General features: G+C 54.3%; 96 protein-coding genes, 3 tRNA genes, 1 other RNA gene, 1 pseudogene and 1 other annotated feature. Of the genes and pseudogenes, 51 read left to right on the forward strand and 50 right to left on the reverse strand.

Annotated elements, in window-relative coordinates:
- Window positions 1–470 precede the first annotated feature (470 nt).
- The 6 genes from WFO64_RS04570 to spy all read left to right on the forward strand — a co-directional run bounded on the left by WFO64_RS04570 (window position 471) and on the right by spy (window position 7,345).
- Complete coding sequence (locus WFO64_RS04570; protein WP_337009312.1) at window positions 471–1,691, forward strand: aspartate aminotransferase family protein; 1,221 nt, start codon at window positions 471–473, stop codon at window positions 1,689–1,691.
- Window positions 1,688–2,719 carry an arginine N-succinyltransferase gene (astA, locus tag WFO64_RS04575; protein WP_337009314.1) on the forward strand — a complete coding sequence of 344 codons (1,032 nt, stop codon included), beginning with the start codon at window positions 1,688–1,690 and terminating at the stop codon, window positions 2,717–2,719. Before WFO64_RS04570 ends, astA begins: the two co-directional genes overlap by 4 nt.
- Window positions 2,716–4,185, forward strand: a complete 1,470-nt coding sequence (gene astD, locus WFO64_RS04580; RefSeq protein WP_337009316.1) for a succinylglutamate-semialdehyde dehydrogenase — start codon at window positions 2,716–2,718, stop codon at window positions 4,183–4,185. The genes astA and astD overlap by 4 nt, the downstream gene beginning before the upstream one ends.
- On the forward strand, window positions 4,182–5,510 hold the full coding sequence (astB, locus tag WFO64_RS04585) for an N-succinylarginine dihydrolase (protein WP_337009318.1): 1,329 nt from the start codon (window positions 4,182–4,184) through the stop codon (window positions 5,508–5,510). Before astD ends, astB begins: the two co-directional genes overlap by 4 nt.
- A 50-nt stretch (window positions 5,511–5,560) precedes the next feature.
- Window positions 5,561–6,556 carry a succinylglutamate desuccinylase gene (gene astE, locus WFO64_RS04590; protein ID WP_337009320.1) on the forward strand — a complete coding sequence of 332 codons (996 nt, stop codon included), beginning with the start codon at window positions 5,561–5,563 and terminating at the stop codon, window positions 6,554–6,556.
- Between the two features lie 294 nt (window positions 6,557–6,850).
- Complete coding sequence (gene spy / locus WFO64_RS04595) at window positions 6,851–7,345, forward strand: ATP-independent periplasmic protein-refolding chaperone Spy (RefSeq protein WP_337009322.1); 495 nt, start codon at window positions 6,851–6,853, stop codon at window positions 7,343–7,345.
- Between the two features lie 76 nt (window positions 7,346–7,421).
- Here the strand turns inward: spy and cho are convergent, their stop codons facing one another.
- From cho to WFO64_RS04615, 4 genes are all read right to left on the reverse strand, one after another.
- A complete protein-coding gene (gene cho / locus WFO64_RS04600) occupies window positions 7,422–8,282 on the reverse strand; it encodes an excinuclease Cho (protein ID WP_337009324.1) in 861 nt (286 codons plus the stop codon).
- Window positions 8,283–8,349: 67 nt separating this feature from the next.
- On the reverse strand, window positions 8,350–9,240 hold the full coding sequence (gene yddG, locus WFO64_RS04605) for an aromatic amino acid DMT transporter YddG (protein WP_337009325.1): 891 nt from the start codon (window positions 9,238–9,240) through the stop codon (window positions 8,350–8,352).
- A gap of 60 nt (window positions 9,241–9,300) precedes the next feature.
- On the reverse strand, window positions 9,301–10,125 hold the full coding sequence (nadE, locus tag WFO64_RS04610; protein WP_337009327.1) for an ammonia-dependent NAD(+) synthetase: 825 nt from the start codon (window positions 10,123–10,125) through the stop codon (window positions 9,301–9,303).
- Window positions 10,126–10,243: 118 nt separating this feature from the next.
- Entirely contained in the window at window positions 10,244–11,446 is a 1,203-nt protein-coding gene (locus WFO64_RS04615; protein WP_337009329.1) for a multidrug effflux MFS transporter, read from the reverse strand.
- Window positions 11,447–11,748: 302 nt separating this feature from the next.
- Between WFO64_RS04615 and osmE the strand changes: the two genes are divergently transcribed.
- Window positions 11,749–12,084 carry an osmotically-inducible lipoprotein OsmE gene (gene osmE, locus WFO64_RS04620; RefSeq protein WP_010245718.1) on the forward strand — a complete coding sequence of 112 codons (336 nt, stop codon included), beginning with the start codon at window positions 11,749–11,751 and terminating at the stop codon, window positions 12,082–12,084.
- A gap of 61 nt (window positions 12,085–12,145) precedes the next feature.
- On the opposite strand, the gene WFO64_RS04625 is transcribed toward osmE, so the two are convergent.
- The 6 genes from WFO64_RS04625 to hxpB form a co-directional block, all read right to left on the reverse strand.
- A complete protein-coding gene (locus tag WFO64_RS04625; protein ID WP_337009331.1) occupies window positions 12,146–12,538 on the reverse strand; it encodes a DUF6515 family protein in 393 nt (130 codons plus the stop codon).
- 186 nt (window positions 12,539–12,724) lie between these two features.
- Window positions 12,725–14,116, reverse strand: coding sequence for an L-cystine transporter (locus WFO64_RS04630; RefSeq protein ID WP_337009333.1), 1,392 nt, complete (start codon window positions 14,114–14,116; stop codon window positions 12,725–12,727).
- A gap of 151 nt (window positions 14,117–14,267) precedes the next feature.
- Window positions 14,268–14,858: a metal-dependent hydrolase gene (locus tag WFO64_RS04635; RefSeq protein ID WP_337009334.1), complete on the reverse strand. Its 591-nt coding sequence runs from the start codon at window positions 14,856–14,858 to the stop codon at window positions 14,268–14,270.
- Between the two features lie 140 nt (window positions 14,859–14,998).
- Window positions 14,999–15,760, reverse strand: coding sequence for a 2-dehydro-3-deoxy-D-gluconate 5-dehydrogenase KduD (kduD, locus tag WFO64_RS04640; protein ID WP_337009336.1), 762 nt, complete (start codon window positions 15,758–15,760; stop codon window positions 14,999–15,001).
- Between the two features lie 16 nt (window positions 15,761–15,776).
- A complete protein-coding gene (gene kduI / locus WFO64_RS04645; protein WP_337009337.1) occupies window positions 15,777–16,613 on the reverse strand; it encodes a 5-dehydro-4-deoxy-D-glucuronate isomerase in 837 nt (278 codons plus the stop codon).
- Between the two features lie 175 nt (window positions 16,614–16,788).
- Window positions 16,789–17,457 carry a hexitol phosphatase HxpB gene (gene hxpB / locus WFO64_RS04650; RefSeq protein WP_337009338.1) on the reverse strand — a complete coding sequence of 223 codons (669 nt, stop codon included), beginning with the start codon at window positions 17,455–17,457 and terminating at the stop codon, window positions 16,789–16,791.
- A gap of 146 nt (window positions 17,458–17,603) precedes the next feature.
- Here hxpB and WFO64_RS04655 point away from each other — a divergent pair, with 146 nt between their 5' ends.
- Window positions 17,604–18,140 (forward strand): YniB family protein, encoded by a 537-nt coding sequence (locus WFO64_RS04655; RefSeq protein ID WP_337009339.1) that lies wholly within the window; start codon window positions 17,604–17,606, stop codon window positions 18,138–18,140.
- Between the two features lie 12 nt (window positions 18,141–18,152).
- Here WFO64_RS04655 and WFO64_RS04660 read toward each other — a convergent pair whose 3' ends face one another.
- Both WFO64_RS04660 and ghoS read right to left on the reverse strand, forming a co-directional pair.
- On the reverse strand, window positions 18,153–19,046 hold the full coding sequence (locus WFO64_RS04660; RefSeq protein ID WP_337009340.1) for a fructosamine kinase family protein: 894 nt from the start codon (window positions 19,044–19,046) through the stop codon (window positions 18,153–18,155).
- 79 nt (window positions 19,047–19,125) lie between these two features.
- The gene (ghoS, locus tag WFO64_RS04665; protein WP_337009341.1) at window positions 19,126–19,446 is read right to left on the reverse strand and encodes a type V toxin-antitoxin system endoribonuclease antitoxin GhoS; all 321 of its coding nucleotides are present in this window, start codon (window positions 19,444–19,446) and stop codon (window positions 19,126–19,128) included.
- 349 nt (window positions 19,447–19,795) lie between these two features.
- Between ghoS and WFO64_RS04670 the strand changes: the two genes are divergently transcribed.
- The 15 genes from WFO64_RS04670 (at window position 19,796) to WFO64_RS04740 (ending at window position 33,593) form a co-directional block, all read left to right on the forward strand.
- Window positions 19,796–20,557, forward strand: coding sequence for a DUF481 domain-containing protein (locus tag WFO64_RS04670; protein ID WP_337009342.1), 762 nt, complete (start codon window positions 19,796–19,798; stop codon window positions 20,555–20,557).
- A 246-nt stretch (window positions 20,558–20,803) separates the two neighbouring features.
- On the forward strand, window positions 20,804–22,732 hold the full coding sequence (gene thrS / locus WFO64_RS04675; protein ID WP_337009343.1) for a threonine--tRNA ligase: 1,929 nt from the start codon (window positions 20,804–20,806) through the stop codon (window positions 22,730–22,732).
- Window positions 22,733–22,735: 3 nt separating this feature from the next.
- On the forward strand, window positions 22,736–23,287 hold the full coding sequence (gene infC / locus WFO64_RS04680) for a translation initiation factor IF-3 (protein ID WP_033732471.1): 552 nt from the start codon (window positions 22,736–22,738) through the stop codon (window positions 23,285–23,287).
- Between the two features lie 100 nt (window positions 23,288–23,387).
- Window positions 23,388–23,585: a 50S ribosomal protein L35 gene (gene rpmI, locus WFO64_RS04685; protein ID WP_004157374.1), complete on the forward strand. Its 198-nt coding sequence runs from the start codon at window positions 23,388–23,390 to the stop codon at window positions 23,583–23,585.
- Window positions 23,586–23,629: 44 nt separating this feature from the next.
- Entirely contained in the window at window positions 23,630–23,986 is a 357-nt protein-coding gene (gene rplT, locus WFO64_RS04690; RefSeq protein ID WP_003853267.1) for a 50S ribosomal protein L20, read from the forward strand.
- A gap of 117 nt (window positions 23,987–24,103) precedes the next feature.
- Window positions 24,104–24,229 (forward strand) — a sequence feature (Phe leader region).
- A complete protein-coding gene (pheM, locus tag WFO64_RS04695) occupies window positions 24,109–24,153 on the forward strand; it encodes a pheST operon leader peptide PheM (protein ID WP_106120997.1) in 45 nt (14 codons plus the stop codon). Its footprint overlaps the feature before it by 45 nt.
- A gap of 71 nt (window positions 24,230–24,300) precedes the next feature.
- Window positions 24,301–25,284, forward strand: coding sequence for a phenylalanine--tRNA ligase subunit alpha (gene pheS / locus WFO64_RS04700; protein ID WP_337009344.1), 984 nt, complete (start codon window positions 24,301–24,303; stop codon window positions 25,282–25,284).
- A gap of 14 nt (window positions 25,285–25,298) precedes the next feature.
- Window positions 25,299–27,686, forward strand: coding sequence for a phenylalanine--tRNA ligase subunit beta (gene pheT, locus WFO64_RS04705; protein WP_337009345.1), 2,388 nt, complete (start codon window positions 25,299–25,301; stop codon window positions 27,684–27,686).
- 4 nt (window positions 27,687–27,690) lie between these two features.
- Window positions 27,691–27,993 carry an integration host factor subunit alpha gene (gene ihfA / locus WFO64_RS04710; RefSeq protein ID WP_003853259.1) on the forward strand — a complete coding sequence of 101 codons (303 nt, stop codon included), beginning with the start codon at window positions 27,691–27,693 and terminating at the stop codon, window positions 27,991–27,993.
- Window positions 27,994–28,172: 179 nt separating this feature from the next.
- Window positions 28,173–29,156 carry a vitamin B12 ABC transporter permease BtuC gene (btuC, locus tag WFO64_RS04715; protein ID WP_337009346.1) on the forward strand — a complete coding sequence of 328 codons (984 nt, stop codon included), beginning with the start codon at window positions 28,173–28,175 and terminating at the stop codon, window positions 29,154–29,156.
- Between the two features lie 38 nt (window positions 29,157–29,194).
- A complete protein-coding gene (locus WFO64_RS04720; protein ID WP_337009347.1) occupies window positions 29,195–29,740 on the forward strand; it encodes a glutathione peroxidase in 546 nt (181 codons plus the stop codon).
- Window positions 29,741–30,490: a vitamin B12 ABC transporter ATP-binding protein BtuD gene (btuD, locus tag WFO64_RS04725; RefSeq protein ID WP_337009348.1), complete on the forward strand. Its 750-nt coding sequence runs from the start codon at window positions 29,741–29,743 to the stop codon at window positions 30,488–30,490. It abuts the gene before it with no gap.
- Window positions 30,491–30,558: 68 nt separating this feature from the next.
- A complete protein-coding gene (locus tag WFO64_RS04730; RefSeq protein WP_337009349.1) occupies window positions 30,559–31,017 on the forward strand; it encodes an NlpC/P60 family protein in 459 nt (152 codons plus the stop codon).
- Window positions 31,018–31,312: 295 nt separating this feature from the next.
- Window positions 31,313–32,059, forward strand: coding sequence for an EAL domain-containing protein (locus WFO64_RS04735; RefSeq protein ID WP_337009350.1), 747 nt, complete (start codon window positions 31,313–31,315; stop codon window positions 32,057–32,059).
- Between the two features lie 82 nt (window positions 32,060–32,141).
- A complete protein-coding gene (locus WFO64_RS04740) occupies window positions 32,142–33,593 on the forward strand; it encodes a protein adenylyltransferase SelO (RefSeq protein ID WP_337009522.1) in 1,452 nt (483 codons plus the stop codon).
- Between the two features lie 7 nt (window positions 33,594–33,600).
- On the opposite strand, the gene WFO64_RS04745 is transcribed toward WFO64_RS04740, so the two are convergent.
- On the reverse strand, window positions 33,601–34,647 hold the full coding sequence (locus tag WFO64_RS04745; RefSeq protein ID WP_337009351.1) for a 3-deoxy-7-phosphoheptulonate synthase: 1,047 nt from the start codon (window positions 34,645–34,647) through the stop codon (window positions 33,601–33,603).
- A 152-nt stretch (window positions 34,648–34,799) separates the two neighbouring features.
- On the reverse strand, window positions 34,800–35,627 hold the full coding sequence (gene ppsR, locus WFO64_RS04750) for a posphoenolpyruvate synthetase regulatory kinase/phosphorylase PpsR (RefSeq protein ID WP_337009352.1): 828 nt from the start codon (window positions 35,625–35,627) through the stop codon (window positions 34,800–34,802).
- Window positions 35,628–36,058: 431 nt separating this feature from the next.
- On the opposite strand from ppsR, the gene ppsA reads away from it, so the two are divergent.
- Window positions 36,059–38,443: a phosphoenolpyruvate synthase gene (gene ppsA, locus WFO64_RS04755; RefSeq protein WP_337009353.1), complete on the forward strand. Its 2,385-nt coding sequence runs from the start codon at window positions 36,059–36,061 to the stop codon at window positions 38,441–38,443.
- A 73-nt stretch (window positions 38,444–38,516) separates the two neighbouring features.
- On the opposite strand, the gene rprA is transcribed toward ppsA, so the two are convergent.
- Window positions 38,517–38,624, reverse strand: an RNA gene (gene rprA, locus WFO64_RS04760) — antisense sRNA RprA.
- A 295-nt stretch (window positions 38,625–38,919) separates the two neighbouring features.
- Entirely contained in the window at window positions 38,920–40,038 is a 1,119-nt protein-coding gene (gene ydiK / locus WFO64_RS04765) for an AI-2E family transporter YdiK (RefSeq protein WP_442956120.1), read from the reverse strand.
- Window positions 40,039–40,244: 206 nt separating this feature from the next.
- On the opposite strand from ydiK, the gene ydiJ reads away from it, so the two are divergent.
- The gene (gene ydiJ, locus WFO64_RS04770; RefSeq protein ID WP_337009354.1) at window positions 40,245–43,298 is read left to right on the forward strand and encodes a D-2-hydroxyglutarate dehydrogenase YdiJ; all 3,054 of its coding nucleotides are present in this window, start codon (window positions 40,245–40,247) and stop codon (window positions 43,296–43,298) included.
- A 33-nt stretch (window positions 43,299–43,331) separates the two neighbouring features.
- Here ydiJ and WFO64_RS04775 read toward each other — a convergent pair whose 3' ends face one another.
- On the reverse strand, window positions 43,332–43,736 hold the full coding sequence (locus WFO64_RS04775) for a hypothetical protein (protein ID WP_337009527.1): 405 nt from the start codon (window positions 43,734–43,736) through the stop codon (window positions 43,332–43,334).
- Between the two features lie 388 nt (window positions 43,737–44,124).
- Between WFO64_RS04775 and sufA the strand changes: the two genes are divergently transcribed.
- From sufA to WFO64_RS04810, 7 genes are read left to right on the forward strand one after another with little or no spacing between them, the layout of a single operon-like run.
- The gene (gene sufA, locus WFO64_RS04780) at window positions 44,125–44,499 is read left to right on the forward strand and encodes a Fe-S cluster assembly scaffold SufA (protein ID WP_337009355.1); all 375 of its coding nucleotides are present in this window, start codon (window positions 44,125–44,127) and stop codon (window positions 44,497–44,499) included.
- A gap of 7 nt (window positions 44,500–44,506) precedes the next feature.
- The gene (sufB, locus tag WFO64_RS04785) at window positions 44,507–46,000 is read left to right on the forward strand and encodes a Fe-S cluster assembly protein SufB (protein WP_337009357.1); all 1,494 of its coding nucleotides are present in this window, start codon (window positions 44,507–44,509) and stop codon (window positions 45,998–46,000) included.
- A 42-nt stretch (window positions 46,001–46,042) separates the two neighbouring features.
- Window positions 46,043–46,789, forward strand: coding sequence for a Fe-S cluster assembly ATPase SufC (sufC, locus tag WFO64_RS04790; RefSeq protein WP_337009359.1), 747 nt, complete (start codon window positions 46,043–46,045; stop codon window positions 46,787–46,789).
- Entirely contained in the window at window positions 46,764–48,044 is a 1,281-nt protein-coding gene (gene sufD / locus WFO64_RS04795) for a Fe-S cluster assembly protein SufD (protein ID WP_337009361.1), read from the forward strand. The genes sufC and sufD overlap by 26 nt, the downstream gene beginning before the upstream one ends.
- The gene (sufS, locus tag WFO64_RS04800; protein ID WP_337009530.1) at window positions 48,044–49,267 is read left to right on the forward strand and encodes a cysteine desulfurase SufS; all 1,224 of its coding nucleotides are present in this window, start codon (window positions 48,044–48,046) and stop codon (window positions 49,265–49,267) included. The genes sufD and sufS overlap by 1 nt, the downstream gene beginning before the upstream one ends.
- A gap of 20 nt (window positions 49,268–49,287) precedes the next feature.
- Window positions 49,288–49,704, forward strand: a complete 417-nt coding sequence (sufE, locus tag WFO64_RS04805; protein WP_337009363.1) for a cysteine desulfuration protein SufE — start codon at window positions 49,288–49,290, stop codon at window positions 49,702–49,704.
- A 55-nt stretch (window positions 49,705–49,759) separates the two neighbouring features.
- A complete protein-coding gene (locus tag WFO64_RS04810; protein WP_337009365.1) occupies window positions 49,760–50,785 on the forward strand; it encodes a L,D-transpeptidase family protein in 1,026 nt (341 codons plus the stop codon).
- A gap of 79 nt (window positions 50,786–50,864) precedes the next feature.
- Here the strand turns inward: WFO64_RS04810 and WFO64_RS04815 are convergent, their stop codons facing one another.
- From WFO64_RS04815 to WFO64_RS04840, 6 genes are all read right to left on the reverse strand, one after another.
- A complete protein-coding gene (locus WFO64_RS04815; RefSeq protein WP_003853216.1) occupies window positions 50,865–51,101 on the reverse strand; it encodes a major outer membrane lipoprotein in 237 nt (78 codons plus the stop codon).
- A gap of 303 nt (window positions 51,102–51,404) precedes the next feature.
- Window positions 51,405–52,817 carry a pyruvate kinase PykF gene (gene pykF / locus WFO64_RS04820; RefSeq protein ID WP_337009367.1) on the reverse strand — a complete coding sequence of 471 codons (1,413 nt, stop codon included), beginning with the start codon at window positions 52,815–52,817 and terminating at the stop codon, window positions 51,405–51,407.
- Between the two features lie 344 nt (window positions 52,818–53,161).
- A tRNA-Val gene (locus tag WFO64_RS04825) sits at window positions 53,162–53,238 on the reverse strand.
- A gap of 11 nt (window positions 53,239–53,249) precedes the next feature.
- Window positions 53,250–53,326: transfer RNA gene (locus WFO64_RS04830), tRNA-Val, on the reverse strand.
- 3 nt (window positions 53,327–53,329) lie between these two features.
- Window positions 53,330–53,406, reverse strand: a tRNA-Val gene (locus tag WFO64_RS04835).
- 152 nt (window positions 53,407–53,558) lie between these two features.
- Window positions 53,559–54,932, reverse strand: a complete 1,374-nt coding sequence (locus WFO64_RS04840; RefSeq protein ID WP_337009369.1) for an MATE family efflux transporter — start codon at window positions 54,930–54,932, stop codon at window positions 53,559–53,561.
- 202 nt (window positions 54,933–55,134) lie between these two features.
- Between WFO64_RS04840 and WFO64_RS04845 the strand changes: the two genes are divergently transcribed.
- Window positions 55,135–55,794 (forward strand): riboflavin synthase subunit alpha, encoded by a 660-nt coding sequence (locus WFO64_RS04845; protein ID WP_337009371.1) that lies wholly within the window; start codon window positions 55,135–55,137, stop codon window positions 55,792–55,794.
- Between the two features lie 245 nt (window positions 55,795–56,039).
- Here WFO64_RS04845 and cfa read toward each other — a convergent pair whose 3' ends face one another.
- Window positions 56,040–57,188 (reverse strand): cyclopropane fatty acyl phospholipid synthase, encoded by a 1,149-nt coding sequence (gene cfa, locus WFO64_RS04850; protein WP_337009374.1) that lies wholly within the window; start codon window positions 57,186–57,188, stop codon window positions 56,040–56,042.
- 310 nt (window positions 57,189–57,498) lie between these two features.
- On the reverse strand, window positions 57,499–58,701 hold the full coding sequence (punC, locus tag WFO64_RS04855; protein WP_337009376.1) for a purine nucleoside transporter PunC: 1,203 nt from the start codon (window positions 58,699–58,701) through the stop codon (window positions 57,499–57,501).
- A 107-nt stretch (window positions 58,702–58,808) separates the two neighbouring features.
- On the opposite strand from punC, the gene punR reads away from it, so the two are divergent.
- A complete protein-coding gene (punR, locus tag WFO64_RS04860; protein WP_337009378.1) occupies window positions 58,809–59,723 on the forward strand; it encodes a DNA-binding transcriptional activator PunR in 915 nt (304 codons plus the stop codon).
- On the opposite strand, the gene purR is transcribed toward punR, so the two are convergent.
- Entirely contained in the window at window positions 59,711–60,736 is a 1,026-nt protein-coding gene (purR, locus tag WFO64_RS04865) for an HTH-type transcriptional repressor PurR (RefSeq protein WP_337009380.1), read from the reverse strand. The genes punR and purR overlap by 13 nt on opposite strands.
- Before the next feature lie 281 nt (window positions 60,737–61,017).
- Between purR and cydH the strand changes: the two genes are divergently transcribed.
- Entirely contained in the window at window positions 61,018–61,107 is a 90-nt protein-coding gene (gene cydH / locus WFO64_RS04870; RefSeq protein WP_095707274.1) for a cytochrome bd-I oxidase subunit CydH, read from the forward strand.
- Window positions 61,108–61,153: 46 nt separating this feature from the next.
- Here cydH and WFO64_RS04875 read toward each other — a convergent pair whose 3' ends face one another.
- Complete coding sequence (locus WFO64_RS04875; RefSeq protein WP_337009383.1) at window positions 61,154–61,951, reverse strand: C40 family peptidase; 798 nt, start codon at window positions 61,949–61,951, stop codon at window positions 61,154–61,156.
- A 365-nt stretch (window positions 61,952–62,316) separates the two neighbouring features.
- Here WFO64_RS04875 and WFO64_RS04880 point away from each other — a divergent pair, with 365 nt between their 5' ends.
- A complete protein-coding gene (locus WFO64_RS04880) occupies window positions 62,317–62,652 on the forward strand; it encodes a Grx4 family monothiol glutaredoxin (protein ID WP_337009532.1) in 336 nt (111 codons plus the stop codon).
- A 44-nt stretch (window positions 62,653–62,696) separates the two neighbouring features.
- On the opposite strand, the gene rnt is transcribed toward WFO64_RS04880, so the two are convergent.
- From rnt to WFO64_RS04900, 4 genes are all read right to left on the reverse strand, one after another.
- Window positions 62,697–63,365: a ribonuclease T gene (rnt, locus tag WFO64_RS04885; protein WP_337009385.1), complete on the reverse strand. Its 669-nt coding sequence runs from the start codon at window positions 63,363–63,365 to the stop codon at window positions 62,697–62,699.
- A 120-nt stretch (window positions 63,366–63,485) separates the two neighbouring features.
- Complete coding sequence (gloA, locus tag WFO64_RS04890; RefSeq protein WP_337009387.1) at window positions 63,486–63,893, reverse strand: lactoylglutathione lyase; 408 nt, start codon at window positions 63,891–63,893, stop codon at window positions 63,486–63,488.
- A gap of 116 nt (window positions 63,894–64,009) precedes the next feature.
- Window positions 64,010–65,107 (reverse strand): alkene reductase, encoded by a 1,098-nt coding sequence (locus WFO64_RS04895; protein WP_337009389.1) that lies wholly within the window; start codon window positions 65,105–65,107, stop codon window positions 64,010–64,012.
- 50 nt (window positions 65,108–65,157) lie between these two features.
- On the reverse strand, window positions 65,158–65,754 hold the full coding sequence (locus WFO64_RS04900; protein WP_337009391.1) for a TetR/AcrR family transcriptional regulator: 597 nt from the start codon (window positions 65,752–65,754) through the stop codon (window positions 65,158–65,160).
- Window positions 65,755–65,928: 174 nt separating this feature from the next.
- Between WFO64_RS04900 and WFO64_RS04905 the strand changes: the two genes are divergently transcribed.
- The 4 genes from WFO64_RS04905 to WFO64_RS04920 all read left to right on the forward strand — a co-directional run bounded on the left by WFO64_RS04905 (window position 65,929) and on the right by WFO64_RS04920 (window position 68,334).
- Window positions 65,929–66,168: a DUF1289 domain-containing protein gene (locus WFO64_RS04905; protein WP_337009393.1), complete on the forward strand. Its 240-nt coding sequence runs from the start codon at window positions 65,929–65,931 to the stop codon at window positions 66,166–66,168.
- Window positions 66,169–66,236: 68 nt separating this feature from the next.
- A complete protein-coding gene (locus tag WFO64_RS04910; RefSeq protein ID WP_337009395.1) occupies window positions 66,237–67,133 on the forward strand; it encodes an aldo/keto reductase in 897 nt (298 codons plus the stop codon).
- An 84-nt stretch (window positions 67,134–67,217) separates the two neighbouring features.
- A complete protein-coding gene (gene sodC, locus WFO64_RS04915; RefSeq protein WP_337009397.1) occupies window positions 67,218–67,736 on the forward strand; it encodes a superoxide dismutase [Cu-Zn] SodC in 519 nt (172 codons plus the stop codon).
- A 130-nt stretch (window positions 67,737–67,866) separates the two neighbouring features.
- Window positions 67,867–68,334 carry a hypothetical protein gene (locus WFO64_RS04920; protein ID WP_337009399.1) on the forward strand — a complete coding sequence of 156 codons (468 nt, stop codon included), beginning with the start codon at window positions 67,867–67,869 and terminating at the stop codon, window positions 68,332–68,334.
- Here WFO64_RS04920 and WFO64_RS04925 read toward each other — a convergent pair whose 3' ends face one another.
- Genes WFO64_RS04925 through WFO64_RS04935 form a run of 3 tightly spaced genes read right to left on the reverse strand, consistent with a single transcriptional unit; the run spans window position 68,335 to window position 71,431 of the window.
- The gene (locus tag WFO64_RS04925) at window positions 68,335–70,335 is read right to left on the reverse strand and encodes an FUSC family protein (protein WP_337009401.1); all 2,001 of its coding nucleotides are present in this window, start codon (window positions 70,333–70,335) and stop codon (window positions 68,335–68,337) included.
- Window positions 70,332–71,189 carry an HlyD family secretion protein gene (locus tag WFO64_RS04930; protein WP_337009403.1) on the reverse strand — a complete coding sequence of 286 codons (858 nt, stop codon included), beginning with the start codon at window positions 71,187–71,189 and terminating at the stop codon, window positions 70,332–70,334. The genes WFO64_RS04925 and WFO64_RS04930 overlap by 4 nt, the downstream gene beginning before the upstream one ends.
- Before the next feature lie 5 nt (window positions 71,190–71,194).
- Window positions 71,195–71,431, reverse strand: a complete 237-nt coding sequence (locus WFO64_RS04935; RefSeq protein WP_337009405.1) for a DUF1656 domain-containing protein — start codon at window positions 71,429–71,431, stop codon at window positions 71,195–71,197.
- Window positions 71,432–71,581: 150 nt separating this feature from the next.
- Between WFO64_RS04935 and slyA the strand changes: the two genes are divergently transcribed.
- The gene (slyA, locus tag WFO64_RS04940) at window positions 71,582–72,019 is read left to right on the forward strand and encodes a transcriptional regulator SlyA (RefSeq protein ID WP_337009407.1); all 438 of its coding nucleotides are present in this window, start codon (window positions 71,582–71,584) and stop codon (window positions 72,017–72,019) included.
- Window positions 72,020–72,062: 43 nt separating this feature from the next.
- On the opposite strand, the gene slyB is transcribed toward slyA, so the two are convergent.
- Window positions 72,063–72,530 (reverse strand): outer membrane lipoprotein SlyB, encoded by a 468-nt coding sequence (slyB, locus tag WFO64_RS04945; RefSeq protein WP_337009409.1) that lies wholly within the window; start codon window positions 72,528–72,530, stop codon window positions 72,063–72,065.
- Between the two features lie 282 nt (window positions 72,531–72,812).
- Between slyB and anmK the strand changes: the two genes are divergently transcribed.
- Entirely contained in the window at window positions 72,813–73,934 is a 1,122-nt protein-coding gene (gene anmK / locus WFO64_RS04950) for an anhydro-N-acetylmuramic acid kinase (protein WP_337009534.1), read from the forward strand.
- Window positions 73,935–73,979: 45 nt separating this feature from the next.
- Here the strand turns inward: anmK and WFO64_RS04955 are convergent, their stop codons facing one another.
- The 3 genes from WFO64_RS04955 to WFO64_RS04965 all read right to left on the reverse strand — a co-directional run bounded on the left by WFO64_RS04955 (window position 73,980) and on the right by WFO64_RS04965 (window position 76,275).
- Window positions 73,980–74,213 carry a DUF4060 family protein gene (locus WFO64_RS04955; protein ID WP_046288354.1) on the reverse strand — a complete coding sequence of 78 codons (234 nt, stop codon included), beginning with the start codon at window positions 74,211–74,213 and terminating at the stop codon, window positions 73,980–73,982.
- A 227-nt stretch (window positions 74,214–74,440) separates the two neighbouring features.
- Window positions 74,441–75,652 carry a diguanylate phosphodiesterase gene (locus WFO64_RS04960; RefSeq protein WP_337009412.1) on the reverse strand — a complete coding sequence of 404 codons (1,212 nt, stop codon included), beginning with the start codon at window positions 75,650–75,652 and terminating at the stop codon, window positions 74,441–74,443.
- A 98-nt stretch (window positions 75,653–75,750) separates the two neighbouring features.
- Complete coding sequence (locus WFO64_RS04965; RefSeq protein ID WP_337009414.1) at window positions 75,751–76,275, reverse strand: GNAT family N-acetyltransferase; 525 nt, start codon at window positions 76,273–76,275, stop codon at window positions 75,751–75,753.
- A 287-nt stretch (window positions 76,276–76,562) separates the two neighbouring features.
- Between WFO64_RS04965 and WFO64_RS04970 the strand changes: the two genes are divergently transcribed.
- Complete coding sequence (locus WFO64_RS04970; protein WP_337009416.1) at window positions 76,563–76,796, forward strand: hypothetical protein; 234 nt, start codon at window positions 76,563–76,565, stop codon at window positions 76,794–76,796.
- 163 nt (window positions 76,797–76,959) lie between these two features.
- Here WFO64_RS04970 and WFO64_RS04975 read toward each other — a convergent pair whose 3' ends face one another.
- Both WFO64_RS04975 and WFO64_RS04980 read right to left on the reverse strand, forming a co-directional pair.
- Window positions 76,960–78,108: an MFS transporter gene (locus WFO64_RS04975; protein WP_337009418.1), complete on the reverse strand. Its 1,149-nt coding sequence runs from the start codon at window positions 78,106–78,108 to the stop codon at window positions 76,960–76,962.
- Window positions 78,105–78,644: a TetR/AcrR family transcriptional regulator gene (locus tag WFO64_RS04980; protein WP_337009420.1), complete on the reverse strand. Its 540-nt coding sequence runs from the start codon at window positions 78,642–78,644 to the stop codon at window positions 78,105–78,107. Before WFO64_RS04980 ends, WFO64_RS04975 begins: the two co-directional genes overlap by 4 nt.
- A gap of 541 nt (window positions 78,645–79,185) precedes the next feature.
- Between WFO64_RS04980 and WFO64_RS04985 the strand changes: the two genes are divergently transcribed.
- Window positions 79,186–79,458: a hypothetical protein gene (locus tag WFO64_RS04985; protein ID WP_337009422.1), complete on the forward strand. Its 273-nt coding sequence runs from the start codon at window positions 79,186–79,188 to the stop codon at window positions 79,456–79,458.
- A 99-nt stretch (window positions 79,459–79,557) separates the two neighbouring features.
- Here the strand turns inward: WFO64_RS04985 and WFO64_RS04990 are convergent, their stop codons facing one another.
- The 4 genes from WFO64_RS04990 to treZ all read right to left on the reverse strand — a co-directional run bounded on the left by WFO64_RS04990 (window position 79,558) and on the right by treZ (window position 86,893).
- On the reverse strand, window positions 79,558–80,322 hold the full coding sequence (locus WFO64_RS04990) for an SDR family NAD(P)-dependent oxidoreductase (protein WP_337009423.1): 765 nt from the start codon (window positions 80,320–80,322) through the stop codon (window positions 79,558–79,560).
- Between the two features lie 126 nt (window positions 80,323–80,448).
- Window positions 80,449–82,524: a glycogen debranching protein GlgX gene (glgX, locus tag WFO64_RS04995; protein ID WP_337009424.1), complete on the reverse strand. Its 2,076-nt coding sequence runs from the start codon at window positions 82,522–82,524 to the stop codon at window positions 80,449–80,451.
- A 59-nt stretch (window positions 82,525–82,583) separates the two neighbouring features.
- A complete protein-coding gene (gene treY, locus WFO64_RS05000) occupies window positions 82,584–85,112 on the reverse strand; it encodes a malto-oligosyltrehalose synthase (protein ID WP_337009425.1) in 2,529 nt (842 codons plus the stop codon).
- Window positions 85,109–86,893: a malto-oligosyltrehalose trehalohydrolase gene (gene treZ / locus WFO64_RS05005; RefSeq protein ID WP_337009426.1), complete on the reverse strand. Its 1,785-nt coding sequence runs from the start codon at window positions 86,891–86,893 to the stop codon at window positions 85,109–85,111. The genes treY and treZ overlap by 4 nt, the downstream gene beginning before the upstream one ends.
- 450 nt (window positions 86,894–87,343) lie before the next feature.
- Between treZ and WFO64_RS05010 the strand changes: the two genes are divergently transcribed.
- On the forward strand, window positions 87,344–87,616 hold the full coding sequence (locus tag WFO64_RS05010; RefSeq protein WP_442956126.1) for a hypothetical protein: 273 nt from the start codon (window positions 87,344–87,346) through the stop codon (window positions 87,614–87,616).
- A gap of 42 nt (window positions 87,617–87,658) precedes the next feature.
- On the opposite strand, the gene WFO64_RS05015 is transcribed toward WFO64_RS05010, so the two are convergent.
- Window positions 87,659–88,912 carry a mechanosensitive ion channel family protein gene (locus WFO64_RS05015; RefSeq protein WP_337009430.1) on the reverse strand — a complete coding sequence of 418 codons (1,254 nt, stop codon included), beginning with the start codon at window positions 88,910–88,912 and terminating at the stop codon, window positions 87,659–87,661.
- A 224-nt stretch (window positions 88,913–89,136) separates the two neighbouring features.
- On the opposite strand from WFO64_RS05015, the gene WFO64_RS05020 reads away from it, so the two are divergent.
- On the forward strand, window positions 89,137–90,792 hold the full coding sequence (locus WFO64_RS05020) for a methyl-accepting chemotaxis protein (protein WP_337009432.1): 1,656 nt from the start codon (window positions 89,137–89,139) through the stop codon (window positions 90,790–90,792).
- 139 nt (window positions 90,793–90,931) lie between these two features.
- On the opposite strand, the gene katE is transcribed toward WFO64_RS05020, so the two are convergent.
- Window positions 90,932–93,196: a catalase HPII gene (gene katE / locus WFO64_RS05025; protein ID WP_337009434.1), complete on the reverse strand. Its 2,265-nt coding sequence runs from the start codon at window positions 93,194–93,196 to the stop codon at window positions 90,932–90,934.
- 410 nt (window positions 93,197–93,606) lie between these two features.
- Here katE and zinT point away from each other — a divergent pair, with 410 nt between their 5' ends.
- On the forward strand, window positions 93,607–94,233 hold the full coding sequence (gene zinT / locus WFO64_RS05030) for a metal-binding protein ZinT (RefSeq protein WP_337009536.1): 627 nt from the start codon (window positions 93,607–93,609) through the stop codon (window positions 94,231–94,233).
- Window positions 94,234–94,371: 138 nt separating this feature from the next.
- Here the strand turns inward: zinT and WFO64_RS05035 are convergent, their stop codons facing one another.
- Window positions 94,372–94,737, reverse strand: a complete 366-nt coding sequence (locus WFO64_RS05035; protein WP_337009436.1) for an MmcQ/YjbR family DNA-binding protein — start codon at window positions 94,735–94,737, stop codon at window positions 94,372–94,374.
- A gap of 101 nt (window positions 94,738–94,838) precedes the next feature.
- On the opposite strand from WFO64_RS05035, the gene WFO64_RS05040 reads away from it, so the two are divergent.
- A complete protein-coding gene (locus WFO64_RS05040; protein WP_337009438.1) occupies window positions 94,839–95,849 on the forward strand; it encodes a UV damage endonuclease UvsE in 1,011 nt (336 codons plus the stop codon).
- A gap of 156 nt (window positions 95,850–96,005) precedes the next feature.
- Here the strand turns inward: WFO64_RS05040 and WFO64_RS22515 are convergent, their stop codons facing one another.
- Window positions 96,006–96,485, reverse strand: a complete 480-nt coding sequence (locus WFO64_RS22515; RefSeq protein WP_442956121.1) for a manganese catalase family protein — start codon at window positions 96,483–96,485, stop codon at window positions 96,006–96,008.
- A 285-nt stretch (window positions 96,486–96,770) separates the two neighbouring features.
- Window positions 96,771–97,028 carry a biofilm development regulator YmgB/AriR family protein gene (locus tag WFO64_RS05055; protein WP_337009439.1) on the reverse strand — a complete coding sequence of 86 codons (258 nt, stop codon included), beginning with the start codon at window positions 97,026–97,028 and terminating at the stop codon, window positions 96,771–96,773.
- Between the two features lie 540 nt (window positions 97,029–97,568).
- Here WFO64_RS05055 and WFO64_RS05060 point away from each other — a divergent pair.
- Window positions 97,569–97,793, forward strand: a complete 225-nt coding sequence (locus WFO64_RS05060; protein ID WP_337009441.1) for a hypothetical protein — start codon at window positions 97,569–97,571, stop codon at window positions 97,791–97,793.
- Window positions 97,794–97,903: 110 nt separating this feature from the next.
- Here WFO64_RS05060 and WFO64_RS05065 read toward each other — a convergent pair whose 3' ends face one another.
- Window positions 97,904–98,155 (reverse strand): hypothetical protein, encoded by a 252-nt coding sequence (locus WFO64_RS05065; RefSeq protein ID WP_337009444.1) that lies wholly within the window; start codon window positions 98,153–98,155, stop codon window positions 97,904–97,906.
- 335 nt (window positions 98,156–98,490) lie between these two features.
- On the opposite strand from WFO64_RS05065, the gene umuD reads away from it, so the two are divergent.
- Window positions 98,491–98,910, forward strand: coding sequence for a translesion error-prone DNA polymerase V autoproteolytic subunit (gene umuD / locus WFO64_RS05070; RefSeq protein ID WP_337009446.1), 420 nt, complete (start codon window positions 98,491–98,493; stop codon window positions 98,908–98,910).
- 2 nt (window positions 98,911–98,912) lie between these two features.
- Window positions 98,913–99,140: pseudogene (locus WFO64_RS05075) on the forward strand (Y-family DNA polymerase); the annotation flags it as partial.
- Window positions 99,141–99,242: the final 102 nt, after the last annotated feature.

Here is a 99,242-nt window from a genome sequence, read left to right on the forward strand (position 1 = left end):
GTTTACTAATTAACCGAAAAAAGGCGAACGGATAAATTTTCCTGCAGTGATAAATCAAAAAACTGAGTGAAGAGCCGCCAGCCAGCCTTTCGTATTACGGACGACTCTTGTAGCAATCGCCGCACCAGCGCGGTGCAATCTGCGCTAAAACAGGGCGGCAGATGGGCTTTTATGGAGAGATAGTTTATCAGCGATCACAAAAGCGATATTTCATCCCGCGAATGCATAATTCTGCTATTTAAAACCCGGGATTGGCGCTGCAATCAGACAACTATTCACTATATATGCAAATTAAGTGAATATAGTCAGCCTGTAACCTATTGATAATCCGTTGTGAAGACTATTTTATGCATTAATTCTCTGGCTGGCACAGTAACTGCACTCTACAGTAGGGCTGCATTACAACATCATTTAACAATTCTAAAACAAAATATTTACCCGACCGGTAAAATAAAGCAGGAGAGTGGGTTATGGCACTGCACGTTTCACGTCACGATTTTGATCAATGGATGATGCCGGTTTATGCACCTGCGACCTTTGTACCGGTTCGCGCAGAAGGCTCCACTGTCTGGGATCAAAACGGCAAAGATTATATCGACTTCGCCGGTGGCATTGCTGTCAACGCGTTAGGGCATGCGCATCCGGCATTACAGCAGGCGTTGCAGGAACAGGCCGCTCGTTTATGGCACACCGGTAATGGCTACACCAATGAACCGATCTTGCGGCTGGCGAAGCAGTTGATCGACGCCACCTTTGCTGACCGGGTGTTCTTCTGTAACTCAGGGGCGGAAGCGAACGAAGCGGCGCTGAAACTGGCGCGTAAAGTGGCGCATGATCGTGTTGGTCCGCATAAAAGTAGCATTGTGGCGTTTAATAATGCGTTTCATGGCCGCACCCTGTTTACGGTGTCAGCCGGTGGTCAGCCCGCTTACTCCAAAGATTTTGCGCCGCTGCCGCCAGAGATCCAACATGCTCCGTTTAACGATTTGGCTGCGGCGGCTGAACTGATTAATGATCATACCTGTGCAGTGATTGTTGAACCGATTCAGGGTGAGGGTGGGGTCCTGCCTGCCGATCCGGCATTTCTGCGCGGATTGCGTGAACTCTGTGATAAGTATCAGGCCTGCTTAATTTTTGATGAAGTACAGAGCGGCGTTGGTCGCACCGGTTCGCTTTACGCCTATATGCATTATGGCGTCACGCCGGATGTGCTCACCAGCGCCAAGGCGCTGGGCGGCGGCTTCCCGATTGGTGCGATGCTGACGCGCAACGATCTGGCGATGATAATGGGCGTTGGCACACATGGTACCACCTACGGCGGCAATCCACTGGCGGGTGCCGTGGCTGGTAAAGTCATGGAGCTAATCAACCAGCCTGAACTGATGGCGGGTGTTGCACAGCGTCACCAGTGGATTGTTGCGAAACTGGATGAGATCAACCAGCGCCTGCATCTGTTCAAAGAGGTGCGCGGTCTTGGCCTGCTGATTGGTGCGGTGCTGAGCGACGATTTTGCTGGTAAAGCCAAAGCGATCAACCTTGCTGCCGCTGAAATGGGCGTCATGGTGCTGATTGCGGGCGCTAACGTGGTGCGTTTTGCCCCGGCGCTGAATATCAGTGAGCAGGAAGTGAAGCTGGGCATGGCACGCTTCGCCGAGGTGTGCGAAAGCCTGGTGCGAGGGTCGTCATCATGATGGTAATCCGTCCGGTTGAACGCGATGACTTAAACCAGCTGATGGTGCTGGCAGGCAAAACCGGTGGCGGGCTGACCTCGCTGCCCGTCGATAGCGCAACGTTACAGGCGCGTATTGATCGATCTCTGCAGACCTGGGAGGAGTCGCTGCCGCGTGCCGAGCAGGGCTATGTCTTTGTACTCGCCGACAGTGAAGATAACCGCGCCGTCGGTATCTGCGCCATTGAGGTGGCGGTCGGCCTGCAGGATCCCTGGTACAACTTTCGCGTCGGCACTCAGGTTCACGCCTCAAAAGAGCTGAATGTCTATGCTTCGCTGCCCACCCTGTCGCTGAGTAACGATCACACCGGCAGCAGCGAGCTCTGCACACTCTTTCTCGATCCCGATTACCGTGATGGCAAAAACGGCTACCTGCTGTCGAAGTCACGCTTCATGTTTATGGCCAATTTTCGTGAGCGTTTCACCGACCGGGTAGTGGCCGAGATGCGTGGCGTCAGCGATGAGCAGGGTCACTCGCCATTCTGGGAGAGCGTTGGCAGCCGCTTCTTCTCAATGGCGTTCAGCAAAGCGGATTTCCTCAGCGGCACCGGCCAGAAATCGTTTATCGCTGAGCTGATGCCGAAGCATCCGCTCTATATTGATTATCTGACGCCGGAGGCGCAGGCAGTCATCGGACAGGTGCATCCGCAAACCGCACCTGCCCGGGCAGTGCTGGAGGCGGAGGGCTTCCGTTACCTCAATTATGTCGACATCTTTGATGGCGGCCCGACACTGGAATGCGATATCGATTACATCCGCGCCGTGCGTAAAAGCCGTGTGCGCAGCGCAGAAAGGGGCGAAAACCCGGTTGATGCACCACTCTGTCTGGTTGCCAATAACGATTACCACCAGTTCCGTGTGGCGCTGATTGCGGCAAATGCCGACGGCGACAGCGTGCAACTTACGGATGAACAGTTGCGGGCGCTCCACTGCCAGCCTGGCGATAGCCTGCGCGTGGTGACGCTCTGCAAAGAGGAGAAAACAGTATGACGCACCTGATAAACGGACACTGGCTAAGCGGTGACGCTGAGCTCATGACGAAAGCGGATCCGGTCAGTGGCGAGATGCTATGGCAGGGCCATGCGGCATCGGCCGCTCAGGTCTCTGCAGCCTGTGAGGCGGCGCGCGCCGCATTTCCGGCCTGGGCCAGACGTCCGTTGGCGGAACGGCAGGTAATCGTTGAGAAATTTGCGGCCGGACTTGAGGCGCATAAGACGGATCTGGCAGAAACCATCGCCCGTGAAACCGGGAAGCCGCGCTGGGAAGCGCTGACTGAAGTGGGTGCGATGATCAACAAAATCGGCTTTTCGGTGAAGGCGTACCATAGCCGCACCGGTGAACAGCATGAAGGCGAAAGCTCGCTGCGCCATCGTCCACATGGGGTGCTGGCGGTGTTTGGTCCCTATAATTTCCCAGGACATCTGCCAAACGGTCATCTCGTTCCGGCCCTGCTGGCGGGCAACTGTGTGGTTTTTAAACCCAGCGAACTCACGCCGCTGACTGCCGAAAAAACGGTTGCGCTCTGGCTGGCTGCGGGCCTGCCTGCTGGCGTGCTGGCGCTGTTACAGGGTGGACGTGAAACCGGCCAGGCACTCGCATCCTGCAGCCAGATCGATGGCCTGCTGTTTACCGGCAGCGCCCATACCGGCTATCAGCTTCATCGCCAGTTTGCCGGTCAGCCTGAAAAGATGCTGGCACTGGAGATGGGCGGAAATAATGCCCTGATAGTAGAAGATCCGGCGGATCTTGATGCGGCAGTCAACATCACGTTGCAGTCAGCCTTTATTACCGCCGGTCAGCGCTGTACCTGTGCCCGGCGTCTGCTGGTGAAACGCGGCGATACGGAAGATGCGTTTCTGCAGCGGCTGGTGGAGGTGGTGGGACGATTGCAACCGGCAGCCTGGAATGCGGAACCACAACCTTTTATGGGCAGCGTGATTTCCATCGGCGCGGCAGAAAAGATCGTGGGTGAGTGGCAACGGCGGGTTGAGGCGGGCGGCCAGGTGCTGCTGGCGATGCGCTGGCCGGATCGTCACAGCGCCATCCTGACGCCAGGCATTATCGATTTAACCGGCGTACAGGGCATCCCGGATGAAGAGGTCTTTGGCCCGCTGCTCGGCGTAATCCGCTATGACACCTTTGAAGAGGCGATTGCGCTGGCGAACCAGACCCGTTACGGCCTGTCGTGCGGATTGATCTCGCCTTCCCGCCCGCAGTTTGATCAGCTGCTGACTGAGGCACGTGCCGGTATCGTCAACTGGAATAAACCGCTGACCGGTGCAGCCAGCACCGCGCCGTTTGGTGGCATTGGCGCCTCGGGCAACCATCGCGCCAGCGCCTGGTATGCGGCGGATTACTGCGCCTGGCCGATGGCCTCGCTGGAGACGCCGGACCTGACGCTGCCCGCCACGCTGTCGCCGGGACTCGATTTTTCCACACAGGAGGCGACGTCATGAAGGCCACCGAAGCCAACTTTGATGGGCTGGTGGGACTAACGCACCACTATGCCGGGCTGTCGTTTGGTAACGAAGCTTCGACCCGCAATCAGCTGCAGCCGTCGAATCCCCGTCTGGCGGCAAAGCAGGGGTTGCTGAAGATGAAAGCACTGGCTGATATGGGATACGTGCAGGGGGTGATCCCACCGCATGAGCGGCCCAATATCGCGGCGTTGCGGCAGCTCGGATTTGCTGGCCGCGATGAGCAGGTGCTGGCTGCGGCCGGGAAAACCGCGCCGGGGTTACTCTCCGCCGCCAGCTCAGCCTCGGCGATGTGGGTCGCCAATGCCGCCACGGTCTCGCCATCAGCGGACAGCGTTGATGGCCGGGTTCACCTGACGGTGGCGAATCTCAATAACAAATTCCATCGGGCGATGGAAGCGCCGGAAACCGCCTGGCTGCTGCGTTCCATTTTCCGCGACGATCGCCATTTTGCGGTGCATGATGCGTTGCCGCAGGTGGCGATGTTCGGCGATGAAGGAGCGGCTAACCATAACCGGCTCGGTGGCGCCTATGGCGAGCGAGGTGTGCAGCTGTTTGTCTATGGCCGCGACAGCAGCCAGGAGGGCAAGGCACCGCAGCGCTATCCCGCGCGGCAAACCCTGGAGGCCAGCGAGGCGGTCGCCCGTCTGCATCAGCTCTCACCCGAAAGCGTGCTGTTCGCACAGCAGAATCCGGCGGTGATCGATCAGGGCGTATTCCATAATGATGTGATTGCGGTGAGTAACCAGCAGATGCTCTTCTGCCATCAGCAGGCCTTTGTTAATCAGTCTGAACTGCTGGCACAGCTTCGGGCGCGCGTGCCGGGTTTTGTGGCTCTGGAAGTGCCGGAGAATCGCGTCTCGGTAAAAGAGGCGGTAGAGACTTATCTGTTTAACAGCCAGTTGCTGAGTCATTCCGACGGTACCATGATGCTGGTACTGCCAGAAGAGTCACGTCAGCATCCGGGTGTCTGGCGTTACCTGTGCGAACAGGTCGAGGGTGACACGCCACTCAAAGCGCTGAAGGTGTTTGATCTGCGCGAAAGCATGTATAACGGAGGGGGCCCAGCCTGCCTGCGTTTGCGGGTAGTGCTGACACCACAGGAACAGCAGGCAGTCAATCCGGCGGTACTGATGAACGATAGGCTCTTCACTACGCTGAATAACTGGGTTGACCGTTATTACCGCGATCGCCTGACCCAGGCCGATCTGGTCGACCCACAGTTGCTGCGTGAGGGACGCGAGGCGCTGGATGAACTGACGAAGCTGCTAGACTTAGGAAATGTATACGCATTTCAGCAGTGAGGGAGGTGGCAGCACCGCCTGCCGCCTGCTCAGGGCGAAAAGGAGGAACGATGCAGGACTTTTTACAGCAAACGCTCTCCGGCGAGATGCCGCGTAAGCGTAGTGGTGAAACGGCGCATCTTCGCTGGCAGTGGTTATATCACGGCATATTGTTGATGGAGCCGACGGTGCCGGTTAAACAGGCGCTGGTGCTCTCTGCCGGGATTCACGGCAACGAAACTGGGCCAGTAGAAATGGTGAACAAGCTGGTTAATCCGCTGCTGCGGGGCGAACAGCCCTTACAGCAGCGCATGCTGGTGATCCTGGGTAATCCCTCAGCGCTTCGCACCGGTAAGCGCTATGTGCACTATGACATTAACCGGCTGTTTGGCGGACGCTGGCAGCAGATTGATGATGGCGATGAGGCGCGCCGCGTACTGCGGCTGGAGCAGGCGCTGGAGAACTTCTGGCAACTCGGTGAGTGCGATGAGACGCGCTGGCATCTGGATATGCACACGGCTATTCGCGGCTCTTACCATCCTCAGTTCGGTGTGATGCCGCATAATGCACGTCCCTGGCCGCCTGCGTTTCTTGACTGGCTGGCCGCTGCCGGACTGGAGGCGCTGGTGTTTCATCGCTCACCGGGCGGCACCTTTACCCACTTCAGTTGCGAACACTTCGGTGCGGCCAGCTGTACCCTGGAACTGGGCAAAGCGCTGCCGTTTGGCGCGAACGATCTTAGTCAGTTCAGCGCGGCACAGCAGGCGCTGGCTTCTTTACTCTATGGTGAGGCGATGCCTGCGGCGACGGTTAAACCGCGTCATTATCGGGTCGCGCAGCAGATCACCCGAATGAGTGATCACTTTACGTTGCATATGTCGCCGGAAACGCTGAACTTTACCGCGTTTCCGCAGGGGACGTTGCTGGCGGAAGAAGGCGACACGCGCTATTACGTGCAGCAGGCGCGGGAATATGTGCTGTTCCCTAACCCCAATGTGGCCGCCGGACTGCGTGCCGGACTGATGTTGATCGAAGAGGGAGAACAGACTCAGGCGCTGCCGGTCTGATGCCAGAAGATCATTAACGCTAAAAATCGGCAGGAAAGTGGAAGTATGCCTTCCGCTTTCCTGTCTTAACCCTTACACTCCTCCATGATTCCTGCGAAATTCGCTTTAAAGTCATAAACATTTTCAATTCCTCACGCCTTTCTTCTTATTCTCTTCATGATTGCCCGATTTTTATCTTTTATGCTTTCACGGCTTTACTCAGGCTCTGAGTAGTTGACGTTCAGCATCGTATGCTTGTTTCCGAAGACGCGACAGAGTGCTGTCGTCATTATCATGAATTATAAGGACACTATTATGCGCAAACTGACTTCCCTTTTACTGGCTTCTTCGCTGGCGTTTGGTGCAGCCAGCGCCGTCCATGCAGCCGCTGATAACCTGACTCCACCGCCAGCAGGCAGCGAAAAAGCGATGCACAAACCGCCAATGCACCATGGCATGGAGATGATGTTTAAAGGTCTGAACCTGACCGACGCACAGAAAACCCAGATGCGCGGCATCATGAAAGAGAGTCACAAAGATATGAAACGCCCGTCACTGGACGAGCGTCGTGCTGCCCACAGCATCATTGCATCTGACAGTTTCGACCAAAGCAAAGCTGAAGCGCAGGCAGAGAAAATGTCCGCCAATGCCAAAGAGCATGCGCTGAAGATGCTGGAAACCCAGAACAAACTCTATAACGTGCTGACGCCGGAACAGAAAAAACAGTACAACGCTAACTTTGAAAAGCGTCTTACAGAGAAAGGCCCGCACGAGGGCAAAATGGCGCCGCCAGCAGAACCTGCTGAATAACATTAGCTAAGCAGCGAACGGTCTGAGACCGCCGATGCTGTCCACTGAAGGTAAGTGGGCAGCATCGGCGGTTTTTTTATAGTGGCAGAATAGGGTAGTCACCCGATAAAATCGGGCGGCAGAGAATTTTGTAGCCGTCGTGATCAAAACCGCCTTTGGGTCGTTGCAGTTTTCTGGCCTCATCCATGCTGTTCACCGAACCGAGATAGAACCAGTGGTCGATGACATGGATTTGTGTCATCTCTTTGCCTTCTTCTACCAGACCTACGGCACCCTGCCACGGCCAGCAGAAGACCCGCACGTTTTCCAGCGCTTCAAGCAGTCGATCCTGATGATCGCTGACCGGCTCTTTACCACAGCAGGCGCCGGCGCAACGGCGCAGGGCTGAGCGGAAACAGCCCCGACCCGCACTTAGCGCTTCCAGTCCCAGCAGGCCATGACAGAGCTGATACTCATCTGCGAGTTGCTTGAGGCGTTCAAGTGCGGCAAAGCGACTGCGATAAAGTCCAAACAGGTTGGGAGACTGACTGAAATCGAGATCTTTTGCGTAGACTACTTGCGGTTTGCTGTCGGTAATCTGCAACGAACAGAGTTGTCGGTTTTTGCGCAATCGCTTATTAAACAGCGGCTGCTGGGTTTTGATCATCTGCGCTTCCAGCAGAAGTGCGCCGAGATCGCCCGCGGTGGGGATCCAGCTCACACGCCGCGACTGGCGCAGCATTTTCGCCTCGTCAGGCGTGCGGAAATGGGACATCACCCGTGAACGCAGATTCACGCTTTTGCCGATATAGAGCGGCAGCGATTCGCTATCGCCATGGAAGGTATAGACGCCAGGGTGATTCGGCAGGCCTTCCAGCCATTCACGCAGGTGTTCGGGATATTGATAAATTGCATTCGCGTCGGGTTCGGGGCGAAGACTGACAGCACGTCTGACCAAAATGGACTCCATTTACTGGTTGTCCATACAGCATAACAGGCAGGCGAAATGATCGCCAGCCGTCTGATTACAGAGACCTTGTTGCCCGCCAGCAGATTAGCGAGCCCAGGGTGATCATCGCCACGCCCTGCCAAAAGGCCAGCGGCGGCGTCAGGCCGAGCCACAGCGATCCCAGCAGGGCCGACAGCACTGGCGTAAAGTAGGAGGCGGTGGCCAGTAGCGTCAGATTGCCCTGCTGAATCCCGTGATTCCAGGCGGAATAGGCGATGGCGGTGGATAGTCCGACAAACAGCACCTCCAGCAGTGGCACCCGCGCAAAGGTCATCGGCACAGAATTATCGCTGAAGGCATATTTAAGCCATAGCGCCAGCGCGGTCAGGATAAAAAACAGCGTGACGCCGCTGGAACCCCGGGCACAGCGGCGGGTAAGGTTGTTATAGAGCGCCCAGGTCAGGGCGGCAATAAAGGCAAGCGCATAGGCGGTGGGGTTACGCAGTATATTCTGCCCGATCAGCGCAGGTGATCCGTTGCCGCTGCCTTTCATCACCCAGACGATCCCGAGCAGAGATAACAGCAGTCCTGACCACAGCCACACACGGAAACGCTGCTGATTGAGTGGGATCGCCAGCACGATGGTCAGGCAGGGCCAGAGATAGTTGATCATCCCCAGCTCCAGCGACTGGCTGCGATCGCTGGCCAGCCCGATAGCCAGCGCCAGACAGATTTCATAGCCAACAAAGAGTGCGCCGCCCAGCCATAGGTAGATTGTGGGCATCGCGCGGGGGTTGGGCAGGCCGCGGGTCAGGCAGAGCAGACACGCCGTGGTGGTGTAGATCAGCGCCGCGCCGCCGGTAGCGCCAAAGGTTTCACTGACGCTGCGCAGCAGGCCAACGGTGGTGCTCCAGAGAACAATGGCAATAAGCCCGATGAGGGTCGCGCGCGTAACGGTGGCAGACATGCAGTGATCAACAAGGTCAGTGAGAGAAGCCTCCCCTGCCGGGGCAAAGGAGGCGCAGGATTACTTCCAGAAGTCGTCGAATACTGTGATCGGCGGACGACGTTTATGTTCGGTTTTCTGATACCAGCCTTCGATGATTCGGGCGCTGTCAGGATTGATACTTTTGCCTTCCAGGTAGTCATCAATCATCTCGTAGGTGACCCCCAACGCCACTTCATCCTGCAGGCCAGGACGATCATCTTCCAGATCGGCGGTGGGTTTTTTCAGATAGAGGTGTTCCGGGCAGCCAAGCTGTTTCAGCAATTGCTTGCCCTGGCGCTTGTTCAGGCGGAACAGAGGATTAATGTCAGTACCGCCATCACCATATTTAGTGAAGAAACCGGTGACCGCTTCGGCTGCGTGATCGGTGCCGACGACCACACCCTTGGTCATGCCGGCGATACTGTACTGCGCTTTCATTCGCTCACGAGCTTTTTCATTGCCGCGTATAAAATCGGAAAGGGTAATGCCCGCATCTTTCAGCGCGCGCTCACTGGCCAGTACCGATTCTTTGATGTTTACTACCAGCGAACGGTCTGGTCGGATAAAGGCCAGCGCGTCCTGGCAATCCTGCTCATCCGCCTGCACACCATAGGGCAGACGTACGGCAATAAAGGTGTAGTCGTTATCACCGCTCTCCTGGCGCAGTTCCGAGATCGCCCGCTGCGCCAGCGCGCCCGCCAGGGTTGAATCCTGACCGCCGCTGATCCCCAGCACCAGCGTTTTCAGCGCGCTGTGACGTTTCAGATAGGCTTTGAGAAAATCGATGCTGACGCGCACTTCCTGGTCGGCGTCGATAGTGGGCTTCACACCCAGTGCTTCAATAATTTCCTGCTGCAGTGACATGAACTTCTCCTCAGGTCAGTGGCCCGTCGGCTCAATGCGAACGTTTTAGTAAAGCTAACGTGCCTGAGCGAAAACAACAAGCCAAAGCGATAACTGATTACAGCTAAACGTTGCGAAATCAGTGAGTTTTTACCTGTGGCAGTGGTTTTTTCGCCAGTACGCTAAACATCAAAATCGCCGTCATAAAGCAGCCAAAAATGGTGGCACACATGCTCAGCACCGAGGTGCCGCCGATGCCGGTGATCGGCACGGTAATCGCACCCAGCGTGAACATAGTGACGCCAATCACCGCGGAAGCGCTGCCGGCGCGATGGCCCTGACTTTGCATCGCCAGTGACGAGGCGGTAGTGGCGATAACACCATTGCTGGCGATGGTAAAGAAGAGTGCTACCAGCAGCAGAGCTAAAGGTGCCTGAAGCAGCGCGGCCAGTAACAGCAGGCTGGAGGCGACAAAGGCCAGCGTCAGCCCGCCTTTCAGCACGCGATATTCCCCCCATAACGGACAGAGGCGGGCGCTGGTTTGCGAAGCAATGACCAGGCCAAACCCGTTTGCCGCAAAGCAGAAGCTAAAGGCCTGGGGAGAAAGACCATAGAGTTGTTGCAGCACGAACGGTGAGGCACCGATATAGGCGAACATGCCGGACATCATAAAGCCCTGGGTCAGGCAGAAGCCCATAAAGGGGCGGTGGGTTATCACCTGGCCTAATGCAGCGTAGGCGGACAAAATCGATCCTTTACTGCGACGTGCTTCGGGCAGGGTTTCATGCAGCTTCCAGCGCGCCAGCAGGATCAGCAAAATGGCAATACCGCCCAGCACCATAAAGATGCCACGCCAGTTTAAAATCGTCATCAGCATACCGCCCAGTACCGGTGCGCCGATCGGTGCCAGACCATTGACCAGCATTAGCAGCGCGAAGAATCGCGTCAGCTCGTGACCGCTGTACATATCGCGTGCAATCGCCCGTGACAGTACCGCGCCGCCCGCGCCTGCTAATCCTTCGAACAACCGCGCCAGCAGTAGCTGGTTAATATCCTGTGCCAGCGCACAGCCCATTGAAGCGATAAACAGCAAAATCAGTGACAGGGTCAGCGGGGGCAGGCGGCCGAACTTATCGCTCATCGGGCCAAAGAGCAACTGGCCAAAGCCCAGGCCCAACAGGCCAGCCGTCAGACTCAGCTGTGCAGTAGCGGTTTCGGTGTGCAAATCCTGTGCCATTTGTGGCAGTGCAGGCAGATAGAGGTCGATGCAGAGCGGGCCGAGTGCGGCCAGCAGGCCCAGCGTAATGGCGTAAACAAGGCGGTTGGAATGTGCAGGGGTCATTTATCCTCGGATTAGTCAGCGATGGGGTAAACAGAAAGTGAGTAAGGCTGTGAAGCACAGTGTCCGATAATGCGTCAGTCACAGCGATCTGTGCCTGCGACGATGTAAGAGCTATGTCGTAAAACGTGTCGTTATCGGGTTGCTGTTTTGCCGGGAAGTATACGTCTGCGTTGACAGCAAAACAGCCTTCTTTACCAAATTCTGACATTTGTCATCCCACTAATTGTTCCTCATAAACTTGATAAATCAGCATTTATGTTCCAGGCTTGTCTCCACACGGACAATAAATGAGGAACAACAAGATGAATAAAGTGATGGGATGTATCGCTGCGGCACTGACACTGGCTGCACTGTCTGGTTGTACGACTTACGATCGTGCGGAAAGCTACGTGACTAAGCCAGTTGTAAAGGATGTTAAAAAGGGTATGACCCGTGATCAGGTTCGTCAGATCGCCGGCACGCCTTCTACTGAAATCACCATGGTTCACGCGCGTGGCACTTGTCAGACTTACGTGCTGGGTCAGCGCGACGGTAAAGCTCAGACTTACTTCGTGAGCTATAACGACACGGGCCGTGTCATGAACTACGGCTTCCAGAGCTGTGCGGAATATGATACTGATCCGCAGGTTCAGCAGTAACCGTCTCCCTGAATAGCAAACGGCCCGTCATGATGACGGGCCGTTTTTCGTTGGGCGCTGATTACAATCCGGCCGGGCGCGGTACCTCAACATAATCGCCGTCTATCTGCCGCTGGTAGTAGTGTCCAGCCTGCACATAGAAGCGTTTGCCGTTAAAGTCGAGTACCCGCATTTCACTGCTGACCCGAGACTCTAAAGGCGGTTCTGCCACTACATACTCATCGCCATGACGCTGATAATAACTGCCGTTCAGCAGGTAATAGGTCAGTCCGCCTATCAGCACCGCGGTTGCGGCCTCGGGCAAAAAGCGCACCGGGCCGGGGCCGCCCCAGTGTGGCCCGGGTCCGCCATGTCGTCCCGATCCACCCGGTGGCCCCCAGTCGCCGGGGTGGGCGAAAGCCAGAGCTGGCATCAACAGCGCCAGCGTCAGAAGCGAGGCGATAATTTTTTTCATCAGGTGTTCTCCGCATAAGACTGGATGCAGAATTCGCTTTTTACCGGGTAAAGACAAGCACTAAAGCGGCGAATTTTCGCCTGTTTACCATGCTTAACACTTTCTTAACGGCGTCGCCATCATTGAGGGAGATTAGGGAGAAGAAGGGGGATCAACCTGGCGCGGATGCGCCAGGTATAACGGCGATTAGCGGTGTGCCAGTTCGACGTTGTCGTCGCTCTCCAGCACGCGTTTATCGGTCAGACCTAACCAGCGACTGGTTAGCGAACCTGCGGTCATGGAACCGTTAACGTTCAGTGCAGTACGCCCCATATCAATCAGTGGTTCAATCGAAATTAGCAGTGCCACCAGGGTGACTGGCAGCCCCATCGCAGGCAGTACAATCAGCGCGGCAAAGGTCGCACCACCGCCGACACCAGCAACGCCAGCCGAACTCAGCGTCACTATCCCGACTAGCGTCGCAATCCACAGCGGGTCAAACGGGTTGATGCCGACCGTTGGTGCAACCATCACTGCCAGCATGGTCGGATAGAGACCGGCACAGCCATTCTGGCCGATAGTGGCACCAAAGGAGGCTGAGAAGCTGGCAATCGATTCCGGCACGCCAAGACGACGGGTCTGGGTCTCGACGCTCAGCGGAATACTGGCCGCGCTAGAGCGACTGGTGAAGGCGAAGGTGATAACCGGCCACACTTTACGAAAGAAGCGCAACGGGTTGATGCCGTTCACCGATAGCAGCAGGGCATGGGCACCAAACATGATCGCCAGACCGAGGTAAGAAGCGACCACAAAGCTGCCCAGCTTAATGATGTCCTGCAGGTTAGAACCGGCAACGACTTTGGTCATCAGCGCCAGTACACCGTAGGGCGTCAGCTTCATTACTAAACGAACCAGCTTCATTACCCACAACTGCAGCGTATCGATCGCTACCAGCACGCGCTGCCCTTTAACTTCATCATCTTTCAGCAACTGCAGTGCAGCTACACCCAGGAAGGCGGCAAAAATCACCACGCTGATAATTGAGGTTGGATTAGCTCCGGTCAGATCGGCAAACGGGTTTTTCGGGATAAAGGAGAGCACCAGTTGTGGCACGCTCAGGTCAGACACTTTACCGACGTAGTTGCTCTGGATAGCACTGAGCCTCGCGGTCTCCTGCACGCCCTGTACCAGTCCTTCCGCGCTCAGACCAAACAGGCCAGTGACGAAAACACCTACCAGCGCCGAGAGAGCGGTGGTAAATAGCAGTACGCCAATGGTCAGTATGCTAATTTTCCCCAGCGATGAGGCGTTATGCAGACGGGCGACCGCGCTCAGAATGGAAACAAATACCAGCGGCATGACTACCATCTGCAGCAGTTGGACATAGCCATTACCGACGATGTTAAACCAGCTAATCGACTCTTTTACTACTGCGCTGTTTTCACCGTAGATCAACTGCAAAACCAGGCCGAACAGCACGCCAGTCACCAGACCGGTCAGCACTTTTTTCGACAGGCTCCAGTTCTGACGACTGAAGCGGGAGAGCAATACCAGCAGCACCACAAAAGCCACGATATTAAGTGTAAGAGGAAGGTTCATGCTGAAACTCCAGAGTAATGCGGCCTTCCATCTGGGGAAGGCCGCATAATGTTAATCACGAATTAAGACAGCGGGAATGGTAACAGCAGGCGGAGAGGGGGCCTTATATCCAAATGGTATGTTTTATAACTTAATGGCGCCTTACGCTGTTTTATTGCGCATTATGACTGGAAATCAATCTCCCTACGCCATTTTGTAGCGTATCAAACAGTTGAGACGGCCAGCCATTGGCACCAAAAGAGGGCATTCCCACCGGAAACCACAACGCATATCCCACCAATCCCAGACACAGTGCCCGCTCAAGTTGGTTGCCTTTCTGGCTGCGCAGAATCGGCAGGCGGAAGCGCCACCGGCAAGGCCATAGCAGCGGAACTCCGGCTGGCGTCAGCATATCGGCCACAATATGGCTGAGATAGCCCAGCGTCAGACCCTGCAGAACATCAGCAGGTATTGGCGACGATTGGGGCAGGTTTACCTGAAAAAGCCACAAACCGGCGGCGACCGCCAGCAAACTGTGGGTAAAGCCCCGATGGCCGAATGCACGCGCAATAGGATGAGAGATCCAGCGCAATCGCTGTCCCAGCAGAGATTTAGGGTGATCGATGTCGGGCAATAGACATGTCAGTAGGGCTGAGGGAACAAGATGCCACCAGTCGGCCTGCGCCAGCACCGGTGTTAGCTCAGCACGCTTAGCAAAAATAGCGCTGGCAATGGCAAAAATGATGTGGCCTTCGCCCGTCATGATAGGACCTGGTTACAAAGAAAACTGTCGATGCATCCAGTATAGGGATTTATCCAGTAAATGAGAACATGTGACGCTGTAACGAAGCATGAATTTTATTAACAGGGCGGACAGCGATCAACCACTGTCCGCCAGAACGATTAACGCGCCAGCCAGCCACCATCCACGGCCAGGGTGTAACCATTGATATAGTCAGACGCGGAAGAAGCCAGAAAGACCACAGGACCCATCATGTCATCAGGCACGCCCCAGCGTCCGGCTGGAATACGGCCGAGGATCTCTTCACTGCGGGCCTCATCATTGCGAAGCTGTTCAGTATTGTTGGTGGCCATGTAGCCGGGGGCAATGGCATTGACGTTAATGCCATGTTTTGCCCACTCGTTGGCCATCAGACGAGTCAGTCCCATCACGGCACTTTTCGACGCCGTATAAGAGGGCACCCGAATACCACCCTGAAAGGAAAGCATGGAGGCGATATTAATGATCTTGCCGCCGTTACCCTGCGCGATAAACTGTCGGGCAACCTGCTGAGACAGGAAAAACAGGCTCTTGCTATTGAGATTCATCACGTCATCCCAGTCCTGCTCGCTGAAATTCAGTGCGTCCTCACGCCGGATTATTCCGGCATTGTTAACCAGAATGTCTATTTTACCTGCAGCAGCCAGCGCCTGTTCAACCACAGAGGCCACCACACTAGTCTGCATCAGATTGGCCTGCACTGGCCAGAAGCGGCGACCCAGCGCCTCAACTTTGCATTGAGTATCCTCCGGGCCATCACGGTTAACGCCGACGATATCACAGCCCGCCTGAGCCAGACCCAGCGCCATGCCTTGCCCTAAACCGGTGTTACACCCAGTCACCAGCGCCACTTTTCCTTCCAGGTTAAACGTATTGAGTACCATGATATTTCTCCTCTGCTCAGCGCAGTTCACTGATTTTGACGTGGTCCATGTCATCAAAGACCTGATTCTCACCCACCATGCCCCAGATAAAGGTGTAACGCTGTGTGCCGACACCGGCGTGAATTGACCAGCTGGGTGAGATGACCGCCTGCTCGTTGTGTACCAGCAGATGGCGGGTTTGCTGTGGTTTTCCCATCATGTGGAAGACGGTGCTCTCTTCACTCATATCGAAGTAGAAGTAGACTTCCATGCGGCGTTCGTGGGTGTGGCAGGGCATGGTGTTCCACAGGCTACCTTCATCCAGTCGGGTTAAGCCCATGGTGAGCTGGCAGGTGGGCAACACATCCGGCACGATGAATTTGTTAATGGTGCGTCGATTAGAGGTTGCGGCATCTCCCAGCGTCGCGGTGGCCGCCTCCTGCAGTGTGATCTTTTTGTCCGGGAAGGTGCTGTGTGCTGGCGCACTGTTGTAATAAAATTTTGCGGGCTGCGCCGGGTTCAGACTGTGGAACAGCAGGTTGCGCGCACCTTTGCCGATGTAGAGCGCTTCTTCGTGCCCTATTTCCCACGGTTTACTGTCAACCTCTACCAGACCCGGACCACCAATATTGATCATACCCAGCTCACGGCGTTCGAGAAAATAAGTGACGCCCAGCTGTTTTCCCATCTCATCACCGAGAGTGACCGGGTTATTCACCGGCATAACGCCGCCAATGATAATACGGTCGATATGGCTGTAAGTCAGGGTGTAATTATCGGGGGTAAAGATATTTTCAATCAGGAACTCGCGGCGCAATGCGTCAGTATCAAGTCGTTTAGCGTGCTCGCTATGAATGCTTTGGCGAACGTCCATCTCAGGCCTCTCTGCAGAACAGGTTATTCATGCCCCGAATGGGGAACGCTTTGGGCATATTAGGCAGAGCGGGAGGGGAATTCAATAAAAATGAAACGTTGTTTTACTTTTTTGTGGCCAGATCAAGCAACAGGTGCAAGGGGAAGAAAATAGCCCGCTGTGGGCGGGCTGTTTATTATCCCTGTAGATGCTGCAGGCCGAGCTGTGTCAGATTGTCCAGCCGGACATCCGCCAACGCCCAGCGGGGATCGTCACGGTGTTCAGCGGCGGGCACCACAATAGATCGCATACGCGCAGCTTTGGTGGCGATCATGCCGTTAAACGAATCTTCCAGCGTGACACAGTGGAGTGGATCAATCGCCAGGCTGGCGGCAGCGTTGAGATAGACCTGCGGATGGGGCTTGCTGTAGGGCAGGGCTTCTGCTGAAGCCAGTACATCGAAATAGGTGCGCAGATTGAAAATCTCCAGCACCTGTTCCAGCATCATTAGCGGCGATGCTGAAGCAAGGCCGATTTTCACCCCCTGATCCCGGCACAGTTGGAGCGCCGTTTTGACGCCTGGCAGCAGTGGCCGCGTCTGATCGACCAGCGTCATGGCACGCTTAATAATGCGCTCGGTGACCTCTTGCTGAGAGGGGCCCTGCCAGGGCAGCGTTTCGTACCACATCCGCACAGTCTGATCGATACGCAGACCCAGGGTGTCGGGCATTTCACTGCGACGTGAAAGGTCTACATCCAGCGTTGAAAAGATATCCAGCTCAGCCTGATTCCACAGAGGTTCGGAATCGATCAGTAAGCCATCCATATCAAACAGGGCGGCAAGGACAGGACGGTGATAGGGCATCAGGGGGGCTCCTTATAAAGTGGTTTTTACCTTAACATGATTCTCTGCAGGCTTACTCTCTGCCCGACCAGTCACGCTTTATTTGGGAAATTTCACGGTTGGCAGGTAGACTGACGACAAATTGGATTCCGGGTTCAGGAGATATTATGACCTATCAACAGGCTGGCCGTATTGCCATCCTTAAACGCGTGGCGGGCTGGGTGCTCTTTTTAGTGGCGCTGTTGTCGACCATTATTTCGGTATTAAGCTTTATGTTTAAGCACAGCGAGAAGCAGCCAGGCATTGATGCTGTCATGCTCGATTTCGTCCATGTCATCGTCGATATGCTTCGCTTCAACACGCCGTTCCTGAATGTCTTCTGGCATAACTCGCCGGTACCGGAATTTAACGGTCAGATGAACCTGGGTTTCTGGCTGATCTACATTCTGATTTTTGTCGGGCTGGCGCTGGAGTCGTCAGGCGCGCGGATGGGACGTCAGTCGCGTCACGTTAAAGAGGGCATTGAAGATCAGATGATTCTGGAACAGGCAAAGGGCAGTGAAGGGCGCAGCCGTCAGCAACTGGAAGAGAAGGTGCGCGTACCTCGCCACACCATCTTCCTGCAGGTCTTCCCGCTCTATATCCTGCCGGTCGTGATTGCGATAGCCGGTTATTTTGCACTGTCGCTGCTGAGCTTTATCTGACAGCCATCTCGGTCAGGCCGGTCTGGCCTGACTCGTGCCGAGCGCATCCTCATCCAGCAACTGGCCGATGGCGAACTGTGCATCGCCAGGCCAGTGCCCGCCAAATACGTTAGCCCGGTTCAGCAGATAGTAGAGCTGGTAGACCGGAAGGCGCTGCGAAAAACCATCCGGTAGCGGCCACACAGCCTGATAACCGTCGTAAATCTGGCGAGGCAGATTGGGAAACCAACTCAGCATCGCTAAATCGCATTCGCGGTCGCCCCAATAGCAGGCGGGATCGAACAGCCAGGGGCCGCTGTCACTGCTGGCGCAGTTAGCCGGCCAGAGATCACCATGCAGCAGCGACGGTTGCGGATGGTGTGATGCGAGTACCCGCTGCACAGAGGCGACGATCAGTTCAGTATCCCCATATTGAATCCCCTTTTCCGCCGCCAGCTGTAGCTGCCAGCCGATGCGCTGTTCGGCGAAAAAAACTGACCAGCGTCGCAGCCAGCTGTTGGGTTGGGGCGTCGTGGTGATGTTATTGTCAAAATCGAGGCCGAACTGTGTCTGTTCGCTCCACTGGTGCAGCTGCGCCAGCTGCTGACCCAGCTGATACGCACTCTGCTCATCAAGCGGTTGTGGCCTGATATACTCCAGCAGCAGAAAGCTCTCCTCGCGATGATGACCCACACCATACACTTTCGGCACCCGAACCGTGCCGGTGCGTGCCAGCAAGGCAAGTTGATCGGCTTCCCAGGTAAAGAGCGACAGCATCTCGCGGCTGTTACTTTTGACGAAGATGTCGTGGTCGCCGTAGCGGATATGCCAGGTGGGATGAATATCACCACCCGCAAGGGCGTGACGTTGAGTGATTTCGGCGTTGCCTAATTGCTCGCTTAACAGACGACTAATGGCTGACCACATAGGGCTATCCTCGTTATTCGCTGCGGAAGTCCGATTGTAATGGGTAAATATTCACCAAAAACCAGCGTAATTGCACCACTTATTCTGGCGCTGAGGGAGTGGCGCGATGATCGGCGATGTCGCGCAGATACTCTTCGAAGGTTATGACAGTCACATTGGGCTTCTGACCCAGAGCACTTTCACCGGCAACGGTGACCTGTTGTCGTAAGTCCTCAGCCTCCAGCGTGCTAACAATGCCATAACTGTTCGTGCCCAGTTCATGTGGGTGACCGTTGTCGTCAACCAGGGTGGTGGTGAAACCTGCGGCGGTCATCGCGCTGGTCAGTTCCAGGATATCACTTAATCCCGATTCCTGATAATCAAAGGTCACGATATAGCGGGTTAAGGTATTGTTGCTCATGAGGCACCTCCGGGGAAGAGAAACTGAACTGAGCGTAGACCATGGTGAAAAATCATGCGAATTATGAAGGGGATGCTGCATGTCTGACGTGAGATACAGCGTAAATCCGTGTCAGGAGCCAGTGCCGTCGCTAAAAATCTTCTGCCCTTGTATCTGGCTTTTCGGCCGGGCAGCACTATAATGCGCGACGTTAATAAGATGAGTCCCAATTAACATGGGTTGCCAGGTTGATTACAGGCATTTAGTGTAAGTTAATATTTTTTTACAAAACTTACCGTAAATTGCATTGAATGCCCGGCAAAACACTTCAGACTCTCCGTTTTTTAAACAGTCGCACGGATCACATTTAATGAAAGCCTACAACAAGCTGTCTGCTGTTCTTTTGCTCTCCGCCGGAGCTTTTTGTCACCAGGCACTGGCCGATAACGCCGTATTTACTTCAATGGATGACCCTTCCACGGCTAAAAAGCCGTTCGAAGGTTCTGCTGCTGCGGGATATCTGGCGCAAACCGGCAACACCACCAGTTCATCAATGACAGCTCAGACCAATATGACCTGGTATCAGTCATCTATGGCTTACAGCTTGTGGGGTAATGCAGCTAACACCTCGTCAAACGATGAGCGCTCTTCTGAGACTTACAATATCGGTGGTCGTTCACGTTACAATGTCAGCGCGTATGACTACCTCTTTGGACAGGCGAGCTGGTTAAGCGATCGTTTCAACGGTTACGATTCACGGGACGTGCTGACTGCCGGTTACGGTCGTCAGTTTCTGAATGGTCCAGTGCACTCACTGCGTGCGGAATTTGGTCCGGGTGTGCGTTATGACGATTATCACGCTGGCGGTCATCAGACTAAAGCGCTGGGCTATGGTGCAGTCAGCTATCAATGGCAGTTGACCGACACTACAAAATTTATTCAGGGCGTGTCAGTGCTGAGCAGCTTCGGAGAAGACACCACGGTGAACTCCGAGACCGGTCTGCAGGTGGCTATCAACAGCCATTTCGCGCTGAAACTGGCTTACAATGTTACCTGGAATAACAATCCGCCTGAGTCGGCTCCGGATCGTACCGATACCAAAACGTCAATCATGCTCTCTTACGCGATGTAAGCGTTTTTTTGCCTGTGATCTACCCGGCGGCCTGACATTGCGTCAGGCCGTTTTTTTTTATTCTCTCCATGGCTTAGCGAAAAGGGGATGGTTTTTCTCGGCGGGGAAAACTGCTATCATCTGCTCCGCACTGCAATCCTGGCGACATTCCGACAATGTGGGTCTGATATCACGCCAGGTCACTAATTTTACATTACGTTGCACGTAGGCTTTCGTGTGGCTTACCACTGCAAATAAGGATATGAAATGCCTGTAATTACGCTTCCTGATGGCAGCCAGCGCGCGTTTGACCGCCCTGTCAGTGTGATGGATATTGCGCTGGACATCGGTCCTGGTCTGGCGAAAGCCTGTATCGCTGGCCGCGTTAATGGTGAACTGGTTGACGCGGTCGATCCCATCACTGAAGACGCCGCCGTGGCGATCATCACCGCTAAAGATGAAGCGGGTCTGGAAATCATCCGTCACTCCTGTGCGCACCTGTTAGGGCATGCGATTAAACAGCTGTGGCCGGATACTAAAATGGCGATTGGCCCGGTTATTGATAACGGCTTCTATTATGATGTCGACATCGATCATACTCTGACCCAGGAAGATATCGACCTGCTGGAAAAACGCATGCATCAGTTGGCTGAAACCAACTACGATGTGGTGAAGAAGAAAGTCAGCTGGCAGGAAGCACGCGACGTCTTTGCGGCGCGCGGCGAAATTTACAAAACCACCATTCTTGATGAAAATATCAGCCATGACGATAAGCCTGGCCTGTATCATCACCAGGAATATATCGACATGTGCCGCGGTCCGCACGTGCCGAACATGCGGTTCTGCCATCATTTTAAACTGCAGAAGATCTCTGGCGCCTACTGGCGCGGCGACAGCAGCAACAAAATGCTGCAGCGTATTTATGGCACCGCATGGGCAGACAAAAAGCAACTGGCAGCGTATCTGCAGCGTCTGGAAGAGGCGGCGAAGCGTGATCATCGTAAGATCGGTAAGCAGTTGGATCTCTATCATATGCAGGAAGAAGCACCAGGCATGGTCTTCTGGCATAATGACGGATGGACCGTCTTCCGCGAGCTGGAAGTGTTTGTCCGCAGCAAGCTAAAAGAGTACCAGTATCAGGAAGTTAAAGGTCCCTTCATGATGGATCGCGTCCTGTGGGAAAAAACCGGGCACTGGGAAAACTACAAAGAAGCGATGTTCACCACCTCATCTGAGAATCGTGAATATTGCATCAAACCGATGAACTGTCCGGGGCATGTTCAGATCTTTAATCAGGGTCTGAAATCCTACCGTGACCTGCCGCTGCGTATGGCTGAGTTCGGCAGCTGTCACCGTAATGAGCCATCAGGTGCGCTGCATGGTCTGATGCGCGTACGTGGCTTTACGCAGGATGATGCTCACGTCTTCTGTACTGAAGAGCAGGTGCGTGATGAAGTGAACAGCTGTATTCGCATGGTTTATGACATGTACAGCACCTTCGGCTTTGAAAAAATTGTGGTGAAGTTATCCACCCGTCCTGAAAAGCGCATCGGTACAGATGAAATGTGGGATCGCGCCGAGGAAGATCTGGCCGCCGCGCTGAACGAAAACAGTATTGAGTTTGAGTTCCAGCCAGGCGAAGGCGCGTTTTACGGCCCTAAAATTGAGTTCACTTTGTATGATTGTCTTGATCGCGCATGGCAGTGCGGAACCGTTCAGCTAGACTTCTCCCTGCCAAAACGCCTTGAAGCAACCTACGTGGGTGAAAACAATGATCGTCAGACGCCAGTGATGATTCACCGTGCGATTCTGGGATCAATGGAACGTTTCATCGGTATTCTGACCGAAGAATTTGCCGGTTTCTTTCCAACCTGGCTGGCACCGCTGCAAGTCGTGGTAATGAATATTACCGATGGACAAGCAGAATATGTTGAGTCTTTGACGCGTAAGCTGCAGAATGCTGGCATTCGTGTGAAGGCAGACTTGAGAAATGAGAAGATAGGCTTTAAAATCCGCGAGCACACATTACGTCGCGTCCCTTATATGTTGGTCTGCGGTGATAAAGAGGTGGAATCTGGCAAAGTTGCCGTTCGCACCCGCCGTGGTAAAGACCTTGGGTCGATGGATGTCGATGTGTTTGTTGAGAAATTGCAACAAGAGGTTCGCAGCCGAAATCTTCACCAATTGGAGGAATAAAGTATTAAAGGCGGAAAACGAGTATTACCGACGCGTCCGAACAAAATCAACAGTGAAATCCGCGCAACTGAAGTGCGCTTAACAGGCATGGATGGCGAGCCGATTGGCATTGTTACATTACGCGAAGCTTTGGAAAAAGCCGAGGAAGCGGGTGGCGACTTAGTCGAGATCAGCCCGAATGCCGAACCGCCGGTCTGCCGCATCATGGATTACGGCAAGTTCCTCTATGAAAAAAGCAAATCTTCTAAGGAACAGAAGAAAAAGCAAAAAGTTATTCAGGTTAAGGAAATCAAATTCCGTCCTGGAACCGATGATGGCGACTATCAGGTCAAACTACGCAACCTGATTCGCTTTCTGGAAGATGGCGATAAAGCTAAAATCACTCTCCGTTTCCGCGGTCGTGAGATGGCGCACCAGCAGATCGGTATGGAAGTGCTTAACCGCGTCCGTAAAGATCTGTGTGAAGATCTGGATTTGGCCATTGTCGAATCCTTCCCTTCGAAGATCGAAGGCCGCCAGATGATCATGGTGCTCGCTCCTAAGAAGAAACAGTAGGCTTTCAAGTAGCAATTGCCGCGCAGCGTTCGCGCTGTGCGGTTATCTGTTCGCCTGTCTGGGTCATGTTATTAACAATGCGAAGTGGATATTTATTAAAATGCCAAAGATTAAAACTGTACGTGGCGCGGCTAAGCGCTTCAAGAAGACCGCTTCTGGCGGCTTCAAGCGTAAACACGCAAACCTGCGTCATATTCTGACTAAAAAATCTACTAAGCGTAAACGTCACCTGCGCCCTAAAGGCATGGTGTCAAAAGGCGATCTGGGTCTGGTTATTGCCTGCCTGCCGTACGCATAAGTAAAATTTTTTCATTAATTCAGAATATTAAACAGGAGAGCTAAATGGCTCGTGTAAAACGTGGTGTAGTTGCTCGCGCACGTCACAAAAAAATCTTAAAACAAGCTAAAGGCTATTACGGTGCACGTTCACGTGTCTACCGTGTTGCCTTCCAGGCTGTTATCAAAGCTGGTCAGTATGCTTACCGTGACCGTCGTCAACGTAAGCGTCAGTTCCGTCAGCTGTGGATCGCGCGTATTAACGCAGCGGCGCGTCAGAACGGCATGTCTTACAGCCGTTTCATCAATGGTCTGAAAAAAGCAGCCATTGAGATTGACCGTAAGATCCTGGCAGACATCGCGGTATTCGACAAAGTGGCATTCTCTGCACTGGTCGAAAAAGCGAAATCAGCCCTGGCGTAAGTCAGATGGAAAAGGGAGCTTGCTCCCTTTTTTATTGCCCGTAACTTACGCAAAAGATTGACATTTTCTTCGCTGAGCATTTCAATAGTACCCCTGTATAGCATGACAAGGTAACCGCAAGCATGAATGCTGCTATTTTCCGTTTCTTTTTTTACTTTAGCGCCTGACATCCGGGGGCTTTTGCGCATAAGAGAAGAAACGAAAAATCGCGCTGAAAGCCTCCCTCGTGGAGGCTTTTTTGTTTCTGGCGCTAACATATTGGACCGGCAGGTCCCAACGAGAACTGACCAGCCTGACTGGAAAAAGAGGAAACTATGTCCCAACTCGCAGAACTGGTGGCCAGCGCCACGGCGGCCATCGACGGGGCGACGGATATCGCCGCCCTTGACGCGGTGCGCGTCGAATATCTGGGTAAGAAAGGACATCTGACACTGCAGATGACCACATTACGTGAGCTGCCAGCAGAAGATCGCCCTGCAGCGGGGGCGGTAATCAACGAAGCGAAACAGCAGGTCACCGAGCGCCTCAATGCGCGCAAAGAGGCTTTGGAAGCCGCGGCGCTGAATGCCCGTCTGGCTGAAGAGACCATTGATGTCTCTCTGCCAGGCCGTCGCATTGAGAACGGTGGCCTGCATCCGGTTACCCGCACCATGGATCGTATTGAGACGTTCTTTGGTGAGTTAGGCTTTGGTGTAGTGACCGGGCCAGAAATTGAAGATGATTACCATAACTTCGATGCGCTAAATATCCCTGCCCACCATCCGGCGCGTGCCGATCACGACACCTTTTGGTTCGACGCCACGCGTCTGCTGCGTACCCAGACCTCTGGCGTGCAGATCCGGACCATGCAGGCTCAGCAGCCGCCCATTCGCATTATTGCGCCGGGTCGCGTCTACCGTAACGATTACGATCAGACACACACGCCAATGTTTCATCAGATGGAAGGGCTGATTGTTGATAAAAACATCAGCTTTACCAACCTGAAAGGCACGCTGCACGATTTCCTGAACAACTTCTTCGAAGAAGATTTGCAGATTCGTTTCCGTCCCTCCTATTTCCCGTTTACTGAGCCCTCTGCAGAAGTGGACGTCATGGGTAAAAACGGCAAGTGGCTGGAAGTGCTGGGTTGCGGCATGGTTCACCCTAACGTGCTGCGCAACGTCGGCATCGACCCGGAAGTTTACTCCGGTTTCGCCTTTGGTATGGGTATGGAGCGTCTGACCATGTTGCGCTACGGTGTCACCGATCTGCGTGCCTTCTTTGAAAATGATTTACGTTTCCTCAAACAATTTAAGTAAGGGCAGGATATCCAATGAAATTCAGTGAACTCTGGTTACGCGAATGGGTAAATCCAGCCCTGGACAGCGCCGCACTGTCTGAACAAATCACCATGGCTGGTCTGGAAGTGGACGGTATTGACGCCGTTGCTGGTGCATTCCACGGCGTCGTGGTAGGGGAAGTGGTAGAGTGCGGTCAGCACCCTAATGCAGACAAGCTGCGAGTGACTAAAATCAACGTGGGTGGCGATCGCCTGCTGGATATCGTCTGTGGCGCACCCAACTGCCGCCAGGGACTCAAAGTCGCCGTCGCCACCGTAGGCGCAGTGCTGCCCGGTGATTTCAAAATCAAAGCGGCAAAACTGCGTGGTGAGCCGTCTGAAGGGATGCTTTGCTCTTTCTCCGAACTGGGGATTTCAGACGACCATAACGGCATCATCGAACTGCCCGCCGATGCGCCAGTTGGCACCGACATTCGCGCCTGGCTGCAGCTGGATGACAACACCATTGAAATCAGCGTCACGCCCAACCGTGCTGACTGCCTGGGTCTGATCGGTATCGCCCGCGATGTCGCGGTGCTCAACGGTTTGCCATTGAACGTGCCGGATATGCAACCTGTCGCAGCTAAGCTAAATGACACTTTCCCGATTCAGGTTGACGCCACGGATGCCTGTCCGCGCTATCTGGGCCGTGTAGTAAAAGGGGTCAACGTTGTTGCTGCCACACCATTATGGATGAAAGAGAAGCTGCGTCGATGTGGTATTCGCTCAATTGATCCGGTGGTCGATATCACTAACTATGTTCTGCTGGAGCTGGGTCAGCCGATGCACGCCTTCGACCTCGACCGTATTAACGGCGGTATTGTGGTTCGGATGGCGACAGAGGGCGAAAAGCTCAAGCTGCTGGATGGCACGGAAGCGACCCTGCAAAGTGACACGTTAGTAATCGCCGATCATCAGAACGCGCTGGCGATGGCCGGTATATTTGGTGGTGAACATTCGGGCGTGAACAGCGAAACACAGAACATCCTGTTCGAATGCGCTTACTTTGATCCGCTTTCCATCACCGGTCGTGCGCGTCGTCATGGTCTGCATACTGACGCGTCTCATCGCTACGAACGTGGCGTTGACCCGGCACTGCAACACACGGCGCTGGAACGTGCTACCCAGCTGCTGCTGTCAATCTGCGGCGGTGAAGCGGGTCCGATCATTGATAAAACTCATCAGGCTGCGTTGCCTGTACCGGCGACCATTACGCTGCGTCGTGAAAAGCTGGACCGTCTGATTGGTCATGTGATTGCGGATGAGCAGGTCACTGACATTTTGACGCGCCTCGGCTGTGAAGTGACTGTGGGTGAAGGGCGATGGCAGGCAATCGCCCCGAGCTGGCGCTTCGATATGGCGATTGAGGAAGATCTGGTTGAAGAAGTGGCCCGTATCTACGGCTACAACAATATTCCGGATGTGCCAGTTCAGGCGGGTCTGGTCATGACCCGGCACCGCGAAGCAAATCTGTCGCTAAAGCGTGCTAAAAACCTGCTGGTGGATAAAGGTTATCAGGAAGCGATTACCTATAGCTTCGTCGATCCGAAAATCCAGCAGCTGCTGCACCCGGGTGAAGAGGCGCTGTTGCTGCCAAGCCCAATTTCCAGCGATATGTCGACCATGCGTCTTTCACTCTGGACCGGCCTGCTTAGCGCGGTAGTCTACAACCAGAACCGTCAGCAGAGCCGCGTGCGCCTGTTTGAGAGTGGGTTACGCTTTGTGCCGGATACCCAGGCTGATTTAGGCATCCGTCAGGATCTTATGCTGGCTGGCGTCATCAGCGGCAATCGCGTTGAAGAGCACTGGGATCTGGCGCGTCAGACAGTTGACTTCTATGATTTGAAAGGCGATTTAGAGTCGCTGCTCGATTTAACCGGCAAACTGGATGACATCCGCTTCCGTGCCGAATCAAACCTGGCGTTGCATCCAGGACAAAGCGCGGCGATTTATTTGCATGATGAACGGATCGGATTTATCGGCGTGGTTCATCCTGAGCTGGAACGTAAGCTTGATCTCAATGGCCGCACCTTAGTCTTTGAACTGCTTTGGAATAAGGTCGCAGACCGCGTCCTGCCTGACGCGCGCGAGATTTCTCGCTTCCCGGCAAACCGCCGTGATATTGCTGTTGTTGTGGCTGAAAACGTCCCTGCAGCAGATATCATCGCGGAGTGTAAGAAAGTTGGCGTAAATCAGGTAGTTGGCGTAAACTTGTTTGACGTGTACCGCGGTAAGGGCGTTTCTGAGGGCTACAAGAGCCTCGCAATCAGCCTGATTTTGCAGGATACCAGCCGGACACTCGAAGAAGAGGAGATTGCCGCGACCGTTGGCAAATGCGTTGCGGCATTAAAAGAGCGATTCCAGGCAACCTTGAGGGATTGAACCTATGGCGCTTACAAAAGCTGAGATGTCAGAGTACCTGTTTGAGAAACTTGGGCTGAGCAAACGCGATGCCAAAGAGTTAGTAGAGCTGTTTTTCGAAGAGGTACGTCGCGCTTTGGAAAATGGAGAACAGGTAAAACTGTCTGGGTTTGGTAATTTTGACCTGCGTGACAAAAACCAGCGTCCTGGCAGAAACCCGAAAACGGGTGAAGATATTCCGATTACTGCGCGTCGCGTAGTAACGTTCCGCCCAGGACAGAAGCTGAAAAGCCGCGTAGAGAACGCTACACCCAAAGAGACTGACTGAATTTCAGCGTTTCAAAAAGGCCGCGCAAGCGGCCTTTTTTCATGGTTTCAATGCACATTCTTCCCGCCCGCCATGTCAGTGAATTCGCTAACCAGCACAACGCAAACCCACGCATCAGCCTTTCTTTTTTCTGTAATCCCTCTACAATCAAATCTCTGTTTTCTCAGCTAATCCTGCTTATGTCACTGCTCGACCCGCTCGCGCACCAGGCCGATCAACGCGGTCAGAAATGGCTTATTGCATTAGCATTTATACTGTTTGCGCTGCTCTGTCTCAGCCTCTGTGCCGGAGACAGCTGGATCGCGCCCTCACACTGGTTCACGGAGAGTGGCAGACTCTTTGTCTGGCAGTTGCGGCTGCCCCGAAGCCTGGCGGTGGTGCTGGTCGGTGCGTCACTGGCGGTGTGCGGTGTTGTGATGCAGGCGCTGTTTACTAATCCGCTAGCGGAGCCTGGCCTGCTCGGCGTCTCAAACGGTGCCGGTATCGGCCTGGTACTCGGCATGTTGCTGGGCAGCGGCTCGCTGTGGAGCCTCGGGCTGGCCGCAATGGCCGGTGCGCTGATCATTACGCTTATCCTGCTGCATTTTGCCCATCGTCAGCTTTCGGTGACCCGGCTGTTGCTCACCGGCGTGGCGCTGGGGATTATCTGTAGTGCCATCATGACCTGGGCGGTCTATTTCAGCACCAGCCTCGATCTGCGCCAGCTGATGTACTGGATGATGGGGGGATTCAGCGGGATTGACTGGCGCTATGGCTGGATGATGCTGGCACTGCTACCGGTGATGCTGGCCTTGGGTGTGACCGGGCAGATTCTCAATCTGCTGGCGCTGGGAGAGACATCCGCCCGTCAGCTCGGGCTGTCTCTCTTCTACTGGCGTAATCTGCTGGTGCTGGCCATGGGCTGGCTGGTGGGCATCAGTGTAGCGATGGCCGGTGCTATTGGCTTTGTCGGACTGGTGATCCCGCATCTGCTGCGTCTGAGCGGCATCAGCGATCACCGTTATTTGCTGCCGGCATCGGCGCTGGCTGGCGCAGGGGTGCTATTAGCGGCGGATATCGTGGCGCGTCTGGCGTTGACGTCGGCAGAATTACCGATAGGCGTTGTGACGGCGACACTGGGCGCACCGCTGTTTATTATTTTACTGGTGAAATCTTCGCGCTAGCTTTGGCTGGCTATTCTGCATCCACAACAGGAAACAGCATGAACATTTATCAAACTGAACTGGTTACGCTCGATGGGGAAAAAACTACACTGTCACAGTGGCAGGGCAAGGTACTGCTGGTGGTCAACGTAGCATCGAAATGTGGTCTGACGCCGCAATATGAAGAGCTGGAGAACCTGCAGAAAGCCTGGCAGGATCAGGGCTTCAGCGTACTCGGTTTTCCCTGCAATCAGTTCCTGGAGCAGGAGCCGGGCAGCAGTGATGAGATTAAAACTTTCTGCAGCACCACCTATGGCGTAACGTTCCCGATGTTTGCCAAAACCGAGGTCAATGGCGCAGGGCGTCATCCGCTTTATATCCAGCTGATTGCAGCCCGTCCCAACGCGGTGCGTCCAGAAGGCAGTGGTTTCTACGAGCGTATGGAGAGTAAAGGGCGTGCGCCAAAAGAGCAGGGCGACATATTGTGGAACTTCGAAAAATTCCTCATTGGCCGTGATGGCAGCGTGATCCAGCGTTTTGCACCTGACATGACGCCGGAAGATCCTATTATTCTGGAAACCATTAAGCAGGCGCTGGCAAAATAGATGCTGTTGCGACTGCAACAGGCGGCCGTCCCCGGACGGCTGTGTTCACTGACCGGTGAGCTTGCCGCCGGTCAGCTGCTGCATGTGGCAGGCCCGAACGGTGCAGGCAAAAGCACCTTACTCAGTGTGATCGCAGGACTGCAACACGGCTCCGGCAGGGTGCTGCTGGACGAACAGCCGCTGAGTCACTGGAACAGCGCATTGCTTGCCCGGGTTCGCGGCTGGCTGCCACAGCAGCAGGCGCCGCTGAGCCAGATGCCGGTCTGGCACTATATACGTCTGCATCTGAAGCAGGCGGGAACGCAGGCCGATGCGCGCATCAGCACGCTGCTCCAACGGCTTCAGTTGCAGGATAAATTAGCATGTTCACTGACCCGGCTCTCGGGTGGAGAATGGCAGCGCGTCAGGCTGGCGGCAGTGTGTGTGCAGATTGATCCCCACGTCAATTCACATGGGCGGCTGCTGATCCTTGATGAGCCAATGACAGCGCTGGATATCGCCCAGCAAAAAGCAGTGGACGAACTGATTGCGGACTTATGCGCGGCGGGCATCAGTGTTATCGCCAGTAGTCATGACCTCAACCACAGCCTGCAACAGGCAGATAGGGTCTGGCTGATGGATAGAGGGCAGGTGATAGCGCAGGGCGAACCTTCAGACGTTTTGACGCCGCAGCGCCTGACACCGCTCTACCAGGTTGCTTTCCGGCAGCTTGAACTCGAAGGACGCACGCTGCTGACCGTATTGCCCTGACACTTGCTACCCGGCGGGCTTTCCCGCTACATTAAGCCGGTTGCAACTTCTGATAAGGACATTTGGCGATGCGCCTGGGTTTGCTAATTTTAGTTCTGTTGCTGACGGGATGCAGTCATCACGCCCCGCCGATTAATGGCCGTCTTTCTGATTCGATCACTGTGATCGCGGAACTGAACGATCAGCTCGGTAACTGGCGCGGTGCGCCTTATCGCTATGGTGGCATGAGTCGTAACGGCGTTGACTGCTCAGGCTTTGTCTATCTGACCTTCCGCGATAAATTTGCGCTGCAACTGCCGCGCACCACCTCAGCCCAAAGCGATATCGGCACCCGAATCAGCAAAGATGATTTGCTGCCAGGCGATCTGGTATTTTTCAAAACCGGTCGCGGCGAGAATGGCCTGCATGTGGGTATTTATGATACCGATAACGCTTTTATCCATGCTTCAACCAGCCAGGGCGTCATCCGCTCCTCGCTCGACAATGTCTACTGGCGAAAAGTGTTCTGGCAGGCACGTCGTATTTAAAAGCGGGTCTGCTAAATCAGACTTAAGTCCAATTTTAAATAGAGTCTAAACAGAGAGTAAACGTTTTATACAAAATGACAGTTATCGAAGGGTGATTTTAATAAACATAATAAACGGTCATTTAATTCCACTAATAACCGCAGTTTTATCGACACTATTTGGCTTAAGCGTGATCGCCTGTCGTCAAACGGCGATGGAAGGGTAAAGAAGGTCGTCTCTTCAATGATTTGGCACTATTGCCTGCGCCTGACCATTGCTATACGATATCACCATCGCCGCATATTCTGGCATTAAAATGAAAATTCATCTTTCGGCCGACTATCAGTCGGAAATCTGGTTTTACCCTGTCTGCGATGTTGACGGACAGCTGACCGCTGTCGAGCTGGTAACGCAGTTTGTGCATGAAAGTGCCCCTATCACCCTGCCGCAGGATCTGCTGCTGCCGCAGCTTGATGAGTCGCAGCAGCTGCGACTGCTGCAAAGTCAGATTGGATTGCTGGAGCAGAATCACGGTTTATTTGAAGCGCACTCGGTCTCAGCATTTATACGCCTTGATGAAGGTATGGCCCGGACACTGCTGGCCAGCGAATTAGTGATGAGAAAAATAAAACAGCTACCCTTCATTCTGTTGAATATCACTGAAACGTTTCCGCAACTAAAGCTGGGAAAAAATAATGCCCTCCTGGCGAGCCTGCATGCTGAGTTTAATTTAGCGCTTTCACATTTTGGCGCGGGTAAAACACCCTCTAATGCGGTCTACGATAATTTATTTAGCTGCATTTGCCTGGATAAAGAGTTTATTCATTCGCTGGCAAAACGTGCTTCGTTTGTGCCGTTTATACAGAGCATTATTGATAATTTCCGAGCCCACTGTGACCGGCTTATTATTTGCGGCATTGATGACGAAGTGTTACTGGATAAAGCGAGTCAGTTGAGCGGAGCCGACTTTCAGGGCGCGTTTTTCCCGGTTGTGAAATCGAATGCGCTGCGTTCGCTGTTCTGTGCCGATGAGCGCATGCCATCTTCTCAGCATCCCGGCTGATGTAACCTGTTAATCCCCGATATCAGCGTTACACTAGAGGTTTTCTAACCTCAATATCGCTGAGCACCGCATGGGAGAAACAATGTCCTCAGGCAAGGTATCTTTTGACAACACCTGGTTCCGTGAGCTTACCGGGTGTTACACCGCGCTGAACCCCACGCCACTGGCAGGCGGACGCCTGCTGTATCATAACGCAGCGCTTGCCACCTCAATGGGGCTGGATAACGCACTCTTTGTCGGTAAGGGGCATGAGGTCTGGCACGGTGCGGCATTACTGCCCGGCATGCAGCCACTGGCGCAGGTCTACAGCGGCCATCAGTTTGGGGTCTGGGCGGGTCAACTCGGTGACGGGCGCGGTATCCTGCTGGGTGAACAGCGTCGTGAGGATGGCAGCAAACTTGACTGGCACCTCAAGGGCGCGGGTCTGACACCTTATTCGCGGATGGGCGATGGCCGTGCCGTGATCCGCTCCAGCGTGCGTGAATTTCTCGCCTCAGAAGCGCTGCACCATCTGGGTATTCCCACCACGCGGGCACTGACCCTGTCGATTGGCGATGAGCCGGTCTACCGCGAAACCACAGAGCGTGGCGCAATGCTGATGCGCATTTCACCGAGTCACCTGCGGTTCGGTCATTTCGAGCATTACTTTTATAGCCAGCAGCAGGAGAACGTACAACAGCTGGCTGATTACGCTATTCGCCATCACTGGGCGCATCTCAAAGATGAGGCAGACCGCTATCAACAGTGGTTTACCGACATTGTGCTACGCACCGCGCGCCTGATTGCGCTATGGCAGAGCGTTGGCTTTGCGCACGGCGTCATGAACACCGACAACATGTCGATTCTTGGCCTGACCATCGACTATGGCCCCTACGGTTTTCTGGATGATTATCAGCCTGACTTTATCTGTAATCACAGCGACTATCAGGGACGTTACAGCTTTGAAAATCAGCCGATGATTGGCATGTGGAATCTTAACCGCCTGGCCCATGCGCTGTCGGGGCTGCTGACCACTGAGCAGTTGCGAACAGCACTGAGCGCCTACGAGCCTGAACTGATGCGGGTCTGGGGCGAACGGATGCGGGCGAAGCTCGGCTTGCTGACGCAGCAGAGCAGCGACAATCAGATTCTGACCGATCTGCTGGCACTGATGACGCAGGAGCATAGCGATTACACCCTGACGTTCCGGCTACTGAGTGAGACTCAGCAGGCGGATAGCCGCACACCGTTACGTGATGAGTTTATCGATCGTGGAGCATTTGATAGCTGGTATCAACGCTATCGCAGTCGTCTGATGGATGAGCAGGTCAGCGATGCGGAACGTCAGGCCGTGATGAAAGGGGCCAACCCGGCGGTAATTTTGCGCAATTATCTGGCACAGCAGGCAATTGAAGAGGCGGAGCGGGGAGAGCAGGGGGCGCTGGCACGTCTGCATCAGGCGCTACAGCAACCCTTTAGCGATCAGACAGCCGCTGAATATCGTCAGCGGCCGCCGGACTGGGGCAAAACGTTAGAGGTGAGCTGCTCCAGCTAATTCAGATTCAGAGTCGATGAGCAACTGCGTCGGCCAGCAGGGCGAGCACTTTTTCGCTCTCCTGCCAGCCGAGGCAGGGATCGGTAATCGACTGGCCATAAACCAGCGGCTCGCCGCTCACCACTTTCTGATTGCCCTCTTCCAGGAAGCTTTCAATCATCACACCGGCAACGGCCTGCGATCCTGCTTTAATCTGCTCTGCCACTTCTGCCGCGACATCCATCTGACGACGATGCTGTTTGAGGCAGTTGCCGTGACTAAAGTCGATCACCAGCTGCTGTGGCAGATTAAACGCCAACAGACTTTCGGCCGCGGCCGCGACATCACTGGCATGATAGTTAGGCTGTTTGCCGCCACGCAGGATCACATGACCATGCGGATTGCCGCTGGTCTGATAGATGGTCATCTGGCCCCGTTTGTCCGGCGAGAGGAACATGTGGCTGGCGCGTGCGGCGCGAATCGCATCCACGGCAATCTGTACATTGCCGTCGGTGCCATTTTTAAAGCCTACCGGGCAGGAGAGGGCCGACGCCATTTCGCGGTGGATCTGGCTTTCGGTGGTTCGTGCGCCAATCGCGCCCCAGCTAATCAGATCGGCGATAAACTGACCGATCACCATATCCAGAAATTCCGTAGCGGTAGGCAGGCCCAGCGCGTTGATATCAATCAGCAGCTGACGGGCAATGCCGATACCACGATTCACATCATAGCTGCCATCCAGGTCCGGATCGGAGATTAAGCCTTTCCAGCCCACGACAGTGCGCGGCTTCTCGAAGTAGGCCCGCATCACAATTTCCAGCCGATCCTCATAGCGACTGCGTAACGCGTTCAGACGCTCAGCATAGTCCAGTGCCGCTTTCGGGTCGTGCAGTGAGCAGGGGCCGATCACCACCAGAAGGCGGAGATCTTCCCCGGTCAGAATACGGGCAATACGTTTACGGGCAGCGGTGACATTGTCGGCAATCGTTGAGGAGACAGGATGCTCAGCCGCCAGGCTGGCGGGGGTAATGAGACTACCAATGCGTGCGGTACGCAGTTCGTCAGTTTTGTTCATGATTTTCTCGAAAACGGTTCTTCGCAGCGGTGAAATACCGGGAAGTGATGGTGGCCACAATAAACCATTAGTCTGCGAATTCAACCCGCGATTTAATCATGAAATCAAAACCCACGGCAGCGAGGCTTTACAACTCCGACCCGCTTTGACTTTCAGTACATGCGGCGTGTCAGGCCCATAATGTCGAGAATTTTGGTAGCAATCTCCTCCACCGAGTAGTTGGTGCTGTTGAGATAGCGGATCTGATGGGTGCGAAACAGCGCTTCCACTTCGCCTACTTCCAGTCGGCACTGACGCATTGAAGCGTAACGGGTATTCTCTGCCCGCTCCTGACGTATCGCCGCCAGGCGTTCCGGATCGATGGTCAGCCCGAAAAGTTTATTCTGATGCGCGCGCAGTGCGGGCGGAAGTTTAAGGTTATCCATATCGTCGGCAATAAAAGGGTAGTTGGCGGCGCGAACACCAAACTGCATCGCCAGATAGAGGCTGGTGGGCGTTTTGCCGCAGCGCGAGACGCCTAATAAAATCACCTGCGCATCCTCCAGCCCGCGCAGCGAGATACCGTCATCATGCGCCAGGGCATAATCGATCGCCGCAATGCGTGCGTCATATTTACCCAGGTTACTGGCATCCAGTCCGTGGGTACGGTGTGCAACCGGCGCAGGCGATAACCCCAGTTCCTGCTGAAGTGGTGCGACCAGCGCCTGCACGATATCCTGACAAAAGCCGTCGCTTTGTACGATGATATCGCGCACTTCCGGCGTGACAATGGAGAAAAAGACCAGCGGTCGGACACCGCTTCGTTGATAGAGCGCATTAATCTGAGCTTTCACCGCCAGCGCTCGCTGGATATTTTCAACAAACGGCAGCGTCAGACTGGTGATATTGACCGGAAACTGCGAGAGCACCGCATGACCCAGTACTTCAGCCGTAATAGCCGTACCATCGGAGATATAAAAAACGCTTCTGTCAGTTGTCATAACAAAATCTGCCTCAGACAAGAGTGAGCAATCAGCATGAGCTATGCGAATAAATAAATCATCTCTGATTTTAATTTCCGGGATATTTATCCGGATTATTTGTGCGCAGTATCAGCTTTATCTTAAAAATGAAAAAGTGTTTCGTTCAGCCGGTTTTGCTTTTTAAACCCTTATTAAGCCGCAAATAGTTACGCGCCTGTTGCGCAACAAAAAACCATACTTAAGTGGCTGAAAATCTGCCATTTCCTGATTCATCAATAATTTAGAGAAAAATAACGGCTTTGCGCAACAGCAAAATAATGCCCTCACAATTCCGAAACTATGGCTGAAATTCTGCTTTAACGATTCACCAGATCGTTATTGAGGGGGGGATATGCCAGGCTGAAAACAGATTACTCTCTGTGTCCATTCATTGATAAAGGATAAGTTCAATGTCCAGTAAAAGCGAACAGCCACTCGTGCTCTGGTATAACCAGCTTGGCATGCATGATGTTGACCGGGTGGGAGGCAAAAATGCTTCCCTGGGTGAAATGATTACTAATTTGTCGTCGCTGGGCGTTTCTGTGCCCAATGGCTTCGCGACCACATCGTACGCTTTTAACCTGTTCCTCGATCAAAGCGGGCTGAACCAGCGAATTTACGCTCTGCTGGATGATACCGATATTGATGATGTTGATGCGCTGGCAAAAGCGGGTAAGCAGATTCGTCAGTGGGTGGTGGAAACGCCGTTTCTGCCTGAGCTGGAGTCCGCTATTCTGGACGCTTATCAGCAGCTTTCTGCGGATGATGATGCCGCGTCGTTCGCTGTCCGCTCCTCTGCAACTGCAGAAGATATGCCCGACGCCTCCTTTGCCGGCCAGCAAGAAACTTTCCTTAATGTGCAGGGCATTGACGCCGTCATGGTGGCGGTCAAGCATGTTTTTGCCTCGCTGTTTAATGACCGTGCTATCTCCTACCGCGTGCATCAGGGCTATGACCACCGTGGCGTCGCGCTCTCTGCGGGAATACAGCGTATGGTGCGTTCGGATCTGGCCGCCTCAGGTGTGATGTTCACCATTGATACGGAGTCCGGTTTTGATCAGGTGGTCTTTATCACCGCCGCATTAGGCCTGGGTGAAATGGTGGTGCAGGGCGCAGTCAACCCGGATGAGTTCTATGTTCACAAGCCAACCCTGGCGGCCAATCGTCCGTCGATCGTGCGCCGTAATATGGGCTCGAAAAAGGTTCGCATGGTCTATGCCGATTCTCAGGCGCATGGCGAACAGGTGCGGATCGAAGATGTGCCTGAGACCGAGCGCGACCGTTTCTGCCTGAGCGATGAGGAAGTGCAGGCGCTGGCGAAGCAGGCGGTGCTGATTGAACAGCACTATCAGCGCCCGATGGATATTGAATGGGCCAAAGATGGACACACCGGCAAGCTGTTTATTGTTCAGGCGCGTCCTGAAACCGTGCGCTCAAATGGCCAGGTGATGGAGCGCTACACGCTGCAGGCTCAGGGCAGCGTCGTCGTTGAAGGTCGTGCCATCGGTCATCGTATTGGCGCAGGGGTGGTGAAGGTAATCCACGATATCAGCGAAATGAACAGGATTGAAAAAGGCGATGTTCTGGTCACCGACATGACCGACCCGGACTGGGAACCAATCATGAAAAAGGCGTCAGCGATTGTCACCAATCGTGGTGGCCGGACCTGTCATGCGGCAATCATCGCGCGTGAGCTGGGTATTCCGGCGGTGGTGGGTTGCGGCGACGCGACCGATCGTCTGAAAGAGGGGCACAAGGTCACCGTCTCCTGCGCTGAAGGCGACACCGGCTACGTCTATGATCAACTGCTGGACTTCGACGTCACCAGTTCGCAGGTCGATTCGCTGCCTGAACTGCCGCTGAAAATCATGATGAATGTGGGTAACCCCGATCGCGCGTTTGATTTCGCCTGTCTGCCTAATGAAGGTGTAGGTCTGGCGCGGTTGGAATTTATTATCAACCGTATGATCGGCGTCCACCCCAAAGCGCTGCTGGAATTTGATCAGCAGACGCCGGAATTGCAGCAGCAGATCCGTAAAATGATGAAAGGATTTGATAATCCGGTGGAGTTTTACATCGCTCGCCTGACTGAAGGAATTGCCACGCTTGGCGCGGCATTTGCGCCGAAACGCGTAATTGTCCGACTTTCCGACTTCAAAACCAATGAATATGCAAACCTGGTGGGGGGGGAACGCTACGAGCCGGAAGAGGAAAACCCGATGCTGGGATTCCGGGGAGCGGGTCGCTATGTGGCCGACAGTTTCCGGGATTGTTTTGCGCTGGAATGCGAAGCGGTGAAGCGAGTTCGCAACGAGATGGGCCTCACCAACGTTGAAATCATGGTTCCGTTTGTGCGCACCGTTGATCAGGCGCAGGCCGTGGTAGAAGAGCTGGCGCGTCAGGGACTGAAGCGCGGCGAGAATGGGCTGAAGATTATTATGATGTGTGAGATTCCGTCGAATGCGCTGCTGGCGGATCAGTTCCTGCAGCACTTTGATGGCTTCTCAATCGGCTCCAATGACATGACCCAGTTGACGCTGGGGCTGGACCGCGATTCTGGCGTCGTCTCCGCGCTGTTTGATGAGCGGAATGAGGCAGTTAAAGCGCTGCTTTCAATGGCAATCAGGGCCGCGAAGCAGCAAGGAAAATATGTCGGGATCTGCGGGCAGGGACCGTCAGACCATCAGGATTTTGCCGCATGGCTTATGGATGAGGGCATCGATAGTCTGTCTCTGAACCCGGACACTGTAGTGGAGACGTGGGTGAGTCTGGCGCAATTAAATAAAACCGCATAACAGCGCTTTTATCATTCAGTTTTTCAGGGCCCGCTATGCGGGCCTTTTCTTTTATTATCTGGCCAGATTCAGGTAAAAAAAAAGCCCATCACAGGGGATGGGCAAAGACTACACACAGCAATTCTTTACTCTACTCAGGGGAATAATGTTGTCTGAAAATCAGTAGGTTGATTTCGAACATAGGAAACATGTTATTCATACGGCTGGCTGGCGTCTTTAAGAATCCTCTTATTAGTTTAAAGCCGATAATCTTTTGTCACCTTTACTTTGCCATTTGGCTTAATAAACAGTGCGGAAAATAATCTTTTTTAGCCCGAAAAGGTCATTTTCAGGCTAAAGGTGACTTTTTTCTTAAAAATCGTTAATGGGAAACAGAATTTATCTGATTCATAAGAGAGGGGGCGGTTAATCATCATTAACCGCCCTAATCAATACTTACAAGGGGCGGGATCGGCGCAGTGTGGTAACGCACTGCATCATACAGCAGGTGGGTTACCATCGTGGTCCGCCAGGGCATCAACCACGGCCAGCGGGTCATTGTCCGGAGGTGGCGCTTCATGGACCCAGACGGAAACCAGCCGGTAAGAAACCGCCAGAACCACCGGCCCGATAAACAGACCAATCATGCCGAACGCAAACAGTCCACCAATAACACCAGAGAGGATTAGGATCATCGGCAGATCGGCACCCATACGAATCAGCATTGGGCGTAGGACGTTATCCAGCGTGCCGACCACACAGCTCCAGACCAGCAGCACGGTCCCCCAGGTAGTATCACCGCTCCAGTAGAGATAGATAATGGCGGGGACCAGCACCAGCAACGGGCCGATCTGTACCAGACAGCAGAGGATCATCAGCACCGTCAGCAGCGTGGCGTATGGAATGCCGGAGAAGGCCAGACCGATACCGCCCAGTACCCCCTGGACCAGGGCGGTAACCACCACGCCAAGCGCCACGGCACGGATAGACTGCGCCGCCAGCAGCACGGCCGCATCACCACGTCGTCCCGCCATGCGGAAAGCAAAATGACGGATGCCCTGAGCCGCCTGTTCGCCACGCCAGTAAAGCAGCACGCTGAACAGTAACATGACACCCAGATGGATCATAAAGCGCCCGAAGTGGCCGGCCTGAGCGACAAAAAAGCCGGTAGTGCGGCCGATATAGGGCTGTATTTTGGCCATAACGCCGGCTCCGCCGCTCGCCACCAGCGTGTCATAACTGACATAAAGTTTTTTGCCGACCATCGGGACATCCTGAAGCCACAACAACCTCGGCATCGTATGTCCCTGGGTAACCCAGGCTATCACCGGTGCGCTATTATCAATCAGGCTGCTGACCAGCAGGGCGATAGGGATGATAAACAGCAGCAGCAGCAGCAGCGTCATCACGATCACCGCCAGGGAGCGACGTCCCCATAACAATCGCTGGAATTTCAGCATCAAAGGCCAGGTGGCAATCACCACCATGCTGGCCCAGGCAAAGCCCAGAATAAACGGCTGCACCACCCATAAGCAGGCGACGATCAGCAGTAAAATGAACATCAGGGTGAAGAGTATTTGCGGTAAATCCATATCCCGGTACTGGCTTTTCATCATTGACTCATAACCTCGTCTTAATCCTTCATTTACGGGTATTCGGATTCCCGTTTTTTATCATGATCTATTTGCAGAGGATTAAAAAGCGTCGCGGAGAAAGGTTTTTGCCTTTTCTGAAAAAAGGGCAGAGGCAGGAAAAATATGATAAAACGAGAAATCGCTAACGTATAAACGCAAACGTTTACAACATCTTCGGTCAGACAATCATGATCCCACAGATTTCGCAGGCACCGGGCCTCGTTCAACTGGTGCTGACGTTCCTTGAGTCGCTGAAAGCGCAGGGTTTTACCGGTGATATGGCGACCAGCTATGCCGATCGTCTCTCACTCTCCACCGATAACAGCATCTATCAATTGTTGCCCGATGCGGCGCTGTTTCCGCGCTCGACTGCGGATGTTGCGCTGCTCGCCCGCGTAGCCGGAGAAGCGCGCTTTGCCAGTCTGGTGTTTACACCGCGTGGCGGCGGGACCGGCACCAATGGTCAGTCGCTTAATCAGGGAATTGTGGTTGATATGTCGCGCTATATGAATCGCATCCTGGAAATCAATACTGATGAGGGCTGGGTGCGGGTCGAAGCGGGTGTGATCAAAGATCAGCTTAACGCCTGGCTGAAACCTTTCGGTTTTTTCTTCTCGCCGGAGTTATCAACCAGTAACCGTGCGACGTTGGGCGGCATGATTAATACCGATGCGTCTGGTCAGGGCTCTCTGGTCTATGGCAAAACTTCGGACCATGTGCTGGGCCTGCGCGCTGTGCTCCTGGGCGGCGATATCCTCGATACGCGGCCCATGGCCACTGCATTGGCTGAAACCCTGGCGCAGACGGCCACACCCGAAGGGCGACTTTATCAGCAGGTGCTGACGCGCTGCCGCGAACATCGGGCGCTAATTCTGGAAAAGTTTCCAAAGCTTAATCGGTTCCTGACCGGCTATGACCTGCGTCACGTCTTCAGCGACGACATGCAAACCTTCGACCTGACGCGTCTGCTGTGTGGCGCGGAAGGGACGCTGGCCTTTGTCACCGAAGCGCGACTTGATATCACGCCGTTGCCTAAAGTGCGCCGACTGGTAAACATCAAATATGACTCCTTTGACTCTGCTCTGCGCAATGCACCTTTTATGGTGGAAGCGCAGGCGCTGTCGGTAGAGACCGTCGACTCTAAGGTGCTGAATCTGGCACGGGAAGATATTGTCTGGCACTCAGTGCGCGAATTGATCGCTGACGTACCCGATAAAGAGATGCTGGGTCTCAATATCGTTGAGTTCGCCGGTGATAACGCTGAACTGATCGATCAGCAAATTGAGCAGCTTTGTGCCCGCCTTGACGCCCTCATTGCGCAACAGCAGGGCGGTGTGATTGGCTATCAGTTCTGTAATGATCTGGATGGCATTGAGCGCATCTATAACATGCGTAAAAAAGCGGTGGGTCTGCTGGGTAATGCCAGGGGCCGGGCTAAACCGATCCCGTTTGTGGAAGATACCGCTGTCCCACCGGAGAAACTGGCGGACTACATCGTTGAGTTCCGTGCGCTGCTCGACAGTCACGGGCTGAGCTACGGCATGTTTGGTCACGTCGATGCGGGGGTACTGCACGTGCGTCCCGCCCTGGATATGTGCGATCCGCAGCAGGAGATGATGATGAAACAGATCTCCGATGAAGTCGTTGCGCTGACAACGCGCTACGGCGGCCTGCTGTGGGGCGAACATGGGAAAGGATTCCGCGCTCAGTACAGCCCGGCATTTTTTGGCGAGACGTTGTTTAACGAGCTGCGCCGCATCAAAGCGGCCTTTGATCCGCTCAATCGTCTGAATCCGGGCAAAATCTGTACGCCATTCAATAGTAACGACGAAATGATGCAGGTCGATGCTGTGAAGCGCGGAAACTATGATCGTCAGATTCCGTTAACGGTCCGCGATGAATGGCGTGGAGCGATGGAGTGCAACGGCAACGGGTTGTGTTTTAACTTTGATGCCCGCAGCCCGATGTGTCCTTCAATGAAGATTACCCGCAATCGCATCCACTCGCCCAAAGGGCGGGCAACGCTCACGCGGGAGTGGCTGAGGCTGCTGGCCGGGCAGGGCGTCGATCCGCTAACCCTGGAAAAACAGCTGCCTGAAAATCGCCTGTCGCTACGCGCCCTGATTGCGCGAACCCGCAACAGCTGGCACGCCAGCAAAGGGGAGTATGACTTTTCACATGAGGTGAAAGAAGCGATGTCGGGCTGCCTGGCCTGCAAAGCCTGCTCCACTCAGTGTCCGATTAAAATTGATGTGCCCGCTTTCCGCTCACGCTTTTTACAGCTCTACCACACCCGATATCTGCGTCCGGTCAGCGATCATCTGGTGGCGGCAGTCGAGAGCTATGCGCCACTGATGGCGAAAGCGCCTAAAGTGTTCAATTTCTTTCTGCGCCAGCCGTGGCTCAAAGAATTGAGCAAAACGCATATCGGCATGGTGGATCTGCCTCTGCTCTCTACACCTAATCTTAAACAACAACTCAGCGGCCATCCTGCCATGAACATGACGCTGGAGCAGCTGGAAGCACTATCAGCCGCTGAACGCGCAACCTATGTGCTGGTGGTGCAGGACCCGTTTACCAGCTTCTATGAGGCGCAGCTGGTCAATGATTTTGTCAGGCTTATTGAAAAGTTGGGCTACCGTCCGGTACTTTTGCCTTTCTCGCCAAACGGTAAAGCACAGCACGTTAAAGGCTTCCTGCAACGTTTCGCCCGGACGGCAGCCCGCACCGCCGATTTTCTTAATCGGGTGGCAAAGCTGGATCTGCCCATGGTCGGTGTCGATCCGGCCACTGTGCTCTGCTATCGCGATGAATATCGTCAGACCCTGGGCGAATCGCGCGGCGACTTTAATGTCCTGCTCGTGCATGAATGGTTACAGCGTGCCCTGGCAGAACGTGAAGTGCAGGCAATAAGCGGGGAGTCCTGGTATCTGTTTGCGCACTGTACGGAGGTGACTGCGCTGCCTTCAACACCGAATCAGTGGCAGGAGATTTTCGCCCGTTTTGGTGCGAAGCTGGAGAACATCAATGTTGGCTGCTGCGGTATGGCGGGCACCTACGGCCACGAAAGTAAGAACCTCGAAAATTCTCTGGGGATCTACGCGCTCTCCTGGCATCCGCAGCTTCAGCGACTGCCGCGCCAGCGCTGTCTGGCCACCGGCTATTCATGCCGCAGCCAGGTCAAACGTGTGGAAGGCAATGGCATGCGCCACCCACTTCAGGCATTGTTAGCGCTAATGTAAAAAAATTGTGCGCGACGTCACGTCGTGGCTGGATTAGAATATCCAGCCTGCGTGACGCACGAAGTCACTTTGCAGCACGGTGGCTTTGTTCCACTCTCCGACCAAGGCCAGTTGATGGCAGAGGCGCGTCAGGGTCAATCGCGCCAGTTGATAAGCCTGAATGCGAAACAGGCGATCGCGATCGTTGTTTCCCATCTCCTGCACCAGCCGATGATGCAGTTTACCCATGGCATGCAGATAACTCTGGTCGTCACCGTTCAACTGGCAAACTTCTGCCATATCATGACAGGCATCGTTAAACTGACGTAGCTGATGAATCGTGCAGTCGGCCCGGTCGAGTTTTGCCTGCGCCATATAAAAGTCAACGGTGATATCACGAACCGAAAACTGGTATTCATCGATTTTGTGCTGGAGCCAGGCTGAGACAGAAAGCATCATGGCGTAGTCCTGAATGTTAATGATAATAATTATCATATTCATCCATGCAGGGATTGCAATTGCGGGACAGAAAAATTTATCGATTTATCCTGCCTGTCAGTATAATCGGAAATAACAATCTGTTTACATAGCAGAAAGGCGTAATCTATCAATAAGCCTTTTTATAAAAAGAGTTGTTTTAAAAAAGAGTGATTTATTAATAGGTTATCAGTGGCTTATTGAGGCTGTCTCTCTTCACACAGGATGAGCCAGAGCAGCTATGCTTAATAATTAAGCAGATAAAACAGCACAAGATGATTATCCCTGCAAAACAAGAGGTTGAAGTGATTGGTCAGATCACTACCATAGGGGGATAGCCTGAAAAGGTCCGGACTCAAGAGGTATCAACATGGCATCCGTTAATACAGACTCTTTCTCACCCGACGATTTTGTCTGGAAAGGGCTGACGCTGACTGAAACCGCAGCGCAACAAATTCTCAATCTGGCGGCTCAGGACCCTGAAGTCAAGGGGCTGCGTCTTGGCGTAAAACAATCCGGCTGCGCCGGGTTTGGCTACGTCATGGATTTGGTAAAAGAGCCGGTCGAAGACGATTTACAGTTCTCGTTTTATGGCGCAACGCTATTTGTGCCGCTACAGGCGATGCCATTCGTTGATGGCACCGAACTGGATTACGTTCGCGAAGGCCTGAATCAGATTTTTAAATTCAATAACCCTAAAGCTCAGCACGCCTGCGGGTGCGGTGAGAGCTTTGGCGTCGAGTAAGTGAAATATGTCACGACACAGCGAAACATCTGACGATGTACAAATCTGGGAAGGCAAGCTCAACTACAAAGAGGGCTTCTTTACCCAACTGCAAACCGAAGAATTTGCCAACGGTATCAATGAAGATGTGGTGCGGGCGATCTCGGCCAAGCGTAACGAGCCAGAGTGGATGCTGGAGTTTCGTCTTAAAGCGTTTCGTGCCTGGCTTGAAATGGAAGAGCCACACTGGCTGAAAGCGCACTATGAAAAACTCGACTACCAGGATTACAGCTACTACTCCGCGCCCTCCTGTGGCAACTGTGATGACAGCTGCGCTTCAGAGCCGGGTGCCACTCAGGCTTCAGGCAGTGCCCCAGCCAGCGATTATCTGACGCAGGAAGTGGAAAACGCCTTTAATCAGTTGGGTGTACCGGTGCGTGAAGGTCGGGAAGTGGCGGTTGACGCCATTTTTGACTCCGTCTCGGTGTCGACCACCTATCGCGGCAAGCTGGCCGAGCAGGGGATCATTTTCTGTTCCTTTGGCGAAGCGATTCAGGAGCACCCGGAACTGGTGAAGCAATACCTCGGCACAGTTGTTCCGGCTAATGATAACTTCTTTGCCGCACTGAATTCAGCGGTCGCCTCTGACGGCACTTTCGTCTATATCCCGAAAGGGGTACGTTGCCCGATGGAGCTGTCGACCTATTTCCGCATCAACGCGGCGAAAACCGGGCAGTTCGAACGCACCATTTTGATTGCCGATGAAGATAGCTACGTCAGTTACATCGAAGGCTGTTCAGCGCCCGTGCGCGATACCTATCAGTTACACGCCGCCGTAGTGGAAGTGATCATCCACAAAAATGCCGAAGTAAAATATTCGACTGTTCAGAACTGGTTCCCTGGCGGCGAAGGTGAGGGCGGTATCCTTAACTTCGTGACCAAACGCGCGCTGTGTGAAGGTGATCACAGCAAGATGTCCTGGACTCAGTCTGAAACCGGCTCGGCCATCACCTGGAAATACCCGAGCTGCATTTTGCGCGGGGACTACTCGGTGGGTGAATTCTATTCGGTGGCACTGACCAGCGGTCGTCAGCAGGCCGATACCGGCACCAAAATGATCCACATTGGTAAAAACACCAAATCGACCATTATCTCTAAAGGGATCTCGGCAGGTAAAAGTCAGAACACGTATCGCGGGCTGGTGAAAATCATGCCAACCGCTACCAATGCCCGTAACTTTACGCAGTGTGACTCGATGTTGATCGGACCCGATTGCGGCGCACATACTTTCCCGTATGTAGAGACCCGCAACAATACCGCCCAGCTTGAGCATGAAGCTACGACATCACGTATCGGCGAAGATCAGATGTTCTACTGTCTGCAACGCGGTATCAGTGAAGAAGACGCCATCTCAATGATCGTAAATGGCTTCTGTAAAGACGTATTCTCGGAACTGCCACTGGAGTTTGCCGTGGAAGCCCAGAAATTGTTAGCCATCAGCCTTGAGCACAGTGTGGGCTGATGCCGTGACACGCCTTGCCGAAAGCAATGTGAAGGAATAAGTATGTTAAGCATTAAAGATTTGCAGGTCAGTGTTGAAGATAAAGCCATTCTGCGTGGCCTGAACCTCGAAATTAAACCCGGCGAAGTGCATGCCATCATGGGACCGAATGGCTCAGGTAAAAGTACCTTGTCAGCGACGCTGGCAGGCCGTGAAGATTATGAAGTTACCGGCGGATCGGTCCGCTTTAAAGGCAAAGACCTGCTGGAGCTGGCCCCTGAAGAGCGTGCCGGTGAAGGCATCTTTATGGCATTTCAGTATCCGGTAGAAATTCCTGGCGTCAGTAACCAGTTTTTCCTGCAAACCTCGGTTAACGCGGTACGCAAATATCGTCAGCAGGACGAGCTGGATCGCTTCGATTTTCAGGATTTCATTGAAGAGAAAATTCATCTGCTGAAGATGCCGGAAGATCTACTGACCCGCTCAGTTAACGTCGGCTTCTCCGGCGGCGAGAAAAAGCGTAACGACATCCTGCAGATGGCGGCGCTGGAGCCGGAGCTCTGCATCCTGGATGAAACTGACTCTGGTCTGGATATCGATGCGCTGAAAATCGTCGCCAATGGCGTGAACAGCCTGCGTGATGAGAAACGTGCCTTTATCATCGTGACCCACTACCAGCGTATTCTGGATTACATCAAGCCAGACTTCGTTCATGTTCTGTATCAGGGCAAAATTGTGAAATCTGGCGACTTCTCGCTGGTGAAACAGCTGGAGGAGCAAGGTTATGGCTGGCTTACCGACGAAGAGTGATTCTGCGCTGCAACAGTGGCATCACCTGTTTGAGTCGCGCGGCGACGTGCGTTCTCTGCAGGCACAGCAGCACTGGCAGCAACTGATGCGGGTTGGCCTGCCAACCCGCAAGCATGAAAACTGGAAATACACGCCACTGGACACGCTGCTGTCTCAGCAGTTTGTGCTGCCTGATGCGCCGCAGAGCCTGAGCGCTGAGCAGGTGGCGGCGCTGGCATTACCGCTGGACGCCATTCGTCTGGTTTATATCGACGGTCAGTTCCAACCTGCCTTCAGCAGCCGCGACTGCGAGTTGTTTGAGGTCCAGCATAGTGTGGCCGCAGATCGCCGTCCGCTGCCTGCTGCGATTCAGCCAGAAATTTTCCTTCATCTGACAGAAAGTCTGGCGGAAGAGGTGACGACCCTGCGTCTGGCACGCGGTAAATCCGCTGCGCGTCCGCTTTACCTGCTGCATATCACCAGCGGTCAACAGACGGGCATGAATACGGTTCACTATCGTCATCATCTGCAACTGGAAGAGAGTGCAGAAGCGGAGGTGATTGAGCACTACGTTTCACTGGATGAGCGCGCCCATTTCACCGGCGCGCGCTTTACCTTTGCGGTAGGCGATAATGCAAAGCTGACCCACACTAAGCTGGCCTTTGAAAGCAGCGCCAGCTATCACTTTGCACACAACGATCTGGTGATTGGCAACGATGGCCAGGTCAGCAGCACCAGCTTCCTGCTCGGCGCGGGACTGTCGCGTCACAACACCAGTACCCAGTTGAACGGCGAAAATAGTACGCTTGCTATCAACAGCCTGGTGCTGCCGGTGAAACAGGAAGTGGCGGATACCCGTTCCTACCTAGAGCACAACAAAGGCCACTGTGTCAGCCGTCAGATGCATAAAACCATCGTGCGTGACAAAGGCCGTGCGGTGTTTAACGGTCACATCAAAGTGGCACAGCATGCGTTGAAGACTGACGGGCAGATGACCAACAATAACCTGTTGCTGGGCAAACTCTCAGAAGTCGATACCAAACCGCAGCTGGAAATTTACGCGGATGACGTTAAGTGCAGCCACGGTGCCACCATTGGTCGTATCGATGACGAGCAGATGTTCTACCTGCGGTCGCGTGGGATTGAGCAGGATGCAGCACAGACCATGATTATTCATGCGTTTGCAGCAGAACTGACCGAAACACTGGAAAACGAAGTGATGCGTCAGGCCGTGCTGCAACGTATTGCGCATCGTTTTCCCGGAGGCCACGTATGATGAACTTCGATCTCGAACGCATCAGGGCTGATTTTCCTATCCTGAAGCGTGAGGTCAACGGTCATCCGCTGGCCTATCTTGACAGTGCAGCCAGTGCACAGCGTCCACTCTCGGTGATTAACGCCGAGAGTCATTTCTATCAGCACGGCTATGCGGCCGTGCATCGTGGTATTCATACGTTGAGCCAGCAGGCGACCAGCGATATGGAGAATGTACGCGATCAGGTTGCCCGTTTTATCAATGCTCAGTCACAGGAAGAGATTGTCTTCGTCAAGGGCACTACCGAAGGCATCAATCTGGTGGCGAACACCTGGGGCAGCAGTAATCTCCAGGCTGGCGACAACCTGATCATCACTGAGATGGAGCATCACGCTAATATCGTTCCGTGGCAGATGCTGGCGCAGCGTACCGGCGCAGAAGTGCGTGTCCTGCCTTTAAACGACAACGGTGAACTGGCGCTGGATCAACTGGCGGGGCTGATTGACAGCCGTACGCGCTTGCTGGCAGTAACGCATGTTTCAAACGTGCTCGGCACCGTTAACCCGGTTAAGGCGATCGTTGCCCAGGCAAAAGCGGCTGGGGTGATCACACTGGTGGATGGTGCGCAGGCGGTAATGCATGACAAGGTCGATGTGCAGGATATCGGCTGCGACTTCTACGTTTTCTCGAGCCATAAACTCTATGGTCCAAATGGCGTAGGCATTCTCTACGGCCGCAAAGTGCTGCTGGACGAGATGCCACCGTGGGAAGGGGGCGGTTCGATGATTGATCGCGTCATGCTGCCCACCGGCACCACCTGGAACAGTGCGCCGTGGCGTTTTGAAGCAGGTACACCGAATACCGGCGGCATCATCGGCTTTGGCGCAGCGCTGGCCTATGTGCAGGCGCTGGGACTGGATACGATTTATCAGCGCGAGACAGCACTGATGAACTACGCGCTTGATAAGCTGGGCACTGTACCGGATATTCAGATTTACGGCCCGCAGTCGCGTGCCGGTGTTATCGCCTTTAATCTGGGCAAACATCACGCTTACGACGTTGGCAGCTTCCTGGATCAATATGGTATTGCCATCCGTACCGGGCATCACTGCGCGATGCCGCTGATGCAGCATTACAATGTCCCGGCGATGTGCCGTGCCTCTTTCACGTTCTATAACAGTGAAGAGGAAGTAGACCGTCTGGCTGTCGGTTTGACGCGCATTCACCGTCTGCTGGGTGGTTGAACAGTTTAACGGAGTCATTGATGGCGAATTTGCCTGAAAAAGAAAAACTGGTTCGCAACTTCAATCGTTGCGCTAACTGGGAAGAGAAGTACCTTTACATCATTGAGCTGGGCTCAAAGCTGCCGGAATCTTCTGAAACCTTGCACCAGCCGGAAAACGTGATTTCGGGTTGCCAAAGTCAGGTATGGATTAGAATGACCCCTCAAGCGGAGGGGGGGATTGCGTTTGAAGGCGACAGCGATGCCGCTATCGTTAAGGGACTGATTGCTATCGTATTTAGTCTCTATCAGAATCTCCCGCCCGCCGATATTCTGGCGCTGGATGTGCGCCACTGGTTTGGCGAACTGGCACTCATGCAGCACCTGACACCCACCCGGTCGCAGGGGCTTGAGGCGATGATTCGGTCTATTCGCCATACCGCTCAGAACCTCAGCTAAGTTACACTCCACAGACGCCATCCGGCGTCTGTTTTTTATCCGATGAGAAAATTGCATGAAACCTGCTATACATTTAGCCGGCGCATTGCTGCTAACCTGCTTTGGGCTCTCTGCACCCGCATTCGCCACTGAATATCCGCTGCCACCACCTGACAGTCGCCTGATTGGCGAAAACGTCCTGACTCAGATTCCTGATGACAAGCAACCTCTGGAAGCCATTGCGGCTCGCTACCAGGTCGGGCTGCTTGGCATGCTGGAGGCAAATCCCGATACCGATCCCTGGCTACCGAAAGCGGGTTCTCAACTGACGGTGCCGCTGCAGATGATCCTGCCCGATACACCGCGCGAAGGCATTGTGGTTAATCTGGCCGAGCTGCGACTTTACTACTATCCCAAAGGGGAAGATAAGGTCATGGTCTATCCCATCGGCATTGGCCAGTTGGGGGCGGCAACCCCGGTGATGGTGACTCAAATCAGCCAGAAAATCTCTAACCCGACCTGGACGCCGACGCCAAACATCCGCAAGCGCTACGCCAAAGAGGGCATTACGCTGCCCGGTGTGGTACCTGCCGGCCCGGACAACCCGATGGGGCAGTTTGCCATGCGGCTGGCTCGTGGCACCGGGCAGTATCTGATCCATGGCACTAATGCGAAATTTGGCATCGGCATGCGCGTTAGTTCAGGCTGCATCCGCCTGCGTTCAGAAGATATTGAGGCGCTGTTTAATTCAGCCCCAAAAGGGACGCGGGTAGAAATCATCAATCAGCCGGTGAAGTACGCTGTGGAGCCGGATGGTAAACGCTACGTGGAAGTGCATCAGCCGCTGTCACGCAATGACAAAGACGATCCGCAAACCATGCCGATTGCGCTCAGCACCGGAGTAAAGAAGTTTATGAAAAGTGAGATGAGTGATAGTGCGCTGATTAAAGCCAGCTTAGCGCGACGCTCAGGCATGCCGGTGCTGGTCAGCAGTGGAGAACCGGTGCAGAGTGATACCGTGCCGCCTGCAGGGCTGGAGAGCGCATCTGTGGGGACAAATGGCCCGATTGCGCAGGTTGACAGTAAAGCCGTTCAGCCCTGATCGGGTGAAGGTCAGAAAGGGCACTGAATTCAGGGAAAAAAAATGGCGCCATAAAGGCGCCATTTTTAAACCAGAACTCTTACTTACGGTAAGAGTGAGCCTGGTTGTCCAGACGCTGGTTAGCGCGAGCTGCGTCATCTTTAGCAGCCTGAACGTCTGAACGCACTGCGTTCACGTCGTTGCTCAGCTGGTCAACTTTAGCGTTCAGAGTCTGAACGTCTGAAGACAGCTGGTCGATTTTAGCGTTGCTTGAGCAACCAGCCAGCATAGTTGAAGCCAGAACTACCGCGCCCAGTACCAGTTTAGTACGATTCATTATTTATACCCTCTAGATTGAGTTAATCTCCATGTAGCGTTACAAGTATTACACAAAGCTTTTTAAGTTGAGAATAAATTTTTGATGAGAAGATGCTTAAACTTGATCGTTCGCTCAAAGAAGCAGCGAATCCCAGAATATGATAAAAAAATTAAGCGAAAACAGAGAGATTTAATCGGATTAACCTTAATATTAAGATTATTTGAATAGTTAATTTCGATTTGAATTTTCTGACATTTGGTTTAAGTAGAAATAAAAAAAGCGCCTGATAAAGGCGCTTCTAAATAACAGTTAAAGCGAGTTTTACAGAACGTGTACTGAGGCGGTGTTGGTAGTTCCGCTTGGCACTAATGCACCGGACACCAGCACCACGACATCGCCTTTCTGACCATAGCCACTTTCCAGTGCCGCTTCTTTACCGAGACGATAGAAATCGTCGGTTGAGGCGATCTCATTCACCAGACGCGTCTCAATCCCCTTACTCAGGATCAGCTGACGTGCGGTAGTCGGGTTGGTGGTCAGTGCCAGAATAGTGGCGTTCGGGAAATATTTACGCACGGCTTTTGCTGACTTACCGCCTTCGGTAGCGACCACAATCAGCGGCGCTTCCAGCTTTTCAGCGGTTTCAACGGCACCACGGCAGACGGCTTCCGTGATACGCATTTTGCGGTTATCACTCTGGCTGTCGATGCGGGACTTCATGACGCGGTCGGTACGTTCACAAATGGTCGCCATGATAGTGACCGATTCCAGCGGATAACGGCCTTTAGCACTCTCACCTGACAGCATCACGGCATCGGTACCGTCGAGGATGGCGTTAGCCACGTCACCGGCTTCGGCGCGGGTAGGGCGCGGGTTCTTGATCATCGAATCGAGCATTTGGGTGGCCGTGATAACCACTTTGCGTGCTTTATTACATTTTTTGATCATCATCTTCTGCGCGAAAATCACTTCTTCAACCGGGATTTCAACACCCAGGTCGCCACGCGCCACCATGATGCCGTCTGACGCTTCGAGGATTTCGTCGAAGTTGTTGAGGCCTTCCTGGTTTTCGATTTTGGAGATGATCTGGATATGCTCGCCGCCGTGCTGTTTCAGGTGCTCACGAATTTCCAGCACGTCTGAACGTTTGCGGATGAAAGAGGCGGCGACAAAGTCTAAGCCCTGCTCACAACCAAAAATCAGGTCGCGTTTATCTTTTTCAGCCAGTGCAGGCAGCTGGATGGAGACGCCCGGCAGGTTAACACCTTTGTTCTCACCCAGATCACCATTGTTAAGGACTTTGCACACCACGGTGTTTTCAGTGACTTCGGTCACTTCCATGCCAATCAGTCCATCATCGACCAGCACGGTGTTACCAATTTTCAGGTCAGCTGTGAAACCCGGGTAGGTTACCGCCACACGCTCGCTGTTGCCGATGACACTCTGGTCTGTGGTGAAGGTAAAAGTCTGACCCGCTTTCAGCGCCGCATCGTTGCCGCCTTCCAGCTTCATGGTGCGAATCTCAGGGCCTTTGGTATCCAGCAGGATAGCAGCCTGACGACCGGTTTTTTGCATTACAGCACGCATATTGGTAATGCGTTGACCATGCTCAGCGTAGTCGCCGTGAGAGAAGTTAAGACGCATAACATTCATGCCCGCTTCAAGCAGTTGAGTCAGCATCTCTTCGGATTCGGTTTTCGGACCGATTGTACAAACGATTTTAGTCTTTTTCATGACGGATTATCTGTAAGTTGTGATGGATGAATAAGGGCGGAATCCGATGGCAGCGCATCGAAGTGAAATTTCTGATTGAGACTGAAATGGGCAGTACTGAGTAAGAATAGGTGACGAAGGCCAGGCGTGCAGGGAAGTTGTGCGGTTACGGTTGGTAACCACCACGCTGTTGTTGCGCAAATCATTTGAGTTATCGCAGTAAGCACGAAATCGCTGAAACCTTTCAAGTAAGCAACGCGGGACAGTATAGACGCTAAGTATGCGAAAACCAATCAAAAAGCAGAGGGTGAAAGAGATGCAGATCAATAAAAGTGGAGTTGCGCAAACTGAAGAAGTTATGAAAGTGGTGCGCTCTAATGGACTCGAACCATCGACCCCCACCATGTCAAGGTGGTGCTCTAACCAACTGAGCTAAGAGCGCATTCTGAATATTGGTGCGTCCGAGTGGACTCGAACCACCGACCCCCACCATGTCAAGGTGGTGCTCTAACCAACTGAGCTACGGACGCACTTGGTGCGCTCTAATGGACTCGAACCATCGACCCCCACCATGTCAAGGTGGTGCTCTAACCAACTGAGCTAAGAGCGCAACATGCTATCAGGGCGACAGCGGGGACGAATATTAACGGCAGCGTGTGAGGCTGGCAAGGGGAAAATAGTTTTTTCGCCATGACTGAACAGCAACTGTGCTAACCGTCGTTTTTTTCGTCATCGCGGGCCCTTTCTGTCCCACCTCCAGGGTTATCTCGCCGCGCGCATAAGGATGATTTCCGCCGGTGATTGCTGCAACCGTCTGATGCGCCAGATCATCATTACAGCAGCCGAGGTCAGACCGATAATAAAGCCGCACCAGAAGCCCGCCGGCCCCATGCGTGGCACCAGCCAGTCGGTCAGCGCCAGCAGATACCCTGCGGGCAGTCCCAGCAGCCAGTAAGCGATAAAGGTAATAAAGAAAATCGACCGCGTATCCTTATAGCCGCGCAGGATCCCGCTGCCAATAACCTGTATTGAGTCTGAAAACTGATAAATCGCCGCCAGCAGCATCAACTGTGCCGCCAGTGTCACCACGTCGGGATTGTCGTTATAGAGCAGCGCAATCTGATGACGAAACGTCACGGTAAAAATGGCGGTCAGCGCCGCCATGCTGATGCCGACACCCTGGGCGGTCCAGGCCGCAACCCGTGCCTGCTCGATGGAACCCTGACCCAAACGATAACCTACGCGGATAGTGGTCGCGACACCCAGTGACAGCGGTAACACGAACATCAGTGAACTGAAATTCAGGGCTATCTGGTGACCGGCTACGTTAACAATCCCCAGTGGAGAAACCAGCAGGGCGACAACGGCGAACAGCGTGACCTCAAAGAAGAGTGCCAGCGCCACCGGCAATCCCAGCGTCATCAGGCGGCTCAGAATCGGACGGGATGGAGGCGTCCAGCGGCTCTCCATATGGATATCGCGCATGCTACCCATCCGGCGCACCCAAAAGCGCATGCAGATAAACATCACCCAGTAGACCGAGGCGGTCGCCACGCCGCAGCCGACGCCGCCCAGAGCGGGCATGCCGAAGTGGCCATAAATAAAGACATAGTTAAGCGGGATGTTGAACATCAGACCCAGAAAGCCCAGCACCATGCCCGGTTTGGTTTTCGACAGCCCCTCGCACTGGTTACGCAATACCTGAAAGAAGAGATAGCCAGGCGCACCGAACAGCAGGGCATGCAGATAGCCTTCTGCTTTCAGCGCCAGTTGCGGATCGATATTATGCATTGCCCGAATGAGGTAACCGGCATGCCACAACAGCACCATAATCAGCAGGGAAACGAAAAAGGCGAGCCAGTATCCCTGGCGAATCTGTTCGCCGATACGTTCGCGGCGACCAGAACCGTTGAGTTGCGCAACGGTGGGCGTCAATGCAAGCAGAAGACCATGACCAAACAGGATGGCAGGAAGCCAGACAGAGGTGCCGACAGCAACGGCGGCCATATCCGTGGCGCTGACTGCACCGGCCATAATGGTATCCACAAATCCCATTGCGGTTTGAGCCACCTGAGCCAGAATGACCGGAATCGCAAGGGCCAGCAATTGACGCGCTTCTGTTAAATACTTCTGCACGTTAACACCTGACTTATTGAGTAAATTAAAAGGGCAGCAAAGCCCATGGAATTTCGCGGGCTAGTGTAACTGGCGTAACAGAATTCGCCAATCTTTGTCACCCGATGCGGTTTGCCGTCCCATCAAACAGGCGCTGCCTGCTGAAATCAACAGCCGACCTGAGCTGTGATAAACTAGCGCAAACTTCGCAGAGGCAAAGACTATGTTTACCGGTATTGTGCAGGGCACGGCAGAAATCGTGTCCATTGAAGAGAAAGAATTGTTTCGTACCCATACTGTCAGACTGCCAGCAGAACTCTTACCGGGTCTGGCGCTGGGCGCATCCGTAGCCCATAACGGTTGCTGCTTAACCGTGACGGCAATTGAAGGCGACTGCGTCAGTTTTGATTTAATTAAAGAGACGTTGCGGGTCACAAATCTCGGCGATTTACATCAGGGCGATGTAGTCAATATTGAGCGTGCAGCAAAATTCAGCGATGAAATAGGCGGCCATCTGATGTCGGGTCATATTATGACCACCGCTGAAATCTGCAAGATTATCCAGTCAGAACATAACCGAGAAGTCTGGTTTAAAATCCAGGATCCCTCGCAGATGAAATATATTCTGCATAAAGGCTTCGTCGGCATCGATGGCATCAGCCTGACAGTAGGCGATGTGACAAAAACCAAATTCTGCGTCTATCTGATCCCGGAAACGCTGGAACGTACCACCCTGGGGGTGAAGACTTTTGGTGACCGGGTCAATATTGAGATCGATCCTCATACGCAGGCGATTGTAGAGACCGTTGAGCGGGTGTTAGCACAACGCGATGCCGCAGCCGCTATGAGCATGCTGACCGGCCAGCCTGCCGCTGAGAGTTAATAAAAGGCGCATAAGCAATAAAGAGTGCAAAAGTCTAAATCAGGCTGAATCTGGCAACAATACAAACGCTTAAGACGCAGGGAACACGGACAGGGCAGGAACGTGTCCCGCGCCATGGATGGCGGGTTTTGCGTCTTTCCGGTCTTAACGTGTTCCCTGTGCGGCCCCGTCTCAAAGCAAAACAGGCCAGCCCTTTTAATCGTCTTCGGCGCGGCAGCGCCTTCATCACGACCACATGCCTGACCCTAACGCGCCACCTGCAATCCGCCTTCAACGCCGCGACTGAATACGATCTGCCACAGCTGAATATCGCGCGCCCGGAAGGCACCGGCGCAGGCATTAAGATAGTAGGAGAACATCCGCTTAAAACGTTCACCATAATTATCAGCCAGCTCTGGCCAGGCCTGTAAAAAGCGTTCATGCCAGGCCATCAGTGTTTTGTCATAATCGGCACCAAAGTTATGCCAGTCTTCCAGAATAAAATGGGGCTCGCTGGCATCCGCCACATGACGAACCGAAGGCAAACAGCCATTGGGGAAAATATATTTGTCGATCCAGGGATCGACACTCATATCGGTTTTAATCGCGCCGATAGTATGAAGCAGGAAAATACCGTCAGGCTTTAAATTACGATCGACCACATCAAAATAGGTCGCGTAATTTTTCGGTCCGACATGCTCAAACATACCCACCGAAACAATGCGATCAAACTGCTTATTCAGATCGCGATAATCCTGCAATAGAATCGTGACATCTAATCCGCGACAGCGCTGCTGCGCCAGTTTCTGTTGTTCGGCGGAAATCGTTACGCCATGCACTTTAACGCCATAATGACCTGCGGCAAATTCCGCGAGGCCGCCCCAGCCACAGCCGATATCCAGCAGCGACATCCCGGGTTCCAGCGCTAATTTACGACAGATCATATCCAGCTTTGCTTCCTGCGCCGCCGCCAGTGTGGTGGCTTCTTTCCAGTAGCCACAGGAATATTGCATAAAGGGGTCGAGCATCAGTGAAAAGAGATCGTTGCCAAGATCGTAATGCTCTTTACCGACAATCCAGGCCCGCTTTTTTGATTGCAGATTAGTTAAGCGTGCAGCGGCAATGCGCAGCGTATCTTTAAAGTGATGAGGAAGCTGCTCATCAAGTTTATGTTTAAGTACCTGGTGGAAGAAAATATCCAGCCGATCACACTCCCACCATCCATCCATATAGCTCTCACCGAGCCCAAGCGATCCCTCCTGCAGAACACGTTTAAAAAAACCCGGATGAGTAATATGAATATCCCAGGGACGTGAACCATTAATTTCGATATCCGCTTTTTCCAGCAGTTCGTGAACGATGCGATACCAATGGTTCTCTTCAGGACTCACTGCTTCTGCATAAGATGAACTCATAGCTTTTCCACCACCTGTCCAATCTGAGCCTGAACAAATAATAGCCAACTTCGTCAGGCGTTGAGGAACGGCACGGATGACTCCGTACACCGGTTATCTGTGTGATACAGAGGACTGGAATCGCCTGTAGCAGGTCGGTTAGGGTGTGAATAACGCGCGCGAATACCGTCCCGGCAACAGGGTGCCAATCAGATTATTACGTTATTATATTGTTGATTTATTACAGGTTTGTTGACCCGAATGAGTATATTCTCACGCAGGTCAATATTCAATAACTTATTGTTAGGAAGCTAACTAAAAAGTCAGTGCGTCAGTGATTATCCTGGCAGGCAGGTTGCGCAGAGGCAACAACAGTTTGTGCGCTTGCTGCACGCTGCATAAAGTAACCGATCAGCGCGAGCAGAATAGTTACCGTCATCATCAGTGTGGTGGTAAACAGCGCCTGGGTTAATCCGGCCGACACCGCCAGGCTGGCGGCAAAGCAGAGTCCTAACTGCAGCGTGTTCTGCAACGCTGCCGCTTTACCGGTGGCGTGCGGGAAAGGCATCAGCGCACCGGACACCACAATCGGATAGACCGCACCGTTAGCCAGCGCCATACCGCAGAAGGGTGCCATCAGGCTCATTAGCGTGCTATTGCCTGACAGCGCAACAGCAAACAGCGCAAGAATGCTCAGACTATAGACTCCCAGCAACCAGGGCAGCAACTGTGCGCCGCTAAAGCGGTTGAGGAGGGCGCGACAGCTGAATCCGCCAATTAAAAAGGCGAGTGTTTGCGGCACATAACTCAGGCCGATATCGGCAGGCGAGAGACCCAGATCCGCCAGAATAAAGGGCGAGCCGGTCAGCCAGGCAAAAAAGCTGGCTGAACAGGCGGAATAGATCAGCACATTTCCGCTGTAGACCCGTGATTTTAGCAGGGTGAAAAAGCCGGGCTGCGTACCTTTTTCGCCCGCGGGCTTACGCACGGTGGGCAGGCGCAGAGTAGTCAGAATCAACGCCACCGCAATCAGGGTTAGCACCAGGAAAATCGAACGCCAGTGGAAGTGACCGATCAGCCAGGCACCCAGCAATGGGGCCAGCGCCGGAGAGAGTGCAACCAGTGGCATAATGGTGGCAAATACTTTGTTGGCGCGCGCGGCAGGGTAGCGATCCACCACCAGCGCTTGCCAACTCACGGCCGCAGCACAGACACCAATTGCCTGAACAAAGCGCAGCGCCAGCATCAGATAGATATCATTTACCCACAGCATGCCTGCGCAGCCAACACCAAACATGGCCAGTCCGGCCAGCAGCACCGGTTTACGGCCGATGCGATCGGAAAGGGGGCCCCAGAAGAGCTGACCACAGGCGAAGCCTGCCAGGAATAGACTCATGCTGGCGCTGATCAGGCCGGGCGAGGTGTTAAAAGTTTGCTGCATTGCGCCAAAGGCGGGCAGGTACATATCAGTGGCTAAAAAGCCCAGCATGCTCAGCAGGGCAAGATAGGGCATGAATCCTTTATTCGACGACATTTGACTCTCATTTTGGCAGGATAAACGCGTCAGAGTGTAAAAGGTGCGTCTGACGCTGTGAAACGGTAATATTTGCCGATTGCTGTTAAAATTTTTGAAGGCAAATTATGTGGTCAGAATATGCATTAGAAGTGGTTGACGCCGTCGCCCGCGGGGGCAGCTTCAGCGCCGCCGCGCAGGAGTTACACCGGGTACCTTCTGCCATCAGCTATACGGTGCGTCAGCTGGAAAACTGGCTAGCGGTACCGCTATTCGAACGTCAGCATCGTGAAGTGGTTCTGACCCCGGCAGGCGAACATTTTGTCCGGGAAGGGCGCAGCATCATCAAAAAAATGCTTGCCACACGGCGACAGTGTCAGCAACTGGCCAACGGATGGCGCGGCCAGCTAAGCATTGCCGTTGACCGTATTGCTAAGCCTCAGCGCACCCGGCAAATGGTCAAAGATTTCTATCGCCACTTCCCCGATATGGAGTTGATCATCAGCTATGAAGTTTTTAACGGTGTATGGGATGCGCTGGCCGATGGCCGGGTGGATGTGGCGATTGGTGCGACTCAGGCGATTCCGGTTGGCGGACGGTTTGCCTTTCGGGATATGGGCAAACTCAACTGGCGTTGCGTTGTCGCGCCTCACCATCCCCTGACGCAAGCGAGCCAGATAGATGACGACACGCTGCGCAGTTGGCCATCACTGGTGCTGGAGGATACGTCACGCGCACTGCCGCGTCGTATGACATGGACGCTGGATAACCAGCGCAGGCTGGTGGTGCCGGAGTGGCAAACCGGCCTTGAGTGCGTGCAGGCGGGATTGTGCGTGGCGATGGTGCCTGGTCATCTGGCCAGGCCACTGCTCGACAGCGGCGAACTGGTTGAACTGACGCTGCCGGTGGCGTTTCCGGACAGCCCATGTTGCGTCAGCTGGGCAGAGGATCGCGCATCACCGGCGACAGGCTGGTTGCTCAGCTATCTGGGTGATGCGCAAACGCTTAATCAGGAGTGGTTAAGGGAAGATTACCGGCGATAGTCGCGGAACGGGCCATCGGCTACTGAACGGCGCTCAATCAGCGTGGGATGGACTTCAATCGTTTGTGAAACTTCACGCTTACTGGTGATACGGTCCAGCAGCATATCCAGCGCTTTCTCACCCAACTGGGCTTTAGGCTGATGCACTGTGGTCAGGGCGGGGGCGAAATAGCGGGCGTTGCGCACATTGTCATAGCCGATCACCGAAATGTCCTGTGGTACGCGCAAACCCATCTCATCGGCGGCGCAAATCGCGCCCATCGCCATGATGTCACCCCCACAGAACACTGCCGTCGGGCGTTGCTTCTGCGACAGGATCTGCTGCATCGCCTGATAGCCCGACTCCGGCTCAAAGTCACCCTGCACAATCCATTCGGTGCGCGGCTGAATACCCGCCTCTTCCAGCGCCTTCAGGAACCCGGCATGGCGGCCGCCACCGGTGTTACGCTCCATCTGACCGGGAATGGCACCAATCTCACGATGTCCACGTTCAATCAGATAGCGTCCCGCCAGATAACCGCCCTGAAAGGCATTATCCAGTACTGTGTCTGTGAAGTCGGCGCGCGACTCGCCCCAGTCCATCACTACCATCGGAATATTGCGGTTCTCTTCCAGCATTTGCAGCAGGTCGTCCGGATATTCAGAGCACATCACCAGCAAACCATCTACGCGTTTCTGCGCCATCATGCTGAGATAGGCGCGCTGTTTTTGCAGATCGTTATGCGCATTACCCAGAATCAATGTATAGCCTTTATCAAAACAGTGATTTTCAACCGCTTCAATAATTTCAGCGAAATAGGGCGCTTCGCTGGAGGTGGCAAGCAGGCCCAGCGTCTTGGTATGGTTCACTTTCAGGCTGCGCGCCACGGCGCTCGGTGAGTAGTGCAGTTCCTTAATCGCCTGCCAGACCGCGTTGCGCGTCTCTTCAGCCACAAAGCGGGTTTTATTGATGACGTGCGAAACGGTCGTCGTTGAGACTCCTGCGCGTTTCGCCACATCTTTAATTGTTGCCATGAAAATCGGACTCCAGTGCCTATCTAACCCTATGATAAGCTTTGTGTTAAACGTTTGCGTCTGTTCAGGGTTTTTTCCGCAAAAATGCCGCTTTACCGGACAGAAAACAGGCTCCTGGCGGAGAAAAACCGCCTGACAGCGTGCGCAAACGGAATCAGGGTTGCGCGCGTTGCGCAACAAAGGCGGGATTCTAACAAGGCTGGACGGATAAAACGAGATTTTTACTGGGCCCTGTGGGAAAATGCGATATCCACACTAATTGTGTGATGAAGGAGCAAGCAATGAGTACCGATCTTAAACTGGCTTTAATGACCACCGTGGGCTGTCTGCTGATGATTGTGGCCTTTAGTTTTACTGCCATTCTGCACTAATAAAAAAGCCGGGATTATCCCGGCTCTCTTCTGCTTGTTCTGCTACTCAGCGTATGGTTTTCGGCGTCATCACGCGACGGGCACCAATATAGTGACGTTGCCAGTAATCTTCCCCTAATGCGCTGATCTGAATATCTTTGCCGGTACGTGGTGACTGGATAAATTTGCCGTTGCCCAGGTAAACGCCGACGTGGTCAGCAGTACCGCGTCCATTGATGCGGAAGAAGACCAGATCGCCTTTCTCCAGCGACTCACGCTTGATTGGCGCAGCATCACGCAGGTGATACATCTCGTTAGCGGTTCGTGGGATTTTAAACTTCACCAGGTCTTTATACGCGTACCAGACCAGACCGCTGCAATCGAAACCGGTATGCGGTGAGGTGCCGCCCCACTGATACGGCTTACCTAACTGACCCATCAGCTTGGTCATCGCTGTTTCGCGCGCTTTCTGGTAGCGCTGGCGATGAGATTTGCTCATTTTAATCGTGCCGGTCTCGCTGGGGGTTACCTCAACCGTTTTCAGCGGGCGCTGATGACCATAGCGTTTCTTGTCTTTGTTCTTGTTGATACGGGCTGTTTTAAGCGAGGTCTTTTTAGCAGGTGTCTGTTTAGCGATGAGTTCGACTTTTTTCTGTTTTTTAGTTTTTAGTTTTTGAACCGAGCTGAGGCGAGTTTTTTTCGTCACCGTTTTCAACGGGCGACGCTTGCGGCGCTCATCGTCGCGCGCGCTCTTTTTCTCTGCCTTATGCGTACTAACGTTCACCGGTGCGTGCGGCGACGCAGCGGCGATGTTAAAAAACAGTTGCGCAAAGGCCAGCATGAAAAGCGTAATGATTAAACGCATAGTCCATTGAAGTCGTTAAGTTGTCAGGGCCACTACGCACCGCGACAAAGTTGAGATTAATCTGATCCAGGATCAGCGCCCCGGCCATTCTAGTCCAGTTCTTTTAAAAACTGTAATGCCTTTTAATATTAATCTTTGCAACCCACGTAATTGCGCTGAAAATGAGCATTTTCAGCGTCTTATATCAGCGAAATTATTACGAATTATTAATCTGTTACCAGACGTTAATAATCAGGCATTCAGGCATCCGACGCAGGACTTAACAATGATGGCGATTTAATCGGGCAGCGATCAAAATGTCGTTTTCAGTCATGCTGCGAAGTCGCTACAATAAACAAACACGAAGTAACGAATTAAGGAAGGCAATTATGAGTACTGTAGAAAAAATTCAGCGCCAGATCGCAGAAAACCCGATCCTGCTGTACATGAAAGGTTCTCCGAAACTGCCAAGCTGCGGTTTCTCTGCACAGGCGGTGCAGGCGCTGTCAGCCTGCGGTGAGCGTTTTGCTTACGTGGATATTCTGCAGAACCCGGACATTCGTGCAGAGCTGCCGAAATATGCCAACTGGCCAACTTTCCCGCAGCTGTGGATCGATGGTGAGCTGGTCGGTGGATGCGATATCATCGTTGAGATGTTACAGCGCGGTGAACTGCAGTCGCTGATTAAAGAGACCGCAGAAAAATTTAAAGAAGCAGAATAAAAAAAGGCCGACATTAAGTCGGCCTTTTTTCATTGCAGCATCGCTTATGCGGATGTACTGATTTGCGCGTCGTCTTCCGCGAAGGGCAGTGGCCAGCCGCCTAACCGTTTCCAGCGGTTCACCAGTTCGCAGAACAGTGTCGCCGTCTGCTGAGTGTCGTAAAGCGCCGAATGCGCCTGTGTAGTGTCAAACGCCATTCCCGCCGCGATACAGGCTTTCGCCAGAACCGTCTGACCCAGCACTAGCCCGCTCAGGGCCGCGGTGTCGAAGGTGGCAAACGGGTGAAATGGATTGCGCTTGAGGCTGGCACGTTCAGCCGCCGCTGACATAAAATTCAGGTCGAAGGTGGCATTGTGCGCCACCATAATGGCGCGATTGCAGCCGCTGTCTTTTATGCCCTTACGCACCATTTTGAAAATAGCGTGCAGCGCCTCATATTCACTGACTGCGCCGCGTAGCGGATTGCTGGGATCAATACCGGTAAAGGCCAGAGCCTCGGGATGCAGCAGCGACCCGACAAAAGGTTCGACGTTGAAATGCAGCGTCTGGTCAATCTGAATCCATCCCTCTTCATCCATTTTCAGCGTGATAGCGGCAATCTCCAGTAACGCATCGGTTTGCGCATTGAAACCCGCGGTTTCAACGTCGATCACCACCGGATAGAAGCCACGGAAACGTTGATTGAGTGCATTAGGGGAATTCGATTCAGACATCAGGATCTCGTTGCAGAAAAAGGGCAGCGCGTATTATGGCAAAAAACGGGGCCGGGTGCAGCAGATGAAGCGCAGAGAAGGGGATACAGCCCACCCGATTAGGCAGGCTGACAGGCAAAGTTAGTGACCCAGGCCGTTACCGGCATCTTTATTTTCGATCAACTCGATTTTGTAACCATCGGGATCTTCAACAAAGGCAATAATGGTGGAGCCGCCTTTAACCGGACCAGCTTCACGCGTAACGTTGCCGCCATCTTTGCGGATACGTTCGCATGCCGCTGCCGCATCATCAACGCCCAGCGCAATATGACCATAAGCATCACCAAGGTCATACTTATCGACACCCCAGTTGTAGGTCAACTCGATCACCGCACCTTCGCTTTCGTCGGTATAGCCCACAAACGCCAGGGTATATTTGTATTCGGTGTTTTCGCTCTGACGCAGCACGCGCATGCCCAGTACACGGGTGTAGAAATCGATAGAACGCTGGAGATCGCCAACGCGCAGCATGGTATGAAGTAAACGCATAACATCCTCTTTTAAATAAAATGCCAAAGCCGGGTGACCCAGGCGCTAAGTATAGCGATGAAAATCGCCGATGAATAATGGCTGCCGTCATCGTCTCCGACGGCAGCCCAAACCGGTTACAGTGTCGGATAGTCGATATAACCTTCAGCGCCGCCGCCGTAGAAGCTTTCCGGGCGCTGTGGATTGAGCGGCGCATCCTGCTGCAGACGCTCAACCAGATCCGGGTTAGCAATGTAATCGCGACCAAACGCAACGGCATCAATGAGACCGCGAGCGATCAGATCATCCGCTTTCTCAACGGTATAGGCACCGGCACCAATGATGGCACCCGGAAACAGGTCACGCACTTTCTGACGGAAGGCATCAGTATAAGGCTGACCACCGGCCCAGTCTGGCTCAGAAAGGTGCAAATAGGCGATGTTGCGTTTTGCCAGCTCGCCGATATACCACAGTGCCGCTTCTTCTTCGTCCGGGCCGTTGTCCAGATTCTGGAAGCTACCGATAGGTGAGACGCGAATACCAATACGATTGGCTGACCAGTTGGCGATCACAGCATCAACCACTTCCAGCGCAAAACGACCGCGTTTTTCGATGCTGCCGCCATATTCGTCTGTACGCTGGTTTGAGCCAGGCGCCAGGAACTGGTGGATCAGGTAACCGTGCGCCGAGTGCAGCTCAAGCAGGTCAAAGTCCGCTTCACGCGCGTTTGCCGCAGCCTGGCCAAAATCTGCCACGATCTGCTGAATCTCTGGCACCGTCAGCTCACGCGGCACAGAGGTATCTTCGCGATATACGCTGCCATCTTTAGCACGCAGTGAAGTACGGGTGCCTGCGGCAATCGCGGATGGGGCAACCGGTGCTTTGCCTTCCGGCTGCACGCTGTTATGTGAGATACGACCGGTGTGCCATAACTGCACGGCAGTGTGACCGCCAGCCTGATGCACGCTTTCGTTAATTGCTTTCCACGCCGCAATCTGTGGCTGAGTATGTAATCCTGGCGCACCGGCATAGCCTTTCGCCTGGAAAGAGATCTGGGTCGCTTCGGTGATGATTAGACCAGCGCTGGCGCGCTGGCGGTAATATTCAGCCATCATTGGGGTTGGAATATCGCCTGGCTCAACGCTGCGCAGACGGGTCAGCGGTGCCATAAATACGCGGTTTGGGACGGTAATTGCACCGACTTTTAGCGGACGAAACAGCTGGGTACTCGCCATAATAGCTCCTGATTAGTAGACCAGTCGTCTACAAATATGCTTTTTAAAAATCAGTGGTGTTCAAGCCACTGTTCGATGGTACTCAGTGCCAGACGCAGTGGCTGCGCCTCGCGGGAAATTTTGCTCTGCAGACTGGCACCAAGCCACAGTAGCGACAGCAATTCCGCCATCTGCGCGGGTGGCTGCGGGAGGTTCAGCGACTCCTGCTGTGCTGCAATGGTCAGTGTTTGGGCGTAAAGGGCAGTGATTTTTGATGCGCCCTGTTGTAGTGCGTCACGCATGGGTTCGGAGAGATCGCACACTTCCGCCGAGACCTTAACCCCCAGACAGCCTACGATGTGCCCCTGATGGACAAACAACTCAACGGCAGCACGAAAATGATTGAGCAGGCGCTCACGTGGTGTGCCGCTGGTCTGATTAAGTTGTAACTCCACATCCTGCAGGAAACGCGCAAAGTAGCGTTCCAGTACCGCTACGCCAAACGCCTCTTTAGAGCGGAAGTAATAGTAGAAGGAGCCTTTCGGCACCGCCGCCTGTGTCAGCAGTTCGCTGAGGCCCATTCCGGTAAACCCGCGTTGCAGACAGAGTTGCTCACCTGTCTGGAGCAGGTGTTCGCGAGTTTCGTTGCGCTGTAGCATCTTATTCATGGCACTGAGAGTAGTAGACCAGTCGGTCTAATGCAACGCAGCCCTGTGCGTTTGGCACAGAGTGTTCATTCTGCAGTAAAAGAGCAGGATAATTCTGACCGGTCAGGACTGACTTCCTGCGCAAACAGGCTACGCTTTTTACTGGACTGTTTATTCTGTTAATCCGGAGTCGTGGTGGCCGAGCAGCTTGAGTTTTTCCCGGTTCCCAGCCCCTGCCGCGGCATCTGCCAGACTGATGCGCGCGGCTATTGCCTGGGATGTTTACGCAGCCGCGATGAGCGGTTCAACTGGCTGCGCTTTAGCGATGCGCAAAAGCGGGAGGTTATTCGTCTTTGTCAGCAGCGTCGTCAGCGTCTGCAACGGCAACAGAAAGGCGAGGAGCCGCACGAGCCACAACAGCCGGCGTTATTCTGACGACTTTCCGCTTTCCGTTATACTCTCTGACACGCTAACTTCAGCCATCGCGCAACAGGGAGAACGTCATGTTAAAACCGCAAGCCATCGCTTCACAGGGGCCCGATTTTTCACCGCTGGTTATGGGGTACTGGCGTCTGATGGAGTGGGGCATGTCGCCTCAGGAGCGGGTCGCGTTTATTGAGCACCATCTGAGGCTGGGCATTACTACCGTTGATCATGCGGACATCTACGGTGACTACCAGTGTGAGGCGGCGTTTGGCGAGGCATTGAAACGGGCACCCGGCTTGCGCGACCAGTTGCAGATTGTGACCAAGTGCGGCATCGCCACCCGCGCCCGGCCTGAACACCAGATTGGCCACTACATTACCGACAAAAGTCATATCCTGCGAAGTGCTGAAAACTCGCTGCGCCATATCCATACCGATCGTCTCGACCTGCTGCTGATCCATCGTCCCGATCCGCTGATGGAGGCTGACGAGGTGGCTGACGCCTTTATGGCGCTGCATCAAAGCGGTAAGGTTCTGCATTTTGGCGTATCCAATTTCACACCATCACAGTTTTCACTGCTGCAATCCCGTCTGCCATTCTCGCTGGTAACCAACCAACTGGAGATCTCACCGGTACAGCAAAGTGTGCTGCTGGAGGGTTCGCTGGACCAGTGTCAGCAACTGCGCATTCGCCCGATGGCCTGGTCCTGCCTGGGCGGCGGTCGCTTGTTTAACGATCCGCATTTTCAGCCGTTGCGCAACGAACTGGAAGCGGTGCGGCAGGAAACGGGTGCCAACAGCCTGGATCAGGTGGTCTATGCATGGATACTGATGCTGCCGTCGCGGCCGCTGCCAATTATTGGTTCAGGTAAAATAGCGCGGGTCAGCGAAGCCGTCGGGGCCGTGAATTTATCCCTGACGCGTCAGCAGTGGTTCCGCATTCGCAAGGCGGCGCTGGGATTTGATGTGCCCTGAAGCGTAAAACTGCGTCAATCTTCGGCAAAATAGTGCAACAGCGACCAGACTTATCTCAAACCCTGGTATGTAAACGGAGTCATCATGAAAATCAAAGCAGTTGCGCTATTCGCATTGATCGCCTGCGGCTCAGCACAGGCGGCCAGTGAGCAGGTTACAATCCATCAGGTTACCGCTGAAGGGATTGGAAAATCACTGGGCACCGTCAAGATTGACGAGACACAATATGGTCTGCAATTCACGCCGGATTTACAGGGGCTTTCGCCGGGCATTCATGGTTTCCATGTCCATGCGAAAGGCAGCTGTGAGCCGGGAGAATCTGACGGTAAAGTGGTGGCCGCCGGTGCTGCCGGAGGCCACCTTGATCCTGCCAACAGCGGCAAACATCTGGGGCCTTATGCGGAGGGGCACCTGGGCGATCTGCCCGCGGTCTATGTCGATGACAAAGGCAACGCCACTTATCCGGTGCTGGCACCGCGCCTGAAATCGTTAACAGAGATCAAAGGCAAAGCACTGATGGTACATGTCGGCGGGGACAATCATGCCGACCAGCCTAAACCGCTGGGCGGTGGCGGGGCGCGTTATGCCTGTGGCGTAATCTGAGTTTCCGGGCGGCAGGCGAGGGCCGCCCGCTTTTATCCCGACTGTTTATGAATTGTTATACCATCCCTGACATTTCCCCCCTATGATATTGATTCAGGTAAGAAAGCGTAATGGGGAAAGGAGCAGGAAAATGAAACTCAAGGGCGCATTGCTGCTGTGTCTGCTGCTGGTGGGATGCGATAAACCCAACGATACGCAACTGGTTACCGAAACCGGACGGGAACTGCAGCGCACTATCGATACCAGTCCGATGCGTAGCACCTGTGAGAAAATTGCCAAAGGTCGTGAATGGCTGAGCCGCAACATGGTGCGTAAGTTGGAAGCGCAGGGTTGTGATCAGGTCTTTCGCAGCGCCACCGAAACCAATTTCACGGATAGCACTATCTATCGCCGCACCATGACTATGGTATGCGGGGGCATTCATGGTCAGAGTTTTACCGGTACCGAATTGACGCGCCGGTTTATCTTCTCACCGGATGAGAAAGTGCTGGTGATTGAACCGATGACCGAAATGGATAAAACCCGCTTCGAGGGACACAAAACACTGCAACAGCTGCAGGATGATTTTAACCGGCAACAGCAACAATATTGCCAGTGATCATTCAGGTACCGCCTGCTTTAGCTGGGCCAGCGAGCAGCGTAATCGCCAGATAATTCCTGCCAGTTCGCTGGCCTCGTTACTCTTCAGTGCCAGTAACGCGGTGATGGAATCCTCCAGTTCCGTCAGCATCCGATCCAGTGAACTGTGTCGCACGCCGCGGCGGCTGATAATCTCCTGTAAATTTTGCAGGCTGTTATCGCGAAATACCCTCAACGTCAACGAATCGGCGCGCCATTCACGTAGCTGCCAGACGATATGTGAGCAGTTGAGCAGCACCACCCCCCAACGCAGTAGCCAGACGCGCGCCTGTTCATCCCGGCTATGACTGAGCTGGCTAATGCGGTGGTATATCTGCGATTCAAAGCGGCTCTCGCTAAGCCGGGGCCGTTGCCGCAGTTGATCGAGAAACGCCAGCCGCAGCGCCCGGATATGCCGTCGACTACGCCGCGCATCGGAGCTGGGCCGCAAGATCTGAAACGCTAGCCAGGCGAGCAGCACCCCGCAGACTTTAGCGATGTTATCGTTAAAGAAGTCCTGATAATCCCAGGAGGGCGGATTTGTCACCGCGATAAACGATCCCATAAACACGATGAACTGACCCCACATCCCGGCGCGCGGTCTCTGCTGCAGCTTGAAGAGTTGCAGCGTCACCAGCAGCGGGAACAGAACCAGTAAAAACTGCCATAGCTGACTGATCTGCACCATCAGGCCAAACTTCATCACAAAACTAAACGCAAACAGCCACAACAGGGTTTTCAGCAGCAGCGTGACGCTGCCGCCGGGTGAGGGTGAGGATGCGTAGAGCACACAGGCAATGGCGGTTAAGGTGAGCGCGGCGGCGCCTGAAGACCATTGTGTGTTGATCCAGAAGGCACAGCCCAGCACGATGACGCAGAAGGTGCGCAGGGCGCTCCAGCCGGCTTCAGCACTGTCAGTGTCGCGTGCCAGCGCCGGAACCGGCGGAGGCTGAAAACGGGTATCGGCATCGGCTCGATCCAGCAGGCGGATCCAGCGCAGAACGTTGAGGTACATCCAGCAGAAGTAGCGCAGCCGCTGACAAAAGGCGCGCTGCCGATAGTCGCCATCCGCCGCCGGCGTCACGCTGCGCAGGATTTGCGCCAGACGATATTTATCACACGCCGGTTTCGCCAGCTCCGCCAGCAGTTGTTGCAGCGCTTCAAACAGCGTCTCTGGCGCATCGGGCCAGTTCAGCAACATGCGTCGCAGGCTGGAGAGGACGCTGGTGAGCCGCAATTGCTGGTGCAGCACATAGTTCAGGACATTGTTCTGTCGGCGAAAGCGGTAGTGACTCCAGAAGGCCTGAATCCGCAGCAGATTCATCGTCAGTATCTGGCTGATGACATTCTCATGTGCGGTACGGATTGTCTCGCTCGCAGAAGGCTGCAGCAGCAATACCGCATGTTCCAGCAATCGGGCATGCATCTGCTTCAGTGAAGTAATCAGCGTTTCACCATCGGAGGTACTCGGCAGCACCATCATCATCAATCCGGCGCACAGAATGCCGGAGATCACCTCGCAGACGCGGGCCTGAGCAATGGTCCACAGCGAGGTGATATCGGTAATATTGACGCTGCTAAAGGCGATGATAGCGGCGGTGTAGCCCGCAAGTGAAAACGCGTAGGCGACGTTATTCTGGTAGTGATTCGCAATGCCGGTACAGAGCGCCAGCCAGCCGGCAATCGCAAACGCAAACAGCCACGGCTCATTAAGGGTATGTCCGGCGATCACCAGGGCTGCGCTGGCCCCCATCAGACTGCCGACAATGCGACCAAGACTTTTGCTGATCGCGCCGCCGACGGTAGGAAAGCTAATCACGGCAGCAGAGGTCATCGCCCAGTAAGGCTCATCGAGATCCAGTCCATAGGCGATGCTCAGCGCAAGACACATCGCGATAGCATTGCGCAACGCATAGCGCCACTGGCCGGCGTTTGCTTTAATCCAGGGCAGTTGGTCCCAGGCCAGCCACTGAAAATTCATGGCTGGATAGTGATGGTGCAGCTGGTTCCGGCCACCAGCTCTGTATCGGCGGGTAGCGGGTTGAGACGGATGCGCACCGGCACCCGCTGCGCCAGCCGCACCCAGGGTACGTTTGGCTTGATATCGGGCACCAGGCCGCTGTCCGTCTCAATGCTCTGGTCATAAATGGCGCGACCAATGCTGTCCACCTGGCCCTGCAGCTGCAAGCCATTGCTGTAGAGCACCACCTGGGCCGCTGCGCCTGCATGAATATGGCGCAGCTTGGTCTCTTCAAAATAGCCCATTACGTAATAAGAGTGGCTGTCGACCAGCGCAAACAGTGGCGACCCCGCTGTAGCATAGTTGCCAGGCCGTAGTGTCAGATTGGTGATCCAGCCATCCGCCGGTGCGGTCAGCGTCGTCTGCTGAAGATTCCAGCGCGCCCGCTCCCATTCCGCCTGCGCGGCTTTGTTAGTGGCCGCCGCCGCCTCGGCGCCTAACCGTGCCGCATCAAGATCCTCTGCGGAGATGATATTGCGCGGCAGGCTGCTGCGCCGGTTAAACTCATGCTGCGCTTTCGCGAGATCCGTCTGCGCTTTGCTGCGCTGGGCGTCGGCATTGTCGAGCGCGATCTGCCACGGCACCGGGTCCAGCGTTAACAGTAGCTGGCCCTGATGCACGAACTGATTGTCTTTGATCCTGAGTTGCGTAATCCGGCCCGATACCTGAGGCGTGATATCCACCAGCTCTGCCCGTACTTTACCGTCACGGGTCCAGGGCGACTGCATGTAATAGTTCCACAGCCAGCCACCAGCCAGCAGCGCCAGGGCAAACACAATCAGTGTAGAGAAGTATTTTACCGCGTTAAATTTCATATCGATTATCCATGACCGATGAGCCAGAGTGCGGCGGTAACGCACAGCACAAACAGGGAAAGATCAAACAGAGTAGGATGCCAGACATCGCCGGAATAGATCCAGCCGCGCAGCAGCGGGTGGATCAGTAGCCAGAAAAAGAAGCCGAGGATCACCGCTTTGAATATCGGCGGGAAAAACAGCGAGGCGCCCACTACCAGATCGGTTAGGGGTTTCGCACCTGAAAAAGCAGGAGTGAGCACGTGATAATATCCTTCGTTAACCCAAACGGCAGATGGAAAGCGCTGCCGCATTCTCGCCGCCTGGTCCGGGATTTGTAATTTTTCCTGTAAACTCGCAGAATAGTGTAAAATCTGGCTTGATAGCTAGCAAGCTAATTATAAGGAGATGAAATGGATACGCCGCTCGGAACGGATTTATCTCGCCTGGTGCGCATCTGGCGCGCGTTGATTGATCAGCGGCTGAAGCCGCTTGAGCTGACTCAGACTCACTGGGTGACGTTGCACAATATTCATCAACTGCCGCCGGAACAGTCGCAGATTCAGTTAGCCAAGGCGATTGGTATAGAACAGCCTTCGCTGGTGCGCACACTGGATCAGCTTGAGGAGAAAGGATTAATTACCCGTTCGACCTGCGCCAACGATCGTCGTGCCAAGCGCATTAAGCTGACGGAGCAGGCAGAGCCGATTATCGAACAGGTTGAGACTGTAATTGATGAGACGCGGGACGACATTTTGTCCGGCATCAGTCGGGAAGAGATCAGTCAGATGGTGACGCTGATCGCCCGGCTTGAGAAAAACATTCTTGAACTTCAGCATAAAGAGAAATAAAAAACCGACGCCTGGGCGTCGGTTTTTTTGTTTTGTAGCATTATTAGCGAGGTGAAACCGTCACCTGGCTTCCGTTGGACGCCATCACAACACGCTGGCCAACGGAGTAACGCGTAGCGGCCTGTTTCTGAACCACCATGATGGTGTTGCCATCATCCTTACGGATTTCCAGTTCAACACCATCAGTTTTATTGACTGCGCCCTGAACACCCTGGCCTGCCACGCCGCCCAGAACCGCACCCCCGGCTGTCGCCAGGCTACGTCCGGTGCCGCCGCCGAGGGTATTCCCCAGGAAGCCACCCAGCACCGCACCACCGATTGCACCGATGACGTTGCTCTCATCGCCGCCCTGGATTTTTACCGGGCGAACGGAGACTAAGGTACCGTACGAAACGCTCTGTACCTGCTTAGCTTCACTGGCACTGTAGGTATCACCCGAGAGCGTACTGGTATTGCTACAACCTGCCAGCATGACACCGGCCAGAGCGACCACAATTAAACGCTTAATCATTTGAAACTCCTTTAGTCGAGAAGGCGCCACGTTTACCGCTATATCCTGCACACAGTATAAGACACAAACCTGGCAAATTAATCCCTGTCCGAATAAAACACGGTTGGACGAAGCATAGACTATGCAGGATCAACAATAATTCAATCGTGAATTAAAAAGAGTTGCACGACATTCTCTGTCTGCACGGTGGGATTAAAAGAATTTAATCATAGAATTAGCGATCATTATTTGTCAGGCTAGCCACAGATGAATCGCACTTCCCGCCGGAAGTAAGGAATGGCAATGAAATCAGGTCGCTATATTGGGGTAATGTCAGGCACCAGCCTGGATGGAGTGGATGTGGTGCTGGCCGCCATTGATGAAAATATGGTGGCGCAGCAGGCGAGCTACTGTCATCCGATGCCGCCGGCGCTGCGTCAGGCGATTCTGGGGATTTGCCAGGGGCAAGCCCTGACGCTGTCGCAGCTCGGCCAGCTTGATACCCGCCTCGGCCAGCTGTTTGCGGAAGCCGTGGTAACATTAATGAAGCGCGAATCGCTTGACGCCAGCGATATCATGGCGATTGGCTGTCACGGTCAGACCGTCTGGCATGAGCCACAGAGTGACGCACCTAACACGCTGCAGATTGGCGATCATAATCAGATTGTGGCGGCAACCGGCGTCACCGTGGTCGGCGATTTCCGCCGCCGTGACATGGCGCTGGGCGGGCAGGGCGCGCCGCTGGTACCCGCCTTTCATCAGGCGCTGCTGATGGATGCCACCGAACGGCGCATGGTGCTGAATATTGGCGGTATCGCCAATCTCTCGCTGCTGATCCCGGGTCAGCCGGTGCGCGGCTTCGACACCGGCCCCGGCAATATGCTGCTGGATGCCTGGATCGGGTGTAATCAGGGCCTGGCCTACGACAAAGATGCGCAGTGGGCGTGCAGCGGGTCAGTCATTCCGGCACTGCTGGAGGCGATGTTGCGGGAACCCTGGTTTGCGTTGCCGCCGCCGAAAAGCACCGGGCGCGAACACTTCAATCTGGGCTGGCTGCAACAGCATCTGCGCCATTTCCCGGGTCTGGCAGCGCAGGATGTGCAGGCCACCCTGGTCGAATTGACGGCCATCACTATCACACAGCAGGTGCGACTCAATGATGGCTGTGACCGTCTGCTGGTGTGTGGCGGCGGCAGTCGCAATCCGCTGCTGATGGCCCGCCTGGCGGCGCATCTTCCTGGCACGGAAGTGACCACTACCGATGCGGCGGGTATCAGTGGTGACGACATGGAAGCGCTGGCTTTTGCCTGGCTTGCTTTCCGCACGCTTTCCGGCTTGCCAGGCAATCTGCCTGCGGTGACGGGCGCACGGGAAAAAAGCGTGCTTGGCGCGATCTATCCGGCCAATTCGCTCTACCGACGCTAAATGGGTAGCGGGAGCAATCTGCCCCCGCAGGGTTACCGGCGGCCGTCAGGCGGCGCCGGAGAGATGCGTCAGGTTACGAACCCCGGTAATCACCGTGGCAACCATGGTTTCACGTCGGGTAATCACCTCAACCTGATAAAACCGGCTGCGGTAGGCGATGGAATAGATAATGGGATGGTACTTATTGCCTTCTCCATAGCGGGAGTAGTGCGCTTCAAGCGCACGGGTCGCTGCGAGGATATGGGCCGGTTCTTTATCACCGCGGATGATTTGCTTCATTCAGTTCCTCAAATGCTGTCCCTGGAGTCACGTCGCACGCAGAGCGCGTAGCGCTGGCCTAAACACTGAACATCTGACTGCTAAACATTTAATCACTGACGGGGTCCTGACTGACTCTGCCGCGGGAACATGACAGCAAGATGATCCCCCGGCACTCTCTATTATTTAGCAGCCGCCGGGGGATCCAGCAAGGCAGGAAATCGCAAAATCATCCAAATCTAAGGCGGTCAGATTAGCTCCGGCCAGGCCACGGCCGCAAGGCCATTAAGTTCGGGTTTTGAGAACAGAAAGCCCTGAAACTGGGTCACGCCTGCCGCTTCAAGCCACATCCACTCTTCTGGCTGTTCAATGCCTTCGGCGATAACACCGATCTCCAGCGACGAGCAGCATTTCAGAATGGCATGAATGATTGCCTGCTTTGGACCACTTTTATGCACATCAGCGATAATCGCACGGTCGATCTTAATCTTGTCGGGCTGAATGCGGGTCAGCAGCGATAGCCCGGCAAAACCCGCGCCGAAATCATCCAGCGCCAGGCTGATTCCGGCCGCCTTAAGCTGCCTGAGGGCGGCTTCAAAGGCATCGGGCTGCGAGATAATTTCATTTTCGGTGAACTCAACCATGATCTGCTCTGGAACCAGCTCCTGCGCAGCAATCTCATTGAGCAAAAACGGCACGGCGTCGGGCACTTCCACCAGCGTCATCGGCAGCAGATTGATCGACAGGGTCATTCCCTCAATCCCCAGCTGCTTCGCCTGAGCGAAGGCGATCTTTTTTGACCTCAGATCGACCTGATAAAGCTGATCACGTGACAGTCGGGCAAAATAGTCACGCGGTGGTTCACCCTGCGGGCCGCGCAGCAGCGCCTCCAGCGAAACGATTTCGCAGGCAAAGGGGTCTACGATCGGCTGAAAAGCAAAGCTGACCTCATCCTTTGCCACCAGCGCCGCGTCGCCTGCGCGTTGTTCTGACTCGTCACGAATAAATGTCCAGCTGCTGGCGGCGGGGATCTCAAAATAGTTCTCTTTTTCGCGCGCTTCGACAAAGGTCCGCAGAAACTGCAGTGCGCGATCGGCATAGGTTAGCTGATATTTCGTGGTGCATTTTGCCAGCACTGCCTCGAGCACTCTCTCTTTATCATGCAGCCGCAGATCGAACAGCTCCATACCAACGTGACCAAAACGTCGCGCCGGGGCGTAATCGCGCAGCAGTTCGACCAGATTATGGTGGCGCGGATCCTGGCAAATCCGGCTGTAAACTGCTTTTACCGCCGCCTCCGGCCCTTCCAGGAGTTGGAAAAAGTGCGTGCCATTGAACAGTAAAATTCCGGTTACGCTGGATGATTTGTTGATTTTATTCGCTTTAAATACCAAATCATTCAGGATTTTAAGCGGCACATCTTCGGTAATGTGGCTGCGATAAATGAGTGTCGACAACATAAAGGTTTCCGGAATTTTTTATTTTTGTTAACGCACCTTACCAGAAGGTTCTCCGGGGGAGAACGAGGGGCAGTGCGCCTTTTTTACGCCGGCAGTATTCAGCCATCAACCGGTAACACTGAATCGCCCGTTCCCAGTGTGCGCTGCATTAACACGGTGTCCAGCCAGCGGCCATGTTTAAACCCCACCGATCGCAGAATACCTGTTATCTCAAAGCCCGCGGCGCGATGCACGGCAACTGACCCTCTGTTCTCGCTGTCGCCGACGTTAGCGATCAGCTGGCGGAATCCTGCCTGTTCAGCCCACCTGATGGCCTGGTCTAACAGACGCGAACCGGCACCACGCTTCTGAAATCCGGGGTCGATATAAATAGAATCTTCCAGCGTATGGCGGTAGGCATAGCGCGGACGATAGGGCGACAGATAGCAAAACCCTCGCACTTTATCGTCACTGACGGCAATAAACCATGGCAGGCCCGCCTGCTGAATCTTACGCATTCGCTGGCCAATCTCTGCTGCGTCGGGCGGCACTGTCTCAAATGAGCCAGTGCCATTAAGGACATGCCAGGCGTAGATCTGCTGAATCGCCGCGATGTGGCTTTCGTCTGCATCAAAAATTTCCATTACCCGGTTTTGCTCCGAAAATCTGCACCTGTCGAAAAAACAACGGTATAGCGGGCAGCCAGAATGTGCAATATCAATATCGCGCACGTCCATAATTTATTCTTCCCCTGTTCTCCAGGATTATTCCTGGCAGGAAAGGGAGAAAGTTCACGCCAATTGAATGTCGCGACTGACAGGCCGTTAAGCCTATTCTGAAAACAGCGGCAGCCGGGTGATTAGTGCCGGTGTAAAGGCTATTATCTTTGCGGTTCTGGTGGGGTTAATTAATTGACGGGAGGTGCAGGATGATGCGATTTGTTGATTTTCTGAAGAGTAAGCAGGGACTGCGTGCGGCGAGAAATCACTGCTTTGAATTAAATGGTGTGGTGCTGGGCCATTTTACTGCGTTATTCCTGCACGATAATCAGATTATTTTTACTAAAGATGGTAAGCAGTGTGCTGTGCCTTATTATCTGGGACCAGAAACAGATTTACTTCAGCAGAAGATTAATCCACGGATTAAGAATATCCGCGCTATCTGATTCGTTTTGGTGATGTGGCTATCGGGATGGACAGAGCAACAGCGTTATAATTCCCCTTTATTCTGGCGGTTAGCGTTATATATACGGCGCTGCCTGCCATAAGAGCATCAACAAATATGAATTATCCTCCAGACGTTCCTTCAGCCTGGTCGTTTACGGCTGCTTATTGACCTGACTCGCCGCGGTTCTGTGTGGGCGCAATAAATAGCAACAGCAGCGCGCTCACCGCAAACAGCGTCAATGCCGAACTGGCACCCAAAGAGGCGTAAAGCTGCCCAAACAGCAGCGAGCCGGCGACCTGGCCCACCGCCAGCATAAAAAACAGGATACCGACGCCGGTCGCCGGATCCTCATCGGTCGCGCGTGCGCCCCAAACCAGCAGCACGCCCGATAGCGTGACGTAACCTGCGCCGCAGCAGGCAACTGCGATCAGTAAGCCGATGGATTCACCCCGACTGAAGGCCAGCACCAGCAGCGGCAGAGCCATCCCGCAAAGTGACAGGCGGTAAACCCCATTCAGCCCGATACGGGCAGCGACCGGGCCGGTGACTGCACCCACGATGCCAGCGCCTCCGGCAATCAGCCAGAGCAGGCGGGCGGTCTCTACATCAACACCGACATGCTGACGCAGCAGCGCCGATCCAAAGCTCCACCAGGCCGCACTGACCAGACCTGAAATCAACGCAATGCCCATCAGGCGGCGCATGGAGCGGCGATAAAGCCGCTGGTGCCAGTGGCAAACGCTGGCGGCGTGTGCAACGGCCTCAGCCGTCAGCACGCGCATCACCAGCGGTACACAGGCCAGTGACAGCAGAGCGAACAGCAGGCAGGCGGCGCGCCAGCCGCCAGGCAGCACGCTCAGGATTACCACCGTCAGGATAATGCCCGCGCTGGTACCGGCATTGATCAGGGTGTTCGTGCGTGGCTGACTCGCAGCAGGGATTCGGTCACTGACTGCCGCGGCCAGTGCGGGTGAAGCGAGACCGGCACTTAATCCGGCCACAAACAGTCCGGCTGCCAGCAGAAGCGGTGAGGAGGCACCGGCGAGCAGCAGCAGACCTGTCGCTGCACTGAGTGAGGCCAGCAGCGCAGTCAGCCGGGTGCCGTAGCGATCCGCCAGCGCGGCTGCGGTGAGAATGGTGAGGCAGTACGCCACAAAACTGCAGGCTGACAGCATACCCGCCTGCTGGGGGCTGAGCGGGATATCCGCTGATATCGCGGGCAGCATCAATCCCCACGAGAAGCGCGCCATACCGTAGGTTACAGCGATCAGGCTAAAGCCGGTCAGCGCCAGCGCGGTGGGCGATCTCATCCGGTCGTACCATTCTGAAGCCACTGGCTTGCGATTTGCGCCGCCTGCCAGGCGGCCTCGGGACCGGTAATCAGCGCCGTGGTAATCGCACCTTCAAAAAGTATCCAGATGGCATCACTCAGCTGCTGATTTTCAGCGCCGCACAGATGCGTCACACACTGGGTGATGTATGCCCGCGTTGTGGCCCGGAAGGCCAGTGCCTGGGCTGCCAGTTCGCTGTTCCGCTCGGCATATTCCCCCCAGGCTTTCAGAAAGAAGCAGCCGCGGGCGCCGTTCACCGTCGTCCACTCGCCCAGCACCCCAAACAGATGCGCTATTGCTTCAGGTTGTTGCGGTGGCAGGAGGTCGGCCATAAAACGCTGTTCGCGAGCCTCAAGCACCGCTGCGGTCAGTGCTTCGCGTGAGGCGAAGTGATGATAAAGCGTGCGGGTGGAGACACCCGCTTCGCGACAGAGTTGATCGGTGCTGGTCGCGTGGAAGCCATGGGTGTAGAAGAGCCGCTCGGCGGCCTGCATGATATCGTTTCTCTTATTCATAATTTAAAAGTAAACCGATCGCTTTACTTTTTCAAGCCGATCGCTGCTGGTGACTCCCGCCGTGATTAATCAATCCCTGACACTGCTCACCTTAGCGTTCCGCTTAAAGATACGCTGTATAGCGCTTTTACTCTTTTTGAGCCTCAGTTTATCAATACTCATAATTACCCCTGCGGGGAGCAATGTTATCCGCTACTGCTCTAATAATACCTGAGCATTCCGGCAACCTCGATCTGCTGAAATAATTTTCAAAATATTGTTTTTAATGAATTAAATTGATTTTTGCTTTTTTATTGATGCATTAGCACTATCAATGCAAGCAGGGTCAAAAAGCGGATCGGGGAGCTTAAGTGCGTTGAATGCCTGAAGCGACATCAGTGGCTATAAACGGCATAATCTCAAAGTCAGTTTGACTCACGCAATAAAGTGGTTTTAAGCATAATTCTCAGTTAGTTTAATAAAGCTTCAGATTACAAAAAAAACCTCTTACGAATTTTGGTTCGTTTTTAAGATACATACAGCAACTATCAGGATGACTACCATGCTCAAAGCCAGCTATTATTATCTGTGCCCGCGTCCTATGGGTGGGTGGATTTTACACAAAGAAGGTTGCGTTAATTTGTCAAAGAACGATAAACGCGTCTTTATTGGTTCGCTTTATACCCGGCAGCAGGCGCTGGTGGTAGCGAAAATACATCATAATAATGCCATTCTCTGTAATGCCTGCCTGAGCACATTTATTTGCCCGACCAGCAGCGCGGTAATTAAACCGGCGCGCACAGCAACGCCAACCCGCCATACGCCAAAACATTAATTCGCTGGCATGTAATTGCTGCACAAGAATAGAATAAAGCGAATTAACAGGGCGGATCGTCCAGAATAAAAAGGCAGCGTGAAGACGCTGCCCTGTTATTTATGCCTGTTTAGGCTGGCCATTCGAGGCGGTAATTCCGCCATCGACGGGCAGGTTGACGCCGGTAATATAGCTGGCGTCATCGCTGGCAATAAAGAGAATCGCACGGGCGATATCATCTGCTTCACCGGCACGACGCAGCGGAATACGATCGTAAAAGCGCGCCAGCAGATCCTGATCCCCTTTGGCATCTTCAGTCAGATCGGTAAAAGTGAAGCCGGGGCAAATTGCATTGACCCGCACGCCATCCGCGCCGTAGTCCATCGCCAGCGCGCGGGTGAAGTTGGTAATTGCACCTTTGGCTGCGTTGTAGATGCTCATGCCCCAGTCGCCGCCCAAGCCGGAAACGGAGGAGATGTTGACCACGTTGCCTTTGCTTTTTAACAGGGCAGGCATGAAATAGTGTACGCCGTGGAAAACGCCATCAAGGTCGGTTTTCATCAGGGTTTTCCATGCGTCGAGTTCAACTTCATGGATGCGGCCCTGCACGATGACGCCCGCGTTATTCACCGGTACGTCAACACGGCCATATTTCTTCAGCACCGTTTCTGACAGCTGTTTAACCTGTTCAGCTTCGGAAACGTCGCAGGCCGCTACCAGGTGATTACCCGGCGTCATGTCGGCCAGCGTCTTTTCCAGTTTCTGCGCGGTGCGTCCCACCAGCACCACGGATGCACCCTCTTCAGCGAAGCGTTTCGCGCTGGCTTCGCCAATGCCGGATCCGGCACCTGTCACAACCACAACTTTCTGCGTAAATCTGGACATTATGCCTCCTTATCAGCATTAATCCTCACTATTAACAACCGGTTAAGCCTGGCAGCGATCCCCGAAAACACAAGCGCAGCGCAAAAGGCGCTGCGCCGGGCTAGCTTTTTTAACCGCAATCAGCGGTCAGGGACGTCTGAACAGGGCGAAACTGCGTCCTTCCAGCTCAAAATCCTTCTCTTTGGTGATCACCAGACCGCGTTTCGCCACATCGCTGGTGGTCAGCTCCAGCACCCAGCCGCCTTCTCCAAATTGCGGAATCCGGAACGGCACATTGCCTTCAAACGGGTTCAGCAGCATCAGTACGTCATGCCAGATGCCTTCCTCGGTCTGCAGATCCGGCCGGCCAATATAAACGCCCAGCGTCGAGCCCTCATCCCACTGCTCAGCCTGCTGGAACCCGCCACCGGCGTTAAACCATTTGATATCCATGCCGTCTCGCCAGTTTTCACGGCGCAGTAACGGCTGTTCAGCACGCAGTTTCAGGATCTGGCGGGTAAATTCGCGCAGCGCCTCAGCGGACTCCGGCAGGTTATCCCAGTGTACCCAGGAGATTTCACTGTCCTGACAGTAGCCGTTGTTGTTACCCATCTGACTGCGGCCAAACTCGTCGCCTGCCAGCAGCATCGGCGTGCCGTGGGAGAAGATCAGTGTGGCGAGGAAGTTACGCTTCTGACGCTCACGCACCGCGTTAATGCCTTCGTCATCGGTCGGGCCTTCGACACCGTAGTGGTAAGATCGGTTATCGTTGTGCCCGTCATTGTTGTCTTCGCCATTTTCACTGTTATGTTTGTCGTTATATGACACCAGATCGTTGAGGGTGAAGCCATCGTGCGCGGTAATAAAGTTGACGCTGGCCCAGGGACGACGACCGTGCTGGTCGTAGAGATCACCTGAACCCAGCAGGCGGGCAGCAAAGTCAGTCGAGACGTTGTTGCCTTTCCAATAGTCACGCACCGTGTCGCGGTACTGGTCGTTCCATTCTGCCCAGCCAGGCGGGAAGCTGCCCACCTGATAGCCGCCCGGACCGATATCCCAGGGTTCGCCAATCAGCTTTTTCTGCGACAGGATCGGATCCTGCATTACGGCATCAAAGAAGCCGCCGCGCGGGTCGAAACCATCGGGTTCGCGGCCCAGAATCGTGCCAAGATCAAAACGGAAACCGTCGATATGCATCGACTCAGACCAGTAACGCAGCGAATCGAGCACCATCTGCAGTACGCGTGGATGTGAAGTATTCACCGTGTTGCCGGTGCCGGTGTCATTGATGTAGTAACGATGCTGGTCTGGCAGGGTACGGTAATAGGAGAAGTTATCGATGCCCTTAAACGACAACGTTGGCCCCAGTTCATTCCCTTCCGCGGTGTGGTTGTAGACCACGTCCAGGATCACCTCAATACCGGCATCATGGAAGGCGCGCACCATGTCACGGAAGCCCTGAATACCGCGCGGCCCGAAATAGCGGGTGGCAGGCGCAAAGAAGCCCAGCGTGTTGTATCCCCAGAAATTTTTCAGTCCTTTATCCAGCAAGTGCTGATCGTCCGGGAACCAGTGTACCGGCAGTAGCTCGACCGAGGTAATCCCTAAACTTTTGATGTAGTCGACAGTCGATTTGTGGCTCATGCCGTCAAAGGTGCCGCGCAGTTCAGGCGGCAGCGCGGTGTTAAGCTGCGTAAAACCTTTAACGTGGGTTTCATAGATCACTGTTTTCGGCCACGGCACATGCGGGCGGTTTTTATCCTGCCAGTCGAATTCGTTCGGATCGATAACCCGGCACTTTGGTGTAAACGGCGCACTGTCGCGGCTGTCGAACGTCAGGTCTTTATCCTCGTGATAAAGATCGTAAGCGAAGTGTGCTTCGTTCCATGTGATATCACCCGCCAGTTCACGGGCATAGGGATCAAGCAGCAACTTGTTCGGGTTAAAGCGGTGACCGTTTTCCGGGTCATAAGGGCCATAGACGCGATAGCCATAGAGCGCACCGGGCATCAGGCCTGGAATGTAGCCATGCCAGATCTCATGGGTATATTCCGGCAGCTCCAGCCGGGCAATTTCCGTTTTGCCGCTGGGATCGTACAGACAGAGTTCAACCCGCTCGGCGTGGGCGCTGAACAGGGCAAAGTTCACGCCCTGGCCATCAAAATTGGCCCCCAGCAAATGGCTGTAACCCGCCGTAATTTCAAAACGCTGACTGTTTGACATTTATGCCTCGTTATTCAATGAACAGATTGACGCGTAATAAAGATAATTCATGCCGGATTTCAGCGTGCCACCAGCACGGCGCACCACTGCGACGCCAGCTCGGTGAGCGGCAACTGGTCGGCGGCAGTGATGGCTTTACCGGTCAACACATCCTGATAGTGGCGCTGGCCGAGTGCTGCGGGCAGGGCAATGACAGTATTCGCCCAGCGTGCAGCGGGCGGCTGATCGAGGTGGTCCGGCAAAGGGCTAAAGACCCGGCGTGACACAATCACTATCACCGCCTGGTCCTGTTCGGTGCGGGCAAAGGCGAGCACCTTATCCTGCTGCTCCCCCTCTGCCGACAGCGCCAGATAGTCACCGTGGCGGAACAGTGCAGGCTGCTGCTGACGTAGCGCCAGTAGCTTCACAATCGCCTGCTGATTGACCTGACCGCGCAGCCAGTGCGCCTCACTGCCATCGTGCTGTGGCGTGCTAAGCATCGCGGCGAGCGCGTCAAAATCGGGCTCGCGGCGGTTATCGGGATCGACCAGACTGAAGTCCAGCGCCTCACTGCCCTGATAAATATCAGGCACACCAGGCGCGGTAAGTTTCACCACCGTCTGGGTCAGACTGTTGACCAGTCCGGCACGCATAAAGGGTTGCAGCGACGGGCAGAAGTCACTGAGGAAGGTGCTGTTGGCGGGGGCGAGCAGATGACGGGCATAACCCAGTACGGCCTCTTCATAGGCGTCGTTATTGTCGGCCCAGTCGGTGCGCAGTTTGGCTTCACGCAATGCTTTTTCTACATAGACCAAAAAACGGGCTTCCAGCGCCGCCAGACCTTCTGCATCCTGCGGCTGCAGGGTGGTTGGCCAGACGCCTGCCAGCGCTTCATACAGCATCCATTCAACAGCCGGTTCCGGTGCCGGACCATCTTTCAGGCGCACGACCTGATCATGGTTCATCTCCCGCCAGCGGTTAACGCACTCCGCCCAGTGTTGCGGCGCTTCGGTCAGGGTATAGAGCCGCGCGCGGGCATCTTCACCGCGCTTGGTGTCATGCGTTGAGGTGCCTGACAGCGCATCAGGTTGATGTTCGCGCCGCGCCTGCATCTCCGCGTGGAACTGATCCCGTGAGAAGTGGCGCGCCAGCGGTTCAGCACCGACTTCATTCAGTGCCAGCGCCATGTGCTGACGGAAGAAAAGGGTGTCTTCCACCGATTTCGCCATCAGGGGGCCGGTCAGCTGCTGGAAGCGGGTGCGGAATTGCGTGGCATCCTCGCGAGCAGAGCCGACAACCTCGGCACGCAGAATCTGGGTCAGGAAGTCGAGCGCCTCACTGTCGGGCGCATGGGCGCTGGCTTTTACCTGGCTGATCACCTGTTGCAACAGCGCAGTGTCGGCCGGTGTCAGCCCCTGTGGCGTACCGTAGGTACGGTAAACCGGGAATGCCACCAGCAGCTCACGCAGCGCATTTTTCAGTTCGGCTTCCGGCTGAGGCGTGCCGTCTGCGTGGGCAATTTTCAGTGCCAGTTGCAGTAACCGGTTAAATTCACCGGCAAAATTGCGGTTCGCCATCAGCAGTTTGGCGGCGCGCAGCTCCGCTTTCATATCGACGGTTTTGCCAATCACCGCCTGATACGCCTTGCGCAGTCCGCCCAGGTTATCGCTGTCCACCAGCAGATTGGCCAGCGTGGCCATAAACTCATAACCGGTGGTACCGGAAACGGGCCACTCGTCAGGTAACTGTTCATTGTCACCGAGGATCTTCTCTACGGTGAGGTAGCAGTCGGGACCGGCAGACTGGCGTAATTGTTCCAGATAGCCGCGCGGATCGGCCAGGCCATCCACGTGATCCACGCGTAATCCCTGCACCGCGCCGCTGTGGACCTGTTCGAGGATCAGCTGATGCGTGGCATCAAAGACGGCTTTGTCTTCCACGCGCACGCCCACCAGGCCTGTTACTTCAAAAAAGCGACGGTAGGAGAGATCGTTGGGCGCATCGCGCCATGACATCAGTCGCCACGGCTGCTGGTCATGCAGTTCAGCAATCTGTGCTGCATCACGCAGGGCGAGCACCGCCGCTTCCCGATCCTGCCAGGTGTGGGGTGCCAGCGGATAAAAATTGTCGAAGTAGGCCAGCGCCGGTTTGCCGGTCTGGGGATCGCGCTGCACGCTGATGTCACCGTTTGCCAGCACCGCCTCAAAGGTGTCACCGAGGAACGGCAGCGTCAGGCGGCGTGACCAGTCAATATCGAAATAGTGCGCATAGCGACTCTGTTCACCCTGTTCAATCACGTCGCGCCACCACGGGTTCTCCAGCGAAGCGGCCATATGGTTAGGTACGATATCGAGGATCAGTCCCAGCCCGGCAGTTTTGAGCGCGGCCACCATACGATCAAACCCTTCACGACCCCCAATTGACGGCTCGATCTGATTGACATCGGTTACGTCATAGCCGTGGGTCGACTCGGCGGTAGCACTGAAGATCGGCGACGCGTAAAGATGGCTGATACCCAGCTGTTTCAGGTAGGGCACCAGCGCCGCTGCACGGTCAAACGTCATGCCGTTGCGGAACTGGATGCGATACGTTGCGGTTGGAATATTCATTCTGCTTCTCTCTTAGCCAGACGCACCACAATAGCGTCTGGCGTCAGTTCGGTGGCGGCCTGCGGCCAGGCAAACAGGGTTTCGCCCGGTAAGTCGGGGATTGGCTGCGTCCTGTCGCCAACGTTCAGCGCCAGTGACAGCGTGCCCTGCGGGAAGTCCCAGCGCACCGAGAGAAAACCGTCCGCCGTTCTTATCACCTGACCGGCATCGCCATTGGCGGTCTGCAGCAGCGGCACGATATGTTGCTGACGCAGGGCCAGCAGCTGGCGCGTCAGTGCCAGCCACTGCTGACCTTGCGGCGTTTCTGCTCGCTGCCAGTTAAGTTTCGACTGTTCAAAGGTGGCGGCATCGTTGGGATCCGGCACACTTTCGCCATGACCGGCATGGCCTTCAAATTCTCTGGCACGACCTTCACGCACCGCGTTGGCCAGATCGCCGTGGAAGTCGGTGAAGAACAGGAACGGCTGGGTTTCGCCATACTCTTCGCCCATAAACAGCAGCGGAATATGGGGTGAGAGCAATAACGTGGCCAGCAGCACCTGAGTGCGTTCTGCGCCAGCCAGGCTAATCAGCCGTTCGCCCTGCGCACGGTTGCCAATCTGGTCATGATTCTGGATGAAGTCGACAAAGGCCACCGGCGGCTGGCGGCTGCTTTTCACGCCACGCGGCTCACCCGACTGCTGCGAAACTTCGCCCTGATAGACAAAGCCTTCCGCCAGCGCCCGCGCTACCCGCTGTTCTGGCCGATCGGCGAAATCCTGGTAGTAGGCGTGATTTTCACCGGTTGCCAGCACATGCACGGCGTTATGGAAGTCATCGTTCCATTCACCGGTGAACAGCGGGGCGTGCCCGTTTTCATCGCGCGGATGCAGGAAAGTCACGTTACGGCAATCTTCGGTGGTGAGGTGGATAGGGCGGTTGGTGATCGTCGAACGGATGCGCTCAGCAATCTCAATCAGCACATGCTTTTCGCTGGGATCGTCAATCTGATCGATGGCGTCAAAGCGCAGGCCATCCAGATTAAACTCCTGCAACCAGTAGAGCGGCGCTTCCACGATGTAGCGGCGCACCGCATCAACGTCATAGGCGATGCCCGCGCCCCAGGGCGTCTGGCGCGCGTTGTGAAAGAAGTCAGGCGAAAGCAGTGGCAGATAGTTGCCTTCCGGGCCGAAGTGGTTCAGCACGATATCCAGCACCACCGACAGACCGTGACCGTGTGCCGCGTCGATAAAGGCTTTGAAATCATCGGGCGTACCGTAGGCAGCATGCGGTGCATAGAGCAACACGCCATCGTAGCCCCAGCCGCGATGGCCGCCGAACTGTGAGACCGGCAGCACTTCAATCATGGTGATGCCGGTGTCAGCCAGCATCGGCAGCTTCTCCATTGCCGCCCGGAAGGTGCCTTCCGGTGTAAACGTGCCGATATGCAGTTCATACACTACCGACGCCTGCCACGGGCGACCCTGCCAGTTCGTGTTCTGCCACTGATAAGCGTCAGGATCGATCACCAGCGAGGGGCCGTTGACCTCCGCTTTCTGGCCGCGTGCGGCGGGATCGGGCACCGCGGTGCCATCCGCCAGCACAAAATCATATTCGGCATTCGCTGCCACGCCAGCGACCTGAGTTTCAAACCAGCCGTCAGCTTGCGGCGTCATTTCAATGTCTTTGCCGGAGAGACGCAGCGTCACGCGTTGCTGACCGGTTGCCCAGAGGCGGAAGCGCACCTCGTCACTGGCAACCCGTTCTGCGCCCCAACTTTTAAAAAAAGATTTGGATTCCATTCAGTTGCCTCATTTAGCCTGGAAATGCACGATGGTCTCCACCGCACGAAAAGGATGTCGATAACGCAAGCGTCAAAAATCATAAACCTGGTCGCGAGACCAGGATGCCAGGTGAGTTGGCGTGTCTCTTCAGCCAGGAAGCTGGACAGATATTCATCGTGATGCGGCGGGAAGGGGGGAGTGAGACCGCTTCCACGCGGCATACAGAGAATAATCATAGACTAAGATGTTGCAATCGCAGGGCGGCGGGGCAGCTGGTGGCATTAATTTGCGTTAATTGCTCTGAATCGGCATCGGTCGGGGTAAAAGGAGAGGGACAGGCGCAAAAAATCCTGCCGGATGGCGCCGATTCGCTATAAGCTTAAGCGCGCTCGCGCAGGTCGCGCTGGATGACCTGCGGCGCTGAACACTTCAAAAGGATGTTACGTGAGGAAAAGCGTTCTGTTTGCCATGCTGCTGTTGCTGCTTTCCGCCTGTTCTAACCGGGTCGGACATCGGCTGGATAGCGGTAATCTGCAGCATATTCATGCCGGTCAGACCACTAAAGCCCAGCTCATCGCGCTGTTTGGACAGCCTGACAGTGAAACGCCCTACCCGGACGGCCAGCGGTTGCTGAAGTGGACCTACAGCGAGGCGCGCACCCTGAACACCACTGAGGGGCAGACGCTGACCGTGCAGATGAAAAATGACAAAGTGCTGAATTATGCGCTGAGCAAAAGTTAATTACGGTGGCGGCGGCAGATCGCCACCGCGCGTCACGGGTTATTACCCGCCGTTCTGCTCTGCCTCCCGGCTATCGGGACGCGGCTGAGCCAGCCGGGCGAAATCAGACCCTGCCGGATGCTGGTAAATCTGCAGTTCAAACAAACGGGCCACCGCATAGATATACTCAAAAATCGCCGCCTGGGTATTTTCATAATCGGCCCAGAAAATAGAGGAGGTGAAGCAGTAGATCTCCACCGGCAATCCATCCGGCGACGGCTTCAGCGGCCGCACCACGATATACATCTCTTTTTTAATATCCTCACGCTGGGTCAGCCAGGCGGTCAGGAATTTACGGAACACCATCAGATTGGTGATGCCGTTCTCCATAAACCAGCGCTCGCCGACAGCACTGATATCACGTCCATCCAGCAGCGCAGTGATCGATTCGCTGGCGATGCGGTTCTGACTCATCGCCTGCAGCATCTCCTGATTCACAAAGGTGATCGACTTCTGATCAAGATAGAAGCTGCGCATGATGCGGCGCGCGCCGGAGGAGAACATCGCCTGCCAGTTTGTATAGGTCTCGGTCAGGAAGTTCTTGGTCGGGATGCGTGAAATGGTGTTGTCCCAGTTGCGGATGGTGATGGTATGCAGCGCAATATCGGTCACCTCGCCGCTGATATTTCTGTCCGGCATCTCAATCCAGTCGCCCAGTTGTAGCACATCGTTGGAAGAGAGCTGAATATTGGCCACCAGCGACAGCAGCGTATGCTGGAAGATCAGCATCAGCACTGCGGCGACCGCACCCAGCGAGGAGATGATAATCGCGGGTGACTTGTTGGACATAATCGCCAGAATCATGATTGCGGCGATAATATGCACCAGGATTTTGCCAATCTGGATATAGCCCTTGATGGAGTGATTCTTACGCTTCGATTTGCGCGAATAGGAGTTGTTAACAATCTCCAGCACTTCGTTGAAGAAGAGAGACAGATAGACAAAAAACAGGATGCCGCAGATGGTCTGAATCGCCACTTTCAGATTTTCAGGCAGGCCCGGCATAAATTGCAGGAAATTATAGACCACAATCACCGGCACAAAATTTGACAGCTTCTGAGAGAGGCGGACATCTTTATCCAGCGGAACGTCTTTTTTATGGTTGCTGAAAAAGACCTTCCTGATCACTTTGACAATAAAAAATTTGCAGATCAGGTGAGTGACCATCCCGGCCATAATCAGCAGCAGCAGACTGAAGCTGATCGACAGCACCCTGTTTCCCTCAATAAAACTCATCAGACTCTGAATGTAATGCATGATAACCACGTGCGAAAAATGTAAGGGGCGAATTCAACCACAGCACGGGGGCGGTTGTTAAGCGCCGAATGCGTTCAGGCGGAGCCGCACCGTTTTTTCTGCCGTAAACGGCGCGCTGGCTACACCCAGCGTCCTGTGGCGTGTCACCTCCTCTGCTACAGCACTCAGATAAACGCTTCGCTGGCCGATAACAGCTTTATCTTCTCTGATATGAGCCTGCGGATATGCTTAAAAATCTTAAAATTACTCACGGTATTCTGGCGGTGCTTGCCGTCTTTATTACGTTACTGACCCTGACCGGTTTCCTGTTCTACAATGGCGTATCCAAAGCCGACAAAAACTTCGTGGCTGCAGAGCAGCTTACGCTGCAGCAGCAGCACCTCAGTGATGCAGTGAAAACCCTGATTAAAACCCGTGTCACCATCAACCGCGTGGCGATTCGTTTTCTGAAAAATCAGCAGGATCCCAACGCCCTGTCGGCCATGGCGGCGCTGCTGGAGCAGGCTGGAAAGTCAGCGGAGGCAGCCGATGTGGATTTCAAAGCCTGGCAGGCGCTGCCGCGTAAAGAGGGACAGAGTGACGCTCAGTCGGCGCTGGTTCAGACAGCCTATCAGCAGATGCGTGACACCATGCTGGCCTCCATTACTTTTCTGAAGCAGGGCAACTACCCAGGCTATGGCAACCTTGAAGCGCAGGCGGCGCAGGACCAGCTCGACACTGCCTATGAGGCCTGGCGTGCGGTGAACATCCAGCTGATTAAAGATACCTCTGAGCATAACCAGCGTAGCCTGACAGATGCGCTCTGGACGCTGCTGACCATCGGCCTGATCACGGGGGTGATTGGCGTGGCGGTCTGGATTGGACTGCAAAAGTTGCTGATCGGGCCGCTGGGCAGGCTGACCGGTCATATGCGCACCATTTCGGCGGGCGACTTAACCTCAGATATTCAGCATGAAGGTCGCAATGAAATGGGCCTGCTGATTCAGGAACTGCAACAGATGCGCGATGCGCTGGTGGTGACCATTACATCGGTCGATGACGCTACTCGCTCTATCTTTACCGGTGCAGCGGAAATTTCTGCCGGCAGCACCGATCTCTCTTCCCGAACCGAGCAGCAGGCTGCCGCGCTGGAACAGACTGCGGCCAGTATGGAGCAACTCACCTCAACGGTGAAACTCAACGCAGATAATGCCCAGCAGGCGACCACCGTGTCGAAAGAGGCTTCCGCCACGGCTATGCAGGGCGGTGAGACCGTTGCCCGGGTTATTGCCAACATGGATCAGATCAGCGAAAGCTCCAGTCAGATTGCCGGTATTATCGCCATTATCGACAGCATCGCCTTCCAGACCAATATTCTGGCGTTAAACGCCGCCGTTGAAGCCGCGCGTGCCGGTGAGCAGGGGCGTGGATTTGCCGTGGTGGCGGGTGAAGTGCGTTCGCTGGCCGGACGCAGCGCCAGTGCCGCGCAGGAGATCCGGGGATTGATTGACCGCTCAGCCGAGCGGATCAAAACCGGTGCCGGTCATGCTTCTCAGGCGGGCATCGCGATGGAGAGCATTGTGACGTCGGTGAGCCGGGTGACGCAGTTGATCGAAGAGATTGCAGCCTCCTCGACGGAACAGACCCGTGGCATTGAACAGGTTTGCAAAGCGGTCTCGGAAATGGATGGTGTGACGCAGCAGAACGCTGCGCTGGTGGAGGAGTCTGCGACTGCCGCCGCTTCACTGGAGGAGCAGGCAAGCTACCTGCGTAAAACGGTATCGGTATTCAAAACCGGCACTGTTGCGGCTTTCTCTGCCGCGCCAGTGGCAAAGCCGGTCTCCACGTCGAAAGTTCAGCCTGCCCGCCTGGCGGACAATGAAAACTGGCAGACCTTCTGATACCGGAACGTCAGACCGTTGCATCGCCCCGAACGAAGTACTGCACAGATGTTCCGGCACCAGCCATAAAAAAACCGCCACAGGGGCGGTTTTTTATGGCGTGGCGCGGCAGCATACCGGTGATAGCCGGCCCCTGACATCAGGCCGGGACGGACTGTGCCTTCTGGCTGCGTGACCAGACGCGATGCGCTTTCATTGCCTGAGTGAACTCAGAGGTCAGCGCGCTCTCCGCCGAGTCGCCCTGCACAATGCCATCTTCCTGATCCGCATCGTCCAGGCCGAACTGCGCCTTAAAGCGACGCGCTTCACCCACCAGACCAATCACCTTGAGGTGCTTGTAGGCTTCCAGCAGGAAGTAACGGGCATCGCCGCTTAACAGCAGAGCATCGATATTGCCATCCGGCACCATCACCGCATCAAAGGTCAGAGAGGGCAGACCCGCAAACGTTGCATCGACCGGCAGCACCGAACCATCATCAGCGCGAACCTGACCCATGTGCGGTGCCAGCAGTTTGGCGTGAACACCTTCTGCTTTCAGCGCCTGCAAAATCGCCAGCACATCAGCCGCCTTCACGCCATCGCTGAGCAGCAGAGCAACCTGACGGCCTTTGATCTCACCATCCGGAATCGCATAGAGGCTCAGGCTGTCATCTTTAGTCAGGCCGTTAACCGCCGCAGGAGGCTGAATGTTCAGCTGCTCGTCGGTCAGAGCGATACCCAGGTTATCGGCCACGCCCTGCGCCAGTTTGATATCGATATGCGCCAGATGATCCACCACACGCTCACGGATATAGGCACGCGCCACTTTACTTAGCTCAAACGAGTAAGCCCCAATGATGTGCTGCTGCTCAAACTCAGTCTGGCTTAGCCAGAACAGGCGTGGCTGAGCATAATATTCACCGAACGAGGGGCTGCGCTCACGCACTTTATGACCCTCAACCCGCTCCTGATAGCTTTCAAAGCCGCCACCTTCTGCTGCGGGTGGGGTTTCGCGCGGCCAGTTATCGTTGATCGAGTTCGGCTCATAGTTAGCCGGATTGGTGTCGATATCCTGACGATGCATGCCCTGACGCTGGAAGTTATGGTAAGGGCAGGTTGGACGGTTAATCGGGATCTCATGGAAGTTCGGGCCGCCCAGGCGACTAATCTGGGTATCGGTATAGGAGAAGAGGCGGCCCTGCAGCAGCGGATCGTTGGAAAAATCCAGACCTGGCACAATATGGCCGGGGTGGAACGCGACCTGCTCAGTTTCGGCAAAGAAGTTGTCCGGGTTACGGTTAAGTACCATCTTGCCCACGATCTCTACTGGCACCAGCGCTTCCGGGATCAGCTTGGTGGCATCGAGAATATCGAAGTCAAATTTGAACTCATCCTCTTCCGGGATCAGCTGCAGGCCCAGTTCATATTCCGGGAAATCACCGGCTTCAATCGCTTCCCACAAGTCGCGGCGATGGAAGTCGGGATCGCGACCGGTCAGTTTCTGCGACTCATCCCACAGCAGCGAGGCTTTACCGGCCACTGGCTTCCAGTGGAATCGCACAAAGGTCGCTTTCCCATCGGCGTTGATCAGGCGAAAGGTGTGAATACCAAAACCTTCCATGGTGCGATAACTGCGCGGAATACCACGGTCAGACATCGCCCAGATCACGTTGTGCATGGTTTCCGGCTGCAGAGAGACGTAATCCCAGAAGGTGTCGTGAGCGCTCTGGCCCTGCGGGATTTCGTTGTGCGGCTCTGGCTTAACGGCATGCACAAAGTCAGGGAATTTATGCGCATCCTGAATAAAGAACACCGGCGTGTTGTTGCCTACCAGGTCAAAGACACCCTCTTCGGTGTAGAACTTGGCGGCGAAACCGCGAATGTCACGTACGGTATCAGCAGATCCTGCTCCGCCCTGAACCGTGGAGAAACGCACGAACACCGGGGTGGTCTGTTCGGGATCGCTGAGGAACTGCGCTTTGGTCAGATCTTTCAGAGAGCGGTAAGGCTGAAAATAACCGTGGGCGGCAGAGCCACGGGCATGCACGATACGCTCCGGGATACGCTCATGGTCAAAGTGCGTGATCTTCTCACGCATAATAAAGTCTTCCAGCAGCGTGGGACCCCGCGAACCGGCACGCAGAGAGTTTTGATCGTTGGCAATGCGTGTGCCCTGATTGGTGGTAAGGGCGCGGTCGGTGCCGTTTTTACGGCTGGCCTCAAGCTGGTCAAGTTTGGCATTGTGCGTCTGCGGCGCTTTGAGGCTGCCTGGCGCGGTGGGCTGCTTGCCTGGCGGGGTCGGTTCGGCAGGGGGCTGATGCGAACCATCTTTGGGTGCCAGCGAACCCAGACCGGATTCTGATGATTCCGGGCCGGTAGTGGGTGCGCGGTGGCTCAGGGGTTTCTTCTCTGTTTCTTTCGACATTAATCCATGCTCCATCTGTTATTTTACTTTCGACGAGACTAAATATAGAACAACCTGAACAATACTGAGGATAAATCGGCCATTTTACCTCGGTGGCTGCGCCTTTTGCGTCCGCAAGAAAAACCCGGCTTATCTCTCAACGCGGGCTATCGCTTCGCTTATCCACACCTTGTGCCGCCTGGCTTAGCGGCGCGTCAGTCCGCGCGTGACAGGCGGGCGGATGCGTTGCTGCCAGATCAGATCCGCCCGCCGCCGGGGAGTGGGGGGTTCCTGACAAGGACGTAAACCAATAAAAAAAATTAATGCGGGGAGTTGTCATTTTACGTTGATATTTGAAATGTTATATCATAACATTTCATTTTGTGACGTTGATTGAGGATCGGGTTTTGGCGAATCATGCAGGTAAGTGGATGGTCATCGTAGGCGCGCTGTTAGTCAGCCAGCAGGCACTGGCACACGGCACGCATGCACATGGAAAACCGTTGTCAGCCATGGAGCAGAAAGCGGCGGAAGGGGTCTTTGCTGACCGCGATGTGAAAGACCGCCCGCTCTCTGACTGGGACGGGCTGTGGCAGTCGGTTTATCCGTTGCTACAAAGCGGGGAACTGGATCCGGTCTGGCAGAAAAAAGCGCAGCAGGATCACCGTAAAACGGCAGAGGAATTTAAAGCCTATTACCGCAAAGGCTATGCCACTGACGTCGATACGCTCGGTATCGAAAATGGGGTAATGGAGTTCCACATCGGCGATCGGGTCAGCGCTTGCCCTTACCGGTATGCGGGCTACAAAATTCTGACCTACAGCTCGGGCAAAAAGGGGGTGCGCTACCTGTTTGAGTGTCAGGACACCAGCAGCAAAGCCCCCAGATATGTGCAGTTCAGCGACCACACCATCGGGCCACGTAAATCTGCCCATTTCCATATCTTTATGGGCAACGACTCTCAGCAGGCTCTGCTGGCTGAGATGGACAACTGGCCGACCTATTATCCTTACCAGATGACGAACCCGCAGGTGGTGGATGAGATGCTGCATCACTGAGTGCCGGGGCGGAATCGGATAACCCGCTGAAATGCTGGCAGGTGCCAGATAAATTCGGCGCCTGCTATTGAGAAAAGCCTGTCATCAAACTCACGGTCTTTCCGGCGCGGGTTAACACACGCAACCCGTCCTCGGTCTTTATCCCACCCAGGCCGGACGGCGTGAGGCGGGGATGCCGCGCACCACCCGCTGATACGACGCCTCAACCCGCTGCTGAATCAGCCCGGGCGAGAGGCTATCGCCGGGATTCACCGTGATCCAGTGACGCTTATTCATATGATAACCAGCGGTGATCGAGGGACAGATAACCCGGTGCAACGCCGCCTGCTGCGGTTCGCATTTCAGGGTAATAACCGGCACACCCTGCAATTCGGTCAGCAGTAAAAACACGTTTCCACACACTTTATAAACCTGATGTTTCGGCCTGAATGGATAGCTGCATTCTGCGGCGGGCAGCCGTTCAGCCGCTTCTATGGCAATGCGCTGGATCTCGTGACCCTGCATAGTGAGCCCCCCGGTCATTACTCAGCCCAGCTTTGTGGCGCGCGACTGGCTGCTCGCCAGAGGCCTGTTACACTTCTGATAAGCATAAATCAGGAGCAGACATGAAATTAGGCTTTGCATGTAAGTATCTCAATAGTGATGGCAAACAGTTTTTCCCGTTTCGCGCCACTACCCGTAAACGGTTTCTGAGCTTACCGCACGATGAACGCAATCAGCTGGTTTATGAGATCACCGTTACCAATCTTAATCATCTCTATCTGACCCTTGAGCATCTGGCTACGTTACCTGAGCCACTCAGGATGATGCGTATCGGCAGCGATCTGCTGCCGCTTTACACGGTGCCCGAGGCCACGCCGCTGTTTACGGCATTTCTGCCCGAGCTGCATCCGCTGTTTGCCCGCTGTGGCGAACTGGCGCGGGCGCATCATATCCGGCTCTCATTCCATCCGGGACAATATACCGTGCTGGCCTCCGATAACCCCGACGTGGTGGTTCGCGCGCTGGAGGATGTGGAGTATCACACGCTTTGCGCCTGTCTGATGGGCTACGGTAAAACCTTCCAGGATTTTAAAATCAACATCCATATGAATGGCAAAGCGGGATTCGACGGCTTTAAACGGTCATTCAATCAGCTCAGCCCGGAAGCGCGGCTGATGCTGACAGTTGAAAATGATGAGATCTCCTGCTCGCTGGATGATGTGCTGCAGGCGGCATCGCTCTGTCCGGTGGTGCTGGATATTCACCATCACTGGGTAAAAGAGAGTGAGTTTATCCAGCCTGATGATGTGCGTGTTGCCAGAGTGATCGACTCCTGGCACGGCGTGCGACCGGTGCTGCACTACTCGATTTCGCAAGAAGGGATCATTCCGCAGCAGGGCTGGCCCGATCAGCCGCAGCTGGGCGTGAGCAAAAGCAAACTGCGGGCGCACTCCGACTACTTCTTTAATCCGACGCTGAATGCGTGGGCGCTGTCGTTCCAGGATTTTGACATCATGTGCGAAGTGAAAATGAAGAATCTGGCGCGGGAACAGCTTTACCTGTGGGCCATAGCGCAGCAGCGGATGGGTGATGTTCTGGCCGAAAGCGCCAGGGAATCGGCGAACATTAAATAATGGCCACACCCCCTTAACAGCGACTGTCGCCCCTGAAATGTCGCGGGCTTTATCACTGACCAGCATCACGCAAGCGGGCGCCTGCGCACAGGCTGACCGGTGGCCGCGCCCCGTCAGGCGGTGTCCTGGCATCCTCATGCTTATCCCGTTGGGCGATTAGTCTGTCGGCACCTTCCTGCCGAAAATAATCGCTTTTGGTACCCGCCAGGCGGCCTGAACTCTGATAACTCTTCGCCGTGTTTGGGCTGTGGCTGCATCACGGCGGCGCTGCCAGGCCACGTCTGCGGCTGCTCTGCGAAAGGGGGAGATGGACGCTGGGTGGATGAGATCACTGTCCCTCCGTAAAAAAGAGGGGATAAACCTGTCAGGGCATCTGACCCTGACAGGCGAGCCATTCAGCGTTCGGTGGTGTGATGCCGTCAGTCTGCTCTGACTGCGCACCGGAACCGGGACGGGCATTGCCGGGCAGCGACTCCTCACCCAGAATATCGGTCTGGTGTTCTGGAAAACGTATTGCATCGCGACACGAATCTCACCATTGATGCCGCCGATGGTCTGCTGTGACAGCATGGCAAACTCTGGATCGGGTTTCTCTACCCGAACCGGGAATTGAAGTTTTGATGAATGATGGAACATGATTATTTCTTCATCTGTGTTTGCAGTGGATGCAGGGCAATCCCTGGACACAGACAACGGATAAATAAAGCGGAACGAGAGCAGTTAATCCGGATTTAAGGTGAAATAAGCGGTAAAAACGGTGAGTTTTGACGCTATATCTGGTCCGATAGGGCAGGCAATATCAGCGGTAAGAAGAGGATGACTGATTGAGTGCAGGAGAAAAAAAAGCCCCTGAGCGGGGCTGATTCCGGACTGGAAAAGCATCCATGCTTATTTGCGTTCCATCTTAACAGACACAGGTTCTTAGCTCTCGCTGGTCGACGAAGCACGCTGCAGAACATGTTCAAGAGCCTGACGGTAGAGATCCTGCTTAACCACGTCACGCTCGCTTTCAAGGCGGTGAATCAGACCCAGTACGATGTCTTTATCTGAGACATGAGCTTTCGCATGGGCGAGTTCAGTATGAACCGCGGCAATGACCTGTTTTTCCGTGGTCAGCGCTGTACCAGAGTTCATGAAGTAATCAGAAATCTGAGACTCTGTATTCATCGTTGTTTGCATGTCAGGCCTCATAAGAAATTGCGGGAGATTGCGTCGATTCAGATTCGGTAACCGGCTGACGCAAAAAAAATTGCATCTGAAGGTGGAAATCCACAACACCTTCAGATGCGGTGCAAAGCACCTTTCGTTACAAGTGATTTAATATCACGAAACAAAGTTATACAAAAATCGCAAAGTTGTACAATGAAATTTGACAAAAGGTTTCTGGTCGGAGGTGTATCTAAAATGATTTTTTAAAAGGGATAAACAGGCGTGGGATGATTTATTTATTAAATACAGTGAGATGCTGGATTTTTTAGGGAGGCAGTGATTTTCAGGTCAACAGGCTGTTGTTTTTACTGACGCAGCCTTAAAGCGTTAAAAAGCCTTTTTTTCGTAGATTTCAGCAAAAGCTGTACAGGTTTCAGCGCGGGAAAAGCGCATCAGGCGCGTGTACTGCTGCAATCCTGGCCGTCTGACAGGTCACGCCGCATAATTCGCTTCCCACGCATGATTCAGAAGGCTAAGGTTGACCCCTTATTTCATCACAAGGAAATGATCATGGTTCACGACTATTTCGCGATTCCGCCCGCGGGCATAACTCAGGAACAGCATAAACGTTCAGTGGCTGTGGCTGCTGCTCTGTCTGTGGCAAAGGAGTCCGTCAGCGCCTCCACTTCAGCAACCGGCTCTAAAACCTCGTGGGACCTGCAGGCCGTGGCAAATGAAATTGCTAATCTGGCTGACGCGATTCAGGATGCGCTGGAGAGTGACAGCGAGGTTTAAACGCTGACAGGTATTGCCTGATACTGCTGTTGAGGTGGGCCAGGTCAGAGGGTGGCAGCGTTCCGCAGCACCGGGAAAGCCCGGCAAGCGGACGCTGCCAGAAAGCCCGCTTATTCCCTCGCGGGTGGCTCATATTTAATATACTGACGCAGCGCATCATGGATTGCCTGGTTATTTCCTTCCTCCAGACCGCGTTCGGCATATTCTTTCGCCAGTGCCGCCAGCACATCGTCAAATTTCCCTTTGTAATTGAGGTTATTCAGCGCAATTTGCTGACCGAGTATCGCTTTTAATACCGTTGTTTCAACCGTTAACTGCGCAACGGCCTCTTCCAGATTTTTGATTCGTTTGTCGTCTGCCATAACCCCTCCATGCTTAAAAAAGCAGAATAACCATGCCGCTCACAATATTCAAACCTCAGCAAAGGCCAGACAGGTGTTGCCAGATTTCCCTTAAGTAAAATAATCAGCATGTGAACTTATAAGATTAGTTACTGTAGAAAAAACCGATGATATTCCCGTGGTGCGGTGAAAATAACCTATTTCTGCTTACTATGACCGCAGTTAAAAAAACCGTTAAAAGAAAAAATGTATTACCATCAACCCGTTCGCTTAAAAATGTTCCATGTCACTTGATTAAAAGGGGGATTAGCTATTACTGTATTTATATACAGTGATCTGAAAGAGGGGGTGACATTATGGAATTCATTAAACCTGCGGACATTCGCGCCGTTATGCCTTTGCCATTATATATCGAACGAGTGCCGTGCGGATTTCCCTCCCCGGCACAGGATTATGTCGAACAACGTATTGATCTTAATGCACTGATGGTCCAGCACCCCAGCGCCACCTATTTTGTCCGGGTCAGCGGCGAGTCGATGATTGAGGCGGGTATCAATGATGGGGACATGCTGGTCGTTGACAGCTCACTCACCGCCTCACACGGTGATATCGTGGTCGCCGCGGTCGACGGTGAATTTACCGTTAAACGCCTCCAGCTTCATCCCTGCCTGCAACTGATGCCGATGAACACCAAATTTAAACCGATCGCTATCCAGACCGAAGATGTGCTGGAGGTGTTTGGTGTCGTAACCTTTGTGATTAAATCGACTCGCTGACCATGTTCGCACTGGTCGATGTGAACTGCTTTTATGCGTCGTGTGAAACTGTTTTCCGGCCCGACCTCAAGGGAAAGCCAGTGGTGGTGCTGTCGAACAACGATGGTTGTGTGATTGCACGCAGCGCCGAGGCAAAAAAAGTTGGCATTAAAATGGGCGCGCCCTATTTTAAAATGCGCGAGGAGCTGACGCGCCACGCGGTGCAGGTCTTCAGCTCAAATTACGCGCTCTAGTAAGTTACGTGGAATGCAACATTGATTGAGTAAACTTTGAACAGCAAAGCTGTTGTCAGAGGAGAATGCAATGCTGATTCCACCGAGTGAACACGTTCT

The sequence above is a fragment of the Pantoea sp. AS142 genome (assembly GCF_037152305.1).
Lineage (GTDB): Bacteria > Pseudomonadota > Gammaproteobacteria > Enterobacterales > Enterobacteriaceae > Pantoea.

Bases quoted from the DNA above. Each gene is read 5' to 3' on its own strand.
- WFO64_RS04570 (WP_337009312.1), top strand. From the start codon at position 471: ATGGCACTGCACGTTTCACGTCACGATTTTGATCAATGGATGATGCCG.
- astA (WP_337009314.1), top strand. From the start codon at position 1,688: ATGATGGTAATCCGTCCGGTTGAACGCGATGACTTAAACCAGCTGATG.
- astD (WP_337009316.1), top strand. From the start codon at position 2,716: ATGACGCACCTGATAAACGGACACTGGCTAAGCGGTGACGCTGAGCTC.
- astB (WP_337009318.1), top strand. From the start codon at position 4,182: ATGAAGGCCACCGAAGCCAACTTTGATGGGCTGGTGGGACTAACGCAC.
- astE (WP_337009320.1), top strand. From the start codon at position 5,561: ATGCAGGACTTTTTACAGCAAACGCTCTCCGGCGAGATGCCGCGTAAG.
- spy (WP_337009322.1), top strand. From the start codon at position 6,851: ATGCGCAAACTGACTTCCCTTTTACTGGCTTCTTCGCTGGCGTTTGGT.
- yddG (WP_337009325.1), bottom strand. From the start codon at position 9,240: ATGTCTGCCACCGTTACGCGCGCGACCCTCATCGGGCTTATTGCCATT.
- nadE (WP_337009327.1), bottom strand. From the start codon at position 10,125: ATGTCACTGCAGCAGGAAATTATTGAAGCACTGGGTGTGAAGCCCACT.
- WFO64_RS04615 (WP_337009329.1), bottom strand. From the start codon at position 11,446: ATGACCCCTGCACATTCCAACCGCCTTGTTTACGCCATTACGCTGGGC.
- osmE (WP_010245718.1), top strand. From the start codon at position 11,749: ATGAATAAAGTGATGGGATGTATCGCTGCGGCACTGACACTGGCTGCA.
- WFO64_RS04625 (WP_337009331.1), bottom strand. From the start codon at position 12,538: ATGAAAAAAATTATCGCCTCGCTTCTGACGCTGGCGCTGTTGATGCCA.
- WFO64_RS04630 (WP_337009333.1), bottom strand. From the start codon at position 14,116: ATGAACCTTCCTCTTACACTTAATATCGTGGCTTTTGTGGTGCTGCTG.
- WFO64_RS04635 (WP_337009334.1), bottom strand. From the start codon at position 14,858: ATGACGGGCGAAGGCCACATCATTTTTGCCATTGCCAGCGCTATTTTT.
- kduD (WP_337009336.1), bottom strand. From the start codon at position 15,760: ATGGTACTCAATACGTTTAACCTGGAAGGAAAAGTGGCGCTGGTGACT.
- kduI (WP_337009337.1), bottom strand. From the start codon at position 16,613: ATGGACGTTCGCCAAAGCATTCATAGCGAGCACGCTAAACGACTTGAT.
- hxpB (WP_337009338.1), bottom strand. From the start codon at position 17,457: ATGCCCTATCACCGTCCTGTCCTTGCCGCCCTGTTTGATATGGATGGC.
- WFO64_RS04655 (WP_337009339.1), top strand. From the start codon at position 17,604: ATGACCTATCAACAGGCTGGCCGTATTGCCATCCTTAAACGCGTGGCG.
- WFO64_RS04660 (WP_337009340.1), bottom strand. From the start codon at position 19,046: ATGTGGTCAGCCATTAGTCGTCTGTTAAGCGAGCAATTAGGCAACGCC.
- ghoS (WP_337009341.1), bottom strand. From the start codon at position 19,446: ATGAGCAACAATACCTTAACCCGCTATATCGTGACCTTTGATTATCAG.
- WFO64_RS04670 (WP_337009342.1), top strand. From the start codon at position 19,796: ATGAAAGCCTACAACAAGCTGTCTGCTGTTCTTTTGCTCTCCGCCGGA.
- thrS (WP_337009343.1), top strand. From the start codon at position 20,804: ATGCCTGTAATTACGCTTCCTGATGGCAGCCAGCGCGCGTTTGACCGC.
- rpmI (WP_004157374.1), top strand. From the start codon at position 23,388: ATGCCAAAGATTAAAACTGTACGTGGCGCGGCTAAGCGCTTCAAGAAG.
- rplT (WP_003853267.1), top strand. From the start codon at position 23,630: ATGGCTCGTGTAAAACGTGGTGTAGTTGCTCGCGCACGTCACAAAAAA.
- pheS (WP_337009344.1), top strand. From the start codon at position 24,301: ATGTCCCAACTCGCAGAACTGGTGGCCAGCGCCACGGCGGCCATCGAC.
- pheT (WP_337009345.1), top strand. From the start codon at position 25,299: ATGAAATTCAGTGAACTCTGGTTACGCGAATGGGTAAATCCAGCCCTG.
- ihfA (WP_003853259.1), top strand. From the start codon at position 27,691: ATGGCGCTTACAAAAGCTGAGATGTCAGAGTACCTGTTTGAGAAACTT.
- btuC (WP_337009346.1), top strand. From the start codon at position 28,173: ATGTCACTGCTCGACCCGCTCGCGCACCAGGCCGATCAACGCGGTCAG.
- WFO64_RS04720 (WP_337009347.1), top strand. From the start codon at position 29,195: ATGAACATTTATCAAACTGAACTGGTTACGCTCGATGGGGAAAAAACT.
- btuD (WP_337009348.1), top strand. From the start codon at position 29,741: ATGCTGTTGCGACTGCAACAGGCGGCCGTCCCCGGACGGCTGTGTTCA.
- WFO64_RS04730 (WP_337009349.1), top strand. From the start codon at position 30,559: ATGCGCCTGGGTTTGCTAATTTTAGTTCTGTTGCTGACGGGATGCAGT.
- WFO64_RS04735 (WP_337009350.1), top strand. From the start codon at position 31,313: ATGAAAATTCATCTTTCGGCCGACTATCAGTCGGAAATCTGGTTTTAC.
- WFO64_RS04740 (WP_337009522.1), top strand. From the start codon at position 32,142: ATGTCCTCAGGCAAGGTATCTTTTGACAACACCTGGTTCCGTGAGCTT.
- WFO64_RS04745 (WP_337009351.1), bottom strand. From the start codon at position 34,647: ATGAACAAAACTGACGAACTGCGTACCGCACGCATTGGTAGTCTCATT.
- ppsR (WP_337009352.1), bottom strand. From the start codon at position 35,627: ATGACAACTGACAGAAGCGTTTTTTATATCTCCGATGGTACGGCTATT.
- ppsA (WP_337009353.1), top strand. From the start codon at position 36,059: ATGTCCAGTAAAAGCGAACAGCCACTCGTGCTCTGGTATAACCAGCTT.
- ydiK (WP_442956120.1), bottom strand. From the start codon at position 40,038: ATGATGAAAAGCCAGTACCGGGATATGGATTTACCGCAAATACTCTTC.
- ydiJ (WP_337009354.1), top strand. From the start codon at position 40,245: ATGATCCCACAGATTTCGCAGGCACCGGGCCTCGTTCAACTGGTGCTG.
- WFO64_RS04775 (WP_337009527.1), bottom strand. From the start codon at position 43,736: ATGATGCTTTCTGTCTCAGCCTGGCTCCAGCACAAAATCGATGAATAC.
- sufA (WP_337009355.1), top strand. From the start codon at position 44,125: ATGGCATCCGTTAATACAGACTCTTTCTCACCCGACGATTTTGTCTGG.
- sufB (WP_337009357.1), top strand. From the start codon at position 44,507: ATGTCACGACACAGCGAAACATCTGACGATGTACAAATCTGGGAAGGC.
- sufC (WP_337009359.1), top strand. From the start codon at position 46,043: ATGTTAAGCATTAAAGATTTGCAGGTCAGTGTTGAAGATAAAGCCATT.
- sufD (WP_337009361.1), top strand. From the start codon at position 46,764: ATGGCTGGCTTACCGACGAAGAGTGATTCTGCGCTGCAACAGTGGCAT.
- sufS (WP_337009530.1), top strand. From the start codon at position 48,044: ATGAACTTCGATCTCGAACGCATCAGGGCTGATTTTCCTATCCTGAAG.
- sufE (WP_337009363.1), top strand. From the start codon at position 49,288: ATGGCGAATTTGCCTGAAAAAGAAAAACTGGTTCGCAACTTCAATCGT.
- WFO64_RS04810 (WP_337009365.1), top strand. From the start codon at position 49,760: ATGAAACCTGCTATACATTTAGCCGGCGCATTGCTGCTAACCTGCTTT.
- WFO64_RS04815 (WP_003853216.1), bottom strand. From the start codon at position 51,101: ATGAATCGTACTAAACTGGTACTGGGCGCGGTAGTTCTGGCTTCAACT.
- pykF (WP_337009367.1), bottom strand. From the start codon at position 52,817: ATGAAAAAGACTAAAATCGTTTGTACAATCGGTCCGAAAACCGAATCC.
- WFO64_RS04845 (WP_337009371.1), top strand. From the start codon at position 55,135: ATGTTTACCGGTATTGTGCAGGGCACGGCAGAAATCGTGTCCATTGAA.
- cfa (WP_337009374.1), bottom strand. From the start codon at position 57,188: ATGAGTTCATCTTATGCAGAAGCAGTGAGTCCTGAAGAGAACCATTGG.
- punC (WP_337009376.1), bottom strand. From the start codon at position 58,701: ATGTCGTCGAATAAAGGATTCATGCCCTATCTTGCCCTGCTGAGCATG.
- punR (WP_337009378.1), top strand. From the start codon at position 58,809: ATGTGGTCAGAATATGCATTAGAAGTGGTTGACGCCGTCGCCCGCGGG.
- purR (WP_337009380.1), bottom strand. From the start codon at position 60,736: ATGGCAACAATTAAAGATGTGGCGAAACGCGCAGGAGTCTCAACGACG.
- cydH (WP_095707274.1), top strand. From the start codon at position 61,018: ATGAGTACCGATCTTAAACTGGCTTTAATGACCACCGTGGGCTGTCTG.
- WFO64_RS04875 (WP_337009383.1), bottom strand. From the start codon at position 61,951: ATGCGTTTAATCATTACGCTTTTCATGCTGGCCTTTGCGCAACTGTTT.
- rnt (WP_337009385.1), bottom strand. From the start codon at position 63,365: ATGTCTGAATCGAATTCCCCTAATGCACTCAATCAACGTTTCCGTGGC.
- gloA (WP_337009387.1), bottom strand. From the start codon at position 63,893: ATGCGTTTACTTCATACCATGCTGCGCGTTGGCGATCTCCAGCGTTCT.
- WFO64_RS04895 (WP_337009389.1), bottom strand. From the start codon at position 65,107: ATGGCGAGTACCCAGCTGTTTCGTCCGCTAAAAGTCGGTGCAATTACC.
- WFO64_RS04900 (WP_337009391.1), bottom strand. From the start codon at position 65,754: ATGAATAAGATGCTACAGCGCAACGAAACTCGCGAACACCTGCTCCAG.
- WFO64_RS04910 (WP_337009395.1), top strand. From the start codon at position 66,237: ATGTTAAAACCGCAAGCCATCGCTTCACAGGGGCCCGATTTTTCACCG.
- sodC (WP_337009397.1), top strand. From the start codon at position 67,218: ATGAAAATCAAAGCAGTTGCGCTATTCGCATTGATCGCCTGCGGCTCA.
- WFO64_RS04920 (WP_337009399.1), top strand. From the start codon at position 67,867: ATGAAACTCAAGGGCGCATTGCTGCTGTGTCTGCTGCTGGTGGGATGC.
- WFO64_RS04925 (WP_337009401.1), bottom strand. From the start codon at position 70,335: ATGAATTTTCAGTGGCTGGCCTGGGACCAACTGCCCTGGATTAAAGCA.
- WFO64_RS04930 (WP_337009403.1), bottom strand. From the start codon at position 71,189: ATGAAATTTAACGCGGTAAAATACTTCTCTACACTGATTGTGTTTGCC.
- slyA (WP_337009407.1), top strand. From the start codon at position 71,582: ATGGATACGCCGCTCGGAACGGATTTATCTCGCCTGGTGCGCATCTGG.
- slyB (WP_337009409.1), bottom strand. From the start codon at position 72,530: ATGATTAAGCGTTTAATTGTGGTCGCTCTGGCCGGTGTCATGCTGGCA.
- anmK (WP_337009534.1), top strand. From the start codon at position 72,813: ATGAAATCAGGTCGCTATATTGGGGTAATGTCAGGCACCAGCCTGGAT.
- WFO64_RS04955 (WP_046288354.1), bottom strand. From the start codon at position 74,213: ATGAAGCAAATCATCCGCGGTGATAAAGAACCGGCCCATATCCTCGCA.
- WFO64_RS04960 (WP_337009412.1), bottom strand. From the start codon at position 75,652: ATGTTGTCGACACTCATTTATCGCAGCCACATTACCGAAGATGTGCCG.
- WFO64_RS04965 (WP_337009414.1), bottom strand. From the start codon at position 76,275: ATGGAAATTTTTGATGCAGACGAAAGCCACATCGCGGCGATTCAGCAG.
- WFO64_RS04970 (WP_337009416.1), top strand. From the start codon at position 76,563: ATGCGATTTGTTGATTTTCTGAAGAGTAAGCAGGGACTGCGTGCGGCG.
- WFO64_RS04975 (WP_337009418.1), bottom strand. From the start codon at position 78,108: ATGAGATCGCCCACCGCGCTGGCGCTGACCGGCTTTAGCCTGATCGCT.
- WFO64_RS04980 (WP_337009420.1), bottom strand. From the start codon at position 78,644: ATGAATAAGAGAAACGATATCATGCAGGCCGCCGAGCGGCTCTTCTAC.
- WFO64_RS04985 (WP_337009422.1), top strand. From the start codon at position 79,186: ATGCTCAAAGCCAGCTATTATTATCTGTGCCCGCGTCCTATGGGTGGG.
- WFO64_RS04990 (WP_337009423.1), bottom strand. From the start codon at position 80,322: ATGTCCAGATTTACGCAGAAAGTTGTGGTTGTGACAGGTGCCGGATCC.
- glgX (WP_337009424.1), bottom strand. From the start codon at position 82,524: ATGTCAAACAGTCAGCGTTTTGAAATTACGGCGGGTTACAGCCATTTG.
- treY (WP_337009425.1), bottom strand. From the start codon at position 85,112: ATGAATATTCCAACCGCAACGTATCGCATCCAGTTCCGCAACGGCATG.
- treZ (WP_337009426.1), bottom strand. From the start codon at position 86,893: ATGGAATCCAAATCTTTTTTTAAAAGTTGGGGCGCAGAACGGGTTGCC.
- WFO64_RS05010 (WP_442956126.1), top strand. From the start codon at position 87,344: ATGCTGCTGTTGCTGCTTTCCGCCTGTTCTAACCGGGTCGGACATCGG.
- WFO64_RS05015 (WP_337009430.1), bottom strand. From the start codon at position 88,912: ATGCATTACATTCAGAGTCTGATGAGTTTTATTGAGGGAAACAGGGTG.
- WFO64_RS05020 (WP_337009432.1), top strand. From the start codon at position 89,137: ATGCTTAAAAATCTTAAAATTACTCACGGTATTCTGGCGGTGCTTGCC.
- katE (WP_337009434.1), bottom strand. From the start codon at position 93,196: ATGTCGAAAGAAACAGAGAAGAAACCCCTGAGCCACCGCGCACCCACT.
- zinT (WP_337009536.1), top strand. From the start codon at position 93,607: ATGGTCATCGTAGGCGCGCTGTTAGTCAGCCAGCAGGCACTGGCACAC.
- WFO64_RS05035 (WP_337009436.1), bottom strand. From the start codon at position 94,737: ATGCAGGGTCACGAGATCCAGCGCATTGCCATAGAAGCGGCTGAACGG.
- WFO64_RS05040 (WP_337009438.1), top strand. From the start codon at position 94,839: ATGAAATTAGGCTTTGCATGTAAGTATCTCAATAGTGATGGCAAACAG.
- WFO64_RS22515 (WP_442956121.1), bottom strand. From the start codon at position 96,485: ATGTTCCATCATTCATCAAAACTTCAATTCCCGGTTCGGGTAGAGAAA.
- WFO64_RS05055 (WP_337009439.1), bottom strand. From the start codon at position 97,028: ATGCAAACAACGATGAATACAGAGTCTCAGATTTCTGATTACTTCATG.
- WFO64_RS05060 (WP_337009441.1), top strand. From the start codon at position 97,569: ATGGTTCACGACTATTTCGCGATTCCGCCCGCGGGCATAACTCAGGAA.
- WFO64_RS05065 (WP_337009444.1), bottom strand. From the start codon at position 98,155: ATGGCAGACGACAAACGAATCAAAAATCTGGAAGAGGCCGTTGCGCAG.
- umuD (WP_337009446.1), top strand. From the start codon at position 98,491: ATGGAATTCATTAAACCTGCGGACATTCGCGCCGTTATGCCTTTGCCA.